Source organism: Methylophilus sp. VKM B-3414, from assembly GCF_032248435.1.
Taxonomy (GTDB): domain Bacteria; phylum Pseudomonadota; class Gammaproteobacteria; order Burkholderiales; family Methylophilaceae; genus Methylophilus; species Methylophilus glucosoxydans.
Window position 1 is genome coordinate 1 of the sequence record NZ_JAVTLI010000004.1, and the last position, 109,644, is coordinate 109,644.

Annotated in this window: 111 protein-coding genes, 1 tRNA gene and 1 pseudogene; 73 read left to right on the plus strand and 40 right to left on the minus strand. The window is 52.3% G+C overall.

What is annotated here, in order from left to right:
- Positions 1–293 precede the first annotated feature (293 nt).
- The 4 genes from Q9292_RS05795 to Q9292_RS05810 are packed head-to-tail and all read right to left on the minus strand — an operon-like array spanning position 294 to position 1,364.
- Positions 294–503: a hypothetical protein gene (locus tag Q9292_RS05795; RefSeq protein ID WP_313985850.1), complete on the minus strand. Its 210-nt coding sequence runs from the start codon at positions 501–503 to the stop codon at positions 294–296.
- Between the two features lie 42 nt (positions 504–545).
- Entirely contained in the window at positions 546–788 is a 243-nt protein-coding gene (locus tag Q9292_RS05800) for a type II toxin-antitoxin system prevent-host-death family antitoxin (RefSeq protein WP_313985853.1), read from the minus strand.
- A 44-nt stretch (positions 789–832) separates the two neighbouring features.
- Positions 833–1,111, minus strand: a complete 279-nt coding sequence (locus Q9292_RS05805) for a BrnA antitoxin family protein (protein ID WP_313985855.1) — start codon at positions 1,109–1,111, stop codon at positions 833–835.
- A complete protein-coding gene (locus Q9292_RS05810; RefSeq protein WP_313985858.1) occupies positions 1,080–1,364 on the minus strand; it encodes a BrnT family toxin in 285 nt (94 codons plus the stop codon). Before Q9292_RS05810 ends, Q9292_RS05805 begins: the two co-directional genes overlap by 32 nt.
- Positions 1,365–1,533: 169 nt before the next feature.
- On the opposite strand from Q9292_RS05810, the gene pepN reads away from it, so the two are divergent.
- Positions 1,534–4,140: an aminopeptidase N gene (gene pepN / locus Q9292_RS05815; protein ID WP_313985860.1), complete on the plus strand. Its 2,607-nt coding sequence runs from the start codon at positions 1,534–1,536 to the stop codon at positions 4,138–4,140.
- A gap of 48 nt (positions 4,141–4,188) precedes the next feature.
- On the opposite strand, the gene asd is transcribed toward pepN, so the two are convergent.
- The 4 genes from asd to ilvB form a co-directional block, all read right to left on the minus strand.
- Positions 4,189–5,037, minus strand: a complete 849-nt coding sequence (gene asd, locus Q9292_RS05820) for an archaetidylserine decarboxylase (RefSeq protein ID WP_275356594.1) — start codon at positions 5,035–5,037, stop codon at positions 4,189–4,191.
- 174 nt (positions 5,038–5,211) lie between these two features.
- On the minus strand, positions 5,212–6,228 hold the full coding sequence (ilvC, locus tag Q9292_RS05825; RefSeq protein WP_313985865.1) for a ketol-acid reductoisomerase: 1,017 nt from the start codon (positions 6,226–6,228) through the stop codon (positions 5,212–5,214).
- A gap of 52 nt (positions 6,229–6,280) precedes the next feature.
- Positions 6,281–6,772, minus strand: coding sequence for an acetolactate synthase small subunit (gene ilvN, locus Q9292_RS05830; RefSeq protein ID WP_018987330.1), 492 nt, complete (start codon positions 6,770–6,772; stop codon positions 6,281–6,283).
- A complete protein-coding gene (ilvB, locus tag Q9292_RS05835; RefSeq protein WP_313985872.1) occupies positions 6,772–8,535 on the minus strand; it encodes a biosynthetic-type acetolactate synthase large subunit in 1,764 nt (587 codons plus the stop codon). The genes ilvN and ilvB overlap by 1 nt, the downstream gene beginning before the upstream one ends.
- 198 nt (positions 8,536–8,733) lie before the next feature.
- Here ilvB and Q9292_RS05840 point away from each other — a divergent pair, with 198 nt between their 5' ends.
- From Q9292_RS05840 to Q9292_RS05935, 20 genes are all read left to right on the plus strand, one after another.
- Positions 8,734–9,042: a hypothetical protein gene (locus tag Q9292_RS05840; RefSeq protein ID WP_194749237.1), complete on the plus strand. Its 309-nt coding sequence runs from the start codon at positions 8,734–8,736 to the stop codon at positions 9,040–9,042.
- An 84-nt stretch (positions 9,043–9,126) separates the two neighbouring features.
- Positions 9,127–9,744, plus strand: coding sequence for a 30S ribosomal protein S4 (rpsD, locus tag Q9292_RS05845; protein ID WP_194749238.1), 618 nt, complete (start codon positions 9,127–9,129; stop codon positions 9,742–9,744).
- Between the two features lie 183 nt (positions 9,745–9,927).
- Positions 9,928–10,146 carry a hemin uptake protein HemP gene (gene hemP / locus Q9292_RS05850; RefSeq protein WP_194749239.1) on the plus strand — a complete coding sequence of 73 codons (219 nt, stop codon included), beginning with the start codon at positions 9,928–9,930 and terminating at the stop codon, positions 10,144–10,146.
- Between the two features lie 103 nt (positions 10,147–10,249).
- Positions 10,250–11,116, plus strand: a complete 867-nt coding sequence (locus Q9292_RS05855) for an energy transducer TonB (protein WP_275356596.1) — start codon at positions 10,250–10,252, stop codon at positions 11,114–11,116.
- Between the two features lie 27 nt (positions 11,117–11,143).
- On the plus strand, positions 11,144–11,887 hold the full coding sequence (locus Q9292_RS05860) for a MotA/TolQ/ExbB proton channel family protein (RefSeq protein WP_194749241.1): 744 nt from the start codon (positions 11,144–11,146) through the stop codon (positions 11,885–11,887).
- A complete protein-coding gene (locus Q9292_RS05865) occupies positions 11,884–12,303 on the plus strand; it encodes an ExbD/TolR family protein (protein WP_409934473.1) in 420 nt (139 codons plus the stop codon). Before Q9292_RS05860 ends, Q9292_RS05865 begins: the two co-directional genes overlap by 4 nt.
- A gap of 29 nt (positions 12,304–12,332) precedes the next feature.
- Complete coding sequence (locus Q9292_RS05870) at positions 12,333–13,469, plus strand: PepSY domain-containing protein (RefSeq protein ID WP_313985881.1); 1,137 nt, start codon at positions 12,333–12,335, stop codon at positions 13,467–13,469.
- Positions 13,470–13,573: 104 nt separating this feature from the next.
- On the plus strand, positions 13,574–13,813 hold the full coding sequence (locus tag Q9292_RS05875; protein ID WP_313985884.1) for a hypothetical protein: 240 nt from the start codon (positions 13,574–13,576) through the stop codon (positions 13,811–13,813).
- A gap of 109 nt (positions 13,814–13,922) precedes the next feature.
- The gene (azu, locus tag Q9292_RS05880; protein WP_313985886.1) at positions 13,923–14,438 is read left to right on the plus strand and encodes an azurin; all 516 of its coding nucleotides are present in this window, start codon (positions 13,923–13,925) and stop codon (positions 14,436–14,438) included.
- A gap of 139 nt (positions 14,439–14,577) precedes the next feature.
- Complete coding sequence (locus tag Q9292_RS05885; RefSeq protein WP_194749245.1) at positions 14,578–15,126, plus strand: HugZ family protein; 549 nt, start codon at positions 14,578–14,580, stop codon at positions 15,124–15,126.
- Positions 15,113–16,057, plus strand: coding sequence for a hemin ABC transporter substrate-binding protein (locus Q9292_RS05890; protein WP_313985892.1), 945 nt, complete (start codon positions 15,113–15,115; stop codon positions 16,055–16,057). The genes Q9292_RS05885 and Q9292_RS05890 overlap by 14 nt, the downstream gene beginning before the upstream one ends.
- Entirely contained in the window at positions 16,054–17,127 is a 1,074-nt protein-coding gene (locus Q9292_RS05895; protein ID WP_313985895.1) for an iron ABC transporter permease, read from the plus strand. The genes Q9292_RS05890 and Q9292_RS05895 overlap by 4 nt, the downstream gene beginning before the upstream one ends.
- Positions 17,124–17,957 (plus strand): ATP-binding cassette domain-containing protein, encoded by an 834-nt coding sequence (locus Q9292_RS05900; protein WP_313985897.1) that lies wholly within the window; start codon positions 17,124–17,126, stop codon positions 17,955–17,957. The genes Q9292_RS05895 and Q9292_RS05900 overlap by 4 nt, the downstream gene beginning before the upstream one ends.
- Before the next feature lie 56 nt (positions 17,958–18,013).
- Positions 18,014–20,176 (plus strand): TonB-dependent siderophore receptor, encoded by a 2,163-nt coding sequence (locus Q9292_RS05905; protein WP_313985900.1) that lies wholly within the window; start codon positions 18,014–18,016, stop codon positions 20,174–20,176.
- A gap of 182 nt (positions 20,177–20,358) precedes the next feature.
- Positions 20,359–22,485 (plus strand): TonB-dependent siderophore receptor, encoded by a 2,127-nt coding sequence (locus Q9292_RS05910; RefSeq protein ID WP_313985903.1) that lies wholly within the window; start codon positions 20,359–20,361, stop codon positions 22,483–22,485.
- A 297-nt stretch (positions 22,486–22,782) separates the two neighbouring features.
- Positions 22,783–25,017: a TonB-dependent receptor gene (locus tag Q9292_RS05915; RefSeq protein ID WP_313985906.1), complete on the plus strand. Its 2,235-nt coding sequence runs from the start codon at positions 22,783–22,785 to the stop codon at positions 25,015–25,017.
- Between the two features lie 8 nt (positions 25,018–25,025).
- Complete coding sequence (locus tag Q9292_RS05920) at positions 25,026–25,706, plus strand: Fe2+-dependent dioxygenase (protein ID WP_313985909.1); 681 nt, start codon at positions 25,026–25,028, stop codon at positions 25,704–25,706.
- Positions 25,707–25,710: 4 nt separating this feature from the next.
- On the plus strand, positions 25,711–26,757 hold the full coding sequence (locus tag Q9292_RS05925; RefSeq protein ID WP_313985912.1) for an alpha-hydroxy acid oxidase: 1,047 nt from the start codon (positions 25,711–25,713) through the stop codon (positions 26,755–26,757).
- A gap of 13 nt (positions 26,758–26,770) precedes the next feature.
- Entirely contained in the window at positions 26,771–27,049 is a 279-nt protein-coding gene (locus Q9292_RS05930) for a PepSY domain-containing protein (RefSeq protein ID WP_275356608.1), read from the plus strand.
- Between the two features lie 8 nt (positions 27,050–27,057).
- Positions 27,058–27,591 (plus strand): cytochrome b/b6 domain-containing protein, encoded by a 534-nt coding sequence (locus tag Q9292_RS05935; protein ID WP_313985915.1) that lies wholly within the window; start codon positions 27,058–27,060, stop codon positions 27,589–27,591.
- A 15-nt stretch (positions 27,592–27,606) separates the two neighbouring features.
- Here the strand turns inward: Q9292_RS05935 and Q9292_RS05940 are convergent, their stop codons facing one another.
- Positions 27,607–29,397 carry a GspE/PulE family protein gene (locus Q9292_RS05940; RefSeq protein WP_313985918.1) on the minus strand — a complete coding sequence of 597 codons (1,791 nt, stop codon included), beginning with the start codon at positions 29,395–29,397 and terminating at the stop codon, positions 27,607–27,609.
- Positions 29,398–30,355: 958 nt separating this feature from the next.
- Positions 30,356–31,225 carry a carboxylating nicotinate-nucleotide diphosphorylase gene (gene nadC, locus Q9292_RS05945; RefSeq protein ID WP_313985921.1) on the minus strand — a complete coding sequence of 290 codons (870 nt, stop codon included), beginning with the start codon at positions 31,223–31,225 and terminating at the stop codon, positions 30,356–30,358.
- A 164-nt stretch (positions 31,226–31,389) separates the two neighbouring features.
- Between nadC and Q9292_RS05950 the strand changes: the two genes are divergently transcribed.
- The 4 genes from Q9292_RS05950 (at position 31,390) to Q9292_RS05965 (ending at position 35,737) form a co-directional block, all read left to right on the plus strand.
- Positions 31,390–32,013, plus strand: a complete 624-nt coding sequence (locus Q9292_RS05950; RefSeq protein ID WP_275356612.1) for a glutathione S-transferase family protein — start codon at positions 31,390–31,392, stop codon at positions 32,011–32,013.
- Between the two features lie 244 nt (positions 32,014–32,257).
- Positions 32,258–32,455: a hypothetical protein gene (locus Q9292_RS05955; RefSeq protein ID WP_194749262.1), complete on the plus strand. Its 198-nt coding sequence runs from the start codon at positions 32,258–32,260 to the stop codon at positions 32,453–32,455.
- A 176-nt stretch (positions 32,456–32,631) separates the two neighbouring features.
- The gene (locus Q9292_RS05960; RefSeq protein ID WP_275356613.1) at positions 32,632–33,288 is read left to right on the plus strand and encodes a PEP-CTERM sorting domain-containing protein; all 657 of its coding nucleotides are present in this window, start codon (positions 32,632–32,634) and stop codon (positions 33,286–33,288) included.
- A gap of 250 nt (positions 33,289–33,538) precedes the next feature.
- A complete protein-coding gene (locus Q9292_RS05965; protein WP_313985927.1) occupies positions 33,539–35,737 on the plus strand; it encodes a TonB-dependent receptor domain-containing protein in 2,199 nt (732 codons plus the stop codon).
- 33 nt (positions 35,738–35,770) lie between these two features.
- Here Q9292_RS05965 and Q9292_RS05970 read toward each other — a convergent pair whose 3' ends face one another.
- The 6 genes from Q9292_RS05970 to Q9292_RS05995 all read right to left on the minus strand — a co-directional run bounded on the left by Q9292_RS05970 (position 35,771) and on the right by Q9292_RS05995 (position 41,172).
- On the minus strand, positions 35,771–36,100 hold the full coding sequence (locus Q9292_RS05970; RefSeq protein ID WP_194749265.1) for a hypothetical protein: 330 nt from the start codon (positions 36,098–36,100) through the stop codon (positions 35,771–35,773).
- A 94-nt stretch (positions 36,101–36,194) separates the two neighbouring features.
- Positions 36,195–37,289, minus strand: a complete 1,095-nt coding sequence (gene mnmA, locus Q9292_RS05975; protein WP_313985930.1) for a tRNA 2-thiouridine(34) synthase MnmA — start codon at positions 37,287–37,289, stop codon at positions 36,195–36,197.
- Positions 37,286–37,777 (minus strand): NUDIX hydrolase, encoded by a 492-nt coding sequence (locus tag Q9292_RS05980; protein WP_313985933.1) that lies wholly within the window; start codon positions 37,775–37,777, stop codon positions 37,286–37,288. The genes mnmA and Q9292_RS05980 overlap by 4 nt, the downstream gene beginning before the upstream one ends.
- Positions 37,778–37,862: 85 nt before the next feature.
- Positions 37,863–38,495: a hypothetical protein gene (locus Q9292_RS05985; protein WP_313985936.1), complete on the minus strand. Its 633-nt coding sequence runs from the start codon at positions 38,493–38,495 to the stop codon at positions 37,863–37,865.
- A 61-nt stretch (positions 38,496–38,556) separates the two neighbouring features.
- Entirely contained in the window at positions 38,557–39,192 is a 636-nt protein-coding gene (locus Q9292_RS05990) for a YchE family NAAT transporter (RefSeq protein ID WP_313985939.1), read from the minus strand.
- 45 nt (positions 39,193–39,237) lie between these two features.
- Positions 39,238–41,172, minus strand: a complete 1,935-nt coding sequence (locus Q9292_RS05995) for a U32 family peptidase (RefSeq protein ID WP_313985942.1) — start codon at positions 41,170–41,172, stop codon at positions 39,238–39,240.
- Between the two features lie 110 nt (positions 41,173–41,282).
- Between Q9292_RS05995 and Q9292_RS06000 the strand changes: the two genes are divergently transcribed.
- The 7 genes from Q9292_RS06000 (at position 41,283) to Q9292_RS06030 (ending at position 46,224) form a co-directional block, all read left to right on the plus strand.
- Complete coding sequence (locus Q9292_RS06000) at positions 41,283–41,567, plus strand: hypothetical protein (protein ID WP_018987653.1); 285 nt, start codon at positions 41,283–41,285, stop codon at positions 41,565–41,567.
- The gene (locus tag Q9292_RS06005; RefSeq protein ID WP_313985946.1) at positions 41,564–41,863 is read left to right on the plus strand and encodes a type II toxin-antitoxin system RelE/ParE family toxin; all 300 of its coding nucleotides are present in this window, start codon (positions 41,564–41,566) and stop codon (positions 41,861–41,863) included. Before Q9292_RS06000 ends, Q9292_RS06005 begins: the two co-directional genes overlap by 4 nt.
- Positions 41,860–43,173, plus strand: a complete 1,314-nt coding sequence (gene bioA, locus Q9292_RS06010; RefSeq protein WP_313985949.1) for an adenosylmethionine--8-amino-7-oxononanoate transaminase — start codon at positions 41,860–41,862, stop codon at positions 43,171–43,173. Before Q9292_RS06005 ends, bioA begins: the two co-directional genes overlap by 4 nt.
- Entirely contained in the window at positions 43,173–44,582 is a 1,410-nt protein-coding gene (dacB, locus tag Q9292_RS06015; protein ID WP_313985952.1) for a D-alanyl-D-alanine carboxypeptidase/D-alanyl-D-alanine-endopeptidase, read from the plus strand. Before bioA ends, dacB begins: the two co-directional genes overlap by 1 nt.
- A 293-nt stretch (positions 44,583–44,875) precedes the next feature.
- Positions 44,876–45,289 (plus strand): FKBP-type peptidyl-prolyl cis-trans isomerase, encoded by a 414-nt coding sequence (locus Q9292_RS06020; protein WP_194749413.1) that lies wholly within the window; start codon positions 44,876–44,878, stop codon positions 45,287–45,289.
- A gap of 53 nt (positions 45,290–45,342) precedes the next feature.
- Complete coding sequence (locus tag Q9292_RS06025) at positions 45,343–45,768, plus strand: OsmC family protein (RefSeq protein WP_313985955.1); 426 nt, start codon at positions 45,343–45,345, stop codon at positions 45,766–45,768.
- 48 nt (positions 45,769–45,816) lie between these two features.
- Complete coding sequence (locus Q9292_RS06030) at positions 45,817–46,224, plus strand: VOC family protein (protein WP_275356625.1); 408 nt, start codon at positions 45,817–45,819, stop codon at positions 46,222–46,224.
- Positions 46,225–46,271: 47 nt separating this feature from the next.
- Here Q9292_RS06030 and Q9292_RS06035 read toward each other — a convergent pair whose 3' ends face one another.
- From Q9292_RS06035 to Q9292_RS06045, 3 genes are read right to left on the minus strand one after another with little or no spacing between them, the layout of a single operon-like run.
- Positions 46,272–46,589, minus strand: coding sequence for a DUF2322 family protein (locus Q9292_RS06035; protein ID WP_194749278.1), 318 nt, complete (start codon positions 46,587–46,589; stop codon positions 46,272–46,274).
- 26 nt (positions 46,590–46,615) lie between these two features.
- Positions 46,616–47,257: a 2-polyprenyl-3-methyl-6-methoxy-1,4-benzoquinone monooxygenase gene (coq7, locus tag Q9292_RS06040; protein ID WP_275356626.1), complete on the minus strand. Its 642-nt coding sequence runs from the start codon at positions 47,255–47,257 to the stop codon at positions 46,616–46,618.
- A 54-nt stretch (positions 47,258–47,311) separates the two neighbouring features.
- The gene (locus Q9292_RS06045) at positions 47,312–48,739 is read right to left on the minus strand and encodes a S41 family peptidase (RefSeq protein ID WP_194749280.1); all 1,428 of its coding nucleotides are present in this window, start codon (positions 48,737–48,739) and stop codon (positions 47,312–47,314) included.
- Between the two features lie 172 nt (positions 48,740–48,911).
- Here Q9292_RS06045 and Q9292_RS06050 point away from each other — a divergent pair, with 172 nt between their 5' ends.
- Positions 48,912–49,199 (plus strand): SelT/SelW/SelH family protein, encoded by a 288-nt coding sequence (locus tag Q9292_RS06050; protein WP_275356627.1) that lies wholly within the window; start codon positions 48,912–48,914, stop codon positions 49,197–49,199.
- Positions 49,200–49,245: 46 nt separating this feature from the next.
- On the opposite strand, the gene Q9292_RS06055 is transcribed toward Q9292_RS06050, so the two are convergent.
- On the minus strand, positions 49,246–49,800 hold the full coding sequence (locus Q9292_RS06055; protein WP_194749282.1) for a C40 family peptidase: 555 nt from the start codon (positions 49,798–49,800) through the stop codon (positions 49,246–49,248).
- A gap of 174 nt (positions 49,801–49,974) precedes the next feature.
- On the opposite strand from Q9292_RS06055, the gene Q9292_RS06060 reads away from it, so the two are divergent.
- Positions 49,975–51,921, plus strand: coding sequence for an ATP-dependent DNA helicase (locus tag Q9292_RS06060; RefSeq protein ID WP_275356628.1), 1,947 nt, complete (start codon positions 49,975–49,977; stop codon positions 51,919–51,921).
- A gap of 19 nt (positions 51,922–51,940) precedes the next feature.
- The gene (gene arfB, locus Q9292_RS06065; protein ID WP_313985967.1) at positions 51,941–52,342 is read left to right on the plus strand and encodes an alternative ribosome rescue aminoacyl-tRNA hydrolase ArfB; all 402 of its coding nucleotides are present in this window, start codon (positions 51,941–51,943) and stop codon (positions 52,340–52,342) included.
- 147 nt (positions 52,343–52,489) lie between these two features.
- Here arfB and argJ read toward each other — a convergent pair whose 3' ends face one another.
- Together argJ and cysS are read right to left on the minus strand one after the other, a co-directional pair.
- Positions 52,490–53,716, minus strand: coding sequence for a bifunctional glutamate N-acetyltransferase/amino-acid acetyltransferase ArgJ (gene argJ, locus Q9292_RS06070; protein ID WP_313985970.1), 1,227 nt, complete (start codon positions 53,714–53,716; stop codon positions 52,490–52,492).
- A 37-nt stretch (positions 53,717–53,753) separates the two neighbouring features.
- Positions 53,754–55,115, minus strand: coding sequence for a cysteine--tRNA ligase (gene cysS, locus Q9292_RS06075; RefSeq protein ID WP_313985972.1), 1,362 nt, complete (start codon positions 55,113–55,115; stop codon positions 53,754–53,756).
- Positions 55,116–55,381: 266 nt separating this feature from the next.
- Here cysS and Q9292_RS06080 point away from each other — a divergent pair, with 266 nt between their 5' ends.
- From Q9292_RS06080 to Q9292_RS06100, 5 genes are all read left to right on the plus strand, one after another.
- A complete protein-coding gene (locus tag Q9292_RS06080) occupies positions 55,382–56,539 on the plus strand; it encodes a tetratricopeptide repeat protein (protein ID WP_313985975.1) in 1,158 nt (385 codons plus the stop codon).
- 120 nt (positions 56,540–56,659) lie between these two features.
- Complete coding sequence (locus tag Q9292_RS06085; protein WP_313985977.1) at positions 56,660–57,907, plus strand: L,D-transpeptidase family protein; 1,248 nt, start codon at positions 56,660–56,662, stop codon at positions 57,905–57,907.
- A 35-nt stretch (positions 57,908–57,942) separates the two neighbouring features.
- Positions 57,943–58,470 (plus strand): peptidylprolyl isomerase, encoded by a 528-nt coding sequence (locus Q9292_RS06090; RefSeq protein WP_409934474.1) that lies wholly within the window; start codon positions 57,943–57,945, stop codon positions 58,468–58,470.
- 44 nt (positions 58,471–58,514) lie between these two features.
- Entirely contained in the window at positions 58,515–59,009 is a 495-nt protein-coding gene (locus Q9292_RS06095; RefSeq protein ID WP_313985980.1) for a peptidylprolyl isomerase, read from the plus strand.
- A gap of 3 nt (positions 59,010–59,012) precedes the next feature.
- Positions 59,013–59,759 carry a UDP-2,3-diacylglucosamine diphosphatase gene (locus tag Q9292_RS06100; RefSeq protein WP_313985983.1) on the plus strand — a complete coding sequence of 249 codons (747 nt, stop codon included), beginning with the start codon at positions 59,013–59,015 and terminating at the stop codon, positions 59,757–59,759.
- Between the two features lie 99 nt (positions 59,760–59,858).
- Here Q9292_RS06100 and nusB read toward each other — a convergent pair whose 3' ends face one another.
- From nusB to Q9292_RS06115, 3 genes are read right to left on the minus strand one after another with little or no spacing between them, the layout of a single operon-like run.
- Positions 59,859–60,329, minus strand: a complete 471-nt coding sequence (nusB, locus tag Q9292_RS06105) for a transcription antitermination factor NusB (RefSeq protein WP_194749292.1) — start codon at positions 60,327–60,329, stop codon at positions 59,859–59,861.
- On the minus strand, positions 60,326–60,775 hold the full coding sequence (ribH, locus tag Q9292_RS06110; protein ID WP_194749293.1) for a 6,7-dimethyl-8-ribityllumazine synthase: 450 nt from the start codon (positions 60,773–60,775) through the stop codon (positions 60,326–60,328). Before ribH ends, nusB begins: the two co-directional genes overlap by 4 nt.
- 60 nt (positions 60,776–60,835) lie before the next feature.
- Positions 60,836–62,398, minus strand: a complete 1,563-nt coding sequence (locus Q9292_RS06115; protein ID WP_409934475.1) for an OFA family MFS transporter — start codon at positions 62,396–62,398, stop codon at positions 60,836–60,838.
- 267 nt (positions 62,399–62,665) lie between these two features.
- On the opposite strand from Q9292_RS06115, the gene phoB reads away from it, so the two are divergent.
- The 6 genes from phoB to lnt all read left to right on the plus strand — a co-directional run bounded on the left by phoB (position 62,666) and on the right by lnt (position 68,848).
- Positions 62,666–63,373 carry a phosphate regulon transcriptional regulator PhoB gene (gene phoB, locus Q9292_RS06120; RefSeq protein ID WP_194749295.1) on the plus strand — a complete coding sequence of 236 codons (708 nt, stop codon included), beginning with the start codon at positions 62,666–62,668 and terminating at the stop codon, positions 63,371–63,373.
- Positions 63,374–63,485: 112 nt separating this feature from the next.
- Complete coding sequence (locus Q9292_RS06125; RefSeq protein ID WP_313985992.1) at positions 63,486–65,114, plus strand: hypothetical protein; 1,629 nt, start codon at positions 63,486–63,488, stop codon at positions 65,112–65,114.
- A gap of 45 nt (positions 65,115–65,159) precedes the next feature.
- Entirely contained in the window at positions 65,160–66,137 is a 978-nt protein-coding gene (locus Q9292_RS06130; protein WP_275356638.1) for a glycosyltransferase family 2 protein, read from the plus strand.
- A gap of 7 nt (positions 66,138–66,144) precedes the next feature.
- A complete protein-coding gene (locus Q9292_RS06135; RefSeq protein WP_275356639.1) occupies positions 66,145–66,531 on the plus strand; it encodes a GtrA family protein in 387 nt (128 codons plus the stop codon).
- On the plus strand, positions 66,528–67,379 hold the full coding sequence (locus tag Q9292_RS06140; protein ID WP_313985998.1) for a ChbG/HpnK family deacetylase: 852 nt from the start codon (positions 66,528–66,530) through the stop codon (positions 67,377–67,379). The genes Q9292_RS06135 and Q9292_RS06140 overlap by 4 nt, the downstream gene beginning before the upstream one ends.
- Positions 67,370–68,848, plus strand: a complete 1,479-nt coding sequence (lnt, locus tag Q9292_RS06145) for an apolipoprotein N-acyltransferase (RefSeq protein WP_313986001.1) — start codon at positions 67,370–67,372, stop codon at positions 68,846–68,848. The genes Q9292_RS06140 and lnt overlap by 10 nt, the downstream gene beginning before the upstream one ends.
- A gap of 496 nt (positions 68,849–69,344) precedes the next feature.
- On the opposite strand, the gene Q9292_RS06150 is transcribed toward lnt, so the two are convergent.
- From Q9292_RS06150 to Q9292_RS06165, 4 genes are all read right to left on the minus strand, one after another.
- Positions 69,345–72,419, minus strand: coding sequence for a CusA/CzcA family heavy metal efflux RND transporter (locus Q9292_RS06150; RefSeq protein WP_313986004.1), 3,075 nt, complete (start codon positions 72,417–72,419; stop codon positions 69,345–69,347).
- Between the two features lie 2 nt (positions 72,420–72,421).
- On the minus strand, positions 72,422–73,510 hold the full coding sequence (locus Q9292_RS06155) for an efflux RND transporter periplasmic adaptor subunit (RefSeq protein WP_313986007.1): 1,089 nt from the start codon (positions 73,508–73,510) through the stop codon (positions 72,422–72,424).
- Entirely contained in the window at positions 73,507–74,799 is a 1,293-nt protein-coding gene (locus Q9292_RS06160; RefSeq protein ID WP_313986010.1) for a TolC family protein, read from the minus strand. The genes Q9292_RS06155 and Q9292_RS06160 overlap by 4 nt, the downstream gene beginning before the upstream one ends.
- A gap of 63 nt (positions 74,800–74,862) precedes the next feature.
- The gene (locus Q9292_RS06165; protein WP_313986013.1) at positions 74,863–75,300 is read right to left on the minus strand and encodes a hypothetical protein; all 438 of its coding nucleotides are present in this window, start codon (positions 75,298–75,300) and stop codon (positions 74,863–74,865) included.
- A 171-nt stretch (positions 75,301–75,471) separates the two neighbouring features.
- On the opposite strand from Q9292_RS06165, the gene glyQ reads away from it, so the two are divergent.
- Genes glyQ through Q9292_RS06190 form a run of 5 tightly spaced genes read left to right on the plus strand, consistent with a single transcriptional unit; the run spans position 75,472 to position 80,499 of the window.
- Positions 75,472–76,416, plus strand: coding sequence for a glycine--tRNA ligase subunit alpha (gene glyQ, locus Q9292_RS06170; protein WP_275356646.1), 945 nt, complete (start codon positions 75,472–75,474; stop codon positions 76,414–76,416).
- Entirely contained in the window at positions 76,413–78,512 is a 2,100-nt protein-coding gene (glyS, locus tag Q9292_RS06175; protein ID WP_313986017.1) for a glycine--tRNA ligase subunit beta, read from the plus strand. Before glyQ ends, glyS begins: the two co-directional genes overlap by 4 nt.
- A gap of 21 nt (positions 78,513–78,533) precedes the next feature.
- Entirely contained in the window at positions 78,534–79,076 is a 543-nt protein-coding gene (gene gmhB, locus Q9292_RS06180) for a D-glycero-beta-D-manno-heptose 1,7-bisphosphate 7-phosphatase (protein WP_194749307.1), read from the plus strand.
- On the plus strand, positions 79,076–79,789 hold the full coding sequence (locus Q9292_RS06185; protein ID WP_313986020.1) for a lysophospholipid acyltransferase family protein: 714 nt from the start codon (positions 79,076–79,078) through the stop codon (positions 79,787–79,789). The genes gmhB and Q9292_RS06185 overlap by 1 nt, the downstream gene beginning before the upstream one ends.
- The gene (locus Q9292_RS06190) at positions 79,786–80,499 is read left to right on the plus strand and encodes a SprT family zinc-dependent metalloprotease (protein ID WP_313986023.1); all 714 of its coding nucleotides are present in this window, start codon (positions 79,786–79,788) and stop codon (positions 80,497–80,499) included. Before Q9292_RS06185 ends, Q9292_RS06190 begins: the two co-directional genes overlap by 4 nt.
- 12 nt (positions 80,500–80,511) lie before the next feature.
- On the opposite strand, the gene Q9292_RS06195 is transcribed toward Q9292_RS06190, so the two are convergent.
- The 4 genes from Q9292_RS06195 to Q9292_RS06210 form a co-directional block, all read right to left on the minus strand.
- The gene (locus Q9292_RS06195; RefSeq protein WP_313986026.1) at positions 80,512–81,420 is read right to left on the minus strand and encodes a DMT family transporter; all 909 of its coding nucleotides are present in this window, start codon (positions 81,418–81,420) and stop codon (positions 80,512–80,514) included.
- Positions 81,421–81,599: 179 nt separating this feature from the next.
- Positions 81,600–83,006, minus strand: a complete 1,407-nt coding sequence (locus Q9292_RS06200; protein ID WP_313986029.1) for an efflux transporter outer membrane subunit — start codon at positions 83,004–83,006, stop codon at positions 81,600–81,602.
- A 27-nt stretch (positions 83,007–83,033) separates the two neighbouring features.
- Entirely contained in the window at positions 83,034–86,129 is a 3,096-nt protein-coding gene (locus Q9292_RS06205; protein ID WP_313986031.1) for an efflux RND transporter permease subunit, read from the minus strand.
- 9 nt (positions 86,130–86,138) lie between these two features.
- Positions 86,139–87,314, minus strand: a complete 1,176-nt coding sequence (locus Q9292_RS06210; protein WP_313986033.1) for an efflux RND transporter periplasmic adaptor subunit — start codon at positions 87,312–87,314, stop codon at positions 86,139–86,141.
- Positions 87,315–87,461: 147 nt separating this feature from the next.
- Between Q9292_RS06210 and Q9292_RS06215 the strand changes: the two genes are divergently transcribed.
- On the plus strand, positions 87,462–88,088 hold the full coding sequence (locus Q9292_RS06215; RefSeq protein WP_313986036.1) for a TetR/AcrR family transcriptional regulator: 627 nt from the start codon (positions 87,462–87,464) through the stop codon (positions 88,086–88,088).
- A gap of 171 nt (positions 88,089–88,259) precedes the next feature.
- Here Q9292_RS06215 and Q9292_RS06220 read toward each other — a convergent pair whose 3' ends face one another.
- The 4 genes from Q9292_RS06220 to Q9292_RS06235 all read right to left on the minus strand — a co-directional run bounded on the left by Q9292_RS06220 (position 88,260) and on the right by Q9292_RS06235 (position 90,354).
- On the minus strand, positions 88,260–88,487 hold the full coding sequence (locus Q9292_RS06220) for a bacterioferritin-associated ferredoxin (protein WP_194749314.1): 228 nt from the start codon (positions 88,485–88,487) through the stop codon (positions 88,260–88,262).
- 134 nt (positions 88,488–88,621) lie between these two features.
- Positions 88,622–89,098, minus strand: coding sequence for a bacterioferritin (gene bfr / locus Q9292_RS06225; protein WP_194749315.1), 477 nt, complete (start codon positions 89,096–89,098; stop codon positions 88,622–88,624).
- A gap of 12 nt (positions 89,099–89,110) precedes the next feature.
- On the minus strand, positions 89,111–89,599 hold the full coding sequence (gene bfr / locus Q9292_RS06230; protein ID WP_194749316.1) for a bacterioferritin: 489 nt from the start codon (positions 89,597–89,599) through the stop codon (positions 89,111–89,113).
- A 164-nt stretch (positions 89,600–89,763) separates the two neighbouring features.
- On the minus strand, positions 89,764–90,354 hold the full coding sequence (locus tag Q9292_RS06235) for an SCO family protein (RefSeq protein ID WP_275356656.1): 591 nt from the start codon (positions 90,352–90,354) through the stop codon (positions 89,764–89,766).
- Positions 90,355–90,484: 130 nt separating this feature from the next.
- On the opposite strand from Q9292_RS06235, the gene Q9292_RS06240 reads away from it, so the two are divergent.
- On the plus strand, positions 90,485–91,402 hold the full coding sequence (locus Q9292_RS06240; protein WP_409934476.1) for a branched-chain amino acid transaminase: 918 nt from the start codon (positions 90,485–90,487) through the stop codon (positions 91,400–91,402).
- Between the two features lie 31 nt (positions 91,403–91,433).
- The gene (locus Q9292_RS06245) at positions 91,434–91,622 is read left to right on the plus strand and encodes a zinc-finger domain-containing protein (RefSeq protein WP_313986044.1); all 189 of its coding nucleotides are present in this window, start codon (positions 91,434–91,436) and stop codon (positions 91,620–91,622) included.
- An 876-nt stretch (positions 91,623–92,498) separates the two neighbouring features.
- Here Q9292_RS06245 and murI read toward each other — a convergent pair.
- The gene (gene murI / locus Q9292_RS06250) at positions 92,499–93,281 is read right to left on the minus strand and encodes a glutamate racemase (RefSeq protein ID WP_313986047.1); all 783 of its coding nucleotides are present in this window, start codon (positions 93,279–93,281) and stop codon (positions 92,499–92,501) included.
- A gap of 62 nt (positions 93,282–93,343) precedes the next feature.
- Between murI and Q9292_RS06255 the strand changes: the two genes are divergently transcribed.
- The 16 genes from Q9292_RS06255 (at position 93,344) to Q9292_RS06330 (ending at position 105,376) form a co-directional block, all read left to right on the plus strand.
- Positions 93,344–93,895 (plus strand): cob(I)yrinic acid a,c-diamide adenosyltransferase, encoded by a 552-nt coding sequence (locus Q9292_RS06255; RefSeq protein ID WP_194749321.1) that lies wholly within the window; start codon positions 93,344–93,346, stop codon positions 93,893–93,895.
- 33 nt (positions 93,896–93,928) lie between these two features.
- Positions 93,929–95,275 carry a polynucleotide adenylyltransferase PcnB gene (gene pcnB, locus Q9292_RS06260; protein ID WP_275356659.1) on the plus strand — a complete coding sequence of 449 codons (1,347 nt, stop codon included), beginning with the start codon at positions 93,929–93,931 and terminating at the stop codon, positions 95,273–95,275.
- A complete protein-coding gene (gene folK, locus Q9292_RS06265) occupies positions 95,275–95,769 on the plus strand; it encodes a 2-amino-4-hydroxy-6-hydroxymethyldihydropteridine diphosphokinase (protein WP_313986054.1) in 495 nt (164 codons plus the stop codon). The genes pcnB and folK overlap by 1 nt, the downstream gene beginning before the upstream one ends.
- A gap of 13 nt (positions 95,770–95,782) precedes the next feature.
- On the plus strand, positions 95,783–96,421 hold the full coding sequence (locus tag Q9292_RS06270; RefSeq protein ID WP_228518910.1) for a deoxynucleoside kinase: 639 nt from the start codon (positions 95,783–95,785) through the stop codon (positions 96,419–96,421).
- Positions 96,422–96,481: 60 nt separating this feature from the next.
- Positions 96,482–97,291, plus strand: a complete 810-nt coding sequence (panB, locus tag Q9292_RS06275) for a 3-methyl-2-oxobutanoate hydroxymethyltransferase (RefSeq protein WP_313986057.1) — start codon at positions 96,482–96,484, stop codon at positions 97,289–97,291.
- 65 nt (positions 97,292–97,356) lie between these two features.
- Entirely contained in the window at positions 97,357–97,734 is a 378-nt protein-coding gene (locus Q9292_RS06280) for a hypothetical protein (RefSeq protein ID WP_313986060.1), read from the plus strand.
- An 86-nt stretch (positions 97,735–97,820) separates the two neighbouring features.
- Positions 97,821–98,117, plus strand: a complete 297-nt coding sequence (locus Q9292_RS06285; protein WP_313986063.1) for a hypothetical protein — start codon at positions 97,821–97,823, stop codon at positions 98,115–98,117.
- Positions 98,118–98,186: 69 nt separating this feature from the next.
- Positions 98,187–98,888, plus strand: a complete 702-nt coding sequence (gene tsaB, locus Q9292_RS06290) for a tRNA (adenosine(37)-N6)-threonylcarbamoyltransferase complex dimerization subunit type 1 TsaB (protein ID WP_194749325.1) — start codon at positions 98,187–98,189, stop codon at positions 98,886–98,888.
- Positions 98,889–98,896: 8 nt separating this feature from the next.
- Entirely contained in the window at positions 98,897–99,358 is a 462-nt protein-coding gene (rimI, locus tag Q9292_RS06295) for a ribosomal protein S18-alanine N-acetyltransferase (RefSeq protein WP_275356663.1), read from the plus strand.
- A gap of 10 nt (positions 99,359–99,368) precedes the next feature.
- Positions 99,369–100,130, plus strand: coding sequence for a DNA polymerase III subunit psi (locus Q9292_RS06300; protein ID WP_313986068.1), 762 nt, complete (start codon positions 99,369–99,371; stop codon positions 100,128–100,130).
- Between the two features lie 121 nt (positions 100,131–100,251).
- Positions 100,252–100,848, plus strand: coding sequence for a LemA family protein (locus Q9292_RS06305; protein WP_194749326.1), 597 nt, complete (start codon positions 100,252–100,254; stop codon positions 100,846–100,848).
- 54 nt (positions 100,849–100,902) lie between these two features.
- Positions 100,903–101,724 carry a YgcG family protein gene (locus Q9292_RS06310; RefSeq protein WP_313986072.1) on the plus strand — a complete coding sequence of 274 codons (822 nt, stop codon included), beginning with the start codon at positions 100,903–100,905 and terminating at the stop codon, positions 101,722–101,724.
- A gap of 9 nt (positions 101,725–101,733) precedes the next feature.
- A complete protein-coding gene (locus tag Q9292_RS06315; protein WP_313986075.1) occupies positions 101,734–102,243 on the plus strand; it encodes a TPM domain-containing protein in 510 nt (169 codons plus the stop codon).
- Positions 102,244–102,289: 46 nt separating this feature from the next.
- On the plus strand, positions 102,290–102,889 hold the full coding sequence (locus Q9292_RS06320) for a hypothetical protein (protein WP_313986078.1): 600 nt from the start codon (positions 102,290–102,292) through the stop codon (positions 102,887–102,889).
- 67 nt (positions 102,890–102,956) lie between these two features.
- Positions 102,957–104,666 carry a proline--tRNA ligase gene (locus Q9292_RS06325; protein ID WP_313986080.1) on the plus strand — a complete coding sequence of 570 codons (1,710 nt, stop codon included), beginning with the start codon at positions 102,957–102,959 and terminating at the stop codon, positions 104,664–104,666.
- A 65-nt stretch (positions 104,667–104,731) separates the two neighbouring features.
- Complete coding sequence (locus Q9292_RS06330; RefSeq protein ID WP_194749330.1) at positions 104,732–105,376, plus strand: lytic transglycosylase domain-containing protein; 645 nt, start codon at positions 104,732–104,734, stop codon at positions 105,374–105,376.
- A 75-nt stretch (positions 105,377–105,451) separates the two neighbouring features.
- Here Q9292_RS06330 and Q9292_RS06335 read toward each other — a convergent pair whose 3' ends face one another.
- Together Q9292_RS06335 and queA are read right to left on the minus strand one after the other, a co-directional pair.
- Complete coding sequence (locus Q9292_RS06335; RefSeq protein ID WP_313986084.1) at positions 105,452–106,324, minus strand: hypothetical protein; 873 nt, start codon at positions 106,322–106,324, stop codon at positions 105,452–105,454.
- A 71-nt stretch (positions 106,325–106,395) separates the two neighbouring features.
- Positions 106,396–107,421 carry a tRNA preQ1(34) S-adenosylmethionine ribosyltransferase-isomerase QueA gene (queA, locus tag Q9292_RS06340; protein ID WP_313986087.1) on the minus strand — a complete coding sequence of 342 codons (1,026 nt, stop codon included), beginning with the start codon at positions 107,419–107,421 and terminating at the stop codon, positions 106,396–106,398.
- A 54-nt stretch (positions 107,422–107,475) separates the two neighbouring features.
- On the opposite strand from queA, the gene Q9292_RS06345 reads away from it, so the two are divergent.
- The 3 genes and pseudogenes from Q9292_RS06345 (at position 107,476) to Q9292_RS06355 (ending at position 109,489) form a co-directional block, all read left to right on the plus strand.
- Positions 107,476–107,560, plus strand: a tRNA-Leu gene (locus Q9292_RS06345).
- A gap of 231 nt (positions 107,561–107,791) precedes the next feature.
- Positions 107,792–108,135: pseudogene (locus Q9292_RS06350) on the plus strand (Arm DNA-binding domain-containing protein); the annotation flags it as partial.
- 355 nt (positions 108,136–108,490) lie between these two features.
- On the plus strand, positions 108,491–109,489 hold the full coding sequence (locus Q9292_RS06355) for a hypothetical protein (RefSeq protein WP_313986090.1): 999 nt from the start codon (positions 108,491–108,493) through the stop codon (positions 109,487–109,489).
- The last annotated feature ends 155 nt before the right edge of the window (positions 109,490–109,644 follow it).

A 109,644-nucleotide genomic window follows, 5' to 3' on the forward strand; every position in this document is an offset into this window, starting at 1 on the left:
TGCTCATTTAATACTCCTATTAACCTCAAGTATGAGGCTAAAAAGTATCTAATGCAGCCGGGGCGATTCAGATAAACCTGAGATTGACGGGATTAATTTCTGACTTTCAGATAAAGATGGCGAAAACACTTGCAGATATTAATCAGATTTTAGTTGATAAACAAAACCAAGAAGTTTAAAAACGAAGTGGTGTTTTGTGAAATCAAAGGGGTCAGTCCTTCGATACTTAAATCCGCATAATCATATCGCCATACCCCACCAACTGGTTGTCATGGGTCATTAAGTGCATCGGCTCATATAAGGCTTGAGCAACCAGCAACCAGCAGGCGGTCAAATGGGTCTTGGTGAATCGCTGGTAGCGTTTCTGTGAGCGTGGTATGTTCGGGTTGAATTGGCAGAATTTTATAACCAGACTCTTCAAAGTATTTGAGTGCTTCTTCGCTACCCACTGGCATGTCACCACGAGCCAGGTGATGTTTGATCGCAATTTCCCAAATGCTCACAGTGCTAACCTAGATATGGGTGTCTAGGAGTGGTTGTATGTGTTATTGGCCTATAAACAAGTGGGCTACTTCTGCGTTGTGCGTATCAATACTCTCTGGCACAACAAACTTTCCTTTGGCGACCCCTAGCCGTTTGTGTTCAGTGGCGGCATCCATCGCCACCAGTTTGGCCGCAGGTCGGCCATTTCTGGAAATAATCACAGCCTCAGTTTCCCCGCTTTCTACCGACTCGACTAACCGTGATAGGTTTGTTTTTGCCTCACGCATGTTAACTGTTTGCATCATTTACCTCCGATTTATCTCAGGAATAATTGGGGTCAGAGTAGGAGTTAAACTGGATTCACTTTCTTTAAGGCTTCATTAATCCGTGTTTGCCAGCCTGAACCAGTCGCCTTAAATTTTTCCACCACATCATTATCCAGCCGGATATGCACTAATGTTTTATGGCTGCCAACTGGCCTGCCGCGCATTTTTTTGAATTGCCCATCACTTACTTCAAACGTATCTGGGTCGGCTGCTATACCTTCGTTGATGCGTGCTTCTTCATCAGCATCTGGTAGTTCAAGTTCCAGATCTTTAACCTTCAATGTTTTGGCGTGCTTTGACATATCTTGTTACCTCGCGGATATTGGCTTTACGCAAACTAATCACATGAATCACTTCATTGCGTTCTGTATAAACGATGCAATACAGACGATTCCCTAATGGCGCGTAACCTATAAAACGAACTTCGCCATAGTCTTTTCGTTCGTCTTCAATAAATAACAGCAAGCTCCAATCAAGTAATTTTGCATCCTCCAGCGATATGCCATGCTTTTGTATGTTTGTTAAGTTTTTGAGTTGAGTGAAGCCGAATTTCATATTATTGTAATTACAATAAATAATTAGTCAATGTTAGGTTTGTGTGAACATAACATATGTTAATTAATGTTGTGTAAAACATTTTGTTAAGCGGCGTACTAAACCAATTCCATAACTACTACTCTCAAATATAATCCTTACTTAACTCTAAAAACTCTCAGGTAAACCCATGCGAACCGAAAACGCTGTTGCACCAAAAACTATCTACCTCAAAGACTACACGCCCGCGCCTTATCTGGCGAAACAGGTGAATTTGAGTTTTAACCTGTTGCCGGGCAAGACGATTGTGACCTCTGAAGTGAGGTATGTGAAAAACCCGGTGGGGGTATCGAGCGACTTGGTGCTGGATGGTGAAGAGCAGACGATTGTTTCATTGGCAAAAAATGGTGTGCCATTGAGCGATTACACGGTGGCCGATGGGCAGATGACGATTGCGAGTCCGGGGGATGAATTCACGCTTACCATCGTGAGCGAGATTAACCCCGAGGCCAATACGGCGCTGGAGGGCTTGTATCAATCACAAGGCACGTATTGCACGCAGTGCGAGGCTGAGGGGTTTAGACGCATCACTTACTATCAGGACAGGCCGGATGTGTTGAGCGTGTTTACGGTGCGTATTGAGGCGGATGCCAAGGCGTATCCGGTGATGTTGTCGAATGGTAATTTGCAGGAAGAGGGCGGTTTGCCGGATGGCAGGCATTACCGTGTCTGGCATGACCCATTCCCCAAGCCTTGTTATTTGTTTGCGCTGGTGGCGGGCGACTTGGTTCGGGTGGCGGATACGTTCACCACCATGACGGGCCGCACCGTAGATTTGCATATTTACGTGCGTGCGGGCGACGAAGGGCAGTGCAGTCATGCCATGGAGTCACTGAAAAAATCCATGAAGTGGGACGAAGAGGTGTGTGGCCGCGAGTATCAGCTCGACCTGTTTAATATTGTGGCGGTGAGCGATTTTAATATGGGTGCGATGGAAAACACTTCGCTCAATGTGTTTAACACCGCGTTGGTGCTGGCGCATCAAGAGACCGCGACCGATAGCGACTTTATGAGTGTGGAAGGCGTGATTGGTCACGAATACTTCCACAACTGGACGGGTAACCGAGTGACTTGCCGTGATTGGTTTCAATTGTCCTTGAAAGAAGGCTTTACCGTGTTCCGTGATCAGGAGTTTAGTGCAGACTTGAACTCGCGTGCGGTGCAGCGGATTGACGATGTGAATGGCTTGCGCCGGTTACAGTTCCCTGAAGATGGCAGCCCGCTGGCGCACTCAGTGCAGCCGGACCAGTTTATCGAGATCAGCAACTTTTACACTAAAACCATCTACGACAAAGGTGCTGAGCTGATCCGCATGCAGCATACCTTGCTTGGGCCACAGATCTTCCGCAAAGCCACCGATTTGTACTTTGACCGTTTTGACGGCCAGGCGGTGACCTGTGATGACTTTGTGCAGTGCATGGCAGAAGCTTCTGGCCGTGACATGACGCAGTTTTTCAGGTGGTATAAACAGGCAGGCACGCCCACCTTGGTCGCCAGCAGCCATTACGATGCGGCCCAGCAGCGTTATACGCTAAGCTTTAAACAATCGCAGCCGGAGACGCCGGGTCAGGCCGACAAGCAGCCCTTGCATATCCCGATTGCGGTGGGTTTACTGGCCGCGGACGGCAGCGAGATTGTGCCTACGCAAGTGCTGGAAATGACGGCACGTGAGCAATCATTCACTTTCGATGGCATCGCTGCCAAACCAGTGCCTTCGATCCTGCGTGGCTTTTCGGCCCCGGTCAAACTGGAGACCGATTTAAGTGACGATGACTTGCGCCTGTTGCAGGTGCATGACACCGATGGCTTTAACAAATGGGAGGCTGGGCAGACGCTGGCATTGCGCACCATACAGCGTGTGATGGCAGATCCGCAGGCGGATATCAGCCAGTTTATTGCCGATGTCGGCGCCCTGATTGCGCAAGGCTTGAGCGGGCAGGGTGACAAAGCCTTGCTGGCGCGCGCCTTGAGTTTACCCATGATAGGTGTGATTGGCCAATATCTGCCGGTGATAGACCCGGCAGCCATTGATGCGGCGCGTAGCAGCATCCTCACCCAGATCAAGCGTGCGCATAAAGACGCTTTGGCCGCGCTGTATGAGGCCAACGCCAATCCGGGCGAGTTCACCATTACCCCGCAAGCCATGGGCCGCCGTGCTTTACAGGCCGCCGTGTTAGTGATTCTGACCACCACCAATGGCACTGGTTGTGCCGCACGCGCCAAAGCGCATTACGATGCAGCAGATAATATGACGGATCGGGTGACTGCATTGTCGTGCTTGTCTGACAGTACACAGCCGCAACGGGCCGAGGTGTTTGCAGACTTTTATACCCGCTTTGAAAAGTATCCGCTGGTGGTCGACAAGTGGTTCTCATTGCAAGCCATTGCCAACCGCGAGCAAATTTTTGATGACCTCGCCTTATTGCGCGCACACCCCGATTTCAACATCAAAAATCCTAACCGCGTGCGTTCACTGTATAGCGCGTTTGCCATTAACAATCCGGTCAAGTTCCATGATCCTAGCGGCAAAGGGTATGCCTTTTTGCGCGATGCAATTATCGAGCTCAATAGCATCAACCCGCAAATTGCCGCGCGCCTTGTGACGCCGTTGCGTGAGTGGAAGCGCTACACACCTGCCTTGCAGGCGCAGATGAAAGCGGCGCTACAAGCGGTGCTGGATACGCCTAATTTGTCGGGTGATGTGTTTGAAGTGGTGAGTAAGAGCTTGAATGGCTAATAAAAAAGCGGAGCTTAAACTCCGCTTTTTTTTAATGGTCTGTTCGCACTATTTCCCCATGGCCTCGCCCAGGCGTATTGGTTTGCCTGGGTGCCAGCTGGCATTAAACTCCAGTACGTCTTTTTCAAATAACATCACCACGGTAGAACCCAACAGAAAACGACCCATTTCTTCGCCTTGTTTCAAGATGATGTGTTGGTTGCTGTAATCCCAATGGATGACTTTGCCCGGACGTGGCGGGTTGATAATGTGGTCTTTGGCATCGTGCCAAACGGTAGCCATGCTGCCGACAATCGTCGCACCGACCAAAACCAGCACAAACTTGCCATGCTGGGCGGATTCAAAAGTGCAGACCACGCGCTCGTTACGTGCAAACAGGCCTGGCACATGGGCGGCAGTCAGGGGATTCACTGAGAATAAATCGCCAGGCACATACGTCATGCTCAGCAGTTTGCCAGCGCATGGCATATGGATGCGGTGATAATCTTTGGGGCTTAGATACAGGCAGGCAAAACTGCCGTTGGTAAATTCGGCCGCCAGTGTAGCGTCCCCGCCCACTAGTGCTTGTGCGGTGTAATGATGGCCTTTAGCCTGAAAAATCTGGCCGTTTTCAACTTTGCCAAACTGGCTGATCGCGCCATCCACCGGGCATACAAAGGCATTATTTGCCAAGGGCCGGGCATCCGGTTTGAGTGGGCGCGTGAAGAACAGGTTAAACGTTTTGTAGCTGCTGATATCGCCGTTGAGTGCTTCTTCCATATTCACATGGTATTTGCGCACAAACCAGCCGATAAACGCCGTGGTCAGGCCACCCGCTTGCCAGTGCGCCAGTTTGCCGGCGGCGGCGGTGAGGAGTTGTTTGGGGGCAATGTATTGCAGCAGAATGGCGAGTTTCACTTCTTTCCCTTATTGAGTAGCGCTTGGTTGTTGCAAGCAACTTGTTTTTATCATGTCTTTATTCATGATTTTACAAATAAAAAAGCACAGGCGATACATCAGCCTGTGCTTTTTACCTATGGCCGGATTAATTTGTCATCAACCCAACCTTAGGTACTGATTCAAGGTCTAGAATTAGTTCTTAGACTGATCAACCAGTTTGTTTTTCGCAATCCAAGGCATCATGGCGCGCAGTTTGTTACCCACTTGCTCAATTGGGTGAGCAGCGTTCAAACGACGGCGAGCCGTCATTTCTGGGTAGTTGGTGCGGCCTTCCAGGATGAACTGTTTAGCGTAGTTACCATTCTGGATGTTTTTCAGGCATTGACGCATAGCCTCTTTGGACTGGCTGTTGATCACTTGTGGGCCTGTCACGTACTCACCGTACTCCGCGTTGTTGGAGATGGAGTAGTTCATGTTGGCGATACCGCCTTCGTACATCAGGTCAACGATCAGTTTCAGTTCGTGCAGGCACTCGAAGTAGGCCATTTCTGGCGCATAACCAGCTTCAACCAGCGTTTCAAAGCCGGCTTTCACCAGTTCAACCGCGCCACCACAGAGTACGGCTTGTTCGCCGAACAAGTCAGTTTCTGTTTCTTCGCGGAAGTCAGTTTCAATCACGCCACCTTTGGTGCCGCCGTTGGCTGCAGCGTAAGACAAAGCGATGTCTTTAGCTTTGCCTGAAGTGTTTTGGTAAACCGCGATCAATGAAGGTACGCCGCCACCTTTGAGGTATTCGGAACGCACGGTGTGGCCTGGGCCTTTAGGGGCGATCATGATCACGTCCAGGTCTGCGCGTGGCACGATCTGGTTGTAGTGAATGTTGAAGCCGTGGGCGAATGCCAGTGCTGCGCCTTTTTTCAGGTTAGGCGCGATTTCGGCATTGAAAATTTCTGCCATGGTTTCGTCTGGCAGCAATACCATGACCACGTCAGCGTCTTTAACCGCTGCTGCGATCTCTAAAGTGGTGTGACCAGCACCTTCGGCTTTGGCCCAGGAGCCGCCGCCTTTACGCAAACCAATGGTGACATTCACGCCGCTGTCGCGCAGGTTGGCTGCGTGTGCATGACCTTGGGAACCGTAGCCCACAATCGTCACTTTTTTGCCTTTGATAATGCTTAAGTCGGCGTCCTTGTCGTAATAAACGTTCATCTCTGCTTTTGCCTTTCAATACAAATGCTTTGTCTGTAAAAAATAATTCCGGTTAAACCTTGAGGATGCGGTCGCCACGACCAATGCCGGAAGCACCCGTACGCACGGTTTCAAGAATCGCGCTGCGGTCTATGGCTTCAATAAACGCATCCAGTTTGCTGCAAGAGCCGGTAAGCTCAATGGTGTAGCTATTGTCGGCCACATCGATAATACGGCCGCGGAAAATGTCGCACATGCGCTTCATTTCGTCTTTATGGACGCCGGTGGCTTTGACCTTGACCAGCATCAGTTCGCGCTCAATGTGCTTGCCATCGTTGAGATCCAGCACCTTGACCACGTCAATCAACTTGTTGAGTTGCTTGATAATTTGTTCAATCACATCATCGGAGCCTGTGGTCACAATCGTCATGCGAGACAGGGTAGGGTCTTCGGTGACCGCCACCGTGAGAGATTCAATGTTGTAACCGCGTGCAGAAAACAGGCCGGCCACGCGTGACAGGGCGCCTGCTTCGTTTTCCATCAGCAGTGAAATAATGTGACGCATTATTCTTCCCCTTTCAGGCGGCTGGCAGTGCGTGGGCTCAATACCATTTCTGACAGGCCCTTGCCGTTTTCAACCATCGGGAAGACGTTTTCTGTTTGGTCGGTTAAAAAGTCCATAAATACAAATTTGTCTTTTCTATCAAACGCTTCTTTGAGGGCGCCTTCTACATCCGCCGGATCGGTGATGCGCATGCCAACGTGGCCATAAGACTCTGCCAGTTTGACGAAGTCAGGCAGGCTATCCATGTAGGATTCTGAGTAGCGGTTCTCGTAGAAGAACTCCTGCCACTGACGCACCATGCCCAAATAACGGTTATTCAACAGAATGACCTTGATCGGCAGGCCGTATTGCGCACAGGTGGACAGCTCCTGGATGTTCATCTGGATACTGCCTTCGCCGGTCACGCAGGCGACTTGTGCATTTTTGTCGGCAAACTGACAGCCCATGGCGTATGGCAAGCCCACGCCCATGGTGCCCAAGCCGCCGGAGTTGATCCAGCGACGTGGCTTGTCGAACTTGTAGTATTGCGCCGCCCACATCTGGTGCTGGCCCACGTCAGAAGTCACATAGGCTTCGCCTTTGGTGACCTCCCATAATTTCTGGATCACGTACTGTGGCTTGATCACGGTGTCTGAATAGGCGTAATCCATCGACTGGATGCCGCGCCATTCATTGATTTGTGACCACCAGTCGGCGGTGTCTGTGCTCTGGTTTTCTTCTTGCGCCAGAATCTCGTTCATGTCAGACAGCACGGATTGCACGTCGCCAACAATCGGCACGTCAACCTTGACGCGTTTGGAGATGCTGGACGGGTCGACATCAATATGAATGATGGTGCGTTTGTGGCTGCTAAAGTGCTTGGGATTGCCAATCACGCGGTCGTCAAAACGCGCGCCAACCGCCAGTAACACGTCACAGTGCTGCATGGCCATATTGGCCTCATAAGACCCGTGCATGCCCAGCATGCCGACAAACTGTTTGTCAGTGGCAGGGTAGCCACCCAACCCCATCAGGGTGTTGGTGACCGGGAAATTCAAAGCCTTAGCCAGTTTTACCAGCTCAGCCGCACCATTACCCAATACCAGGCCACCGCCGGTGTAAATCATCGGACGTTTTGCACTCAGCAACAGCTTGACCGCTTTTTTGATCTGGCCGCTATGGCCTTTCAAAATCGGGTTGTAAGAACGCATCTCTACCGTTTTTGGGTAGATAAAATCAGCCACGTGCGCCGTGATATCTTTAGGAATATCCACGACCACTGGACCTGGACGGCCGGTTTTGGCGATGAAGAATGCTTTCTTGATGGTCGGCGCAATGTCTTTAACGTGCTTGACCAGGAAGTTGTGCTTCACGCACGGGCGGGTCACCCCCACCATGTCGACTTCCTGGAAGGCGTCCATGCCAATCGCTGGCACCGGGACCTGACCACTGATCACCACCAGTGGAATCGAATCCATATAGGCAGTGGCAATGCCGGTTACCGCATTGGTCGCACCTGGACCGCTGGTGACCAAGGCAACACCGACATCCCCTGTTGCACGTGAGTAAGCATCTGCCGCATGCACAGCCGCTTGCTCGTGACGCACCAGAATGTGCTTGAAGCCATTCTGTTTATATAAAGCATCATAGATATGCAAGACCGCACCACCTGGATAGCCAAAGACGAATTTGACTTTTTCTTCATTCAGGCAGGAGACAACAATGTCCGCACCTGTCATGGATTTGGCGTGGGTGTCTGTCGCAGAGTGGGCTGAGGCGTCCATAAAACCTTGATTTTTCGGCTAATAAATGTTGAACCCTATACATTAACTTGCTTTACTAATTTGGTCAAGATTTCGCGCTGACCGTACCCGACTTTCAGTGATGCCGGGGTCAATATTGCAATCCCTGCAATCAATAGTTGACTTTATAAATGAGAAACATTATCATTTGCATAACAGTTAACGAGAGGCATACACGCCATGCAAAGTTTACAAGGCGCATCACCCAGTCAGTTGTTCGATCCTGACTTGCCGACCGCAAGTGCGGTGCTGGTTTCGCTGAGTTGTGTGGCAACGCGCTATGCCATGAATCCTTCTGAGGATCTGGCCTTGTTGGGTTGCAGTCTGGCCCAGACCTTGAATGCGCCTGAGTATGCAGAGAGTGGTTTGATTACCTCGGCGGCCAGGCAATTGTTGCGTGAATGGCAGGAGTTGTTGCAAGCGCATCAAACCTTTGCCATGCAGCAGGCAGTGTCTGAATTTGTGACGCCGTCGGCCACCATGCAGTGATAGGCGCAAGGGCGCAGGCGCTCGTTGCATTAAGTAGAGTACATCGCATACAAAAAACAAAAGATTAAGAAAGGCAGTATTGAAATGGCAAGAACCACCGGACCTCGACTCAAGATTATGCGCGCCCTGGGCGTGGAGTTGCCAGGGTTGTCACGCAAGTCGATTGAAGATAGACCCAATCCGCCTGGCCAGCATGGTCAGCAGGCTTCGCGTCGTCGTCGCTCGGATTTTGCCGTGAAGTTGGTGGAGAAGCAGAAGATTCGTTTTAACTATGGTGTGAGCGAGAAGCAAATGCGCAAGCTGATGCTGGAAGCGCGTAAAGGTTCGGAGCCTACCGGTGACAAATTGATGTCTTTGCTTGAGCGCCGTCTGGATAACGTGGTGTTCAGGGCCGGTTTTGCGCCGACGGGCATTGCTGCGCGCCAGTTGGTCAATCACGGGCATGTGTTGTTAAACGGCAAGCCTGTCAATATTGCTTCCGTGCGTTTGAAAGTGGGCGATGTGGTCACGCTCAAAGAGAAAAGTCGCAAAATTCCGATGGTGGCCGAGTCGATGGCGACGCCCAGTCTGACCATCCCCGAGTGGTTATCTGTGGATACGACGACCGCCTCGGCAAAAATTGGTCACTTGCCATCCATTGAGGATGTGCCGTTCCCGATTGAAGTGCAGCAAGTGGTTGAATACTACGCTAACCGCGTTTAATTTCGCGTGCAGGTGCAAGCCTGCAGGCCAATGAATTTGAGTGGTGCTCCTAACCCCAACATGTCACTGCTCAAATAGGCGTGTTTTTAATGCGCCAAATTACCCCTGGTAAGGGTGTTCCTTGAAATCTGATGCCGCAGTGCGCAAGCATGTAAGTCGGCTTTTTTTTGGACTGGATTGTAGATGACGAATCGCTTGCAGCCTGAGTTGAATCAAGGGCAAAATGCCGCCAACGCGACTCAGACCGGCGTGCCTGTGGTGGATGCCAATGAATTGCTGGGGAAGCGCGGCGTGGTAGCCATTATGCATGGTCGTGATGAGTACCGACTCACCCGGACCAGGCAAAATAAATTGCTCTTGACCAAGTGTCAGGACAATATTGGGCATGGCGTCTCTTCATGATTAAGAGCGCGTGGTATGTGGTGAAATATCAATGTGAAGCAGGCAACCAGCAGGTTGCCTTCAGCACTTTAATAAACAGTCTTTTTGTAGGAGATGGACGCTAATGGCGCAACGTGAGTCTTTGCGTGGGTTGTCGTTGAAGCCCGCTCGGATGTCGGCTAACAGCTTGCCTGAGTTGAGTTTGCATAAGCGGCAGTTGGGCGAGCTGGCGGGGGTGTTCCGCTGGTCAGTACTGGCGACTGAGCAGTTGCTCATGCGTGACCGCCGCCAGGGTTGGCATGCAGTAGGCATGCTGCTGGTGGTCGCGCTGCATGCGCTGGTGATCGCCAGTTTTCTGCTGTTTGAAGAGGAACTTATTGAGTTGCCCAAGCCAGAGCCGATCACGGTATCGTTGATTACCTTGCCTGCAAAAAAAGAGGAGGCGCCTGCGCCAGAGGTGGTGCCCATCATCAAGCAGCAGCCGGTGGTGAAGCCGGTGATCAAACCAAAGGAAACGCCAGTCAAGCCCATAGAGCGCCCGGCACCAGTGGTTGAACGGATCACGGAAACCACGCCAGATCAGCCCAAGTTTGAAGCCAGCACCCAGCCCGCCGCGCCGCCGCTGGAAGCACCGCAAGCGGCTGCCCCAAGCAAGCCCGCACCTGCGCCTGCTGCGCCACCCAAGCACGAGGTGGAAGAAAAAGAGGAGCCACCAAAGTTTGGCGTGGCTTACCTGAACAACCCGGCACCGGAATATCCGCGATTGTCACAGCGCGCCGGAGAAGAGGGGCGCGTGTTGCTCAGGGTGCTGGTGTCGGCAGAAGGTCACCCGGAGTCGGTAGAGATTTTTAAAAGCAGTGGCTATGAGCGGCTGGACAAGGCGGCACTCAATGCCGTCAAGCAATGGCGGTTTGAGCCAGCCCGGAAAGGCGGCAAGGCGCTCAGTGCTTTCGTCAATGTGCCATTGTCTTTCTCACTCACACAAAATTAAATCAGTTTTTATTGAAAGGAACGTTTGATGCAATCAACTAGTGGTTTGGCATTTATTACCGAGGGTGGGGTTGTCTCGGTCATCGTGGCGCTGGTGCTGCTGACCATGTCGGTCATGAGCTGGTATTTTATTGTGGTCAAGGCTTGGCAAGTCTTCAAGCACAAGCGCGAAGTCACGGCTTATGTAAAGCAGTTCTGGCGCAAAGCAACTTTGCAAGAGGCCCTGCAGGATACGCAGATGCAATCACCAGCGTTCCGCCTGGCGCTGACTGCCGTGGAATCTACCCAGCACCATCAGCAACATGCCAGCCAGTCTCTGGGCGCGGCTTGCAGCCAGGATGAGTTTGTTGCACGCCAGTTGCGCCGTACCTTGTCGCAAGAACAGGCAGGCATGGAGAGCGGGTTGTCTGTGCTTGCTTCTGTGGGCAGCGTGGCTCCATTTGTCGGTTTGTTCGGCACGGTGTGGGGGATTTACCACGCGCTGACCGCGATTGGCCAATCCGGCGTGGCGACCATCGACAAGGTGGCAGGCCCGGTTGGTGAAGCCTTGATTATGACGGCGATTGGTCTGGCAGTGGCGATCCCGGCGGTGTTGGCCTATAACGCCTTTATCAAGGCGAATCGCAGTGTCATGGCCGAGCTCGAGAATTTTGCGCAAGACTTGCATACCTTGCTGACTACGGGTGCGCCATTGATGATCAAGCAAGGTCAGAAACCTGCCAATGTGACTGAGCTGCACGCTAAAGTCGCAAGCAAAGGTGGCAACCTATGATGGGGCAAAATCCTTTTAGCGCGGGTGAACACACCCAGCCCATGAGTGAAATCAACACCACGCCACTGGTGGATGTGATGCTGGTCTTGCTGGTGATTTTTATCATTACTGCGCCCTTGCTGACGCATGCGGTCAAGATTGATTTGCCTCAGGCCACCTCGCAGCCACTGGAGGAAAAGCCGGAAGTGATTGACCTGGCGGTGGATGCAGACGGTAAGCTGTTCTGGAACGATAGCGAAATCCAGGCGCCAGAGTTGGCTGCCAAGTTGCAGGAAGAAGCAGGCAGGCAGCAACAGTCCGAGTTGCAGATTCGCGCCGATAAAAACACCCGCTATCAAGTGCTGGCCGAGGTGTTGGCCAAGGCGCAAACAGCGGGCATGAAAAAAGTTGGCTTTGTCAGCCAGCCGCAACCTTGATTCAAATTCGTCTGAGTTAACCATTGCATATGAAACAGCAAACCATCCGCCGCTGGGCATGGATCCATAAATGGAGCAGTCTGGTCTGTACAGCATTCATGTTGCTGTTATGCCTGACCGGCCTGCCCCTGATTTTTATGCATGAGCTGCATCATCTGCTGGGTGACCAGATTGAAACGCCTGTGATCAGCCATGCCGGGCCCAATGCCAGCATGGATAGCCTGATGGCGGCGGCCAAAGCCCGTTACCCCAAGCTGGTGCCGCAATATATGTACCGCGAAGACGACGAGCCATTGCAGTGGGTGGTCCGCTTGGGTACGACGCCGACTGACATCGCGAATACCCACAATGTGGTACTCGATGCGCGTACGGCACAGGTGTTGGGTGAGCCCAAGGATGACGAAGGCTTTTTATATGTGATGTTCAAGCTGCATGTTGATTTATTCGCGGGCTTGCCTGGCATGTTGTTCCTGGGTTTGATGGGCTTTTTGCTGTTGATTGCCCTTATTTCCGGCGTGGTGCTGTATGCGCCCTTCATGCGTAAACTGCCGTTTGGCGAGATCCGTCACCAGCGTGGCGACAAGCTCAAGCGCCTTGATATCCATAACTTTCTGGGCATCGTCACGCTCTGCTGGTTGCTGGTGGTGGGGGCGACCGGCGTGATCAATGCCTGGTCGGATTTGCTGATTAAATACTGGCAATTTGACCAAATGGCGCAAATGGTCGCGCCCTATAAAAACCTGCCTCCACCGACAGCGTTTGCCTCACTGCAGCAGTCTTTGCAAGTGGCGCAGCGTGCCGAACCAGAGATGGAATTAGGCTTTATCGCCTTTCCGGGCACGCCTTATACCAGCCAGCATCATTATGGCATTTTCATGCGTGGCGATAGCCCGCTGACCAAGCGCCTGTTCAAGCCGGTACTGGTTGATGCACAGACCGCACAGCTGACCGATAGCCGGCCTTTGCCCTGGTATCTGGTGGGCTTGCTGGTGTCGCAGCCGCTGCATTTTGGCGATTATGGCGGCATGACCTTGAAGTGGATTTGGGCGGTGCTGGATCTATTAAGTATTGTGGTGTTGTGGACCGGGCTCAAGCTCTGGTGGAAAAAGCGCCACCAATATGTGCCGGATATTCAAACGCGCATCATACTAAGTGAGGCGAGTTGAGCATCTGGTTTTATGAATAGCGTTTCTTGTGAATATCGACACTGTTTGTGAGTTTAAACCTCTGGGGTTTCAACCGGCGATCTCTCAATAGGCGAACATGAATCATGGTCACACATCTGTTTATGCAAAATAAATCACTGTCACAAATCTTTTTATGGCCGCTGGTCATTGGCCTCATCACTGTTCTGGGCCTGGTGACTGCCTTGCTGGTAGATGATGCCCGCGAATTGCTGTCGGATGCAGCGGTGGCGCTGCCGATAGTGATCAGCCTTTATTACTATCTTTGCAAGCCACGCTTGTCTGCCCGTTTTATGACCGGCCAGCCTGGGCGCGCCCGCAAGTAAGTCTTTTTTGATTGTCCCGGCAAGCTGCCGGGCCGTCTTTAGTTTAGCCAGCCACCGAGTCGTCACTCCAGTAGCCAGCCAGTTTTTAAATTGGATGATTGGAGCATAGATGAAACTCACATTTAACCCCCGCCTTTCCGCGAGTCGGCCTTCTTTTTCAGCGCGCTTATTGTTAAAAGCCGCGCCGCTCGCCGTGGTTGCCAGCACTTTATTGCTACAAGCCTCTGCGCAGGCCGCAGACCATTGTGAAGCCACGGTAGAAGCCACGGATGCCATGAGCTATAACGTCAAGGAAATTGCTGTGCCCAAAGCCTGCGCCTCTTTTGCCATTCGCTTGAAGCATACCGGCACCATGGCTAAAAACATCATGGGCCATAACCTGGTGATCAGCAAACAGGCAGATGAACAGGGCGTATTGCAAGATGGCATGAAGGCAGGCATCGCCAAGTCTTTTGTCAAACCGCAGGACAGTCGCGTGCTCGCCGCCACCCAGGTGATTGGCGGTGGTGAGAGTGCAGAGACCAGCCTGACGCCCAAGCAGCTGGATGCATCCGCCAGTTATGTCTTTTTTTGCTCATTCCCCGGCCATGCCTCGATGATGAAAGGCACGCTCAAGCTGATCTAGTCCTTGCAGAACCTGCCTGCACCGGCAGGTTCAAATGGGCACAGGGCCCAGTTGCGGGTGATCACTTCGTTTCTTACTGGCAGTAAAAGCAAAGCGTTACCGCGACTAAAACATGATGAGTGCGTTAGAGGAGAACACGATGCAAGACACACAAAAATTACAGGCCGTTGGCACTGAAGCCAATGCGTTCCACCGGCAGTTTCAATCCCTGCAGTTAGCGACCACCAGTGACCAGGGATGGCCTGAAGCCAGCTATGCCACTTTTGTCGAGCACGAGCAGCGGTTTTATATTTATGTGAGTGAGTTGGCCGCCCATTGCGCCAATTTGCAACATCATGGTCGTTGCTCGGTGATGTTTATCGAAAGCGAGCAGGCGGCCAGCCATCCATTTGCCAGAAAGCGTCTGGTGCTGCAATGCCAGGCGCAAGAAGTGCCTAGGGATGAAGCTACGTTTGTATTGGTGATGGATCAGTTTCATGCCAAATTTGGCAAATTTATGGAAGTGATCGCCAAACTGACGGACTTTCACCTGTATGCCTTAACACCGTTAGAGGGCAGCTATGTGGCTGGCTTTGCCAAAGCCTATCGCCTGACCGGCCAGGATTTATCTGAGGTGGCGCACCGTAACGAACAAGGCCATCGTGCGCCAGATAGCGCCAGTCAGGCGGATCTGGATGCGTTGGTTTGATGGCATGGATAAGCAGAAAACACGTATTCATGCCATGAACGCTTCAGTGGCGGCCAGACGGCAATTTTTACAGCAAGCGGGTGCATTGGGAATCACAGCCCTATTGCCCCAGTCTTTGGTGTGGGCCGCAGACACCGAGCCCGCGAGCCAGCGCATCGTCAGTATCGGCGGTGCTCTGACAGAAATGATATATGCACTTGGTGCCAGCCAGACCTTGGTCGGTGTAGATACCACTTCGCTTTTTCCGGCGGCCGCCACCAGGCTGCCCAGTGTTGGCTATGCACGCACCCTGTCCAGCGAAGGGATTCTGGCATTGGCGCCGACCCTGGTGGTCGCCACTGAGGATGCCGGGCCCCCAGCCGTGCTAAGACAAGTTCAGGCGGCAGGTGTGCCGCTAAGTATTCTGGCGGCGCATGACCGCTTTGAAGGCGTGGTAGATCGTATGCAACAGCTTGGGCATTTACTTGATCGTACGCCAGCGGCGACGCAATGCGTAGACAAACTCAAAGCCGACTGGCAGCGTGTGCGTGCGCCGATTCTGGCACGTAAAGGGCAGGGCCCACGTGTGCTGTTTGTGTTGTCACACGCCCCCGGCCAGGTCATGGTGGGAGGGCAGGGGAGCAGTGCCGAGGCCATGTTGCATTATGTGGGCGCACGCAATGCGGTGCAGGGCTTCCAGGGCTTTAAGCCCTTGACGCCCGAGGCCGTGATTGCGGCGCAGCCAGAGGTCGTTTTGTTCACAGAGCAAGGGCTGGCGGTGGTGGGTGGAGTCGAAGGTGCACTGCGGCTGCCTGGCCTGGCGCAGACGCCTGCCGGGGAGCATCGCCGGATTGTGGCGCTGGAAGCCATGTTCATGCTAGGGTTCGGGCCACGATTGCCGCAGGCCGTCGCCGCACTTGATCAATTGCTCGGCAAGGCCATGACCCTATGATCAGCGCAACCGCCTGGCCGGTCTTCTGCGAGCGCCTAACCACCCGTTTTGCAACATATCCTTCCTGGGGTTTGGGTCTTGTCTTGCTGATCCTGCTCGCATTGTCGGCCTGGGCGGGGGCCGTCCCCGTGACGTTGGCTGACTGGCGCATCGGCTGGTTGAATGACTCCGCTCATCCGCTCACAGGCGGTGCTTATGTGCTGTGGAATCTGCGATTGCCGCGCATTCTGTTTGCGGCACTGGTTGGGGCTGCCTTGGGATTGTCAGGCGCACTTACGCAAGGCCTGTTTCGTAACCCGCTGGCCGACCCGGGGTTGCTGGGGGTGAGTAGTGGTGCCGCCTGCGCGGCGGCGTTAACGATTGTGCTGCTGGCTGGCTCGGGAATAGAGATTCCCATCACTTTACGCTATTGGCTGTTACCACTGACGGCTTTTGTCGGCGCGGTAAGTGTCTGCTTTTTGCTGGATGGCGTGGCGCGCTGGCTCACGGCTGATTCGATTGCCGGATTGCTATTGACTGGGATTGCACTCAATGCACTGGCTACCGCCGTCATAGGCTTATGCACCTATCTGGCGACGGATGAACAGCTGCGTAGCCTCACATTCTGGACGTTAGGGTCGCTGGCGAGTGCCAGTTGGCGGCTGGTATTATTGTTGTCGCTATTGTTAATCGGCGCGTTGGCCTATATGCAACGGCTGGTGAATGCCATGAATGCACTGGCGCTCGGTGAGGCCGCCGCCGCGCATGTCGGCATTCACGTGCGTCAATTACGCCGCCGTGTCATTGTGCTGGTGGCGCTATTGAGCGGGTTTGCCGTCGCCTGGTGTGGCATGATCGGTTTTATCGGCTTGGTCGCCCCACATATTGTGCGTTTATTGATCGGGCCTGATCAGCGTCGTCTAGCCCCTCTTGCCATGCTGGTTGGCGCCATCCTGTTGCTATTGGCTGATACGGCGGCCCGTACGCTGGCGATTCCCGCAGAAATTCCAGTTGGGATTTTTACGGCATTGTTGGGTGCGCCGTTCTTCTTGCTATTGCTCGGGAGCCTCAGAAAAGGCGGTCATCTATGAGTCATCGCGCTGCACATTTGCTCAAGCTGCAAGCCGTGACGCTCAAATTAGGCGGCCATGTTTTTGGTCCGTTCTCGATGACCGTGCAGCCAGGTGAACGGATTGCGGTGCTCGGACCCAGTGGCGCCGGTAAATCTACCTTGCTCAAGTTGCTCGCGGGCGAGCATGTGCCCAGCGGTGGCCAAGTCAGGCTGCGTGAGCGCTGTTTGACAACGTGGTCACTGGTCGACTTAAGCCGCCAACGCGCCATCTTGCCACAGTCGCATGAGGTCGCCTTTGGGTTGCCCGTTGAACTGGTGATTGGTCTTGGCCGGGTCGCCAGAATGGTCGATCCTGATTTAAATGTGATAGTGCGCCAGGCGGCAGAGCTGGCGTGTGCCCGGCACTTGCTGCCGCGCCGGTTCGATACCCTGTCCGGTGGCGAAAAGGCGCGCGTCCATCTCGCCAGGGTCTTTGCGCAATTGTGGGATATCGAGCAAGGCCTGTTGCTGGTAGATGAGCCGATGGCGGCGCTCGACCCGGGCTTGCAGTGGCAACTGATGGCCGCCATGGATCAGTTTGCCCGCCAGCGTGGGCATGCGATTTTCGCCATCTTGCATGATATCAATCAGGCCTTGCAGGGATTCGACCGGCTCGTGCTGATTAAAGACGGGCGTCTCATCGGCGATTATCCGCGCAGGCAAATTGTCCTGTCGACGTTGGCTGAGTTGTACGAAGTTAATTTGGTCAGCGCGGTCACCGAGCAAGGCCAGACCCTGGTCGCTCCCGAGAGGCTCACAGTCCCATCTGTTGATTTTGTTAATGATAATTGTTATCATTTAATGCTTTAGTGCAAGCCAACGAGTGTTTTCTCCTGTAGCCAGCGATTGTTTGTCAGGGGAATTGCATGTCTCAATTATCTTTAATACATCACGCGCATTATCGCCGTTTATTTGTTGCCTTACTTATTGCGTTTCATGAGCCGGGGTTTGCTGAAGACCAGCGTCAAACGGGGGAAGTCGACGCCTTGCCAGAAGTAAAAGTCACGTCCAAAGTCGCCCATGATCAGCCCTCTGAGCAAACCAAGTCATACACTGTGAACGCGACGGCGACCGCCACACGGTTGAATACCAGTCTTCGCGACACCCCACAGTCGATCTCGGTCATTACACGGCAGCTCATGGATGATTTTCGTGCGTTGACCGTGAATGATGCGTTATCGCTGGCGACCGGGGTCCGTGTTGAGCAATTTGAAACAGACCGCAGCGAATATACGGCGCGTGGGTTTAACATCACCAACTTTCAAATTGATGGATTAAGCACACCGATCACCTATGGCACGCAATATGGGGACTTGGATGTTGCGCTGTACGACAGGATTGAAGTGTTGCGTGGCGCAAACGGTTTGCTCACTTCTACCGGTAACCCCTCTGCGACCATTAACTTTATTCGCAAGCGTCCGACCAAGGATTTTAAAGCACAGATTAATGCCACGGCTGGCTCGTGGGATAACCGTCGGCTGGATGCGGATGTTTCGGGAGCGCTTAATGCGGATGGCAGTGTACGTGCCCGTTTGGTGATGGCACATCAGGAAAAGAATTCTTATCTGGACCGCTATAGCAATGAGCGCAACGTGGCATATGGTGTGATTGAAGCCGATCTTTCTGACCGTACCAGCGTGGCCGTCGGCCACACCTATCAGCAGAATAACTCTAGCGGTAATAACTGGGGCAGTTTACCGTTGCTATACGCTGATGGAAGTCCTAGACATTATAAACGCTCAGATAGTACTGCCCCCCATTGGAGTTACTGGGATGTAGGCACCAATATCAGCTTCGCTGAAATGACTCATCTGTTTGCCAACGGCTGGAAAGCCAAAGGACAGCTCACCCACAAGCAGACTGAGGCTGATGCAAGACTGCATTACATTTATGGCAACGAAGTGCGTTCGACTGGCTTGGGTCTCTTAAGCTACCCAGGCCGATACCATACCCGTACGGAGGACAATGTCTTAGATTTTTATGCGAATGGTCCCGTAGAGTTGGCAGGTCGCAAACATGAATTGGTCTTGGGAACCACCTTGAGTAAGGCGGATGTACGCGACTATTCACGTTTTGGTGCCATTGGCACACCGCTGGCAAGCTTTGAGTCTGCTGCAGACTTCCCGCTGCCAACCTTTGGGCCAGAGAGCAAAGTGGCTGATTTTTCGACTCGCACCATCAATACCTACGCAGCGGCCAGAATCAATGTGATGGATGACCTGAAAGTGACTGCTGGCGGCAGCTTGCTCAGTTACGACTTGCAGGGGATCAGTTACGGTGTACCGCAGTCAGCAAAAGAGGATAACAAGCTCACGCCTTATTTGGGGGCTGTATACGATATCAACGATCAGCATTCGTTGTATGCGAGCTATACAGGCATTTATAAGCCGCAAGCCGAGCTTGGCCGCGACTTTAAAGTCTTGCCGCCTTTGCAGGGCAAGAATTACGAGGCGGGGGTCAAAAGTGAATGGCTAAATGGCCAGTTAAACAGCACAGTTGCGCTCTTCAAAACTGAACAAGAACATTTGCCGCAGCAAGTTGGCACCCAAGGTGCAACCTCGATTTATGAGGGCATAGAGGCGATTAGCAAAGGCTACGAGTTTGATATTGCCGGACAGTTGACGGATCGGTTGAGCATGAATGCGGGCTATACGCGCTTGATGAGCCTGAAGAACTCAGACGGCAAAAATGTTAATCCTTACACCCCCAGGCATCAGATGCACGTCGCAGCAATGTATAAAGTGCCTTATGTGGAACACCTCAAGTTAGGGGCCAATCTTTACTGGCAAAGCGAAACGCATGTGGATATCACTTTGCAAAACGTGGGTACTTTCCGCTATCGCCAGGACAGCTATGCCACCCTCAATCTGGTCGCAAATTACAAGATTGACCAGCATTGGGACGCGGCGTTGAATCTGTATAACGTGACTAACGAGAAGTACCTCTCCAGCTTGCGTTATGCCTATGCGGGCCAAGCTTACTATGCTGCGCCCATGAGCGCTTTAGCCACACTTACGTGGCGTTATTAAAACGCCAAGCTCTTAGCAATCCGGTATGTTTACTGGCCCCTGACAGGGAGGGGTGCTGAGGGTGTTGAAAATAAAAATCAGATTGATCTTGTTTTTTGCCAGCCATCGAGTTACGCACTCCAGTAGCCAGCTTTATTTAATGGGAGTGTTGTGTGACCGTGATTCGATTAAAAACAGTTTATTTGTCGTTGTTGTTAGCCTTGCCGATGTCGGCTGTTTGGGCGCAGGGGGAGGCTGGGAAGACTGCTTCTGCGCCAGCTGCAACAAACACTGATGACGATCAGCAAACTCTGGGTGAAGTTGAGGTATCGACCAGCCGTCGTCAGAGTTTTCACTCAAACACGGTACAGGTCGGGACGTTTAGAGACATGAATCCGCTGGACGTGCCCTTGACCGTGAACACGGTGACGCGTGAGGTGTTGGATGCGCAAGCGACCAACTCATTGTTTGGCGCATTGCGGAACACCGCAGGGGTTTCACGCTCGCAATTGAGTGGCTCGACCTATGACAATATTGCGATCCGAGGCATTCTGGTCGAGAACCGCGGAAACTACCGGCTCAATGGTTCGTTGCCGATTATTAACCTGATTGATACGCCACTAGAAAACAAAGAGCGGGTAGAAGTGCTCAAAGGGGCTTCGTCTCTGTATTACGGCCTGGTGCCGCCCTCTGGCATTATCAACCTGGTAACCAAGCGGGCTGGCAAGGTTGAAAACAAAAGCCTGACGCTGTCTACCAATGAATTTGGTGCGCGTAGCGCCCATGTGGACTATGGCAAGCGCTTTGGCGCTGAGCAGCAGTTTGGTGCACGTTTTAATGTGGTCACTGGCAGCGAAGATATTGGCATTGACCATTATGACGGCAGCCGTGGTCTGGTCTCAGCCGCATTGGATTGGCGTGCAAACGATAAATTGTCTTTCAAGCTTGACCTTGAGCATTACCGCAAAGATGTTTCAGAGCAGGCTGCAATTGCCGTACCGACAGCCGTCAACGGTAAAATCACGCTGCCACCTGTGCCGTCGGCGACGCAAAACCTGGCGGGCAAATGGCAGCACTATGATGCTGAGGCAACCAATATTCTGTTCAGGACCGATTATGCCTTGAGTGATGACTGGAGTTGGTTGTTTGAAGCCGGACGAGCCAAGACGGAGCGCGACCGAAACTTTTCACAATTTCAGAACTTTAACCCACTGACCGGAGAAGGGCAGCTTCAGGTGTCGTTTGTGCGTAATCAGGTCTTTACCAACACCAATTTTAGAACTGAGTTACTCGGCTTGCTGGAAACGGGTCCTATCAAGCATCAGCTCACCTTGGGGTACACCAGTAATCAGCGTGAAGGCGTGACACCCATGTTTGCCAGCACTTCTGTTGCTCAAAACTATTTCAATCCCAGAGTTGTTCCTGTGCTTGCGGCGCTTTCCAATAACCGTTTATCTGACCAGACAATTCTGGATCGAGGCGTGTATGTATTTGATCAAATGGCGTTGACAGACCAATGGACCCTCATGGCAGGTGCGCGGCAAAGTCGTTATGACACCGAGACCATTGCCACCAATGCAGGCACGGCAACGGCTACGCGCTTCAACGCCAAAAAAGTCATCCCCTCCGTGGCGCTGATGTACAAACTTCAGCCAAATATTTCTCTCTACGCCAGTTACATTGAAGGGTTTGAAGATAGTGGTCAGGCACCAGCTAACCGGGCCAATGCAGGCGAGTTGCTGAACCCGGCAAAATCAAGACAAAAAGAAATTGGCGTAAAAACCCAATTGTTTAACCGCTTTTTGCTGCAATTGGCTTATTTTGATATTGAGCGCGCCGCAGCGTTTACCAATCCGGTGACCAATACTTTCAAAGTTAATGGGGATGCAAATTATCAAGGCTTGGAATTTGCTGCTACTGGCGAGTTGACGGAGAGGCTGTCTGTCGCCGCCTCTTTCCTGTTGATGGATGCGACCTTGAAAACACCTGACGCGGCTAGCAATGGCAATACGCCAGAAAATACGCCAGAGAAAACTGCCAGTCTGTTTGGCGAATACCAGATTGCGCAGGTCCCTGGCCTGTTTTTGAGCGCGGGCTTGTTTTATAGCGGCAAGCAACAGGTGAATGCATTTAATCAAGCCAGCATAGATGGCTACACGATTGGGTCGGTAGGGGCCAGATATAAGACCCTGCTGGGCAAGCAAAAAGCCACTTTTCAGGTCGTGGTCGACAATGTCACGGATAAAGACTACTGGAGTACCGCAGGGAACAGCCTGTTAGGCGTCGGCCGACCAAGAACCTTGCAGGCCAATCTGCGCCTGGATTTTTAACTGGCCCCTGTCACACACAGCTAGCTTGATATTGGCGTCAGGCTAGCTGCCCTGATGCGGTTTGTGCCCAGAGCACAGGCCGCACCTACTTCGATTAAACGGCACCGCACAATTTGAGCTATATGACGCTTGGATTTCCACCAGCATTTACATTTGCACAAATAAATTCTCGCACAACCTTTCATTGCTTGTAAAAATGAGAATTGTTATCATTCGTGCTTATTCAATTTGCAAGCCAACGAGCATTGTTTCCAGTAGCCAGCAATTAACTCATTCAATCAATGACGGGAACTATTTATGCCATCCGGCTTTAATAAAAAAACAATGACGATAGCGCTGATGATGGCGCTTCCAGCGATTGCGATCGCGGCAGATGAAGAGAAAAAAACTGCAGACGCGACTCAGACCATGACCGAGGTGAAGGTCAAAACGCAACGAATTCAAGATGCGCCTAACAAAGGCTATCAAGCGACCAAGACCCGCGTCGGTAAAACCTATCAGGATCCGCAAGATGTGCCGCAGGCAGTCACTACGCTAACCAGAGAATTGCTGCATGATCAGCAAGTTGGCTCACTGCGTGAAGCCTTGCGGAATGTGGTTGGCTTATCAGTCAATGCGGCTGAAGGGGGCCGTGCTGGCGATAACTTTAACCTGCGCGGTTTTTATACCTTTGGCGATATTTACCTGGATAACATGCGTGACACCGCACAGTACAACCGCGAGACATTTAACCTGGAACAGGTAGATGTCTTGCGTGGTTCTGCGGCGATGTTGTTCGGGCGTGGCCAGGCGGGTGGCGTGATTAACCAGGTCACCAAGATGGCTGAGTTAAATGACAAAAATACCGTGACAGGTAGCTTGGGCAATTATGATTACCATCAGGCGACAGGCGACTTCAACAAGAAGCTGACAGACACTGCCGCGATTCGCGTGAATGTCATGGACAGACATGAAGAAACCTATCGTAAAAACCCGGCAAACGGGGATCATCCTGAGATTGATCGTCAGGGGATTGCCGTCAGTTTTGGGGCTGGTATCGGTACCGAAAACGAGCTGTTTTTAAACCACGTCTATCTGCGTACGCGGGATGTGCCAGACTTTGGTATTTCATTTGTAAACAAACGGCCGATCAATACCACGATTGCTGGTAACAAAGTTGATGACTCGTCCTTTTACGGCGGAAGCCAAAACTTTGATAACAGTGATACCAATATCACTACCGGTATTTTTACGCACAAGTTTGATGACGACACACAATTGCGTACGCAATTACGACATGCTGATTATGAGCGCGCTTACTGGGCAAAAACACCAAGCGCTGCATTTGCTCCTAACGCAACTTTGGCAGGGGGGGCTGGACTTGGATTAGGTGGCGGCAATAATGATGTAACTCGCACACAACATTATGAAACCTATAACCTGCAATCAGATTTTAGTACCAAACTGACGCTGGCAGGTATGACCCATTCCGTTTTGACTGGCGTTGAATACCTACATGAACATTCCTATCGCAATTCATTGCGCAATTTGGGAACAAATGCAGCCCCCGAGTTCAGTGAAGATGAGGAAACTGCAATCACGGCTGCCAATACACAATATGCAAGATTCAGTGCTAACAACTACGCGGTATATGCACAAGATAGCGTGGAGTTTATGCCACATTGGACGGCATTGGTTGGGATAAGACGCGATGAAATGAAGGCAGATTACACGACTAGCGCTGCACCACACCTTGATTATGGCCAAAACAGTTACAGAAGTGGACTTTCATGGCAACCAACCACAGACCAACACTATTACATTACCTACAGCAATTCATTTAGCCCAACTGCTGACCTGTATCAGTTGACGACAGTCAAGCAACCGCCCGAGCGCAGCCGTACATTAGAGATTGGTAGCAAGTGGTTGTTTATGGATGGTGATTTAGCTTTAAGAACAGCGATATTTACAACCACCAAGGATTGGGAGCGAAACACTGATTTGATTGCTTTTGGTAATAACTCTATTCTGACCAAGCGTCGTCGCACAAATGGGTTGGAGGTTGAGTTGACCGGTAAAGTCACCGAGCATTGGGATGTCTTTGCTGGTATCGCCTTATTGGATGCAAAGATTATCAACGCTGCAGAGAATATTAGTACTGCCGGTGTTCAAACCAATGCCGATACCCGGCTGGATGGTCAGCGGGCAAGAAACACGCCGCGTACTACGTTTAATCTTTGGACAACGTATGACTGGAGTAATGGGTGGAAAATTGGAGGTGGCGTTGAGGCGAAAGCAGACCGGTATGGATATAGCCCAACGACCACCAATGCGAGCACTTTGTTTGTTAATGGCACCTTCAAGCCCAATACTGCGCCTGGCTATGCACGCGTCGATGCGATGGTGGCCTACGAACAACCGAAATGGGCGGTGCGTTTAAATATCAAGAACTTGCTGGATAAAACGTATTATGATGCGATTTATGATAATGGTGCTTTCTTGACACCAGGCAACCGTCGCCAGGCTATCGTCACAACTGAGTACAAGTTCTAGGAGTTAATTTGCTGTTAAGTTTACCGGGGGTTTTGCTTGAAGAAGAGCTGCATACTATCCGTGCCTTGCTGAAGCAGGCGCAATGGGTGGATGGCCGCACAACCGCCGGTATTCAGGCAGCCAGTGTTAAAAACAACCAGCAACTGGCCGAAGACGACCCGTTGCTGGCACAAATCCGCAGGATCGTGTTGCAGGCATTGCAGCGCGATCCTTTATTTTTTTCGGCCGCTTTGCCAGACAAAATCTTGCCGCCTTTTGTGAATCGTTATGCGGGTGAGACCAATGCCTACGGATTTCACGTCGATAGTGCCATGCGTCATATGCCGGATGGCAGTGCGCGGGTGCGGGCAGATGTTTCGGCTACTTTGTTTTTTAACGACCCGGATGAATATGAAGGCGGTGAGCTGGTGGTGCAGGATGTGTTTGGTGACCAGCGCATCAAGCTCAAAGCGGGGTCTATCGTCATTTATCCTTCCAGCTCGGTGCATGCGGTGACGCCTGTCACGCGTGGCGAGCGTTTGGCCAGCTTTATGTTTATTCAGAGCATGGTGCGCGATGCCGCACATCGGCGCATGCTGTTTGATATGGATATGGCCTTGGTCCGCTTGCGCCAGCAACAAGGGGAAACGCCAGAAGTGGTGCAGTTAACCGGCATTTACCATAATCTGTTGCGCCAGTGGGCGCTCTAAGTGAATGCAGTCCTTACCTTTGCTCTCCTGTTTTGCCCAGCAAGCGCAAGCCAAATTGCCCGCTGACGTCTGGCATTATTTGCAGTCAGATGCTGGGAACGGTTTGCAATTACAGGTCAACGAAGCTGGCTGGCAAAGCAAGAAGGTCTGTCCACGTCCACTCCAGCCCCTCTATCAGCCCAACACAAGTTGTAGCATTTTTGGCGAGCAATGGGCGCATCCCATCCTGTTGGCGCCAGTGGCTTATCAGCGCTTGTTTCATGCCGATGGCGAGATTGGCACCGCTGTCGCTTGCAATGCCCAGCAGGGGCAGATGATGGTGAGTAGTCTGGCCAGTCAAGCCGTGAGCGAGATTGTGACGCAGGCGCAACAACCGCTCTGGTTTCAGCTCTATTGGCAAGGCGATCGTGAACGTACCCAAGCGTTATTGCATAAAGCCGTGGTAGCTGGTATCAGCGCAGTCGTGTTTACTGTCGATGCGCCAGTCAAGCAAGCTTTGATCGATTTACCCGAGGGCATTTCCGCGGTCAACCTGGCGCAGCCATTGGCGATGCGACCCTTGCAAACAGGCCAAAGCGCGGTGTTCGATGGCTGGATGACGCAGGCGCCGACTTGGGACGATGTGGCCTGGCTCAGGCAGCAAGTGAACCTCCCCTTGCTACTGAAAGGTCTGATGCATGTAGAGGATGCCCGGCGGGCGGTGGAATGCGGCTGTGACGGCGTGGTCATTTCCAATCACGGTGGCCGCGTGCTTGATAGCACTCCGTCAGTGGCGGCAGTGCTGCCAACGATCGTGGCTGCCGTGGGTAGCCAATGCAAAATCCTGGTGGATAGTGGTATCCGCTCCGGGCAAGATGTGTTTAAAGCGCTGGCGTTGGGCGCCGATGCCGTTTGTATTGGTCGCCCTTACATCTGGGGCCTGGCTGCAGAAGGCGCGATGGGCGTAGCAAAAGTGATCCGCACTTTGCGTGATGAGCTGGAAATGACCATGGCGTTGACTGGCGTTTCGAATTTGGCAGAGCTGCGCCAGGTAGAATTGTTTGAATCATGAAAAGGACGTTTTGATGAAAAAAATTGGTTTTTCACTCTTGTTGGCAATTGGCCTGCTGCATGCACAAGCTGCGTTGGCCGCGGCGGATTGCAAATCCTATCCAAAAGAGGAGTGGGCTTCAGAAGATACCCTTAAAGAAGCACTGGAAGCAGAAGGCTATACCATCAAAAAATTTAAAGTAGACGGTAATTGTTACGAAATTTACGGCCGTAACAAAGAGGGCAAGAAGGTTGAGATTTACTTCGACATGAAAACGCTGGCGATCGTCAAAGCCATCGGCTTGAAAGACTAAGTGGCGAGATGTTGCAGCCATCCGAAATGCTTTGGCCCTGGTGGGTGCGTCTGAGTCACTGGCTTGTGGCGGCTGGTGTGATGGCATTGTGGCTGATGAGCCATGTCTGGTACGAAACGGATGCGCTGCATCGCATGGTTGGCTACGCTGTGCTGGCAATCATTATGATCCGCATCATGGCCGGGTGTTTTAGCGCATACCCAAGTGCGCGCTTTCATCTGCCCGGCCTGCGTGACATCCGCGCGCACATTGCAGATGTGCGTCAAGCAACCCTGCCTGTGCATGCCGGGCACAATCCGCTAGGCCAATGGGCCGTGTATGGCATCTGGATGCTGATTGCCTTGCTGGCGCTGACTGGCTGGTTAAGCCGCACCGATGCCTTTTGGGGCGAAGAGGGGCCGGTTGTAACTCATGCACTGTTGAGTTGGGTACTGATGGCAGTGATTGCGTTGCATATTGTTGCGGTGATCTGGATTGGACGCTTGTCCAAGCAGCATTTAGTGCGGCAAATGTGGCATGGCCGCATTCACTTACGCAAATAAGCGGGCCTTGCGTCTTTAATCTACTTCAATCGGCGGGGCAACCTTGAGCACTTCGTCTACGGTTGTCAGGCCTGCCGCAATTTTCTCAGCACCGTTTAACATCAACGGTTGCATCCCCGCTTGCGTGGCAGCCTGTCTGAGTTGGATCAAATCGGTTTCAGGCGTGATCAGTTTGCGTAAGGTCGGTGTGAGTGTCAGCATCTCATAAATGCCGGTGCGACCACGGTAACCCGTGTTGCGGCACTCCTTGCAGCCCGCGGCTTTCATGATTTTTGCCGGTTTGGCGGCCTTGAACGGGCGCGTAACGCTGGCCCATTCTGCCTCAGAAATGGTGGCTTCTGTTTTGCAATGCGGGCACAAGGTGCGCACCAGCCGCTGCGCCATAATCCCCAGCAGGCTGGAATGTATCAGGTAGGCTGGCACGCCTAAATCCAGCAAGCGTGTGACAGCCGATGGCGCATCGTTGGTGTGCAGCGTGGATAGCACCAGGTGGCCGGTCAGTGCGGCCTGAATTGCCATATCGGCGGTTTCCTGATCGCGGATCTCGCCGACCATGATAATGTCGGGGTCCTGGCGCATCAGTGTACGTATACCTTCGGCAAAGCCCAGGCCGATATTCTGTGTCACCTGCATCTGGTTAAACGCCGGCTCTATCATCTCAATCGGGTCTTCTACCGTACACACATTGACTTCATCGGTCGCCAATTGCTTGAGTGTGGTATACAGCGTGGTGGTTTTGCCCGAGCCGGTAGGCCCGGTGACCAGAATGATGCCGTTGGGCTGGTGAGTCCACTGCGCCCATTGCTCGCCCTGACGCTTGGAAAAACCGAGTAACTGAAAATCCTGTACCAGCACGTCCGGCTTGAAAATTCGCATCACCAGTTTTTCGCCAAACGCGGTCGGCATGGTGGATAAGCGTAATTCAACCTCCTTGCCATCAGTGTCTACGGTTTTGACACGACCATCCTGCGGGCGGCGTTTCTCCACCATGTCCATCCGCCCCAGTAGCTTGATGCGGCTGGTAATCGCATTCATGATATTGCTCGGCAGCTGATACACCTGATGCAAGACGCCGTCGATACGAAAACGCATCAAGCCCAGATTGCGGCGCGGTTCCAGGTGGATATCACTGGCGCGCTGCTCGAATGCATATTTAAACAACCAGTCGACAATGCTCACCACGTGCTGTTCATTCGCATCCAGTTGGCGGTCTTTGCCCAGCTCAATCAACTGTTCAAAGTTTTGTACGCCGACAATTTGCCCGGCCTTGGCGGCATTCGCAGATTGAATCGCTGCAGAAAGCTGATACACCTCGGGCAAATAACGCTGCAAGTCCAGCGGATTCACCATGACCACTTCAATGCGCAACTTCAGCATCCGCTCCAGATCATGCAGCCAGGTCTGGTGGAACGGATCGGCCGTCGCAATTGTGGCTACGCCATTCCTGACCGTAATCGGCATGATGCGCAGGCGCTCGGCATAGGCTTGCGACACAATTTGCGCCGCGGCACTAAAGTCCAGTTTTAGGGGGTCGATTTGATAATAAGGCACTGCAGCCTGCTCTGCCACAAAGCGGCTCAGGGCTTCTACAGTCAATAATTGATTGGGGTTTTGTAAATCCGGCCATTTTTGCTCGGCCACAATCACAACCGGGTGAATTTTGGAGCTGTCCCTCTTGCGATCTTTATAAAGCTTTTCAGCCTGGACTTTATCTGCATGCCCATGAGCAACCAGCATGCGTAATAAATCCGAGAGGCGCAGGCTCTCTATGGTTTTGGGCGAGGAAACGGGGATTGGACTATTCATGTCACATGCTGGCTAGACTAGCTGCAAATGATGCAAGAGTCATGCCATCAGGAGGTGGCAGAAATGGTCACATTGCTTAGATTGGAAATGTGTTTAGTCTGGGTTTTCTAAAGGTTTTTTAATTTGAGTCTGTCACTTATTGATGAGAGTTGTTAAGTTTTATTTAAGATGGAATCTTGAGTGATGTTTTTTAAAGATACATTTTTTCGCCTCTCGGCGAGTTACTTTCTGGTGCTTGTCCCCCAGAAAGTAACCAAAGAGGAGGACACCCAGCCATCACGGCCTTCGGCTGCCTTGCGTTGCTCGGTAAAGTGGGCTGCCATCAAAACTCGCCCTGGCGGCTTGCACAAAACCGCAAGCCACTGCGGAACTCAAACAGTTGATGGCAGAAAGCTCCCACTTCATCTGCGCTACTCAGCGTGATGGGATGGGATTTATCTCGTCAAAGTCACACTGTTGAAGTTTGGACGCTTGCAAAAACCAATTCTTTTATTCAATCCACTGACCGTTACGCTCATCTGGTGTTCGGGGTCCCCCTCTGCCGCACGCTTTAATTAAAAGAGTGCAACGCAGGGTTGGCGTGAGCCTTCGGCCATCGGCTGTTCGAGTTCCGCAACAAGCCACGACGTGTGCGGCTTGTCAGGGCGAGTTTCGATGGTCGCCCGGCAAATCGAGTGGCACAGGAAAGAAGCGGAAGCTGGGGTGTCTTGTTCTTTGCCTTCTTTCTTATGGACAAGCATAAGAAAGATTGGTCGCCGTAAAGGCGAAACAAATCGCTATTCAAACCAGCTCATGTTTCAGGTTTAAATCTATTTGTTCGAGCAAGTAAATAATAAAGTTACTCGCTTGAGACAGTAAGCTGAGGCTATAAAAGGTCTAAGCATCGGATTGCTACAGCAATACTCGTCAAAGAATAACTTTTTACTGCGTTATTTAAATCGTCTGCGCGGATGTTCTATCACTGCATCTGTATCCGCATACTCAAATCCACCGCCTGAATATTTTTAGTCAGTGCCCCAATAGATATTCTATCTACGCCTGTTTCCGCAATCGCCCTAACCGTCGTTAAATCCACATTGCCCGATGCTTCCAGCAATGCTTGCTTTTGATTGATTGCGACAGCTTTACGCAGGTCTTCCAGCGTGAAATTATCGAGCAAGATACTGGTGGCGCCGGCATCCAGCGCTTGCTGCAATTCATCCAGTGTTTCCACTTCGATCTGGATATTATCCGTGCTGCGCATGGCGAAGGCGGCTTCAAGCACGGCGGCAATCGAGCCTGCGGCGGCGATATGGTTTTCCTTGATCAGGATGCCATCGTACAAAGCCAGCCGTTGGTTGGCGCCACCGCCAGCGAGCACAGCATATTTTTGTGCCAGACGCAGGCCAGGCAGGGTCTTGCGCGTATCGAGGATTTGCGCTGGCAAACCGACAATGGCGTCCACATAGCGGCGGGTATGTGTGGCTACTGCAGAAAGCGTTTGCAAAAAGTTGAGGGCCGGGCGTTCGGCACTGAGCATGGCGCGTGCGTCGCCATGAATATGGACCAGCGCTTGATTGGTGACGACGGGGTCACCGTCTTTTACCAGCCATTCGAGCTGGATGCTGCGATCCAACTGCGCAAAGCACTGTTGCGCCCAGGCGCAGCCGCAGAGAATGGCAGCCTCACGGCTGATAATGGTCGCGCTGGCCTGGGTGCCGGCAGGGATTAGTGCAGCGGTCAGGTCGCCTTTGCCCAGGTCTTCTGCCAGGGCCGATTGCACTTGCGCCGCTATCAGATCGGCATTTAAGTAGTCGGGCAAGTGTTGGTAAAGTGATGCAGTGGTCATGAGCAGCTCAGTCAATTTAAAATTTATGCAGATGAGCGTTCTAAGCCCATGGCAAAAGCTATTATAATAAAAGCACCCCAAGACCAGCGAGTTTTGTACCATCGTATTGCGTCATGGGGTATTTTTTCGGTAAAAGTACTCTTCAATCCGGCTCACATCACACTATGCAGCTTTTATATACGGTTAACAGTCCCTATGCACGTAAAGTGCGTATCGTCGCCATTGAGAAACATATTGACCTGACTTTGACGGAGGTCGTGCTGTCTGCGCCGGATTGTCCCGTGAGCCAGCACAACCCGTTGGGTAAGGTTCCGGTGCTGGTGCTGGATGATGGCGACGCCTTGTATGATTCACGCGTGATTGTCGAGTATCTGGATCATCGCACGCCGGTGGCCCACCTGATTCCGCAAGACCACTCAGCCAAAATCAAGGTCCGTCGCTGGGAGTCACTTGCCGATGGTGTGTGTGATGCTGCCGTGGCGGTGATCTTGGAACAACGCAAGCCAGAGGTGCAGCAGTCTGCACCATGGATAGAAAAGCAATTTGCCAAGGTGACGGCTGGCCTGACCGTGCTTGATAACGACTTGCTAAAGAAAAAGTGGTGTGTCAACGAAACGTTCAGTCTGGCAGACATTGCCCTGGGCACCGCGCTGGGCTACATAGACTTGCGTTTTAAAAATGTGCAATGGGAAGGCAAATACTGGCAAGAGAAGTTTCCTAATCTGGCCAAACATTACGGTGTGCTGGTAAAACGTCCCAGCTTCAAGCAAACCATGCCACAGCCTTAGGGCACCTTATCTCAGCATTCCGTCCTAAGCTGTCGGGATGCTGTCTTGATTTTCTCCCGTTGATCTTCAGCCGTTCACCTTGTGATGCGGCGCTTTCCCCTTGTCTACCTTCTTTTTCATTCTGCCTTTTGGCCTCACTGCATCTATCCACTTACGCTTAATCAGAGATCATATTTTTACGTTGCAAAACTAAATGATAATTGTTATCATTTAAGAATACTCAAAAACATGATAAATACATGCTATGCAGGCAATGAATGCACCAGTCAAAAAAAGATTGCTAGAACTGCTGGATGAGCTCATCGCTCATGATGGCTTCGGTAGCATCAAAGTGGATATACGCCTGCTCAAGCGGGGACAGAAAGAAGTCATTATTGATTGCGGCAAGCAGTACCGCTATGTGGTTGATTTTGAGTCCAGGCAGGAGAAGCAAGGCGCCTGACCATGCGTGATTAAAACAACATCACTTTTATTTTTTAATTTCAATTTTATTGCCATGCGTAAAGCGTGGCGATTGAAATACTCAACGGTGTGGGTCCGTGAGACTTCATTTTAAAAAAATGGCGCGATGGCCTTCGAGAGGAAGGGGCACAAGCGCTCGTTGAGGAGAAATAAATCATGAAATTTTCAGCTTTGGCATTCACCTTAGGCATGCTGTTCAATAGTTCCGCGTTTGCGACCCAGGCAGTATGGGACACCGCCAATCCCTGGGGGAGTCTGACACCAGCGAGTTATGCTGAGTGGAACGTCTTTAACAGCACCAATGACAATACACCAGATGTCGCTGTGACTGCCGGGATCACCGCTTCTGTGCAAGAAACCACAGGCGGTGCTTTTATCACTGGCGGGGGCAATATTTATAGTTTCTCTGGCGCTACGGCATTCACCGCGACCTTGAGCGGTGCCAGCACAGGCCTGTTTGATGTCTATCTGCGTATTGCAACCTTGGGCACCCTGGCCAACAGTTCAGCAACCTTGAATGGCATTACAGCGACTTCCGTGTTGCAGTTTAACGAAGATCAAGGCACCGTGATGGGAGGGGCAACTGCTGAACAAGAGTTGTATTGGAAATGGAGCAATGTCGCCGCTTCCAGCCTGTATACCTTTAAATTCAATGCCAATTCATCCAGTATGAGTTTGGATCAATTGGCATTGGCCGCCGTGTCTGTGCCTACTGTGACACCGGTGCCTGAACCTGAGGCCTTTAGTCTGATGGGCTTGGGGCTGGGTTTGATGGCATTTGTCGCGCGCCGCAACGCAAAAAAACAAGCCTGATTCCCATTCGGCTGACCATGGCAAAGGGGCTGTTTAGCCCCTTTCTTGCGCGCCCACTTATTTTCGTTAAATGAACATCACCGGTTTAAAGCGGGCTCGCTCTCTTGCGATCTTCTCCAGTTGCCTGCCTGAAAAAAGCTTCATTCGCACAAGGTTAACCTTGTCTGTGGGGCTGTGTTGGCTCGCCTGTTTTTTTTGGCCTCACGCCGCCTGGGCTGAGCAGCTCATACCAGACGTGGAGGCAACGGACGTGCAAACGCCCCCTGCGTCTCCAGCACCCACGATAAAACAGCCAGGGGCCGAGGAGGTGGATACGCTGCCTGAGGTCACCATCCAGGAAAAGAAACAAAAAGCGCCCGAGACAGGGATCAATCCAACCTTGCCGGTTACCACCATTACCAGCGAACAATTGCAACGTGCCCAGCCCAGCAATATTTTTGATGCGGTCAGAGCCGTGCCAGGGGTGTCTATTTCTGGCGGACCACGGCCGAGTGGCATGACGTTTGGGATTCGTGGCTACGTGGACAATGAAGACGTGCTGGTGAAAGTGGATGGCGTGCCCAAAGGATTTGAGAAATACCGTATGGGCGGGACATTTATCGAGCCGGAATTATTAAAAAGCATAGAGGTGCAACGTGGGCCGCAGATTTCGAGTGGTTCCGGATCACTGGGCGGTACGGTCAATGCGACGACTAAAAATGCTGAAGACTTTTTAAAACCCGGCCAACACTATGGCGGCAAGGCCAAGTTTGGCTATGGCAATAACAGCGATGAATATTCACGTTCCTATCTGCTGTATGCGCGCCCCGATGAACGCGTGGATATTTTGTATAACTATTCCAATCGGCAGGCCAATAATTTGACCTTGGGCGATGGCTCCAAGCTACAAAGTTCTGCGATTGAATCTATTTCACAGTTGCTCAAGGTCAGTGTGTTTCCAACCGAAGACTTGCAGTTGGTGACCTCGGTGGTGAAGTTTGAGGATACCGGACTGCAACCTTATGATGCGACAGGCGGGCAACCCGGTTTTTTTGGCAATGTGGTGCGTTCGGTGGATGATCTCACTTGGTCAGAGACGGTGAACTTCGATCCTCAACACCCGTGGATCAACTTTAAGGGTACTATCGGTGCCGGGTATACGCATTTGCAAGATGTGATTGGTCAGGGTGCGCCGTTCAATTCCACGTTTAATGCCTTGCAAAGGCAGTGTCAGGGTGTCATCAATACGACAAATCCCGCGGATACCACGACTTGCCGCGGCAATTTGACGGATACGTATGAATATAAAACGAACACCGTAGATCTGAGCAACCGGGCAATCTTTGCTGAGAAAGATCTATGGTCTGTTTCGTTACTGACGGGCTATCAATACAACGCCAGCGAACGTGAAATTACACGCTTCTTCGACAATCGGAAGACCGCGTTACAAGCGCTTTATCCCGATGGCTTTAATGCCTCAGCGCCGCCAGGGCGCAAGTCATTTCATGCCGTTTATGTGCAACCAAAGTTTGAGTTCGGCGCATTTTCAGTGATCCCGGGCTATCGCCAGGACCGTTATCAAGTAGAGGCTGACGGAGGGGCTTTGGCCCTGCTCGCCCCCTATGGCCAGGCAAGCACCATCAAATTCAAACAAGAGACCTGGAGTCTGGGCCTGGCTTATGATGCCTTCGCCAAACAAAACCCAGACAAACTAACCTTTTACAGCAATTACGGGCAAGGCTTCAGGCCGCCCCTGATTGATGAATATTTTACGCAGGGGCCGTTCAGCCGTTGTCGTGCGCAAGTCATGACAACCAAGGGGCCGAAGTCGCAGATTTGTGGGGATTTGTATGTGCCGCAGCGCTCTGAAACCACCGAGGCCGGGGTGAGTTATCAAACACCGCACTTGTTCAATAGCACTATCTGGTTTTCAGGCAAGCTGAATTTTTATCACACCTATACCTCGCATTTGCTGACCTCATTGCGTGAAGATGCCAATGGCAATCTTGCGCAAGATGGTTGGGAGCGCAGAAACGGAGTTGAAATTGAAAGCTTTATGCAATATCGCGGGTGGTATCTGCGTAGTGCGTATTCCAGAATCAATGGCGGGATTAATACCGGGCTGGTCAATGCGCCGCTGTATACCGCGCCAGGCAATGCCTTCAATGTGCAGCTGGGCGCTGTGCTCTCAGAGGCGGTCGATCTGAACCTCAGTTACCGCAAGGTTTCTGACCGGGATATCCTGTTAAGTGGGGATGGCACCACCGCCAGCCCTTATCGGTTTGGGACGCAGGACGGCTATGCAATGTGGAATGCAGGTGCCCGTTGGCAGGCGAGCAAACATGTGACGTTACGACTGATCGGTGAAAATCTCAAAAATACGCTGTATCGCCTGGATGGCACCATGGGCGGCCTGGGTATGTACGGCCCTGGCCGGAATGTGAAATTTCAGGTTGAGCTGACCTACTAGCCAAGATGGGACATTGGCGGTTGACGACCGCTGCTAGAGTGGGCCCAAATCGTCATCGCCCAGCAGATGCAGCTTGTTTTTGTGACGCAAGGTTTGACGCTCGTTCAAGCGTTTTTGTGCGGGGCTCGGGAAGTCGGTAAAGCTGATCAGGTTACGCTCAATCAAAATGCCAATCAGGTCTTCGAGCACGCGTGCGAGCTGAATGTCACTCTCACGGAAGGTGTGGTGCCTTTTGAGTTCGTCATCCAGAAAACACAAATACTCTGTGTCGGTATTATCTATTTCCACCCAGTCCGCAGCCACTTGCGTATCCGGGCTGGCCGCAATAATCGCACCTTGGTTATTTTTTAAGACGTAGGCCATCAGGTGTCATTCCTTGTCACTTGGCAGTGTATTTTGATTAAATGGTGTAAACAAAAGCAATAACCATGCCTCGCGCTTGCGATCTCAACCCGGGTTAAAGCGCACCCGTGATGATGCCGCCGCCCAGACAGACGTTGCTTTCGTAAACGACCACACTTTGCCCTGGTGTGATGGCCCATTGATGCTGACCAAAGCGAATAGTTGCTTCTTCTGCATTCACCGCATCGACCTCGCAAGGCGCATCCGGCTGGCGATAACGGGTTTTCGCCGCATATACCCAGTTGGTACGCGGCTCTTCGCCACTAATCCAGTGCAGTTGTCCCGCTTTCAGCCCGTCGGATTTCAGAAGCGGGTGATCATGGCCTTGTACCACAATCAGCTCGTTATCGGCCATGTGCTTGGCGGCGACAAACCACGGCTCGCCATTGCTTTCACGGCTACCGCCTATCTTGAGCCCCTGGCGCTGACCAATGGTGTAATACATCAAGCCTTCATGCTCGCCAACCACTTTGCCTTCGGGCGTACGCATCACGCCAGGATGACGCGGCAGGTAGCGCTGTAAAAACTCCTGAAACGGCCGCTCGCCAATAAAGCAGATACCAGTTGAATCCTTTTTCTCGGCATTGGCCAGGCCATGTTCACGCGCGATTTCGCGTACTTCACGCTTGAGGTATTTGCCTAACGGAAACAGCGTTTTTGACAACTGCGCCTGATTGAGGCGTGACAAAAAGTAACTCTGGTCTTTGCTGCCATCATCGGCTTTAAGCAGTTGAAAATTGCCTGGCTGGATCGGGTTTTCACGCACTTGTGCATAATGTCCCGTGGCGATTAAGTCTGCGCCCATCCCCATGGCATGGTCCAAAAACGCCTTGAACTTGATCTCGGCGTTACACAAAATATCCGGGTTGGGCGTGCGGCCCGCCTGATATTCCTGTAAAAAGTTAGCGAACACTCGCTCTTTGTACTCGGCGCTAAAATTCACGGTTTCAATGTCAATGCCAATTCTATCGGCCGCAGAAACCGCATCAATCAGGTCCTGGCGAGAAGAGCAATACTCATCCGTATCATCGTCTTCCCAGTTCTTCATGAATAAACCGGTGACCTCATAGCCTTGCTGTTTCAACAACAAAGCGGTCACGGAAGAATCAACACCGCCGGATAACCCGACGATCACATGTGGCTTACTCATAATGCTTGGCCCAAATGCTTCAAAATGTCTAAAGAATAACGTTTGCCGGCGAGGTAGTCTTGCACGCACAACAATACTTGCGGGCTACGCATCAACTCGCCTTCAGCCGCAATCTCGGCTTCGGTTTTCCACACTGTGCGAATAATGCCTTCATCCAAGGCCTGCTCTGGATAATGCGCACCCAATTTGCCACTAAAGGCAAAACGCAAGTAGGTAATGCCGTTGAGCGGATGCTGCCAGTGGTAAATGCCTACCAAAGCCTCAGGCGTGAAATCATAAGCCGTCTCTTCCAGCGTCTCACGAATCGCCGCGGCAATAATGGTCTCGTTTTCTTCCAGATGCCCGGCGGGCTGGTTAAAGCGATTGCCTCTGTCCGTGGTTTCTTCCACTAACAGAAACTTGCCATCTTGCTCTATGATGGCCGCAACGGTGACGTTAGGCTTCCATTGATGCGACGATTTGGAGGGTTGCAGAACAGAAGAATTCAAGATGTGCTGGTTTCGTTAAAAAACGCTATTTTACCGCTATGTGATTGATTGAGGAATTATTTGAGAGAAAGTTAATGAGTTGATATTACATATCAAAAATCGGCTCTGTAGTAGCCGACCAGCCATCGGTGCAAATCCCGTCAAGTTCTTCTTCTGGGATGTGTTTGCAAAATATGTCTTTTAGGTCTTTAACTGATTTTAGTACATGTTTTGCTGTGTTTTTACTGACTAAATTTTCAAGTACTGATTCTGGACAATTAATGTCATGAGTCCCTTTTTTCGCATGACCAACCTTGCTGAATTGTTTGATGGGTTCGGGTTTTGCATGGGCAATTTTGTTTCTAAATTTAATAAGCCACTGTATTGTTTTCCAAGGCTCATTTCGAATTTGATAAGGAATTGCCAATTTTTTTGCTATTCGCTCCAGTTTTATTATTGGCTTACAATCCTCAAAATCCTCCCAGGCATGGCCTTGCCATAGACGATGACCTACTGCATTTGCTAGTGCTTCTACTGCCAAAGCGGAGAAAGTCATACTAATTAAGGCTTCATTAAACCATCCTGTCTTCTTTTGTTGAGCCAACTCCATTTGAATTGACGCAATCTCCAGAAAAGTATGATGTGCAGAGTAGTTACGAGTAATTTCTCTTTTATAAAGCTGCGGTTTAGTCATTTTTTTGCCAAAATAAAGCCCTGTAGGAATCGTAATTTCTTGCAAACGCGATTTCAATCACAAACTTTAATTCGGGGTACTGCATGCGGGTATACCACCTACCGATTTATCCAAACAACTTCGGAAACAAACCCTCTAATCCATGCGCAATAAACTCCACCGACATCGCCGCCAAAATCAAGCCCATTAAGCGGGTGACGATATTAATCCCGATCTTGCCCAGGTAGTGGGTAATGCCATCAGCCAGTTGTAACAATCCCCAGATAAATAATGAGATCAAGGCAATTGGTAACATCAGGCTCAGGTGCCCCCAAAAGCCGGGATGTTGCTGGGCGGTGAGGATCATGCTGGAAATGGCGCCGGGGCCAGCCAATAGCGGGATGCTGAGTGGGACGATGGCGATGACTTCACGTTCGCTTAAGTCTTGCGCTTCTTCAGGGGTTTGGCGTGTGGCGCTTTGTTTGCCGTGCATCATGGAGATGGAGATCAGTAACAGCAAAATACCGCCGCCGACCTGAAAGGAGGGGATGGTAATGCCAAAAAAGTCCAGAATCAGGTCACCAAAAAAGGCTGAGACACCCAGCACAATCATGACGGTGATGGCGACAGTGCGGGCGGTGCGTGAGCGCTCCGCTTTGCTCCAGCCACTGGTGGCGCTGATGAAAATCGGCAGGCAACCGATGGGGTTGACGATGGCGATGAGGGCGATGGCCACTTTAATCAGGTATGCGTATTCGGTCATGCTTTTTCAGACTCCCAAGTGCGGCTGGTGGCGTTGAGCAGGGGCTTATGCCGGACGTTTATCGAAAAATGTGATCGGCTGCGGCGGCGGGATTTGCAAAATATGTTTTCGCACTTTGCCCATTACATGCATTTCGCACGGTTTGCAGTCGAATTTAAGGGTGTATCTGTCATTGCCGCTGATCAGTGTCATTGGCTCAGCCGTCACCGTGCCTTGTACACCGATGACGCCTTTGGCTTCTTTGGGGCACAGGCCATGGCTAAAGCGCAGGCAGTGCTTGGTGATCATCACCGGCACTTCGTCTAGCGTTTCATTCGCTTCATACGCACTGGCGATGAGTTTGACGCCGTGCTTGTGGTAAAAATCGCGTGCTTTCTGGTTATAGACGTTAGCCAAATAACTCAGACTGTCTTGCGGGTAAAGTGCAGGTGGCTCGGCCGCTGTTCTTAATGCCGGGCGTTCGTAGCCCAAGGTGCGGACGGCTTGTAATTGGTCGATGGCTTCACGGCGTAGCTGGTTGACCACAGAGGCGGGTATGAACCAGAACTGGGTCAATTCCAGGCCAATGTCATTGGCGACGAAGTCGGTATTCCCCAGTTTGGAGAGGTTTTCACGCAGGGAGGCGGCGGCTTTTTCTGCATCGTTGGCAGGCTGTTTTTCGGCCGCACATTGCGCGGTGGCGCTAAAGTCTTGTTCATCGGTGAGGGTCAGTGCAAAGCCGTCACGGGTTTCATACAGCACAGCATCCAGGGCGATTTTGCGTGTTGCAGACTCTTTTTCCAGCAGGCGCATAAAAGCATGATCGCGGTTGCGGTATAGCTGCGTGTTGTTGCGGATATCAGTCGGCATTTCATTGGGAAACAGCCGTTGCGTGTATTTGTCTATTGCTTGTACTGTATTCACGCGCAGCCCGACGAGCTCTTTGTGGACGTCAAAAAAACAGACGCCGTCACCGTTATGCAGTTCGATTTCGGTTGCCACATCAATAAAGTCTTTGCCGACTTTACGCACTTTGCCCAGTTCTTCCCCGGCAAATTTTGGCGTATCAAAGGCACCAATATCGGCCTGTCTGCCGTTGGCAAAATAATCGGTGGCACTGCGATTAAAGGTTTTTTCCGGTTGCGGGGTGAAGGTGTACGTCGCATGTCCGGCCGAAGATTTGCTGTATTCCGGCATCTCTTCCAGAATCTCGTCCAGCAATTGCCGATAATGCGCGGTGGCGTTTTTCACATAAGGCAGGTCTTTGTAGCGGCCCTCAATTTTAAAGCTGCTGACGCCTGCTGCAATCAAGGCGCGCAGGTTAGCGCTCTGGTCGTTGTCTTTCATCGACAAATAATGCTTGTCTTTGCCGATGATGCGGCCTTTCTGGTCCTCCAGCGTGTAGGGCAAACGGCACTCTTGTGAGCACTCACCGCGGTTGGCGCTGCGTCCGGTATGCGCGTGGCTAATAAAGCACTGGCCACTAAATGCCACGCACAGGGCGCCGTGGATAAAGTACTCCAGGTTGGTGGTGGTCGCATCGGCAATTTTCTTTACCGTAGCAATATCCAGTTCGCGCGCCAGCACCAGCTGGCTAAAGCCGACCTGGTCTAAAAATTGTGCTTTTTCGACGGTACGGATATCGGTTTGCGTACTGGCATGCAGCTGGATAGGCGGCAAGTCCATCTCCAGCAAGCCCATGTCCTGCACGATCAATGCATCGACGCCACAGTCATACAATTGATGCACCAGCTGGCGCACGCCTTCAAGCTCGTTGTCATGAAAAATCGTATTGAGCGCGACAAACACCTCGGCATGAAAGCGATGTGCATGCTGCACCAGTCGAGCAATGTCTGCCACCGTATTTGGGGCTTTGGCGCGGGCACCAAATGCCGGGCCACCGATATACACGGCGTCAGCGCCATGGTTAATCGCTTCGATACCGAAATCGGCATTTTTGGCCGGGGCGAGCAGTTCGAGATGTTTGCGGGTTTTTTGCATGGATAATGCATATAAATCAATAAGATGCGCACTATAGCACAAAGCAGCATTTGACAGGCAAAGGTTGCGGTGTTACTTTGGTAACACTTTTTCGGTTTGAGGGAAAAATCATGGCAACCACCAGCTTAAAGTTACCCGATAGTTTAAAAGATCGGGTGAGTAACTTAGTGTCAAACACAGACAAAACTGCTCACGCATTTATGGTAGAAGCCATTGCAGAAAAGGCCGCACGTGAAGAGCAAGAACGCGCATTTATGGCACGGGCTGAGGCATCTTTACAGCATTATCGTGAAACTGGTATTTCTTATGCGGCTGAGGACGTACATGCGTATGTACGAGCAAAGTTGAATGGCCAGCCTCTGCCCGACTTGATTCCAGTAAAAGATAAAAAATGAGCCAGCAACTCTGCCGAGTGGAATATGCGCTTGATGCGCGAGAAGATTTGATTCGGCTCAGCATGTTTCATCAAGATCATCTCGAGTTAGCGAATCACATTTTGTTTGTGATCAGTGATGGGATTGATTTGTTAAAAAAGCATCCTTTAGTTGGCAGGCAGCTACCAAACGGTTTAAGAGAGTTAGTGATATCGCATGGCAGCACAGGCTATTTGGCGCGCTATCAATATGATGAGCTCGCAAATTTAGTGCTGGTGCTAGCGATTAAACACCAAAGAGAAGTGGATTACTATTGAACAACCCTGAGTTATTACAACGCTCCCTGCGTGCCGTCTGGCACCCTTGCACGCAAATGAAGCATCATGAGCGCTATCCTCTGGTGCCGATTGCGCGTGGCGAAGGGGCCTGGTTGTTCGATAGTGAAGGCAAGGGTTACCTCGACGCCGTCAGCAGTTGGTGGGTCAATTTATTTGGTCATAACCAGCCCGTCATCAAAGAGGCCATTAAGTCCCAGCTTGATCAGTTAGAGCATGTGATGCTGGCAGGGTTTACGCACGAACCCGTGGTGAAGTTATCGGAAAAACTTTCTACGCTGACGGGATTGGGTCACGCGTTCTACGGTTCAGATGGTGCCAGTGCCACCGAGATCGCACTCAAGATGAGCTTTCATTACTGGCGCAATGTTGACCAGCCGCAGAAAACTCAATTTATCAGTTTGCAAAACAGTTACCACGGTGAAACCTTGGGTGCACTGAGCGTCACCGATGTCGCCATTTTTAAAGACACGTATGCACCACTAATTTTGCAGTCGGCACAAATGCCTAGTCCGGATAGCCGACTGGCGGAGCCTGGTGAAACGGAAGAGGCATATGCCTTGCGTTGTGCTGAGGCGCTGGAAGCTTATGTGGCCGAGCATCATGCCGTACTGGCCGCGTTTATTATCGAGCCCTTGGTGCAAGGCGCAGCAGGTATGGCGATGTATCACCCGGTATATTTGCAGCGGGCGCGTGAAATTTGTAGTCGTTATCAGGTGCATTTAATTGCCGATGAAATTGCTGTCGGTTTTGGCCGCACTGGTACGCTGTTTGCCTGCGAACAGGCGGGTGAAAAAGTGAGTGAGATTGCTGATTTTATTTGCCTGTCTAAAGGCATCACCGGCGGTTACTTACCTTTGTCCGTGGTGTTGACCACCGATGATGTGTATGGGGCGTTCTATCATGACCAGACCGTCAAAGGCTTTTTACATAGCCATAGTTATACCGGTAATCCGCTGGCTTGTAGTGCCGCGTTGGCCACATTGGCGCTGTTTGAAGCTTCGGATGTGCTGGGGCAAAACCGTGAGACAGCGCAGACTTTGCTGAGCGCCGTTGAGCACTATGATTTTGAAATGCAGCATGTTCGCCAGCGCGGCATGATTACGGCTTTTGAGGTCGTGACGCAAAACCCGCAGTTCGCGCGGGATTGTTATGCCGCGGCCTTGAAGCATGGCCTGCTGTTGCGGCCAATCGGCAATACCGTGTACTGGATGCCACCCTATTGCCTGACGCAATCAGATCAGCAGCATCTGGTGGAAGCTACACGGGCAGCGGTGATGGAGAGCATGTAATGCGCTGGTGGCTACTGTTTGCCAGTCTGTGGCCGGCGCTGGTGCAGGCGGCCTTGCCCGCCAGTTTGCAAGACGCACTCGCCAAAGCGCAGCTGCCGCTTGAGAGTGTAGCAATTGTTGTACAGCCGGTGGAAGGCGGGCCGCCTTTGATCAGCCATCATGCGTCCAAAGCCATGAATCCCGCCAGCGTCATGAAGCTGGTCACCACCTATGCTGCGCTAGAGGCGCTGACGCCTGCCTATCGCTGGAAAACCGAAGTCTATCGCAATGGGCCGCTCAATCAAGGCGTGCTTGAGGGTGATTTGATCATCAAAGGCGCAGGTGACCCGGCACTCAATGTTGCAGAGTTCTGGCGCTTGTTGCAACAAATACAGCAACAAGGCGTGCGCCAGATCAAAGGCAATCTGCTACTCGATTTAACCCTATATGCGCCTGAAGTCAGCCAACGGCCCGTGCTGGATGATGAACCTTGGCGCGCCTACAACGCCAACCCCAGTGCGCTATTGCTCAATGGCCGCAATACCAGCTTCCGTTTTTCGGTCAGCAGTCAGGCGAATAAGCCCGCCGTGCTCATCGCGCAAGAATTTGAGTTGCCGAATATCCATATCATCAACACCATGCAAGCGCGCAAAGGGGCCTGCAATGACTGGCGCAGTGACTTGCATTACAGCGTCACCCCGCAGCCGGATGGGGTCACCGTGGCCTTTAGTGGCACACTGCCCGAGCAGTGTGATGAGCGCTACCTTGAGTTGAGTGTGCTGTCTGATACGCAATATGTGTATGCCACGTTTAAAAAACTGTGGGCGCAATTGGGCGGGCAGTTTAACGGACAATTGGCACTGGCTCCGGTCACGGATGCGGCGATCCCGCTCACGACCTGGTCATCGCCACCGCTGGATTCGGTGGTGCGCGACATCAATAAGTGGAGCAACAATGTCATGGCGCGCCAGGTGATGCTGACGATTGCGCAAGATGCCGGGTTTACGCCCGCGGATGAAGCCGGAGCTGCTTTGGCACTCAAGCAGGTTTTGCGTCAGCGTGGTTTGGTTTTTTCTGAGCTGGTGCTTGAAAATGGGTCTGGGTTATCGCGCAATGAACGTATCAGTGCGGAACATTTGGCGCAGTTGCTCATCACAGCCTATCAGCGCCCGGTGATGCCGGTGTTTATGGCTTCTTTGCCTATCTTAGGCATGGATGGCACCACCAAAAAGCGACTGGCCGATAGCACGAGCAAAGGCATGGCTTATCTCAAAACCGGCTCGCTTGAGGGCGTGAGCAGTCTGGCTGGCTATGTGCAGGATCAGGCGGGCAAGCGCTATGTGCTGGTGATCGTCGCTAACCATGCGCGGGCATCGGCCGTGCGTGCGGTGCAGGATCTGTTATTAAAACAACTGATAGAAGGTTATTGAACCCAGATTTTCCATTAGGCGATTTTCAATCTACTTGAATGCCAACTTGTCCATTTTGCGTCTTTTTTGCGTAAATTTTCGGCCAATAGAATGACTATTACCCTCAAATTTCCGTAAAAAATCCATCAAACTGTCCTTCGTTGTCATTTCAAGTCCTAATAGAAAATCTGGGTTGAACAACACACTAAAGAATTTGTGGATAAAAGCGCGTAAAATGACGGACGTTTTCTGGGAGCAAATACATGAAATCTGGAATGAAATTAATCGGTTGCAGTTTGTTGATGCTGTTGACCATGACGGGTTGCCAGGCGCAATCTAACTCTGCGAATACAAAGGAAGCTACGCAAATGTCTGCCAAGGTGACTGAATTACAAAAAATTGATACGGTGGTAGGCACTGGTCGCGAGGCTGAAGTTGGTTTTAATGTCACTGTGCATTACACCGGTTGGCTCTATGACGCCAACAAAGCCGATCATAAAGGCCAGAAATTCGATAGCAGCCTGGATCGCAATTCGCCGTTTAACTTTTTTCTTGGTGGTGGCCAAGTGATTGAAGGTTGGGATACGGGGGTGCAGGGCATGAAAGTGGGCGGCAAGCGCACCTTGATTATCCCTTCTGAGATGGGCTACGGTGCCCGTGGTGCAGGTGGTGTGATTCCGCCGAATGCGCCGTTGGTGTTTGATGTTGAGTTGCTGGGCGTGAAATAAATAATACCCGTGTCGGTGTCATACGTTTTTATCCTTGTGAAATGAGAGTTTAGATGCAAGTCCAGGTGAAGTGGATAGATGGGGTCAGTTTTGTCGGGGAGTCTGAAACAGGCCATGCCGTGGTACTCGATGGTGCGCCAGAAAATGGTGGCCGTAATATTGGCATGCGTCCCATGGAGATGTTGCTGATCGGGATGGGCGCATGCACTTCATTTGACGTGGTGACGATCCTGAAGAAAGCCCGTCAGCCCATTGTGGATTGTGTCGCGCAGATTCAGGCAGAGCGTGCTGATATGGTGCCCAAGGTGTTTACCAAAATTCATGTGCATTTTGTGGTGACGGGTGAAGGCCTGAATGCGTCCCAAGTGGAGCGTGCGGTAAAACTGTCTGCCGAAAAATATTGCTCGGCCAGCATCATGCTGCAAAAAGCCTGCGAGATCACGCACGGCTTCGAAATCAAGGCGCCGACCTTTGAGTAATCTACGCATGATGACACTGGCTGACATGATCAATCAACGGAGCGTGGCATGAGTATTCCAAAAGGCATGATAGGCATTCGTCACGTCGCGCTGTTTATCAAGGAGCTGGAGTCAGCCGTGGATTTTTACACGCGGGTGGTGGGCATGCAAATCGAGTGGCAGCCCGATCCTGACAATGTGTATTTGACCAATCATGGCGATGTGTTTGCCTTGCACCGCGTCAGTTATACACCGGACCCTATGCAACGGTTGGATCATATTGGCTTTGTGCTGACAGATGCGCAGGCGGTGGATGACTGGTATGCGCATATGGTGGCGCATGATGTGCGCATTACAGAAGCGCCAAAAAGCCATCGGGACGGCTCTCGTGGCTTTTACTGCCTCGACAGTGTCGGCCATTTGCTCGAGTTTATCTATCACCCGCCCATCGTCCGGCATCTCGCGGCGATTGCGTGACTGGACATTAAAAAAGCCTCTAGTGTTAGAGGCTTTTTTGTTTGGAGCTACTCGGTAATGAGCTTGATATTGAGCGTTAGCTCTTTATCTAACACATTGAGCAAGCGGTCGATATTGGGATGCTTGCCTGGATGATCTTCCGCATCCTCGGTATGTTCGGCGTATAAGGCCAATCCCTCTACCGCTGCATCGGTGTTAATTTCACCAAAGACTTTGAACAGATGATGGTAAATCTTGATGGAGCCTTGGGTGCCAGGTTTGTTCTCGATGATCCCGGCAGGCTGATTGCTTTCATCATACAGTTCAATGCGTTTAACGTGATCCGCACTGTCCAGCATCAGAAGATTGTCACTAAATTTTTGCATGGTTGACTCTAGGTTACTACAAATCATTACAAGTGATACGCGGTGCGCGTCATCACTTTTGAAGCCAGCCGCATGGCCAGTTTGACTGGTGCTGGCAACCTGGCGCCGCCCAGTTGCTCTGCGGTATGTGCATGGTGCTCTTCGTCTTCTTTCATTTGCGCCACAATCGCTTTGGATGCGGTATCGTGAGCCGGGAGCTGTTGCAGGTGACTTTGCAAATGCGCAGAAACTTGATGTTCTGTTTCCGCCAGAAAGCCCAGATTCCACTTGTCGCCAAGCAGGCCGGCTGTGATACCCATGCCAAAACTGGCACCGTACCAGAGCGGGTTGAGCAGACTCTTGCGCCCCCCCAACTCTTGAATCCGTTGTTCGCACCAGGCAAGATGATCCACCTCTTCACGAGACGCTTGTTTAAGCGCTTCTACATTGGCCGGATCACGTGAAACCAGGGCTTGGCCACTGTACAAGGCCTGTGCGCAGACTTCGCCAACATGATTGATGCGCATGAGTGCCGCAGCATGTTTGCGTTCACGGTCACTTAACGTGTCGGGGGTGGTTTCCGCGGGTGGGTAAGGGCGGCTGGAGACTGCCGGGCTGAACACCGTACGCAAACCCATATCCATGACGGCGATGGCTTTGTCTAGTGTCAGCGGCGGCAAGTTCAGCATAGTGGTGTCTCAAGTAAGGCCTGTTCACACCTGCGGGTGCAAACAGGCAGAACATTATGGTTTGGTTGCGCTTACTTTAGCAGGTTCTGGCGCTTTTTGAACAGGCAAGCCTTTGAGTAAGTTCATAGCCTGAACAAACTGGAAGTCATCCTGAGTGGCTGGCTCAATCGGGCCACGTGTTTCAGCATGTTTTTCTTCCTTCAGTTTTTCGGCAGCGGCCCGTGATTTTGCCTCGTCAACGGATTTGCTGTCAGTCGCATTCTTGCCATCGGTCGGGTTGGACAAGTGACGCTTCAAGTCTGCTTCATGCAGGCTCAGGCTAGGATCGGAACCATCATCCACCGTCACGTCCGGCACAATGCCCTTGGCTTGAATCGAACGGCCGTTTGGCGTGAAATAGCGCGCTGTGGTCAGTTTGATTGCGCTGCCATTGTTCATTGGCAATATGGTTTGCACAGAGCCCTTGCCAAAGCTTTGGATGCCCATAATGGTTGCGCGTTTGTGGTCTTGCAACGCCCCAGCCACAATCTCTGAAGCAGAGGCTGAGCCGGCATTGATCAGCACGACGATAGGCACCGATTTAAACTCTTCTGGCAAATCTTTAAGGTAATCAGACTTGCCGCGACGCGCATAATCCAGAGGAGTTGCATTCAGGCGCATCTTGGAGTCTGCGACACGACCTTCTGTGTACACAACCAGGTCATCCTTGGGCAGGAACGCGGCAGAGACGCCTACGGCCGCATCCAGCAAACCGCCTGGGTTGTTACGCAGGTCGAGCACCAAGCCTTTGAGCGGACCTTTATTTTCTGCACGCAAGTTTTTGAGCGCTCTGGCCAAATCTTCACCAGTGCGTTCCTGGAACTGGGTGATGCGAACATAGCCGTAACCTTGTTCAATCCATTTGTTCTTCACGCTTTGTGACTTGATAATGGCGCGTGTCAGGGTGAAGGTCAGCGGTTTGTCCTCGCCTTTACGAATCACGGTCAATGTGATTTTTGTGTCTGGAACGCCACGCATGCGTTTAACCGCATCATTCAGCGTCATGCCACGTACTTGGGCATCATCCAGTTTCATGATCAGGTCACCAGACTTGAGACCTGCTTTATAAGCCGGGCTATCTTCAATTGGCGTAACTACTTTGACCAAGCCGTCTTCCATGGCGACTTCAATCCCCAGTCCGCCAAACTCACCTTGCGTGCCTGCTTGCAGCTCTTTGTAAGCATCGGCATCCATAAAGGTTGAGTGAGGGTCCAGGCCTTGCAGCATGCCGGATAAAGCTTCGTTGATCAGCTTCTTGTCTTCTACAGGCTCAACGTAATCAGATTTTACTTTGGCAAAGACTTCGGCGAAGACGCGTAATTCATCAATAGGTAATTGAGAGACTGAGGTCCGGTCTGCCCATGCAGAAATATTGATACTGACCAGAATCCCTACAAATACGCCTGCACCCAGCAAGCCGAACTTTTCTAATTTGGAACGCATACCATGCCTTGTGTGATCAAATAAGCGAAGAATATTACTTTATTCAGAATCAGGATGCATCAGTTGATGTCAGCCTGTTGCAGAGAGTAGATAGAACGCTGTTAAGTTCATTTTCCGCTATTTCAATAAAATTGACTATACTCTTCTAGCAAATAATTGTTTAGAGAAAAACATGCAAAAGCCTATCGTAGAAATCGAGTTTTGTACACAGTGCCGATGGTTGTTACGGGCTGCCTGGCTGGCGCAGGAGCTGTTAACCACGTTTGATGGCGATTTGAAGTCAGTCAATCTCGTCCCTGGAACGGGCGGTATTTTGGAGGTGCGCTGTGATGGTGTGGTGATTTTTTCACGCAAAGCCGCAGGGCGCTTTCCAGAAGCCAAGGAGTTGAAACAGCTGATCCGTGATGTGATTGATCCCGAGCGTTCGCTCGGGCACAGCGATACGCCCGTCAGTCCTTAAGCGGGCTTGAGCGAGACTGGTCGTCATCCTGAAGAGGTGATGACGTTTATTGAGACGCTTCTACCTCAAGTCGCTTGGCACCGTTATAGCGCGATTTCCAATAGCGCTCATCCATGTTTTCAATGCGTACCTTTGCCCCCGCGCGTGGCGCGTGGATAAACTGGTTATTGCCGACATAAATGCCCACATGCGAAAACGCAGATTTAAGGGTGTTGAAAAAGACCAGATCGCCCGGTTGCAATTCCTCACGTTTGACGGTGTTGCCCATTTCGCTAATGGTACGGGCTGAAGGGGGGAGCGCAATCTGCGCAGCGTTCATGAACACATACTGTACAAAGCCGCTGCAGTCAAAGCCTGTTTCAGGGCTGCGTCCGCCATATTTGTAATTGACCCCGGTCAGGCTTAAGGCGCGGATCATGATTTCCTCGACCTTTTCAGACCAGCTGCCAGAGACGCCGGACTGACTCTCCATCACCTGCGCTTGGGAGTAGCTGTAGGCGTTTTGCCAGCGCTTGTCATCCCCGGGCGCGGCAACGCTTTTGCACTGGCAGAGCAGTACACTCACGAGTAAGGCTGCCAGCCGGAAAATGGATTTATTCATCACAATCAAGGGCTTGTTATATTGAATTTGAAGCGGTTTAAAAAGTTTTACAGGCTAAACCATGCCATATTTTATATTGATATGCAAGTATTTGGCGCCTTTTGTACGTTGCTTGACTGACTGAAAGTCGCAAAAGTGCTGTCTGTTTTGGCGATGCTCATGGGATAATTACGCATGTCTTTAGCGCAGCAAGTCAGTTCGGCATTTTCAGAAAACGGGTCTTTGGCACAAGCCATGCCCGATTTCCGCAGCCGCCCGCAGCAACAGGAAATGGCGCTGGCCATCGCCGAAGCGATTGAGCAGCAACAGCAGTTGGTCGCCGAGGCTGGCACCGGCACCGGTAAAACCTATGCTTATCTGGTGCCTGCGCTGTTGTCGGGGGGCAAGGTCATTATTTCTACCGGCACCAAAACCCTGCAAGATCAGCTCTTTCAACGGGATTTGCCAGCGGTACGCGAAGCGCTCAAAGTGCCCGTGTCTGTTGCCATGCTCAAAGGGCGCGCCAACTATCTCTGCCATTATCACTTGCAACGTGCCAGCCAAGAAGGGCGCTTTCAGTCGCGCGAGGACGCACAATATATTCCTATCCTGCAAAGCTTTGCTGAACATAGCCAGACTGGCGACAAAGCAGAGTTGGTCGAAGTACCGGAACAAGCGACCGTTTGGCAACAAGTGACCTCCACCCGCGATAACTGTGTCGGCCAAGATTGCCAGTTTTACAAGCAATGTTTTGTCATGGAAGCACGCAAGCAGGCGCTGGCAGCTGATGTGGTCGTGGTCAACCATCATTTGTTTTTTGCTGATGTCATGTTGCGCGATGAGGGCGTGGCCGAGTTGTTACCCAGCGCCAATACCGTGGTGTTTGACGAGGCGCATCAATTGCCTGAGGTGGCTGGTCTCTTTTTTGGCGAGGATATCTCCACCTCACAGTTGATGGATCTGGCGCGGGACAGTCAGATGGCTTACTTGAGCCTGGCCAAGGATTGTGTTGCACTGAGTGAAGCGGTGCCGCCGTTGGAAAAGGCATGCCGAGATTTCAGGCTGGTGTTCCAGTTTGAAGGTTCGCGTATGCCGGCACAAAAGGCGCAAACCATGAAAAATTTTGATGAGGCTTTTCAGCGCATGCTGGAAACACTCGCCGCCCTGACCGCGGTACTAGAAACCCAAGCTGGTCGTGATCCGCTGCTGGAGAAGTGCTGGCAACGCGGTGAAGCATTGCTGGCCCTGTTGCAAGCCTGGTTGAAAGGCAATCACGCCAATCTTGTGCGCTGGGTCGAGGTATTTAGCCAAAGTGTACAGTTACATGCGACCCCCCTCAGTGTGGCGGATGGCTTTGGCAAGCAACTCAATGCGCAGCCGCGTGCCTGGATTTTTACCTCAGCCACGCTGGCCGTTAAAAGTGATTTTAGCCATTACCAGAGCCAGATGGGGCTGTTGGCGGCGCAAACCCGGCACTGGCAAAGTCCATTTGATTATGGTCAGCAAGCGTTACTTTACGTGCCTACAGGGATGCCTGAGCCCAATAGCAGCGCTTATGCTGCTGCGGTCGCTGCTGTGAGCTTGCCGGTGCTGCAAGCGAGCCGTGGCCGTGCTTTTGTACTGTGTACCTCGCTGAAGGCCATGCGCGAAGTGCATGCGCTGCTCAAAAATGCGTTTGAAGAACTTGGCCTCAATTACCCCCTGCTGATGCAAGGCGAGAGCAATCGCACCGAATTGCTGGACCGTTTCCGCAGTCACGGCAATGCCGTCCTCGTCGGCTCGCAAAGCTTTTGGGAGGGCGTGGATGTGCGCGGTGAGGCGCTGTCATGCGTCATCATCGACAAACTACCGTTCGCCCCGCCCGATGATCCGGTCCTGGCCGCCCGCATCGACAAAATGAACGCCGAAGGCAAGAATGCCTTTATGGAGTACCAGTTGCCCTATGCTGTGATTACCCTCAAGCAGGGCGCCGGGCGTTTGATTCGGGATGAGCAGGATGTCGGCGTATTGATGATTTGCGATCCGCGCTTGGTGGATAAACCTTATGGACGCCGTATCTGGCAAAGTCTGCCTCCATTCAAACGCACGCGTGTGCAACAAGAGGTGGAAGACTTCTTTGCAGTGATCAATGGGGTTTCTTGATTTGTGAGGATTGTGCGCCATGCTTGAGATTGCTGCTCACGAATATACCCTCACTGCCATTCGCGCCCAGGGCGCAGGCGGTCAAAACGTCAACAAAGTTTCGTCTGCCATCCATTTGCGGTTTGATATCCCAGCCTCCAGCCTCAGTGAGACCGTGAAAGCCCGCTTGCTCAGTCGCAAAGACCAGCGCATCAGTGCAGAAGGTGTGCTGGTAATCAAGGCGCAACAATACCGCACGCAAGAAGCGAATAAACGCGATGCGATTGCCCGGTTGCATGCGATTGTCGAAGCGGCAAGTCATGTGCACGCGGTACGCCATGCGACCCGGCCAACACTGGCTTCGAAAAAAAGACGGGTGACCGGAAAGTTGTTACGTGGAGTCGTTAAACAGGGCAGGGGCAAGGTGCTGGATGAGGTATAAACAAGACATGCCTTTGTTTGGCCGCTGTATGGGTTGAAAGCGTTTTTTGCGTGAGCAAAATAAAAAAGCCATCACAAAGCATGGGAAGGCGTGTGATGGCTTTTTTATTGTGACTGCCTCATTACCGATGAGGCAGTCAGCTAACTATTAGGATCTATAGTCGGCATTGATCTTTACATAGTCATAAGAAAAGTCGCAGGTCCATACAGTCGCATTCGCCGCGCCGCGATTCAATACCACACGCACCAGGATGTCACTTTCTTTCATGACTGCCGCGCCTTGTTCTTCGACATAGCTGGCTGCACGGCCGCCTTTTTCGGCAACCAAAACATCTCCCAGATAGAGTTGCATGGTGTTGACATCAAGGTCTTCGATACCTGCGTAGCCGATGGCGGCCAGAATCCGGCCCAGATTAGGGTCTGAGGCAAAAAAGGCTGTTTTGATCAACGGGGAGTGGGCAATCGCATAAGCAACTTTACGGCATTCCGCTTCATCTTTGCCTGCTTCAACCTGAATCGTCATGAATTTAGTGGCGCCTTCGCCATCACGCACAATCGCTTGTGCCAGTTCAATCGCAACGTCGGTCAGGGCGGTTTGCAAAGCCGCAAACTCAGGGCTTTGTTCTGTGATCATGGCATTGCCAGCCTTGCCGGTAGCCATCAGAATCAGGCTGTCGTTGGTGCTGGTATCGCCATCGACGGTGATGCAGTTAAACGATTTGTTCACAGCATGTTGAATGATGCTGTCAAGGGCTGATTGTGCGATGGCCGCATCGGTCGCGATATAACCGAGCATGGTTGCCATGTTGGGGTGGATCATGCCAGAGCCCTTGCTGATGCCAGTGATGGTGATCGGCTTGCCGTCTATGGTCAGTTGGCGGGAAGTGCCCTTGGCCACAATGTCGGTGGTCATGATCGCTTCGGCCGCATTTAACCAGTTATCTTCCTGCAAGTTGGCGACTGCATTCGGGATGCCACCTAACAAGCGGTCCATCGGCAGCGTCTCCAGAATCACGCCAGTCGAAAACGGCAGCACTTGTTCCGGGCTGATATTGAGCGCCTGCGCCACACCAATACAGCTGGCGAGTGCATCATCCAGCCCTTGCTGGCCTGTGCCTGCATTGGCACAGCCGGTATTCACCAACAGGGCGCGAATGCCTTTGTTGAGTGTCAGATGCGTTTTACACACCGTCACTGGCGCCGCACAAAACCGGTTCAGGGTAAACACCCCTGACACGCTGCTGCCTTCAGGCAGGGTCATTACTAGAATGTCTTTACGGTTGGGCTTCCGGACATGTGCCTGGGCAAAGCCAAGTTTGACGCCTTTGACAGGCAGTAGGGTCCCGGCAGCGGGAGCAGTCAGTTTAACGGGCATCCAAGTTCCTTCGTGATTGCTAATGAGTTGTTTTTAATCAGGCACGACGCCAGGTGGTGCCTTGAGGCGTATCTTCCAGAATCACGCCTGCTTCAGACAGGGCTTTGCGAATCCGGTCGGCCTCGGCATAGTTCTTGGCTGTTTTGGCGGCGATGCGTGCACTGATCATGCCTTCAATATCCAGGCTAGTGCTACCGGTGTCGCCTTGCATAAAGCTTTCCGGGTCACGTTGTAGCAAGCCGATAATCGCAGCCAATTGTTTTAGTAATGCGGCGGTGGTCGCAGATTTATCTTTATTGAGATCGTTGGCAAGTTCAAACAAGGCGGCAATCGCCTCTGGGGTGTTGAAGTCGTCATTCATGGCTGCCTGGAACTTGGCCGCTTGCGGTTGTTGCCAGTCGATCTCACATGCATCGACCTTAATCCCGCGCAAGGCCGTGTACAGGCGGGTCAGCGAGGCCTTGGCATCATCTAGGTGCTTGTCAGAGTAATTAAGCGGGCTGCGGTAATGGGCGCGCAGAATAAAGAAACGTACGACCTCTGGGTCATATTTTTCCAGCACTTCACGGATGGTGAAAAAGTTGCCCAGCGATTTGGACATTTTTTCGTCATCGACCCGCACAAAGCCATTGTGCATCCAGTAGTTGGCCATGGTGCAGTCGTGGGTGGCTTCGGATTGGGCAATTTCATTTTCATGGTGCGGGAACTGCAGATCCTGCCCGCCACCATGAATATCAAAGTGCTGGCCGAGATGGGCGGCACTCATGACCGAGCATTCAATATGCCAGCCGGGACGGCCATTGCCCCAAGGGGATTCCCAGTAAGGTTCGCCAGGTTTGACGGACTTCCACAACACAAAGTCCAGCGGGTCTTGTTTGAAGCTATCGACTTCAACGCGTTCACCCGCACGCAGGTCTTCCAGGCTTTTGCCGGAGAGCTTGCCGTAATCATTAAAGCTGCGCACTTTGTAAAACACATCACCATTTTGTGCCTGGTAAGCAAAGCCTTTGTCTATGAGTTTGCTGATCATGTCCAGCATGCCTTGCACATGTTCGGTTGCGCGTGGTTCAAGGTCAGGGCGCAAAATGCCAAGCTTGGCCGAGTCCTCGTCCATGGCGGTAATAAAACGCTGCGTCAGACTTTGGATGGTTTCATTGTTTTCGTTCGCACGCTTGATGATTTTGTCGTCAATATCGGTGATGTTGCGTACATATGTCACTTGATAGCCAGTGGCACGCAGCCAGCGCGCCACCATGTCAAACACCACCATGACGCGGGCATGTCCCAAGTGGCAAAAGTCATACACGGTCATGCCGCAGACGTACATATTTACCTGGTTGGGCTGAATCGGCTTGAAGTCTTGCTTGCTGCGTGTAAGGGTGTTGTAAAGTTTTAGCATGCGAATGAAATTGAAGAAGGATGGATGCGTGATAAAATTAGCAGAAATAGTCTGGTGTTTAATTGGTGTTAAGCAGGCAGGCTGCATGTTTTGCCTAAAACAGTCTACAAACAATCCCTTGCTTGATCAGCTTGTTGTGGTTGAGGCGACGCCAAACACAAAATGATGTGTAATTCGTCTGCATATTCACCTAATTTTGCACTGTCTCTAGTACAATCCGAGTATAACATACTGATAAAAATCAACGATTACCCAGGTAATAGCTCATGAACGCAACATTAAAAAAATATTTACTCGTGCTTGGCGTCTTTTTAAGCCAGGCGGCCTTCTCCGATACCGTGCTGGCCGGTCAAACCAATGTCGAGTTGCGCGAAATCAACCAGCTCTCTGAGCAGGGCAATCAGGCAGCAGCGCTGGATCGCGTGAATAACTATTTGGCAGCCAACCCGAAAAATGCCGAAGCCATGTTTATGCGTGGCGTGATTCTGGTCGAGCTGGGCAAGCGGGACGAAGCGATCAAGGCTTTTACCGAATTGACTGACAAATATCCTAGCCTGCCTGAGCCTTATAACAACCTGGCCGTGCTGTATGCGGATCAGGGGCAATATGACAAAGCGAGAAAAGCGCTGGAGTCTGCCATCAAAACGCATCCAAGTTATGCCACGGCCCATGAGAATCTGGGCGATATTTATGCACGTCTGGCCTCTGAGGCTTATGACAAGGCGCTCAAGCTGGATACTTCAAATAGCCGTGCGCAGAATAAGCTGGCCATGATTACGGATCTGTTCGGCGGAAAGCGTGCGCAAGCGCGTCCAGCGACAGCTGTACCACCTGCCGCGAGCGTATCGCCTACGCCGCCCACCAATAATGCGGCTGTGAATCCACCGGCAGCGGTGACGCCACCGGCTGCGACCGCCCCTGTGACCAATAATTCTCCCGTGACAGAGACTAAAAAACCGGTCGTCACTGAAGTAAAACCGCAGGAGATCAAGCCGGCTGAGCCAAAACCAGTAGAGTCCAAGGTCGCTGAGTCCAAGCCAACAGAGTCTAAATCTGCCGACAGTAAATCGTCGGCACAACTCGAGCGCGGAGTGTTGGATGCGGTAAACGCCTGGGCGGATGCTTGGGAGGCACAAAATGTAGAGCGCTATCTGAACAGCTATGCCAAAGATTTTAAAACACCCGCAGGTGAGCCGCGCAAACAGTGGGAATCCACGCGTCGTGATCGCGTGAGCCGGCCAAGTAAAATTTCGGTCAAGTTGAGCAATATCGATGTCAGGATGGAGGGCGACAGCAAGGCAAAAGTCACCTTCCGTCAGGCCTATAAAGCAACCGGCCTGGATGCGAACTCAAACAAAACACTCAATATGGTCAAAGAAGGTGGTCGCTGGTTGATTCAGCAAGAGCGTGTAGGCAAGTTTTAAATTGGCGCACTTGCCTCTGGGGGCCTCTTGCATGATGCATGCTGGTGTTCTTGAGGCGGGTCACACCAAAGCCGCACTGCGGCGCCTGGGGCCTGAGCACACGGGTTTTTACTGAAACAATTGTATAATCATGGTATGAGTCGGTTGAGAAAGTACTGTTGTATTGCGTTTGTCAGCGCTGCGCTTTTGCCCTGGAATGCAACTGCGGTTAACCATGAGGCGTTAACCGCCAGGTTGTTCATGCAAAGCAAAAACACCAATGCGGTAGAGCGCATGTTGGTGCAGACTTTGCAGTCTATCAAAGAAGGTCATTTGCAACAGGCGCTGGATTATGTCGATCAGTTACTCGCCATCTCTCCCAATTTTGCACTGGCGCACTTGATTCATGGCGATCTCTTATCCGCCAAAGCCAGAATCCTGCATGGCTTTGGCGATGCGCATGTCGCCGATGTCAGCCGTATCCAGGACTTCAAAGAAGAAGCCGAGATTCGGATTCGTAATTACTTTGACCGCAATCGTGGCTTGACCCAACCCAATCTGCTGGTTGAGTTGTCCGAAAAACAAAGCCATGTCCTGTTTGTCGATACCGCACGCTCCCGTGTCTATGTCTACGAAAAAGGCAATGACAATGAGCTCAAGTACATGGCTGACTACTATGTCACGATAGGAAAAAATGGCATCGGCAAAAAAGACCAGGGCGACAAACGCACACCTATTGGTGTGTATTTTGCCTCGCGCAAACTGAACCGTCCCTTACCAGATTTGTATGGCGATGCGGCTTATCCGCTCAACTACCCGAACGAAATAGATAGCTACGAGCGTAAAACAGGCTCGGGGATCTGGATTCATGGCACGCCACGCGATACCTACAGCCGTCCGCCAAGGGCCAGCGATGGCTGTGTTGTGTTGTCCAATCCTGACATGCAAGCGTTGCAAGGTATTTTGCAAGCTGGCAATACGCCCGTGGTAATCGGGGTGGATTTTCAATGGGTGACACCCGAGTCCGCCCGCCAGCAAGATCGTGCCAAGGCTGATCTCAAACAGGCAATCGAGCGCTGGCGTAAAGACTGGATGGCGCAAAATACAGAGGCTTATCTGTCGCACTACACGCCTGACTTCTTTTACTCTGATGGTGATTTGTCTAAATGGGCCAGTTACAAACGCCAGATTCAAGCGTCCAAGCCCAAGGTCAATATCAATTTGTCTGATGTCAGTATGTTCACCTATCCGAACGCCAAGCGCAATATGGTGGTCGTAGACTTTGAGCAGGAATATATTAGCGCTGCGCTCAGGAATGTCATGAAAAAACGGCAGTACTGGGTGCAGGAAAACGGTGAATGGAAAATTCTTTACGAAGGATCAGCTTAATGCGTGTGTGGTCAAAATTAGTAGGTGTGTGCTTGATGTTGGCTGTGAATCTGGCCATTGCAGCAACGCAGGTCATGTTTGAAACCAATCAGGGTAATTTTACGGTAGAGGTTTATCGTGACAAGGCACCTAAAACCGTGGATAACTTTTTGCAGTATGTGAAAGACGGTTTTTACAGCAATACCATTTTTCATCGTGTGATTGGCCGTTTCATGATTCAGGGCGGAGGCTTTGACCGTGACCTCAACGAAAAACCGACCCGCGCGCCCGTCGTCAATGAGGCGGCTAATGGGTTGATCAACCAGACTGGCACGATTGCCATGGCCCGTACACCAGACCCTAACTCGGCCACCGCCCAGTTTTTCATCAATGTTGCAGATAACCAGTTTTTGGATTACACCAGCCCGGAACCAGACCGTATCGGCTACTGTGTCTTCGGCAAAGTGGTGTCTGGCATGGATGTGGTATTCAAAATCAGCAACTTACCGACAGGTAACCAGCGCGGTTTTTCGGATGTGCCCTATCGTACGGTCATCATCAAACGTGCAACGATAGTCAATTAATTGAGCTTATTGATTGTCGCAACCTTTAATCAACGGAGAATATTTTGGTCAAACTGACGACTAACTTTGGCGATATCACGCTAGAACTCAACGCAGAAAAAGCACCGATCACGGTCGCTAATTTTTTGAGCTATGTAGAAAAAGGCTTTTATGATGGCGTGATTTTTCATCGCGTGATCAAAGACTTCATGATTCAAGGCGGTGGCTTTGATGTCGACATGAAGCAAAAACCAACTGACGCGCCGATCAAAAACGAAGCCGATAATGGCCTCAGCAATGACAAATATACCATTGCCATGGCACGTACCATGGTGCCAGACTCAGCGTCTGCCCAGTTTTTCATCAACGTGAAAGATAACGATTTCCTCAACTTTAGCGCACCCACCACTCAAGGTTGGGGTTACTGCGTGTTCGGTAAAGTGGTCGAAGGCATGGACGTCGTGGATAAAATCACAGCAGTCAAAACAGCTAGCCGCGCTGGTCATCAGGATGTGCCGGTTGAACCTGTGGTGATTGAAAAAGCAGTTTTGGTTGCCTAGGGCATGACCACCTGGATCATTTCTGATCTGCACTTGAGTGCGCAAAGGCCTGCGGTAACGCAGGCTTTTTTGCATTGGCTAGACACCGTGGTTAGTCAGGCCAACGCATTGTATATTCTCGGTGATTTTTTTGAGGTCTGGGTGGGTGACGACCTGCTGCAAGACGCCGAGTATGGCCGAGCATTTTTGCCAGTCGTCCAGGCGCTTAGGGCTTTATCAGCACAAGGGATTCAGCTTTATTTCATGCATGGCAACCGCGATTTCTTAATCGGGGATGCCTTTGCTCAAGCCTGTGGCCTCACGTTACTCCAAGACCCTGCACGCTTGCAGATGGCAGGCAAAAGTATTCTGTTGAGTCATGGGGATGCGCTATGCACGGACGATGTGGCTTATCAGCAATTTCGTCAGCAGGTGCGCAGTCCGGCCTGGCAACACGCTTTTCTGTCGCAGCCGTTGGCAGCACGCATTGCCTTTGCCCAAGAAGCGCGTAGCCAGAGTGCGCAAAACAAAGCCAGCCAAAGCATGCAGATCATGGATGTGAATGGCGAGGCGGTCAACCAGTTGATCCGCGATAATCACTATCCGGATGTGTTGTTGCATGGTCATACACACCGTCCAGCGATACACCCTTTGCTGGTCGATCAGCATGCCTGTGAGCGTTGGGTGTTGGGGGATTGGCACGACACCGCAGTGGTGGCACGTTTGGATGCTGCTGAAATGCAGTTAGTGACGTTATCACTTGATGCGTAATTGCTATTTTTTGTGACTTACTCACTCCGCACATAAAAAAGACAGCGCTTTTAAGCGCTGTCTTTTTTATGTCAGATCCAGGTTCAAACCGTCAAAGAATTACTTTTTGACTTGTTGACCAAATTCATGTGGACGGACTTGCGCGGCGACTTTATCCAAGACGCCATTGATGTATTTATGACCGTCTATGCCACCATAAGCTTTGGCGAGCTCCACGCCTTCATTGATCGCGACCCGGTACGGGATGCTGACATCAAACATCAGTTCATAACCTGAAATACGCAAAATGGCATGTTCGATTGGACTCAGTTCTTCGAGTTGACGGTCAATAAACTGGCCGATCATGGCGTCGATTTGCTCGGTCTGCTCGAGTACCCCGGTCAGCAGTTGCTTGAAATACGCTTCATCCGCTTTGAAATAGTCCGGGTCATCCAAACTGTCCAGGCGCAGTTGTTTGACGTCGCCCGCATTCATACGGTTGCGGTACAGGGCCTTGAGCGCCAGCTCACGCGATTTGCGGCGATTTTTGCTACCTTTGCTTTTGCTGGGTGCTGCCTGATCAGCACTCATAGTGCATTCACCAGATTGGCCATTTCAATCGCGACTTGTGCAGCTTCAGCGCCTTTGATGGCCATGCGTGCTTCGGCTTGTTCGTCGTTTTCGGTGGTCAGGATGGCGTTGGCCACGGGCACGCCAGTGTCACGCTGCACTTCGGAAATGCCACGCGCGGACTCGTTGGACACCACTTCAAAGTGATAGGTCTCGCCGCGGATAATCGCACCCAGGGCAATCAGGGCATCGAAATTTTCTGACAGCGCCATGTGTTGAAGAATCAGGGGCGTTTCAAGCGCACCAGGGACGCTGGCAAGCGTAATATCTTCAGCAGCGACGCCCAGTTTGAGCAGTTCTTGTTCGCAGGCGTTAAGCAAACCTGCACCGATGTTGTCGTTAAAACGGGAAAGAACGATACCGATTTTTTTACCGGTACCGTCCAGATTTTGGGCAATTTTGTTCACTTTGAGTCCGTGGGTTAACACATAAAAGTGCTATTTTAACCCAAACGGCTGCTTTACGGATTATGCGAACAATGACCAGGCTTTTTGTACGGTCATCCAGATGCCGTAACTGATGGGGATTAGTACCGCCAGCCAGGCCAGTTTTACCAGTATGGCAGGTGTTGGCGTATCTGTTTTAGCCAGACTGACTGCGTTGTCTGCCGGTTTTTTGCCGCTTTGCTGTTCAGCCGCCAGTTCGCTGTCGGACATGAAGTATTTGTCTGCCACTGGCCGGACCAGCAAATTGGCCGTGAAGCCCACCCCAAGCAAAGCCGCCAGCGTCATGAATATCGGCGCATAAATGTCTGCATACGGAACATGAGCCTCCAGCCTCACATCGTGCATGTAGTTGACGATGACGGGCCCCAAAATCCCTGCGGTCGACCAGGCGGTTAACAGGCGGCCATGAATCGCACCGACAAACTGCGTGCCAAACAGGTCTGCCAGGTAGGCGGGAATGGTCGCGAAGCCGCCGCCGTACATGGAGGCGATCACACAAAACACCAGTAGGAACAAGGCTAGTTGATGATGGTTGGCGGCATAGGTGCCGCAGACATACATCATGATGCCCAGCACAAAAAAGATAAAGTAAGTGGTTCTGCGCCCCAGCTTATCGGAAGAGGTGGCCCAGCCGATACGGCCAAAAATATTGAACAGCGAAATGAGACCGACAAAGCCTGCGCCAACAGCGGCTGCTGTGGCGGTTAATGCTTCGTCTGCCTTGATCTCGGCAAAGCCCAGTTGTGGCTGGCCTATCAATACGCCACCAAAGGTCTCTTGTAACATCGGCGCTGCTGCGCCAATAATACCGATGGCTGCGGACACATTCATGCACAAAATCAGCCATAACAGCCAGAACTGTGGCGTTTTATGGGCATTTTTCAAGTGTACATGCCGGGTGGCTACCAGTCGGTTGTGTTGTACATCGGGTGGCGTCCAGCCAGCAGGTTTCCAGTTGGCGGCGGGGACACGGTAACCCAGCGAACCACAAGTCATGAATACCGCGTAAATCAGCGCCAGCACCACAAACGTTTGCCAGACACCAGGGTCTGTCGGTGTGGCAAACATCGCCATCAGCTTAGTCGCCAGAGGTGAGCCTATCATGGCGCCCCCGCCAAAGCCCATAATCGCCAGGCCGGTCGCCATGCCGCGCCGATCTGGGAACCATTTAATCAGGGTGGAAACGGGTGAGATGTAGCCTAGCCCCAAGCCGATGCCGCCGATGACGCCGCTACCCAGCCACATCATCCAGAGTTGATGCTGGTGTATGCCCAGCGCCGAAATCAGTAAACCACCGCACCAGCAAAGCATGGCTACCAGGCCGGCTTTACGTGGTCCTGCCCGTTCCAGCCAGCCGCCCCAAATGGCCGCCGAGCAGCCAAGTAAGACAAAAAATAAGGTATACATCCAGCCCAGATCAAACTGGGTCCAGTTACAGTCGGTGGCGGTCAATGCTTTTGCGGTGCCGGCCAATTTGTCGGCGAAAGTGGATGCGCCTGCAGCACAGGCGGCAACAGGTTTGCCGTCTGGTCCGGTCAATGCATTGCCTAACGGTTTCCAGAACACGCTAAACCCATAGGCCATGCCTATTGAAAGATGTACTGCCAATGCGGCTGGCGGTACCAGCCAGCGATTAAACTGATTGCCGGCTGTAATGTGTTCTTTGGAAAGATTAATCAAGATAAAGCCCCTCATTTACGTCTGTTACATATTGTTACAATTTGCCCCAAAAGGCAATAACAGTCTTGATTAAATTTATGTGATGTTGTCATTAAAATGTCATAATTCATTCATAAACTGGCGAGCATTCAATTAAGTAGTTTGATCTCAATATTGCTCGAAGGGAGTGTCATGGCTGCAGCGAATATTTTGGTGGTAGAAGACGAACCGGCGATCCAGGAATTGCTGGCGTTGAATATCAAACAGGCGGGGCATCATGCTATCCGTGCCACCAGCGTTGAACATGCACAAATGTTGTTACGCGAAACGATGCCAGACCTGATTTTACTGGACTGGATGTTGCCTGGCATGAGCGGGATCGAGTTTGCGCGCAGGCTTAAATCTGACAGCATGACCAAAGAAGTGCCGATTATCATGCTCACTGCCCGCGGCGATGAGTTTGACAAGGTGCGTGGTCTAGAAGTGGGTGCGGATGATTATGTGACCAAGCCATTCAGCCCGCGTGAATTAAATGCACGCATCAAGGCCGTGTTGCGCAGACGTGCGCCGCAGATGACAGATGATCCGATTGAAATTGCCGGCTTGCATCTAGACCCGACTACCCATCGTGTGACTGGTCATAATGTCCATATTCCACTGGGCCCTACCGAATTCAAACTGCTGCATTTCTTCATGACCAATCCGGAGCGTGTGCATAGCCGTACGCAACTGCTGGACAAGGTGTGGGGTGACCGTGTCTTTGTTGAAGACCGTACCGTGGATGTGCATATCCGTCGTTTACGCAACGCACTGGTGGCCTCCAATCATCAGGAAATGATTCAGACTGTCCGCGGTTCAGGCTACCGTTTCTCCGTGCATACCGATCCTGGTACGCAATAAGCATTCTTCCTTAATTTGACAAAATACGAGCAAGACCATGGGTCTTGCTCTACCATCCGGCAGGGTGTCGTGATACGCTTGCGCCTGTTTCATTTTTTTAATGGCAAGGCCCATGAACGCTGCTGCAAATGCTTCCTTGAATGAGTCACTTTACCGCTGGTTGATCCGGCTGTTTTGGCTTGTACTGGTCGCATGGGTGGCGTTGACCTTCCGTCAGCATGGCATCAGCAATGATGAGTATGTGCAGCATACCTATGGCCAAATGCTGCTCGACTGGTATCAGTCGGGATTCAAGGACCAGGACGCTTTTCATTACCGTAATCTATATCTCTATGGCGGCCTGTTCGATATTATCGCGGCCGCACTCGACCCCTATATCCCGGTCATGATCTGGGATATCCGACACCTGCTCTCGGCCTTGTTTGGCTTGCTTGGTTTTTATGGTGTCTCGCAATTTGGCCGGTTGCTAGGCGGCCCCCGTCTGGCACTGTTGGCAATGACCATGTTGTTTTTGACGGTGTCGTGGTCAGGCACCATGTTTACCCATACCAAAGATGTTCCGTTTGCGACCTGCATGCTGTGGGCGCTGTATGCCACCGCCTTGGTGGTGCGCGACATGGAACTGGTGAGTGGCAGAGTCATTGTCCTGCTTGGCTTTGCGGTCGGCGGTGCGCTTGGCTTGCGCGTGGGCGGCGCCTTTGCCGTGATTTACCTGGTTTTGCTGGTCATGCTGCGGGCCTGGCTCGATCACAGGCAACTGCATACCCCGATATTTTCGCGCCTGGTGCGTATGGTGTGGGTGTTGCTGCCTGCGGCAGTGCTGGCGTTTGTGTTTATGGCCATGTGCTGGCCGTGGAGCGTGATCGAGGCCGACAACATGCTGGAGGCGGCCAAGTCGTTCTCCCATTTTGACTTTAATATGCAAACCATCGCCAACGGGGTGGTGTATAACATCAGCGAAGTTCCACGCAGCTATTTGTTCCAGTATCTGGCGGTGAAGTTGCCTGAGGCAGCGCTATTGGCGTTTGCCGGGGTTGTCCTGCTATGGCTGCTGAATAGACGGTCACTGCGCCTGGCCGACAATGCAACACGCATGCCTATGTATACGCTGTTGATGGGCATCCTGTTTCCGTTGGTCTTTGTCATGGATGACCGTCCCGCTTTGTACAATGGCGTCCGACACTTTACCTTTATCTTGCCCTTGCTGGCCATCTTGTCTGCCTGGTCTGTGCGCGCGGTTTGGCAGGCCTGCGTGCAGTGCACATCGTCCTTGCATTATCACGCGCAGGCGCTGTGGGCGGGTGTTATCGCCGGACTCATGCTGGTAACGCTGGTGGATATTGTGCAAATGCATCCGTATCAATACGTCAGGTTGAATCGTCTGGTCGGCGATCAGGTACAAGCACAGTTCAAGTGGGAGGGCGATTACTGGTCCAGCGCCTTGCGGGCGGCTGCGGCCCAACTCACGGCCCTGCATTTGCCCGCGCGCGCCCAGCCTTATTGGGTGGCTGCCTGTGTGGACACGCCGCAAATCGAGCCCTATCTGGATGGCCGTTTTAGTGTCACCCGTCGCTGGGAGGAAGCAGATTTTTTCCTCTCCACCACCAATATGCATTGCCACGAGGTCATGCAAGGCAAACTCATCAGTGGCGTCCAGCGCGATGGCATGTGGCTGGCGGTAGTCAAGGACCGTCGTCACTTGCAAGGGGCGGATCGCAAAGCGACGCCAGCCAAAAACTAACCGCAATCCGCTACAATAGTCCCAGTTATTTTTGAGTATGACGCCATGACCACTGCTGTTAGCCATCGCCAATCTGCCCAGCCGCATATGACGGTGATGGTGCCTGCTTACAACGAAGAAAAAAATATTGCAAAAACCTTGCAAAATATCCGGCAAGATTTGCAGCAAATGTCGCCCAACTGGGACATTGTCGTGGTGGATGACGGTAGCCGAGATCAGACCTCACTTGTGGTGCAGTCGCTGGTGGACGAGTGTCGTGTGACCCTGGTCAAGTTCTCCCGCAACTTTGGCAAGGAAAATGCCATCAGCGCTGGCCTGACTTATGCCAAGGGTGAGATCGTCATTTGTATGGATGCCGATGGTCAGCACGCTTCAGATCTGATGTACACCATGCTGGAAAAGTGGCGGGAGGGATATGACATGGTCTATGCCGTGCGTCAGGACCGCGAGCAGGAATCGCCTTTCAAACTCTGGGGATCTCGGCTGTTTTATCGCATGATGAGTAGCAGCACCCATGTGGAAATCCCACGCGACGCCGGTGATTTCCGCCTGATGGACCGTAAAGTGGTCGATGCGCTGTGTGCACTGCCAGAACGCAACCGCTTCATGAAAGGTATCTATGCCTGGGTTGGCTACAAGTCGATCGGCATTCCGTACACCCCATTGCCGCGGTTGCATGGTGAAAGTGCTTATTCAAAACTCAAGCTGATTGCCTTGGCCTGGACTGGCATTACCAGTTTCTCGGTGTTGCCTTTACGTCTGGCCAGCCTGACTGGTGCCACCCTGGCTATTCTGGCGTTTGCTTATGGTCTGCTGGTGGTCATTGATGCGCTGTTTTTTCATGAGTCTGTCCCTGGATGGCCCACGGTCGTCGCCAGCATGATGTTCCTGTCTGGTGTGCAGTTGTTGTTTATCGGCGTGCTTGGCGAATATCTGGCACGTGTTTACGATGAGGTCAAAGGGCGGCCACCCTACATTGTGGCAGAAGTCGTCACGCCTGCGCCATCAGCGGATTCCCGCTAAGCGTCCCATGCGTGCCTCGGTACTCGGGTTTGTCAGTGTTGGTGCCTTCGCGGCCGCCGTCCATTATGTCATGGCGCTACTGGCCCATGCCTGGGGCCTGTCACCGGCACAGGCGAATTGGATCGGCTTTTTATGCGCATTCCCGGTCAGTTACCTCGGTCATCGGCTATGGTCTTTTCGCGGCACACAAGCCAATCATCTGGCGGCATTCTGCAAGTTTTTTGCGGTGGCCTTATTGGGGTTCTTTGGCAATCAGGCCCTGTTATGGCTGGGGCTGAACTATACGCCGCTGCCTTTCTGGCTGGTGCTCGGCTGCGTGATGGTGATGGTCGCGGCAAGCACCTGGCTGCTCAGCCGCTTTTGGGCGTTTCAACACCATGAGGGCCAAGCATGACGCAGCTGATTATTTGTGCAGATGATTATGCGCAGTCCGCCGAGATTGATGACGCCATCCTGGCCTTGATCGAGCGCGGCGTATTGACCGCCACCTCTTGCATGACCCTGAGTCCGCGTTGGTCAGAGAGTGCCGGGTATCTCACGCCGGCCATCCGCAATTTGGCAGACATCGGCTTGCATCTTGATTTCACGCAGTACGCGCACACCTCACGCTTTGCACATCCCGTCCTGATCATGCGCAGCCTGTGCGGCATGCTCAACCCTGCAGATGTGACGGCGAATATCACACAGCAACTGGATGCCTTTGAAGCGGCCTTGCACACGCCGCCTGATTATATTGATGGTCACTTGCATGTGCACCAGTTGCCAGTCATCCGCGAATCGTTGATCACACTCATGCAACAACGCTATGGCCATCTGCCCGTGGATCAACGTCCCTGGTTGCGTATTTCCAGCCCGCCAGCAGCAACCGGTCTCAAGGCGCGCATTATTCATTGGCTAGGCGCACAAGCCTTGCAGCGACAGGCAAGTGCGGCTGGTTTCCGGGTCTCGCCAGTCTTATTAGGCGTCTATGATTTTCAGGGCGATGCTGCCGCCTATCAGGCACACTGGATAGAATGGGCCAGACAACTCAAGCAACTGGCGCCTGTCAGGCAAAACGAATTGCCACCTGTGCTCATGTGCCATCCTGCCCGGCCAACACAGACGGTGGATCCCTTGGACCCCATCGCCATTGCGCGCATGATCGAGTGGCAAGTCATGCAGTCCGCCGATTTTTCAGCCTGGCTTAAGATGGCAGATTTACAGCCGGTCAAAGGCCACCCGAAAGGCCTGCCATGCGCGTAATCACCGCCTGGCTCAGCCAGGCCTCGTTGATGCAACAAGCCGTTCTCTCGTGTCTGTTAGGCGCGTTAACGGTGTTTGGTTTTGCGCCGTTTAACCTGTTTTGGCTACCGTGGCTGACGCTGGCAGCGTTGCTGGTAATTTGGCAGCAGGCGGCCACACCCGCGCAAGTGTTCAGGCTGGGCCTGGCGTTTGGCTTGGGCTTATACGGTGTTGGTATCTACTGGATTTATATCAGCCTGCATACCTTTGGCGGCATGCCCTGGTGGTTTGCCGGTTTTTGTACCTTTTGCCTGTGCGCCTTCATGGCGCTTTTCCCGGCCCTCGCGGGTTATCTGGCAAAAAAAGTCGGTCATCTGCTATGGTCTGCGCCACTGCTATGGGCCTTGTCCGACTGGGTGCGTAGCTGGATTTTTACGGGGTTCCCCTGGTTGACCTTGGGCTACAGTCAGGCCCCAGATAGCCCGCTCAGCGGTTTTCTGCCTGTCGTTGGCATCTATGGCGTCTCTGCCTTGCTCATGCTGGGGGCTGCCAGTCTTGCTTGCCTGCTTATCACGCCGCAGCGTAAACCGGCTTTCATCATGCTCGCGCTATTGTGGCTAGGCGGCAGCCTGCTGACACTGGTGCCGTGGACGCAGCCTACGGGAAAACCTGTCTCGGTCGCCTTGCTGCAAGGCAACATTAGCCAAACCATCAAATGGTCGCCTGAGCACGCGGAACAGACCCTGCGTCAGTATTTCGACATGGTGCAGCAAACACGAGCCCAACTGATGGTGCTGCCCGAAACCGCCTTGCCAGTGTTGCTTGACCAACTTGCGCCCAGCTATCTCGATGCTCTCAAACAGCACGCAGTACAGCAAAAAGGCGACCTCTTGGTGGGCGTTGTTGAGTCCAAACAAGACCAGTACTTTAATAGCGCCATCAGCCTGGGCACCTCTCCCACACAGTCATATTCCAAAAGCCACCTGGTGCCTTTTGGCGAATTTATTCCGCTTAAAAGCCTGTTCGGCTGGATCTACCGTGACTGGCTGCATATGCCGCTCAGCGATTTATCCCGCGGCACATCGAAACAGCCATTGCTGATTGCCGGGCAAAAAGTCGGCGTCAATATCTGCTATGAAGACGTGTTTGGCGAAGAAATTGCCCAGCAACTGCCGCAAGCCGAGCTCTTGGTCAATATCAGCAACGATGCCTGGTACGGACAATCGTTTGCGGCCGACCAGCATATGCAATTCAGCCAGGTGCGCGCCATTGAAACCGGGCGGATGGTGTTGCGCAGCACCAATACGGGCGCGACCGCCATCATCGATAAAAATGGCCAGGTATTGCAGCATGCACCGCATGATGAGGCGGTGATATTGACGGGGGAAGCGCAGAGCTACCAAGGAAAGACGCCTTATGTTTTTTGGGGGAATTGGGCGTTTTTGGTCTTGAGTGCGGCAGGATTGATCTGGATTAGGGTAAGAAGGTAATTCTCGCTCTTGTGTTTGCGGATTGAAGTAGACCAGTCTTGTCGCTAGCGCAGTTACGTCTGCGTGGGTTTAAGAGGCGATTCTTACGACATTCTGTGTCCACATCAAGGTTGATTGATAGAGTAGTAGGGTGGGCATGGATGCCCACGCGGATAGTTGCTTGTAATCTGTGATGTTCTATTTCGCCACTCGGCGAGTGATTTTTCTTTGCTTGCTCAAAGAACAAGTCAGCAAAAGAAAGTGCACCCCAGCTTCCACTGATTCCCTGCGGTGCTCGGCTTAGGGATTTCGTCCATTGCTTTGCCGGACTGAGGCTAAGCGTTCGCGAAACTCATCTTGGCTAGAGCTGCCAATACGGCTTCACCTGAAGCTCAGCCTATGCCGCAACACGGTGCTGGACGAGGTGACTTTCTGGAGGGAAGTCACTGGTCTAAAGGCGAAAAGATTGCCTGACTAGTCAGCCAAACATCAAGGCGAAGAAGAATTGCTTGCTCATTTAACCCCTCTTTTCCCTACCAAAAAAGTGCTGATACAAAATCGGCAAGACAAACAATGTCAAAAATGTCGCTGTGATGAGGCCACCAATCACCACAATGGCTAATGGCCGTTGAATCTCAGCGCCTGGTCCGGTGGCAAACAATAAGGGAATCAAGCCAAAGGCGGTGATGCTGGCGGTCATGAGTACTGGCCGCAGGCGGCGTTTGGCGCCTTCGTAGGCGATGAGGCTGGCGGCCATCCCTTGTTCGGCCAGGTGTTGGAAGTGACTGACCATGACGACGCCATTTAGTACGGCGATCCCTAGCAGCGCGATAAAGCCGACCGAGGCTGGGACAGACAGGTATTCACCTGACAGCCACAGTGCGAATACGCCACCGATCATGGCGAATGGGATGTTGGCGAGTATGAGCAGGGCTTTTGGCAGGGAGCCGAAGGTCATGAACAGCAGCAGGGCAATCAGTGTGACCGCAATCGGGATGACGATGCTAAGCCGTGCGGCGGCACGTTGCTGGTTTTCAAACTGGCCGCCCCATTTCAGCCAGTAGCCTTCGGGTAGCGTTACTTGCTGTGCCACTTTTTGCTTGGCTTCTTCTACAAAGCTGACCAGATCGCGCCCTTTGACATTGGCGGTGACGACGACCATGCGGTTGCCGCGTTCGCGGTCTATCTTGACCGGGCCTTCTTCGCGCACGACGTGGGCGACACTGGAAAGGGGGACGGTATCGCCTTGTGGCAGCGCCAGCATGAGCTGGCTGAAGTCGGCGGCGGATTCGCGCACGATCTGGCTGCCGCGTAGCAAGATTGGGGTGCGGCGGTTGCCTTCCAGCACGATGCCCAGCAATTTGCCTTCGAGCTGGCTTTGCAGCAGGGTGTTGATGTCCGCCACGCTGAGGCCGAGTCGGCCGGCGGCGACGCGGTCTATCTTGATTTGCAAATATTGCACGCCACTGTTTTGCGGGGTATAGACATCTTGATTGCCCGGGATGGATTCGAGCACTTTGATGATTTGCTGCGCTTTCTGGTCGAGTACGTTGAGGTCTGTCCCAAAGATTTTGAGCGCCAAATCACCACGCACACCGAGGATCATTTCGTTTACGCGCATTTCGATCGGTTGCGTGAAGTTGTAATCCAGGCCAGGAATGCTGTGCATGACCTGGCGCAGCTTTTCGATCAGCGTGGCTTTGTCTGGCACTTGCCATTGGTCACGCGGTTTGAGCGCCAGAAAATTATCGGTCTGATTCACGCCCATCGGGTCCAGGCCCAGTTCGTCAGCGCCCGCCCTGGAGTAAACGCCTTCGAGTTCTGGCACTTGTTGTAGCAGGGTTTGTTGCAGATGATTATCTGTTGCGATGCTTTGTTGCAGGGAGATAGAAGGCAGTTTTTCGGTGCCGATGATGATGTCGCCTTCATCCATGGTGGGCATAAAGGTTTTGCCGATCAGCGGATAGACTGCGCCGGTGAGCACCAGCAGGATAACCGCGGCTAAAAGCACAGGGCGCTTATGTTGCATGGCCGTGTTCAGTGCGCTGGCATACCAGTGATTGAGGTGCCGGATCAACCATGGCTCTTCGTTGGCCTGGTCGCGGATGAGGAACGAGGCCAGTACCGGAATAATGGTGAGCGATAGCAACAACGATGAACCGAGAGCGAACATAATGCTCAGCGCCACCGGCGCAAACAGCTTGCCTTCCAGCCCCTGCAGACTGAGCAAGGGGAGGAAGACGGTCATGATGATGATCATGCCGGCACTGACAGGCACACTGACCTCGCGCATGGCCGCGAGAATGATGCCGAGTTTATCTGTGGTGGGTGAGGCTGGGTTGTGCGCCAGATGTTCGACGATGTTTTCGACCACCACCACGGCAGAGTCGACCAACATGCCAATGGCGATGGCAAGGCCCCCCAATGACATGAGATTGGCTGACATGCCATAGTGCTGCATCAGCCAAAAGGTGGCGAGCATGGCCAGGGGCAAGGCACAGGCGACCGTGAGCGCTGCACGCAGGTTGCCTAAAAACAGTACCAGTAAAATCAGCACCAGCACTACCGCTTCCATCAGCGCCTTGTTCACCGTGTGCACTGCGTGTTCGACCAGATTGCCACGGTCATAAAACACATGAATGGTGACGCCCTTGGGGAGGGTGGGGGCGATTTCATCCAGTTTGGCACGTACGCCTTCCACCACTTGTCTGGCGTTCGCGCCCCTTAAGCCCAACACCAGGCCTTCCACCGCTTCACCTTTACCATTACGGCTGACGGCACCGTAACGTGTCAATTCCCCGATGCGGACTTCGGCAACATCCGCGATGCGTATGGGGCTGCCCTGGTGACCTTTGAGCACGGTATGGCGCACATCATCCAGCGTCTTAAAAGCGCCTTCAGCACGTACCAGTAAAGATTCTTCGCCATCCTTGAGGCGGCCTGCACCATCATTGCGGTTGTTTTCGCTGATGGCTTGTTGCAGCTCGCTCAAGGCGACGCCACGTGCCTGCAGCTTGGTGTTATCCGGCACGATTTCAAAGCTGCGCACCAGTCCACCCAGGGCATTGACATCGGCCACGCCAGGCACGGTGCGCAAACGTGGACGAATCACCCAGTCCAGGAGCGAGCGCTTTTCCTGCAGGCTGAGCGTGTCCGATTCAATGGTGAACATGAACATTTCGCCGAGCGGAGTGGTCATGGGGGCGATGCCGCCAGAAATCTCGGCGGGCAAGTTGGGCCAGGCATTGTTGAGCCGCTCGGTGACTTGCTGTCGCGCCCAGTAGATATCGGTGCCGTCTTCAAAGTCGATGGTGATGTCGGTCAGGGCATATTTCGCCACCGCGCGTAAACTGGTTTGTTTGGGGATGCCCAGCATCTCGACTTCAATCGGTGCGGTAATCCGCGTCTCAACTTCTTCCGGCGTCATGCCCGGTGATTTGATGATAATTTTGACTTGCGTCGAAGAGACATCCGGGAAGGCGTCAATGGCAATGGTCTGATAAGCGGTCCAGCCTGCGAACAGCAGGCCGATCGCAAACACGCACACCAGTAGCCGCTGCTTGAGCGAGGTTTCAATGAGCCAGTTCAGCATGCTTATTCTCCCCCCATGCCCAGCCAATAACCTTTTAAGGCGGCTACGCCATGCGTGGCGATACGCTCATTGCCGGTTAAATCGGCTTTGATAATGAGCTGTTGGTCTTCTTCCAGCAGAATGTTGACGGGCATGACGGTCACGCCGTTGGCTTGTTGCACAAAAATCAGGGCCTGTTCGCCCTGGCGGGCCACCGCCGTTCTCGGCACGGCAAAACTGTGTTGTGTCGTATGCTCAACCAGCGCCACATCTACGATTTGCCCGATAGACAGTTGCTCGGCGCCTTCGCTAATCACGGCACGGACTTGCGTTGTTTGGTTGTTTTTGTTGAGCTTGCGCAACACGGTTTCAACTTTGGCGCTCAGCCTCAACTTGGGCAATTTGACGGCTGTGCCAGGCGTCAGTGTGCTGGCCTGAGTCATCGGCAGCTGCATCATCAGCCATAACGGCTTAGGATTCATGATCGTGAAAATCGGCATGGCCATGTCCACGCGTGCACCTACGGATTGCTGCTGATCCATGATTTGGCCGCTGATAGGCGCAATAATGACCATGCCGTTTTGCATGCTGCGTTTTTGCGCCAGCTGATGGATTTGCGTTTCGCTCAGGCCAGACAGCTTGAGGGTTTGTTGCCGCTCATGCATGAGCGCCTGGCTGGTTTCATAGGCGCTTTGGGTTTCCTGCATCCGGCGCTGGGCAATAATGCCGTCCTTGAATAATTCCTGGTCACGTTTGAGGGCTTGTTCATGCAGTCTGGCCTGGGTTTCTGCTTGCAGATAATTGCTTTGCAAGGCGATCAGGTCTGGGCTGCTGAGCTGGCCGATGACCTGGCCTTGTTTCACACTATCGCCGACACTGACATTCAGTTTGGTAATCAGGCCGGCTTGTGGCGCGGTGACCACGCGTGTTTGCGTGGGCGGCAAGACGACTTCTGCGGGATAGCTGGCAGAAAGACCGGTTTGCTGGGCTTTCAACGGCCCCCATTGCACCTGCATTTGCTGCAGTTGTGACGCGGTCAGTGGCAAGCGTGTGGCCGCCAGGGTGTTCAACGACAGGCAAGCCGCGAGCGTGAATAACAGTATTTTTTTCATGGGAGGACTCCTACGGCCTGATTGTATTTGGCGATATTCCATTGCACTTGAAGTTGCTGGCTGCTCAAACTGCGTTCAGCTTCAAAAGCCAGCAGTTGCAGGCGTAATAATTGGTTGAGGTCAAGCTCGCCCAGCCGATAGGCTTTGCGTGCCAGCGCAAAATTTTCACTGGCGATGGCTTGTTGTTGCTCGATCACGGCGAGCTCCTGGCGGCTGACATGCAGGTTGTGCTCAGCCTCGTGCAGGCTGTTTTCGAGCTGGCGGCGCAGGGTTTCCAGTTGCATGCGGGCATCGCCGATATTTTGTTCTGCATTGGCAATCAGGGGCGCACGCTGCACTTCGCTTTGCAGCGGGATGTTGACATAAAGCCCCATGCTGCCATTGAATTTGCTATCAAAACCACCCTGTATGGTGCGCGTATTCACCGTGAGCGTCGGGTTTTGCCGCTGCTCTATCATGGTCAGGTCACGCTGCCCTTCTGCCAGCTTGACTTTTGCTTGGGCTGCCAGCCAAAACGGGGATTCTGTATAGCCTTCACGGCTGGAGAGGGATTCTTCGAGGCGGGCTGGCATTTCATTCAGGCCGGTCAACTGCTGGTAGCGAAATTGCGCATGCATGAGTTCTGCCTGGGCCGTGATCCACAAGCGCTCAGCCTGCAAGGTTTCCTGGCTGGTTTGCATCACCTCGAGTTTGGCCACTTCTCCCGCCCGAAAGCGTTTTTGCACATCCTCGGCAATGCTGCGCAAGGTGTCGCGTCTGCTTTCTGCCAGACGCAACTCATTACGGCGCATGGCAATCTCCCAAACTGCATTGCGCAACAAGTCTGCCGCCAGCTGTTGCAGGCTGGCCTGGTCCTGTGACAGGCTGTTATCAGCCAAACTGGCCACCTGGCTACGCGCTTCGCGTTGCCCCGGTAGCCAGATCGGGATTTGCATTTGTGCTTGCCATTCGCGCTCATCGCGATCACTCAGCCAGGCATCGTTTTGATGAGAGAAACCGACGCTAGGTGCCAGGGGCAACCAGCTTTTTGCCATGATTTTGCGTGCGTTGACCATTTGCTGATGCGCGGCCAGCAAGGCTTGTTGCGGGTGAATGGCCACCACCTGCTGCAAAACCTCGTGCAGTGACAGGCGTGCATTGAGTGCCACGGTATCTTCGTGCTCGGTAGGATGCTGGGCGACACTGGCGGGCAATTTCTCGGCCAGCGCTGGTTGCGCAAGCCAGACGCCGCAGGCGGCAAGCCAGGCGATCAGCAGGGAGCGGTTGACTCCCCTAACTAAATGAAACATAGAGACTCCTGAATAAAACAGGCAAACGGATGGCTAATGCCAACCGGTGCTACGCGTATTTATTCAGGCGTAAGGCGGTGCGCGTGGGGCGTGGCAGGCGAGAGTGAGACTGGACGGAGCGCGTTCCTGACGGTGTCGCTCAAAAGGTTTTTCAGATCGTTGCAGCGCGATTGCCAGCAACAGTAGTGCGGGCAAAATGGCGGCGGGCAGCCAAAAGCTGGCATAGGCATCTATCAGTGATGACAGCGGATTGCTTTCGCTGATGGCTTGGCCTAAGCCGATGATTTGACCATGCGATTTGTTGGAGTGTACATGCCAGTGAAAAGGGTGCTTGGAAGCTTCGGCCTGAGTATGCAGGGCGGGGATATCAACCATGTGCATGTGCGGACCGTCATCCGCCGCGGTATCGCCAGCAGCATGGGCGTGCATGAGCGGCGCGACGGTTTGCAGCAAGGCAAACCATAGCGTCAACAACAATACCCATGTGCGATAAGTGTTCATCTTCTCAATCTAACAAAATTCAGTGAATGCCACAATCGCAAAAAGCCGTAAAAAAAGCATTCAACTCTTCAAATGGGGCTGCCAGGTAGCTGGACAAGGCCTGAATGCAATTTCTTTACCCGGGCTGAATCAGGTAAAATATTGGTTTTACATTTATATGGATCAGGCGTCATGGTACTGACCTTTCAGCAAATTATTTTAAAGCTTCAGGAATACTGGGACAAACAAGGCTGCACTTTGTTGCAACCTTACGATATGGAAGTGGGCGCTGGTACCAGCCACACCGCAACCTTTTTGCGCGCCTTGGGCCCTGAGCCCTGGAAAGCCGCCTATGTGCAGCCTAGCCGCCGCCCCAAAGATGGTCGCTATGGCGAAAACCCAAACCGTTTGCAGCATTACTACCAATTTCAGGTGGTACTGAAGCCCGCCCCGGCCAATATCCTGGAGCTCTACCTCGGCTCACTTGAGGCACTGGGGTTTAATCTGAAAGAAAACGATATCCGTTTTGTCGAAGATGATTGGGAAAACCCGACGCTGGGCGCTTGGGGGCTGGGCTGGGAAGTCTGGCTCAACGGCATGGAAGTGACGCAATTCACCTATTTTCAGCAAGTAGGCGGTATTAACTGCAAACCGATCACCGGTGAGATTACCTACGGTCTGGAGCGGTTGGCCATGTACCTGCAAGGCGTGGAAAACGTCTATGACCTCGAATACTCGCCCGGCGTGAAATACGGTGATGTATTCCACCAGAATGAAGTGGAACAATCGACTTATAACTTTGAGCATTCTGATGCGGATTTCCTGTTCACGGCCTTTAATGCACATGAGAAACAGGCCAAGCATTTGATGGAGGTGAAGCTCGCGCTGCCAGCGTACGAGCAAGTGCTCAAAGCCGCGCATACGTTTAACCTGCTGGATGCGCGCGGTGCCATTTCCGTCACCGAGCGTGCCGCTTATATTGGCCGTATCCGCAACCTGGCGCGCGCCGTGGCCGCCAGCTATCTCGATAGTCGCGCCCGTCTGGGCTTCCCGATGGCGCCTAAAGCCTGGGCGGATGAAGTCATCGCCAAACTGGAAAGCGAACAAGCCGAACAAAACAAGAAAGCCGCCGCATGAGTACCCGCAATCTGTTAGTTGAATTATTTGTAGAAGAGCTGCCGCCCAAAGCACTGAAAAAACTGGGCGAGTCGTTTAGTAGTGTGCTGGCCGAGAGCTTGAAAGCTTCTGGCCTGGTGGCAGAAGGCAGTGTAGTCACCTCCTTTGCGTCACCCCGTCGTTTAGCCGCACATATCACACAGGTATCCGAAAAAGCGGCGGACAAGCAAGTCGCGCAGAAACTGATGCCAGCAACCGTTGGTCTTGATGCCAACGGGCATGCAACGCCGGCATTAGTGAAGAAGTTGCAGGCCTTGGGCGAGAATGAAAGCGCGGTTGCCAAATTGCGCAAGGAGCACGATGGCAAGGCCGATATTCTGTTTCTGGATGCCACCCAAGCGGGGGCGACCTTGCAAGAAGGCTTGCAAAAAGCGCTGGATGAAACGCTAGCCAAATTGCCTATTCCCAAAGTGATGACTTACCAGATCAATGATGGCTGGGAAAGTGTTCATTTTGTGCGGCCGGCGCATGGCTTGGTCGCCTTGCATGGCGATACCGTCGTGCCGATTTCAACCCTGGGGTTGACGGCAGGCAACACCACGCAAGGGCACCGCTTTGAAGCGAAAAATCCGGTGGTGACGCTCACGTCTGCCGACACCTATGCGCAACAACTGGCGGATGAAGGGGCGGTGATTGCGAGTTTTGATGCGCGCCGTGCAGAGATTGTGCAGAAATTGCAAGCCGCTGCTCAAAAGCAAGGCTTGACGCCGATTGACGATGACGACCTGCTGGATGAGGTCACTGCCCTGGTGGAGCGTCCGAATGTATTGCTGGGCCAGTTTGAAGAAGCGTTTTTGGCGGTGCCGCAAGAGTGCCTGATCCTGACCATGAAGGCCAACCAGAAATACTTCCCGCTGCTGGATGCCAATGGCAAGCTGACAAATAAATTTTTAATTGTGTCCAATATTAACCCGGCCGATCCAAGCAAGGTGATTGGCGGTAATGAGCGCGTGGTGCGTCCGCGTCTGGCCGATGCCAAGTTCTTCTTTGACCAGGACCGCAAAAAGACGCTGGAAAGCCGTCTGGCGGGCTTGGCGAGAGTGGTTTACCACAACAAGCTCGGCTCGCAAGGCGAGCGCAATGAGCGCGTGGTGGCGATTGCCACCGCGATTGCGCAACACATCGGCGGTGACGGCTTTGTCGCCAAAGTGGCACAAGCCGCGCGCTTGTCCAAGGCTGACCTGCTGACCGATATGGTCGGCGAGTTCCCCGAACTGCAAGGCATTATGGGCCGCTACTACGCCCAGCATGAAGGCTTGGCCGATGACGTGGCGTATGCGATAGAAGACCACTACCGCCCACGCTTTGCCGGTGATGAGTTACCACGCAGCCAGGTAGGTGTGGTGGTGGCCTTGGCCGATAAGCTGGAAACCCTGGTTGGGTTATTCAGCATCGGCGAGAAGCCCACTGGCGATAAAGACCCGTTTGCTTTGCGCCGTCAGGCCCTGGGCATTTTGCGTATGCTGATGGAAACCGATTTGCCGTTGGCCTTTGACCAGTTAATCGCACAAACGCTGAGCGTCTTTCATGGGGATGCCGAGGTGGCAGAAGCCATCCAGGCTTTCTGCTTTGATCGTCTGGCGGTAAACCTGCGTGACCAGGGTGCGACTGCGCAAGAGGTGGATGCGGTATTGTCCTTGTCACCTAACCAGTTGGCAGAAGTGCCGCGCCGGTTAAGTGCCGTGCAAGCATTTGCCAATTTGGCAGAAGCGCCTGCGCTGGCGGCTGCCAATAAGCGTGTGTCGAATATCCTTAAGAAAGTTGAAGGGGACGTTAAGGCCGAAGTGAACGACAGTTTGTTGCAAGAGGCGGCTGAAAAAGCCTTGTATCAGGCCCTGGCTGACACCAAGCCTAAAGCAGATCAGCTGTTTGAAGCAGGCGATTACACCGCTTCGTTACAGGCACTGGCCGTGCTTAAGGCGCCGGTGGATACCTTCTTTGATGAGGTCATGGTGAATGCCGAGGACCCTGCCTTGAAAGCCAATCGTCTGGGACTGCTGGCGACCTTGCATCAGGCCATGAACCGTGTGGCTGACTTGTCCAAGTTGGCCAGCTAAACAGCCGTCAGGAGTGTAGCCATGAAACTCGTCATTCTTGATCGTGACGGCGTGATTAACCGCGACAGCGCGACCTTTATCAAAAATCCTAACGAATGGATTCCGATTCCGGGGAGCCTGGAGGCGATTGCGCTGCTCAATCAGCATGGCTACCGGGTGGCGGTGGCGACGAATCAGTCGGGCATCGCGCGCGGTTATTTTGATATGGCCACGCTCAATGCCATCCACGACAAAATGCACAAAGCCTTGGCGCAAGTTGGTGGCCGTATTGACGCCGTCTTTTATTGCCCACATGCGGCCGATGCCCATTGTGACTGCCGCAAGCCCAAGACCGGCATGCTGGAAGAAATCAGCCGCCGTTTTAATGTCGAGCTGACCAAAGTGCCAGGCGTGGGCGATGCCTTGCGAGACTTGCAGGCCTTCGCCAAAGCCGGTTGCCAGCCTTACCTGGTCCGCACCGGCAAGGGCGAAGAAACCTATAACTTGTCCGAAGTGCCTGCAAACACGATTGTGGTGGCTGATTTGGCCGCTGCGGTACAGCACATCATCGCCGGGGACAAGTAATGCAAACCGTGCTGCTGTATCTGCGGGCCTGGCTGTTTTATGTTGGCCTGTTTGTGCTGACCATTCCATTTTCATTGTTGGCAATCTTGCTGATTCCGCTGCCCGCGGTGACGCGTTCACGCTGGGTCAGTGGTTGGGCGCATGCGGTGATGTGGTGGCTGAAGGTCACCTGCAATCTGCGTTATGCAGTCAGTGGCCGCGAGCATATCCCGGCCACGCCCAGTATTATTCTGGCAAAACATCAATCTGCCTGGGAGACCATTGCCCTGCAAACCATTTTGCCACCGCAAGTGTGGGTGCTCAAAAGAGAGTTGCTGATGATCCCGTTTTTTGGCTGGGGTTTGTGGGCGGTGGGTTCGATTCCGATTGACCGCAGCAGTGGCCGCGAAGCGCTGAAGAAATTAGTGAATCACGGCAAAGACCGGCTCAAGCGTGGCTTGTGGGTAGTCATTTTTCCGGAAGGCACACGCACCGCCCCCGGTGCCCGCGCCAAGTATCATATTGGTGGCGCCTGGTTGGCGAGCCATACCCAAACCGCGGTGTTGCCGGTGGCGCACAATGCAGGCCGCTACTGGCGTAAAAACTCCATCCTTAAATATCCAGGCGTGATTCAGGTGGTGATCGGTCCAGCCATCGCCACCAACGGCCTCAAGCCGGATGCACTGAATCAGCAAGTCGAAACATGGATTGAAACGGAGATGCAGCATCTGTGATCACGCAGCAGTTGCAACTGCCTAACGGGCAAACGATTGCTTACCAGCTGGATCTGCGGGCACGTAGAACCATAGGCCTTAAAATCACGGCCGAGGGCTTGGTGGTCCATGCGCCCAAGCGCATTTCTGCCTCGCAATTGCAGCAAGTTTTGCAGGAAAAATCCAGCTGGATACAGCAAAAGCTGGCCCTACGTGAGGCTAATCAGGTGGCCCCCATGCAATGGCTGGATGGTGAGCCGCTGTTGTTTATGGGCCAGGATATTGTGCTGACCCTGGTTGCGCATCCCACCAGTAAGGCAGTCACGCTCGAAGGTGACAAGTTGCTGGTCCGTTCACCTTATATCAACAATCCCGATTGGGTCGCGCGCAAAGTGCTGCAATGGTATGCGCAGCAGGCTTTGCCTGATTTTAAACGCCGCGTTGCTTTGATTGCCGCCCAGATGGGCGAGCAGGTGAGCGGTGTCGGACTTTCCAATGCCAAGTCCCGCTGGGGCAGTTGCAATAGCCGCAAGCAGATTCGCCTGAACTGGCGCTTGATCCAGGCGCCGCCGCATGTGATTCAATATGTGGTGTGCCATGAAATGGCGCATCTGAAAGAAATGAATCATTCAGCCAGATTTTATGCGGTGCAGGCCAGTTTGTTTCCGCAATACGAACATGCTGAGAAAGCGTTAAAGGCCCTGTCGCCTATCCTGCATCGCATGGCTTGATTCATCAGGCTTTTAGTGAGGCTTGCCGGTGTTCGCCAGCCCAATACCACAAAAGATCGTCAGCATGCCTGCCAGTTGGTAGCCATGAAAGGGTTCGCTCAATAATACGCTGGAGAGTAATGAGCCAAAAATCGGCATGGCATGAATAAACACGCTGGCGCGCACCGAGCCGACCAATGTGACAGCCTTGGCATAAGCCAGGAAAGCAATCACCGAAGGAAAAATCCCAATATAAAGCAGTGACCAGACCGTTTGTATATGGTCTACCGTTGTCACGGCGGTCTGCTTCTCCCAAATATAGAGCGGTAACAATAAAATCAGCGCAATCAGAACCTGGCATAACATGAGCCCGGTGCGGTCAATAAACGCTGGAATCTGTTTTAGCCACAAGGTAAACAACGCCCAGCAGATCATGGCGACAAAAATAATTATATCGCCAGGAGCAAATGCCAGCGATCGCAGCACTTGTATATCGCCATGTGAGACGACCGTCAGGACGCCGATCAATGAAATCAGTAGCCCGAGCAATTGACGGGTCGATAAGCGTTGCTGATAAAACAACCCGCCAAAGATTGCGACTAGAAAGGGAATAAACGAATTCAGGATAATCCCGTTGGTTGCGCTGGTGCTATGCAATCCCCAGTACACCAGCAGATTAAATGCAAGTACGCCCGTCATTGCCGTCCCTAGCACATGCCAGCGGTAATTTAGGTAGTGGACGCGGTCACGCAAAAACGGTTTGATCGCAAAAGGGAGCAAGCATAAAAACGCCAGGCCCCAGCGGATCAGGGATAAAGCAACGGGCGGCACCTCATGGCTGACGGCGCGGCCTGCGATAAAGTTACCTGCCCAAAGCAGGGGCGGGAGAAGTAACAGCCCCAGTGTATATGGGGTAAGAGTGGCGTGCGATGTGTCTGTCATCTGGGGATTGCATACGATGATTACCTGTTTGCTGACATGGTATGCTGCCCCAGCCTCTCTGGCTAGGGGCAATGTTGGATGTTTGTGTACCTGAGTGACTAAAAGGGTCCGTGAGGCGAGTGATCAGGCCGCTGGCGGGTCAGGGGTTGATCGCCAGCGTTTCCTTTGTGCTCCTGATGTCAGAATGCGCCGCCCCCCAGGACTTTATATAAGGTCACCTGATTGGAGACTTCCGACAGCCTGACGCTGATAAGCGTCTGTTGCGCAGCGTAGTAGCTACGTTGCGCATCCAGTACCGCCAGGTAACTATCCAGGCCTTTCTCGAATCTGGCGCGAGATAGTACAAAGCTTCTTTGCGTGGCATTCACCTGCGCCGTTTGCGCCGACAATTGTTCTTCCAGCGTGGCACGTAATGCCAGCGCGTCAGAGACCTCTTTGAACGCGGTTTGAATCGCTTTTTCATATTGCGCCACGCTAATCTCCCGGCTGACTTCGGCAACCTTCAGGTTGGCCTTGTTCAACCCGCCATTAAAGATGGGTAGCACGATTTGCGGTGCAAAACTCCAGACATGGTTATTGCCGCTAAACAGGCTCCCCAACTCCGGGCTGGCCAAACCGGCGGATGCCGTTAATGAAATGGTCGGAAAGAAGGCTGCTCTGGCCGCACCAATATTGGCGTTATTGGCCTGAAGCGTGCGCTCTGCTTCCAGCACGTCCGGCCTGTTCTGCAAGACCGTAGAGGGAAGGCCATCAGGCAGGCTGGCGGTTTGGGAGACGGCCTGCAAGTTGTTCACCTGTTCAAGATTGATATTTGGACGCTCACCCAACAGTAGTGCCAGCGCGTTTCTATCCTGGTCTACCTGGGTCATATATTTGGCGACATTGACACGGGCAGATTCCACGCTGGTTTCCACTTGCCGCAGCGTCAGCTCATTAATACTGCCCAAAGCCAGTTGCCGTTTACTCAAGTCGAAAGTCGCCTGTTGGGTGCGCAAGGTTTCCCGTGCTAGCGCCAGGCTTTCACTATCTGCGGCCAATGTCAGGTAGGCATTCGCCACCTCAGACACCAGGCTGATCTGGGCGCTTCTCTTGGCCTCTTCTGTTGACAGGTATTGATACACTGCCTGATCGCGCAGGCTGCTGATGCGCCCGAAAAAGTCCATCTCATAGGAAGAGAATCCCAGGTTTGCCGAGTACTGGTGGCTGTTAAATGTCATGGGTCCGGTCGGCAAGTTCAACATCATCCGTTGATTGGTCCCGCTGACCGTGCCATTCACCTTGGGAAACAGGGCCGCCCGCTGAATCTGATATTGGGCACGCGCCTTTTCGATATTGAGCGAGGCGACCCTTAAGTCACGGTTGTTTTCCAGCGCCTGCCGGATTAACTTTTTCAATTCGTTGTCGGTAAAAAACTGCTCCCAGCCCAATTCAGCCGAGAGTGTGTCTCCCGTCAGTTTTGCCTGGCCGGCAGATGGCTGCCATTGTGCAGGAATCGGTGCGGCAGGCCTTTCATAGTTGGGTTGCATGTTGATGCAGCCTGCCAGCATCAAGCTGGCAATCACAATGGGATAGCGTGATTTATTCATTTTCGTTATTCCTTTTAATGAGCGACCTTAGCCTTTGAATACCCTGCGTACCGCCACGAAAAACAGCGGTACAAACAGGATGGCCAGTACGGTGGCTGTCAGCATGCCGCCAATCACGCCTGTGCCCAGCGCATTTTGGGCGCCAGAGCCTGCGCCAGTCGAAATGGCAAGCGGCAGCACGCCAAGGATGAAGGCCAGCGATGTCATGATAATTGGCCGGAAGCGCAGCCTTAATGCCTCTAATGTGGCCTCTGTCATCTCTTTGCCTTGCTCCATTTTTTCCTTCGCAAACTCCACAATCAGGATGGCATTTTTGGCAGACAGGCCTATCGTCAACAGCAAGCCAACCTGGAAATACACATCGTTGGAGAGTCCCCGCATGGACGCTGCAATCAAGGCGCCGACGACCCCCAGCGGCACCACCAGCATGACTGCAAATGGAATGGACCAACTCTCATACAATGCGGCGAGGCATAAAAACACAATGAGCAGGGATAAAGCATACAGCGCGGGGGCTTGTGAACCGGTCATGCGCTCCTGGTATGACAATCCTGTCCACTCGTAGCTGATGCCGGGAGGCAAGGTTGCCGCCAATGATTCCATGATGGCCATCGCCTCGCCGGTACTATGCCCTGGCGCCGGGGCGCCCAGGATTTCTACCGAAGATTGACCGTTATAGCGTTCCAGCTTGGGTGACCCATAAGCCCAGTGTGCGCTGGCGAATGAAGAAAATGGCACCATTTCACCGCTGGCATTTTTCACATACCACTGATCAAAATCCTTGGGTTCCATCCGTGCTGAAGTGGCCCCTTGCAGGTACACACGCTTGACCCGGCCGCGGTCCATAAAGTCATTGACGTAAGTGCTCCCCCAGGCGGTGGAAAGTACTGAATTGATATCCGCGAGGGAAATGCCCAGGGCACTGGCTTTGGCTTGATCAATATCCAGCTTGTATTCTGGTGAGTCTTCCTGCCCGTTTGGCCGCACCCCGACCAATGAGCGATTCGCCGAGGCCATCCCCAGCAGCTGGTTGCGTGCCTGCATGAGGGCCTCATGCCCAAGGCCTGCCCGGTCTTGCAACTGGAGGTCAAAACCCGAAGCATTTCCTAACTCGACCACGGCTGGCGGGCCGAATGCAAAGACCATGGCCTCGTTAATGGTTGAGAATTTGCCCATGGCTTTTCCGATCACCGCTGATATTTTCAGGTCAGGTCGTTTACGTTCTGACCAGTCTTTCAAGCTGACAAAGGCGAGTCCATTGTTCTGGCCACTCCCCGCAAAGCTGAAGCCAGACACCGTGAACACGGATGCGACAGCCTCTTTTTGTTCGGCCAGAAAATGATGCTCTACCTTGTTTAGGACTGCCCGGGTGCGCTCTGTTGTTGCCCCGGCAGGCAAGATCACTTGCGTAAACAGGATGCCTTGATCTTCATCCGGCAGGAAAGCCTGTGGCAAACGGACAAATAATAGGGCCATCACGACAACAATCAGTGCATATATCAGTCCGTAGCGGCCAAGACGATGCAGCATACGGGCAACCACGGATTGACTGCCCTGGGTGGTACGTTCCACTCCTCGATTAAATACCTTAAAAGCACCCGTCAACGGGTTGTGTGTCTTGCTGTGTGGTTTCAGTAAGGTGGCGCATAGGGCAGGCGTCAGAATCAGGGCTACCAGCACTGAAAGCACCATGGCCGATACGATTGTGATGGAGAATTGCCGGTAAATGACGCCGGTAGAGCCGCCGAAAAATGCCATGGGGACGAATACCGCCGAGAGCACAAGGGCGATGCCGATCAAGGCCCCACTAATTTGCGTCATGGAACGACTGGTGGCTTCCTTGGCAGACAGTCCCTCTTCGTGCATCACGCGTTCAACGTTCTCTACCACCACAATGGCATCGTCTACCAGCAGGCCAATCGCCAGTACCATGGCAAACATGGTCAGCGTATTGATCGAGTATCCGGTGGCGGACAACACGGCAAATGTCCCCAGCAGGACCACAGGCACGGCAATGGTCGGGATGAGTGTGGCACGGATATTTTGCAGGAAAAGATACATCACCAGAAATACCAAGATGATGGCTTCTACCAGCGTTTTGATGACTTCCTCGATGGAGACTTTGACAAAGGGGGTCGTGTCATACGGCATCACCGCCTTCATGCCCGCCGGGAAAAACGGCTCCAGCTCAAGCAGTTTAGCCTTGACGGCTTGAGCCGTTTCCAGCGCATTGGCGCCGGTTGCCAGCTTGATTGCCAGCCCTGTTGCCGGTTTGCCGTTATATTGAGCGACAACCTCATAGCTTTCGCCACCGAGTTCAATTTGGGCGACATCCTGCAATCTGACCGCAGCCCCATTGGCGGTGCTTTTTAATAAAATCTGCCCAAACTGCTCGGGTGTTTGCAAACGACTTTGCGCCGTCACTGTGGCATTTAATTCTTGCCCTTTTTTGGCGGGCATGCCACCGATTTGGCCTGCTGACACCTGGGCGTTCTGTGCTGTGATCGCCGCGCTGATTTCGGCAGGCGTCAGCCCAAAATTGTGCAGCTTGGCTGGGTCCAGCCATATGCGCATGGCATATTTGGTCCCAAAAACCTGCGTATCGCCTACGCCATTCACCCGGCTAATAATGTCCTGGACATTCGACCCGACATAGTCCCCCAGATCGATGCTCGACATGCTGTTGTCTTCTGAGATAAACGCAGCCACCATGAGGAAGTTATTGGAAGCTTTGGCGACCTGCACGCCTTGTTTTTGCACATCCTGCGGCAGCAGCGGGGTAGCCAGCGCGAGCTTGTTCTGGACCTGTACCTGTGCAATATCCGGGTCGGTTCCCGCGTCAAAGGTCAGTGTAATGGTGACGCTGCCTGAAGCGTCGCTGGTCGAGGACATATAGGTCAGGTGGTCTATCCCTTTCATTTTTTGCTCGATCACCTGGGTGACGCTGTCTTCCACCGCTTTGGCCGAGGCGCCCGGGTAAGTGGTCGTGATGGAGATCGCAGGCGGTGCAATCATCGGGTATTGCGCAATCGGTAATGACCGGATCGCGAGTATACCTGCCAGCATGATCACGATCGCAATCACCCAGGCAAAAATAGGGCGGTCAATAAAAAATTTAGACATGATGACTCCCTATATTGGCTTGTTTGCGCGGCTTTTGTCGGTCGACACAATTTTTACCGGCATTCCAGGCCGTATTTTTTGCAGCCCATTCACTACCAGTCTGTCGCCTGCATTCAGGCCCTGGCGTACCACCCACTGGCCATCCAGCGTCTTGTCCGCCTGAATATTCCTGAGTTGCACCTTGCTATCCTTGTCCAGCACATACACGACAGGGTCCCCTTTGGCGTCGCGACTCACGCTTCGTTGTGGCACCAGGATGGCGGTTTCTGCAACGCCTTGTTCCAGGACTGCGCGCACATACATGCCCGGTAAGAGTACGCCTTTGGGGTTGGGGAATATGGCCCGCAGCGACACGGTGCCTGTCGACTGGCTTACGGTAATGTCTGCAAATGCCAGCTTGCCAGTCAGTGCATAGGTACTGCCATCCTCAAGGACGAGTTTCACTTCGGCCTGGTTTTCTCCTGCCTTCTTGAGGCGGCCACTCTCCCAGTCATGGCGCAGCCGCAACAGATCAGCGCTAGACTGGGTCACATCGACATAAATGGGATCAAGCTGCTGGATATTGGTCAGCATGGTTTCCTGGTTCGCAATCACCAGGGCGCCCGGTGTAATGTTCGATTTCGCCACCCGTCCAGAAATCGGCGCCAGGACGCTGGTATATGCCAGATTGATTTTTGCTATTTGCAATGCGGCCTTCGCCAAATCTACCTCTGCCTGCGCCTGATCCAGCGCTGATTGCGCATCCTCTAAATCCTGCTTGCTCACGGCTTGTATGCTCGCCAGCTCGTGATAACGCTCAGCCTTGCTTTTTGCAGCCACAAGATTCGCCTGGGCTTTATTCAGGCTTGCCTGCGCACTGTCTAATGAAGCCTTGTATGTGGAAGGGTCAATTTGGTACAGCTGTTGGCCCGCCTTGACATCTGTCCCTTCAGTGAACAAGCGTTTTTGCAAAATACCACTGACCTGCGGCCGGATCTCCGAAACCAGAAAGGGGGAAGTGCGCCCAGGTAACTCGGTTTTCAGGTTAACCGATTGTGGCTGGAGGTTGATGACTTCCACTTCTGCTGGCGGAGGGGCTGCCGGTGCAGGGGCAGCGCCCTGATGGCAGCCGGTAAGTAATTCACATAAAGCGAGCAATACCGGAAATGCCGTCGCCAAGCGCATGGTCTGTAATGTAGGTTTCATAGGATTCTCCTTTTAAGTACCGCCATGAAAATGGTTTTTTTTCAGGGTGACTTAAATTAGATTGAGTATTCATTCTAGATTGAATGATCATTCTAATATAGAATACTAAAAAAGCAACTTTTATTTTTAATGATGACAGGAGAAGTCATGTCCCTCTCGAACATACAGAACAGCCGTGCGGACCTCCGGCGCAACCAGGTGCTGACGGCCGCGACTGAGTGCTTTAGAAACCAGGGCTTTCATGGCACCAGCATGTCCCAGATATCCAAAGCCTCGGGCATGAGTGTTGGGCACATCTATCATTACTTTGAGAATAAAGAGGCCATTATTGAGGCGATCGTGGAAAAAGATTTGCTCAAAATACTGAACGTTACTAACCGCGTTGAGCAAAACCGGGGCGACGGTGATATCTTTGATGCCCTGATTGCTGACGTTGAAACAACTGCGCTGGATACTTTCTATGATCCAGATGCGCCCTTATTGCTGGAGGTGATTGCCGAGGCCGCACGCAATCCAAAAATTGCCAATATCATCCGCCGTGCAGAAGCCACGGCCATGGAAAGTATCAAAAGTTATTTTCGTAAAGGAATGATGCAACGGCAAATGAATATCTCAGAAGAGGCGCTAGATACCGCTTGTAATTTGATAGCTTCTTTGTTTGAAGGCTTTACTATCCGGTTAATCAGGAATCCTGACCTTTCACTGAAACGTACTATCCCGATGTTAAGCAGGACGATTCGGTATGTTCTGGAGCACGAGTTAAACGCCAGCTAACAAGTAGGATGGTTAAAAGTAACTGTGTTTTGAGAGATTAGAACAGAGCTGCGATTTGTTTTCAGCTCACTTCTGCGCGCGTAGAAGATCGTGATTGGCAAGAGTGATGTTTGCCAAAAGCGGGCAATAAAAAAGGGGGCTGATAGCCCCTTTTTTTGAAACTGTATGTAATCAGGCGGCGCCTAATTGTACAGGTGTTAACTGGATCAGTTTTTTAACCAGGCCCGGATGTTGTTCTGCATGTGCCTCTTTCAGGCAGGCTTTGGCACAGCTGGCACATTTGCCGCATTCTGCCCCTACGCCCAGTTGATCTTTCAAATGCTTGACGGTTTTTGCGCCATTCTTCACTGCTTGATGAATCTGTCGCTCTGTCACTGCATTACACACGCAAACGTACATATTGCCTCTAATTAAGTTCACTAATGATAATTATTATCATTTAATGTGACTTTGTCAAGCGGCATATGGTTCCTTGCAGCCATAAAAAAAGCCGCTTTAGCGGCTTAATTCAATGATTCACTAGCGTGTATCAGCTAATCAGACTCAATCTGTGATTGCAGGTAATTAGGTAGGGTCACGTCTTCGATCAGGCTTTGCTGGGTTTCCAGCCAGTCGATGGCTTCTTCACACGCTTCAAGCAACTCGGTCAACAAGTCGCGTGTGACGTAATCTTGCAGTTTCTCGGCTTCTGCAATCGCCTCTACCAGTTGCGGGCGCTGTACTTCTTTTTCAAAGCTCAGGTCGCCCTGCAGACATTCCACCACCTCTTCGCCTATGAGTAACTTGCCCAGGTTTTGCAGGTTAGGCAGGCCATCCAGAAAAAGAATGCGTTCAATCACCTCGTCCGCTTCTTTCATGACGCGGATGGATTGTTTGTACTGGTAGTCATTCAGTCGCTCGAGCCCCCATTTTTTGAACATGCGCGCATGCAAAAAATATTGGTTGATCGACGTCAGTTGGTTTTTAAGCACCTTGTTCAAGGTGGTAATGATTTGTTTATCGCCTTGCATGCGTGATACTCCTTATGCAGCAGAAGGGCTGCTGCCCATTTGGCTCTGGCAGTAGTTTTCGATACCCACCAGTTTGATCAGATTGAGCTGTTTTTCCAGCCAGTAGGCGTGGTCCATTTCGGTATCTTCGAGTTGCACCAGCAACATTTCGCGGGTGACGTAATCTTGCGCTTGTTCACAGGCTTCCATAGCCTTTTTCAGGTGTTTGACCACGGTGTATTCCAACGCCAGGTCAGACTCCAGCATGGATTTTACATCCTTGCCAATATTGAGTGATTCACGCTTGGCCAGATTGGGTTTGCCTTCGAGGAACAGAATGCGCTGTATCAAGGCACGTGCATGTTCGCGTTCGTGCAGCGATTCATGCAGGCTATGCTCTGCCAGGCTGCCCAGGCCCATATCGGCATACATTTCACCGTGAATCAGGTATTGATCGGTGGCGGACAACTCGCCTGCCAGCAAGTCGTTCAGTATCTCTATGATTTTTTTGTCGCCCTTCATGACGGCTCCTTGCACGTTTCAGATGCTAGCCATCATACAGCAAAAATAAATTGATGCAATTGAAATTTTTATGTAACTATTTGATTTTAAATGATATTTTAAATAGAAACATAAATGACAATCGTTCTTGATGCGCTTGGGGTGAATCATTCCAGTCAGCGAGGCTATAACAGCAACGAGAGGTCATGCGCAATATTCTCTGGCTTCTCGCCATAGCCCTCGTAAACACGCGGTGCGCCAGTCTTATCAAACACATACAAGCCTGCACTGTGGTCCATGGTGTATCCTGATTTTCCCGGCTCACTGACTTTGGCAGCATACACCTTATATTCGCTCAAATTGGCTGCCACTTCAGCCGGGGTGCCGCGCAAGCCAATAAAACGCGCATCAAAGCCGGGGACGAACTGCGCCAACACCGCTTGCGTGTCGCGCTCCGGGTCCACCGTCACAAACAGCACCTGTACATCGTTGGATTTTTCACCGAGTAATTGCATGGTCTTTTTCAGGTCGGTCATGGTAGTGGGGCAAACATCCGGGCAATGCGTGTAACCAAAAAACATCACCACGACCTTGCCTTTAAAGTCGCTCATATGGCGCAATTTGCCCGTGTGATCGGTGAGAGACAGCGGCTGCCCAAACTGGGTACCAGTCAGGTCGGTGCCAATAAAGCGGGCAGAGGGCCCCTGCTGGCAAGCCACCAGCAGCATGCTCAATAGCGAGAACACCAGATAAAGCCACTTAAATCGCACAGGCATGCAAAAAATCCTTGTAAATCATCATTGAAATGGATTCTAGCATAGGCGAAAAGCGCGCAGATTAGTTTACAATACTGGTTTTTGATGACTGACGGATTAAAGGCGAGTTTAAATGGCAATACCGAGTTCGATGGCAGACCGTGACGGCGTTATCTGGTACGACGGCAAAATGGTCAACTGGCGTGACGCCACCACCCATGTATTAACCCACACCCTGCACTATGGCATGGGCGTGTTTGAAGGGGTGCGTGCCTACAAAACTGACAAGGGGACCGCGATTTTCCGCCTCAAAGAGCACACAGACCGCTTGTTCCGCAGTGCGCATATCCTCGGCATGAAAATGCCGTTTGATAAAGCGACCATCTCCGACGCCCAAAGAGCTGCCGTGCGTGAGAATAATCTCGACTCTGGCTATCTGCGCCCGATGGCGTTTTATGGTGCAGAGGCCATGGGCATTTCTGCCAAAACCTTATCTACTCACGTCATTGTTGCCGCCTGGAGCTGGGGTGCTTACATGGGCGAAGAGGCGATTACCAAAGGCATTCGCGTAAAAACGTCTTCTTTTGCGCGTCACCACGTCAACATCACCATGTGTAAAGCCAAAGCCAACGGCAACTATATGAACAGCATCCTCGCACATCAGGAAGCGGCGCAGGACGGTTACCAGGAAGCGCTGTTGCTGGATGTGGACGGTTTCGTGGCTGAAGGTTCCGGTGAAAACATTTTCATCATCCGTAACGGCAAGCTGTACACGCCAGACCTGACCTCTGCGCTGGAAGGCATTACCCGTGACACCATCATTCACCTGGCCAAAGAAGAGCTGGGCCTGGAAGTGATTGAAAAACGCATTACGCGTGACGAAGTCTACAGCGCTGACGAAGCCTTCTTCACCGGGACTGCTGCTGAAGTGACGCCTATTCGTGAACTGGATAACCGCGCCATTGGCGAAGGCACCCGTGGCCCGATCACTGAAAAACTGCAAAGTATGTATTTTGATGTGGTTAAAGGGAAAAACGCCAAGTACGCTCACTGGCTGACCCTGGTTTAATGAATTGTTGCCTGTTTGCTGGAGAGTTTGAATGTCTGATGTCAAAGAGTTTGAAGTAGACGGCAAAGACTTGCCATTGCATTGCCCAACCAAAGAAGTTGCTTTGTGGGCATCACATCCAAGAGTATTTCTGGATGTGGCGAAAACGGGAGAGGTCTCGTGCCCGTACTGCGGGACGAAATACCGGTTGAAACCCGGCACACAGGTGCATCACCATTAAGTCAAAAAACCCACGCAGCGCGTGGGTTTTTTGTTGCAGGTTTGGGTTGTGCGATTGAGAATGATTTTAGAAGATCATTCTTTTGTTTCTCTGTCACAAGGTGTCTGAATTTCCTTAATTCCACTTTGGAGTAGGGTTCCCAAATTATGCGCTATGCTGGCGCAATGGTTGGCGTATGTAGAGGCCGTTGTTCAAGTTGCAGGGTAGGCATGTATGCCCACGAGGATTGGTGTTTGTTTTATGTCATGCTCTGTTTCGCCCTTCAGCGAGTCACTTTTCTTTGCTTGCCCAAAGAATAAGTAACCAAAAGAAATGCACCCTAGCTTCCGCTTGATCCCTGCGTTGCTCACCAAAACAAGCGGTCACGAAACTCGACCTGGCAGCTCACAAAATACGTAAGCTGCTGCGGGACTCGAACAGTCGCTCCCTTCTCCCTTGTTTTGGCTGCGCTACTCGGCGCGTCAGAAAGGGGCCCGAAAACCATGAGCGCCCCCCTTAGTGGATTAAAAAAAGAATTTGAGTTTTTGAACGGTCCAAGCTTCAACAGTGAGCGTTTGGCGAGATGAATCCCATCCCATCACGCTTGATTTCATTGCTTGGCAGGCGGAATAAGGTTGCAGCTTGTTTGAATCCCGCAGCAGCTTACGGGTTGTGTAAGCTGCCAGGTTGAGTTCTGCAACCGCGACTGACGAGTAATGAAATCAAGGGAGCCTTTAGGCCGTGATGGCTGGGTGCCCTCTTCTTTGGTTACTTTCTGTGGGGCAAGCAACAGAAAGTAACTCGCCTAAAGGCGAAAGAGAACGTTACATAGATTTGCCAAAGCATCCAAATGCAGCAGAATTGTTTTCTGCAGCGTTTTAATTTAAATAGATACGCCTAATTATCAGCGTTCCAGAGTTGATGCATCACCCGCTCCGTTTCTTCCGATCCACTGGTCAAAAACACAAAATCCCCAGCTTCCATAGCTGCATTAAGTATCTGCTTTTGCTCCAGCACCTGATGTAGGCGCTTGGCAACCGCAGCCCCGGTATCAATCAAGGTGACTTCGGGCCCCACAATCTCTTGAATCTGCTTTTTAACAAACGGGTAGTGTGTGCAGCCCAGCACTATGGTATCTGCGCCTGCTGCCATCAACGGTTGGCAGTATTGTTGCAATAGAGCCAGTGTCTGTGGGGTATCCAGCTGCCCCTGTTCTATGCACTCTACCAGTCCCACGCAGGCTTGTGTCACGACTTGTACACCCTGACCGTAATGCTCGAGCAGGGCGGCGAATTGTGCGCTTTTAAGCGTGCCAGTGGTTGCGAGCACGCCGATGATGCCGTTTTTGCTGGCCGCTGCCGCGGGTTTGACGGCGGGCTCCATGCCGATAATGGGTAGAGTGTAACGCTTGCGCATGGCGCTGATGGCCGCGGCAGTGGCGGTGTTACAGGCGACGACTAGCGCTTTGGCGCCTTGGGTGATGAGGGTGTCGGCGATGGTAAAGCAGCGCTGCTGAATTTCTGTCGCCGTTTTGTTGCCATAAGGCGCATGTGCGCTGTCAGCAAAGTAGTGGAAATGCTCGTGTGGCAGCTGGCGGGTTAAGTGTTTGAGGACGGTGAGGCCGCCGACCCCGGAATCCATGACCCCGATTGGGGCGTTGACTGCAATCGCTGAGCACATCGAAATGGCACGGTATGATTTATAATGGCTGGATTATATCGGATTTTATACGGGTGACAGGGATGGCCAACCGGCTGAGCAAGATTTACACGCGTACCGGCGATAGCGGTACGACCGGGCTGGGCGACGGCACGCGCGTCGCAAAGTCTGATCTGCGCGTGGAAGCCATGGGTGACGTGGATGAGCTGAATGCGGTGTTAGGCATGTTGCTGGTTGAAACCTTGCCTGAGGATGTGCGTGACAGTCTGCTGGCGATACAGCATGACTTGTTCGATTTGGGCGGTGAATTGTGTATGCCAGGGCATACGTTTATGCAGGCTGGCCGTGTCGCGTTTTTGGAAATGACGCTGGATACCTGGAACGAAGCATTGACGCCGTTAAAAGAGTTTATATTACCTGGCGGCAGTCGGGCAGCCGCGGTGTGTCATTTGGCACGCACGGTGTGTCGGCGTGCAGAGCGGGTGTTGCATGCCTTGCATGCGCAAGCACCGGTGACGCCCGTGGCCTTGCAATACCTGAATCGATTGTCCGATTTGCTGTTTGTCCTCTGTCGTACCTTAAACCGGCATGCGGGTGTGCCGGATGTCTTGTGGAATAACCAACATAAACTGTAGCGCGGCGCAGGCTGACGCTCGAATTGCAAAATAATGATTAAACAATTACTGCAGAAAGTATTCCGTCGGCGTGCCAGCGCGAATACACACACTCAATTGCCAGCGGCGCAAATCATCCAGGCGGGCAAGCACAAAATCAACCAGAAGCATATTAGCCAGGCGGCCCTCAAAACTTGCGACCAGCTGCAAAAGGCCGGGTTTCAGGCTTATATCGTCGGCGGCGCAGTGCGCGATTTGCTGCTAGATCATCCGCCCAAAGACTTTGATGTGGCAACCAATGCCACCCCTGAGCAGGTGCATAAGGTTTTCCGCCGTTCGCGTATTATTGGCCGCCGTTTCCGGCTGGTGCATGTGTTATGGGGGCATGAGACTATAGAGGTGTCTACCTTTCGCGGGCATCACCTGAGTGAGGGCGATGCTGAAACCAATGACAGTGGCCGTATCATTCGCGATAACGTGTTTGGCAGCATAGAAGAGGATGCGGTGCGCCGCGACTTCACCGCCAATGCTTTATATTACGACCCCAAGCGGCAGGAAGTGCTCGATTTTCATAATGGGGTGGCCGATATTCGTGCCAAAACCTTGCGTATCATCGGCGACCCGATCAAGCGTTATCAGGAAGACCCGGTGCGTATGTTGCGCGCCGTGCGCTTGTCAGCCAAACTGGGCTTGAAGTTGGAGCGAGATACCGAGACCCCGATTCGCAAGCTGGCCGATTTACTTGAAGACGTGCCGCCTAGCCGCTTGTTTGATGAAATGCTTAAGCTGTTCTTGTCCGGGCATGCCATTGAAAGCATCAATGCTTTACGTGCGCAACAGTTACATCACGGCTTGTTGCCCTTGCTGGATGTGATACTTGAGCAGCCCATGGGCGAGAAGTTTGTCATGCTGGCGCTTAAGAATACCGACGAGCGCATTTCGTCCGGCAAGTCATCCAACCCCAGCTTTTTGTTTGCAACCTTGTTGTGGCATGAAGTCTTGCTTGCCTGGCAAGAAAACCAGAAGCGTGGCGAACATATGATTCCTGCGCTGCATGAGGCGATGAACGAAGTCATCGACAAGCAAGCCGAGAAGATGGCGATTCATAATCGCTATACGACCACCATGAAAGAGATCTGGGCCATGCAGCCGCGCTTTGAACAGCGCTCGGGCAAGCGGCCGTATGCCTTGCTCACGCATCCGCGTTATCGCGCCGGCTATGATTTTCTGCTATTGCGCTGTGCCTCTGGCGAGCTGCCGCAAGAAATCGGTGACTGGTGGACGCGTTTTGCCGATGCCGGGACAGAAGAGCGTACCGCCATGCTGCTACCGGAAAGCGGCCCGAAAAAACGTAGACGCAAGCCACGCAAGAAAAAACCGGCTGGTGGAGACCTGGCCTGATGGCGATTGCCTTGATTGCCCTGGGCGGCAATTTGCAGCAGCCGGAGCGGCAGGTTAGCAAAGCAATTGAGGTGTTGGCGCATACGCCAGGCTTGACGCTGCTGCAAGCTTCTAGCCTCTATGCCACCGCCCCAGTGGGGTATGATAACCAGCCAGACTTTATCAATGCCGTGGTGCAAATGGCGACCGAGATTAAGGCGCCACACCTCATGCAATTGCTGTTGGAGATAGAACAGCAGTTTGGCCGCGAGCGCCCCTTTCCCAATGCGCCACGGATTCTGGACCTGGATCTGCTCGATTATGACGGCATGCAGTTGGATACCCCGCTGCTCACCCTGCCGCATCCACGCATGCATATGCGCGGCTTTGTGGTGGTGCCGCTGGCTGAAATTGTGCCGGACTTTGTGCTGCCATCCGGGCAGAGTGTTGTAGAATGGTTGACAACAAACAAGCACGACGACGTGCGCAAACTGGATCCGAATTCAATCCGCTAGACGAGCAATCTCCATGTTTACCCGCTTTCCTTATGTTGTCATTGAAGGTCCTATTGGCAGTGGCAAAACCACGCTGGCCCGCATGCTGGCAGACAAGTTTTCGGTAGAGTTACTCTCCGAAAAAGCCGAAGCCAATCCTTTTTTGACCCGCTTTTATCAGGATGCGCAACGCTACGCCTTGCCTACGCAGCTATTTTTCCTGTTTCAGCGTTCACGGCAGATTGAGGACATGGCGCAGCGTGACATGTTTGGCCAGCCTACGGTGTCTGACTTCTTTCTCGAAAAAGATCCGCTGTTTGCGCGCCTGAATCTCGATGATGAAGAGTATTCGCTTTACCATCAAATTTACCAGCACTTGCAGCTGAAGGCACCCAAGCCTGACCTGGTGGTCTATCTGCAAACCCCGGTCGATGCCTTGATGGATCGTATTGAAGAGCGCAATATCAGCTATGAGCAAGACATGCCGCGCGAGTATATTGCCCGTCTGGCTGAGGCTTACAGTGAATTCTTTCATGCTTATGATGCTTCACCTTTGCTGATCGTCAACAACGAAAAGCTCAATATCATTAAAGACCCGGAAGCCTTTGATTTGCTGATCGAACGCATAGGCCAGATCAAGAGCAGCCGCGAGTACTTTAATCCTAATTTCTGATGCGGGTCTGCTGCGACGCATGTGCTTTTTGCGGGCAGCCTTTTAAGACGACATAACGACATGCTGAATACTCTGATCACCAGGGCCAGATCGGGCGAGAAGATTGCCATGCTGACCTGCTATGACGCCACCTTTGCCAAGTTGCTGGCATTGGCGGGGGTGGATGTATTGCTGGTCGGGGACTCACTAGGCATGGTGATACAAGGCGGCAGCAACACGCTCGCCGTCACCATGCAAGACATGATTTACCACACCCGTATGGTCGCCAGAGGCGCGCCGCATATAGTCATCATGAGCGACATGCCTGCTTGCAGCTATGAGCATGATAGAGAAACTGCGCTCACCAACGCACAAACCCTACTCGCGGCAGGCGCGCATATTGTCAAGATCGAAGGCGGTGGAGACATGGTCGAAACCGCGCGCTATCTGATTGAAAACGGTGTGCCGGTCTGTGCGCACCTTGGCTTTACTCCGCAATCTGTTGAAAAGCTGGGCGGCTATAAAATCCAGGGCAAGACCGAAGAAAGCGCCCGCGCCATGCTGGCCGATGCGCAAGCGATGGCCGCCGTCGGCGTCAGTATGGTGCTGTTTGAAATGGTGCCCGCCGCTCTGGCGACGCAGATTACGCAAACGATTCAGGTGCCTACCATAGGCATAGGCGCAGGCGCAGGCTGTAGCGGCCAGGTGCTGGTATTACAAGATTTGTTGGGCATTTATACTGGCCCCGCCGACAAAGCGCCGCAAGACTACAAAGCGCCCAGGTTTGTGCAAAACTTTTTGCAACAGGGCGGCAGTGTGCAGGGCGCGGTGGAGCGTTATGTGCACGCCGTGAAGGAAGGGCGCTTTCCTGGGGAGCAGCATAGTTATTAATTTAGCTTTTTACTATCGACTTTGACTGTACTTTGGAGCTTAAGACTCTTAAGGAGGCTGTGATCATGAGCTTTCTATATAACTTTGATATGAGTAAAGTTATATCGCATTTCAAACTCATGCCTAAAGAAACACAAATAAGCGCAGAGGTGAATGTTGTTGATGTGATTAACCAGTCATTTGTCGTTTCAGGAGATCAAGACTATTTGGCAGCTCGTTTTATGGCAATTAACGGATTGTCCCGAGCCTTTTTCTGGGCTGCCGCACAGGCTGTCGAGAAGTACTTTAAAGCTTTTCTTCTGATGAATGGTCTCAGTGTCCAAACCTACAAAGGTCATCCAATAATTAAATTATTTGAAGCTAGCCAATCTGTTGATTTGTCAATTTCAAGGCTCGATATATCACCTCATCTGTTAATAAGCATATTAGAAGATTTACCGTAGTTGAGTTACTCAAAGATTTTGAGAAGTATGGTTCTGCTGATAACAGATATAATATTTTCGGAATAGATTTTAATACTGGTCATTTGTTGGCTTTAGATGCTCTTATATTTCAATTGAGAGAGTTGATAGGCGTTGATCCAATTGAGAAAAGTTTTAGTAATCTGGGTTCGGATGTTTTAAACACTTTTCAGAAATATAACCCTTGGTTTTATCCAGGTGTTCCAATGACTGAGGTGCCAAATCCACAATTTCCAATTTCAAATTATATTAATGCTACTAAGTATGAGATTTTAGAAAAAAATAAGAAAAATCCAGCTTGTCGCTTAGCTTTGGTATGGTTGAGAAAGCATATGAGATTGCCAGAGTCTAAGTTTCCAGATTGAATCTACAAAGTTAGTTAATTAAATTATTCTTTGAAATACCTATGGCACAATATTGCAATAGGTTGTCACATGAAATTACTTTCCATCGAATCCTCCACCGAAACCCTGTCACTGGCCCTGCAAACCGAGGCCGGTATGTTGACGTTTGATGAAGTGACCGGTCCAGCGGCTTCTCAGCGCATCTTGCCAGAAATACAACACTTGCTGACCCAGGCCGGGGTCAAGTTGTCCCAGTTGCATGGGATTGTCTATGGCACGGGCCCGGGCGCGTTTACGGGGGTGCGTGTGGCAGTCGGGGTGACGCAAGGCTTGGCCTTTGGCGCCAACCTGCCAGTGATTGGTGTCAGTTCGGTGTTGGCCGTGGCAGAGACGGCATGGCAGCAAACGCAGTCCGAGAAGGTGCTGGTGTGCCTGGATGCACGTATGGGCGAGGTCTATCATGCTGCGTTTATCCGCGAGGCGGATCAGTGGCTGGCGGTGAGTCCGCCGGTGGTGTGCAAGCCACATGAGGTGCCTGCAATAGCGGGCGACGGTTGGTTGGGGGCGGGCTCGGGGTGGCGGGTGTTTGCCGAGGGCTTGTCCGCGCAATATGCAGGGCAGGTGAGTGAATTTGGCCCTGAATGTTTGCCTAAAGCCAGTGCCATGCTCGCCTTGGCGCAGCCATTGTTTGTGGCTGGGCAAGGGCAGGCGGCCCATGAGGCGGCCCCTTTGTATGTGCGCAACCGGGTGGCGTTGACCGCCGCCGAGCGTGCGCAAGGCCAGACCTTGTAAGGGCCAGTATGAGCGCGTTACCACACTCTCAACCCAGCTTCAGGCCGATGACAGACCAGGATCTGTCTGCCGTGATGCGTATCGAACCCACCATTTACAGTCATCCGTGGACCCTGGGGAATTTTAGGGACTCCCTCAATGCAGGCCATAGCGCCTGGGTCATGGAGTTGGCGGGCGAGTTGGTCGGCTATGCGCTGGTGATGATGGTGCTGGATGAAGCCCACTTGCTCAACATCAGTGTTGCAAAACCGTTTCAGGGGCAGGGTTTGGGGCGTGCGTTGCTGGCGCAGATGATTGCCATCTCTCGTCGCTATCAGGCGGCCAATATGTTTCTTGAGGTGCGGGTCAGCAATACGTCCGCGATTGCCTTGTATGAGGCGGTGGGGTTTTGTGAAATGGGCATACGCCGCAATTATTATCCGACCAAGAGCGGCCGCGAGGATGCGGTGCTGATGGGCTTGGCCTTATGAGCAGGAGGGCATGATGAGCTTGACCCGTGACGATATGCTGCGTGAACTGGAGTTGTTGCCGGCATGGCATGTGCGCATGCCGCCAGTGCTGGAGATGGCTGCTGCCATGCCGCAAACAGCGCCTGTGTCTGCGGGAGAACAGGTGACCCATGTCGCAGAAAAAGCGGTCCCTCCAGATGTGACAGAGACCGCTCCCGAGTTACCTGTCATTGAGTCGCCAACCTTGATGCCAGTGGCTGCTGCTGGTGAGCCAGAAAATGTTTCCCTGCCCAACTGGCAGCCCAACGTTGCTGAAGAGGCCCCCGTGCACAGCGTGTCGCTTGACGCGCCAGTACTGGCGCTTGAGGTGGATAACCCTGTAGAGGATATCGCCGCTGAGACGCCAGCCGAGAGCGTTGCAACGCTGATTCAGTCTCCCTGGCTGATCTATTCGACCCGCCCCGTTGACGCCCCCAGCCAGCAATTGCTGCAAAACATCATGCAAGCCATGCAGTTACCTGCTGATGAGGTGACCGTGACTCATGAACCGTTGCAACGCGCACAGGTCAGCAGCCGCTTTTGTGTGCTATTTGGCCTGGCGGCCGCCAATCAGTTTTTAAATGCCCAACATACCGAGGTCGCAGCCGTGCGTGGTCAGTTGCATGCAGTGGGTGACTTGTGGTGTGTGGTGACGCATGACTTGGCTGCGATGTTGCAAACACCTGCGCTCAAGCGTGAGGTATGGCAGGACTTGTGCCTGTTACTGGCAAAGAAAAGCGAACTGATGGCTTGAATAAACACTTCTTTGGCCGCATCTATTGCAGTGTTGTGGAGTGTTTGAATGTGGCTAACCAATCGTGGCAAGCCCGTCACCACCAAATATTTTTAAGTGATTGAAGACTGGAGTCTCAAATATGCGCCGTTTATTCACTCTGTTGTTGCTGACTGCGACACTTAGCCTGTCTGGTTGTGGCTATAACCAGTTCCAAAGCCTGGATGAAGAAACCAAAGCCAATTGGTCTGAAGTGCTCAACCAGTACCAGCGCCGGGCCGATCTGGTGCCTAATCTGGTTTCGACAGTCAAAGGCTATGCCAGCCACGAAGAAAAAGTACTGACTGAGGTGACCGAGGCGCGCGCCAAAGTCGGCAGCATGCAAGTGACGCCAGAGCTGCTGAATGATCCTGAGGCGTTTGCCAAGTTTCAGGCGGCGCAAGGTCAATTGACCAGTGCCTTGTCACGCTTGATGGTGGTGTCAGAAAACTACCCTAATCTGAAGGCAGATGCCAGTTTCAGGGACTTACAGGCGCAGTTGGAAGGCACAGAGAACCGTGTCACCGTGGCGCGTAACCGTTACATCGAATCCGTGAAGCAATACAATGTCGCCGTACGCAGCTTTCCGAACAACCTGACCGCCATGATGTTTGGTTATCAGCCCAAGCCCACGTTTACGGTAGAAAACGAAAAAGCCATTTCTAGCGCGCCTAAAGTCGATTTTGGTGACAGCAAGTAACGGCGGGTGGCTTTGCGCTTAAGAGTATTATTTCTTACCTGGTGCCTGTTCTGCATGGCGCTGGTCAGCCATGCAGAAGATCTGGTTGCTATCCCTGCTTTACAGGCTGCGGTTACCGATTTGACGCAGACCTTGCGTCCTGAAGAGCAAGCGGCCCTGAACCAGAAGCTGAGCCAGTTTGCACAGCAAGCTGGCTCGCAGGTCGCGGTACTGATCTTGCCCAGCACGCAGCCAGAAGACATCGCGCAATTTGGCATTCGCCTGGCCGAAGCCTGGAAAATTGGCCGCGATAAGCAGGATGATGGCGTGATTGTGATCGTCGCCAAAAACGACAAAAAAATGCGCATTGAAGTCGGCTATGGGCTGGAAGGGGCGATTCCTGACGCGATTGCCAAGCGCATTATTGCCGAGCAAATGGCACCGGCCTTCAAGCAGGGCCAGTTTTACAACGGCCTGAATCTGGCCACGGATACCTTGATCAAGCTGATACAAGGCGAGCATCTGCCCGCAGCGGATAAATCATCCTCGCATCACTCAAATGCGGATGGCTGGATGACCATGCTGCCGATATTGATGTTTGCCGCCATTATCGCCGGGGCAATTTTCAAGAGCATGTTAGGGGATTTTCCGGGCAGCCTGGTGACCGGCGGTGCCTTGGGTGTGCTGGCAGGATTCCTGGGGGCCACCTTGCTGGTCATGGGCTTGGTCGGCCTGGCGGCATTTGTCTTTACACTGGCCATGGGCGGGCGCGGTGGCAGTGGTATGCCGTATTCTGCGGGCGGCTTTGGCGGCTACTCAGGCGGCAGCCGTGGGCCAGATATTTTCAGTGGCGGTGGCGGTGATTTTGGCGGCGGCGGGGCTTCCGGCGATTGGTAAACTAAACACATGAAACCCATTCATCCTCTCAAACGCTGGTTTAAGCATGCCTGGAGCCATCCTCGCCAGGTCAAGGCGCTGTTTTCTGCACAGGCGCTGGCCAATATTGAAAATGCTATCTCACAAAATGAACACCATCATGCCGGTGAAATACGCGTGGTGATTGAATCTGGCTTGCCTGCCTATGCTATCCTGCGAGGGCTCATCCCAAGGCAACGCGCCATTCACTTGTTTGGTCATTTGAATATCTGGGATACCGAGCATAACAATGGCGTACTGATTTACCTGTGCCTGGCCGATCAGGATGTAGAAATTATCGCCGACCGCGGTATTCATCGGCAGGTGGGGCAAGCAGGCTGGCAGCAGATTTGCCAGCAGATGGAAGGGATGTTCAGAAGTGGGCAGTTTGAAGCAGGTGTGGTTTACGGTATTCAGGCCATTGGCCAACATTTGGCAGCGCATTTTCCGCCCGAAGCTGTGCCGCGTAACGAGTTGTCTAACCGCGTCCTTATTCTCTAGCGCACACCTGTTCTCCGGTTTTGTATTGGCCTGCTTATCGGGCGCGATGCCAGCACAGGCCGATCTCAAAGACATCTATCGTATTTATCACAGTCCCCCCACCCTGCAAGCTTTTGAGATATGCCAGGGCGGGGGCTGTGTCCAGTCAGACGTGCTGAGCCTGAGCCCTGCCGAATGGGACAATGTCGAGCAGCTATTTACGCCGCTGCCAGCGACTGCAGAGGCCGAGCGCGAGGCCATTGCAAAAGCCATCGGCCTGCTGGAGGACATGGTCGGTACCAAAATTGGTACTGCAGCAGACCGCGCCGGGACGTTTAACAACAGTGAATACCTGCATCAGCAAGACTGCAACGACGAAGCGATCAACAGTACGACCTATCTGCGACTGATGCAGCAAGCTGGCCTGATCCGTTACCATGACATTCTGGATACCCGCACCCGCAAGTTTTTTCTAACCGGCTGGCCACATACGGCCGCCGTCATTCGTGAGCAGGCCAATCAAGCTGAATATGCGGTTGATAGCTGGTTCTACGATAACGGCTATCCGGCCACCATCATCCCGATGACGACCTGGAAAGACGGATACATTCCTACTGATAGTCCGATCTTGCAACGGCCACAGCAAAAAGAGGCGACAGCCGAGTAGGCGCGGATGACGCCGCCAGCGAATAAGGCTAAAATCGCGCTTTCGGATTTTAATTAAAGTTATTCTTATGCGCGCCTCACAATTTTTCATTGCTACCCAAAAAGAAGCCCCTTCAGACGCTGAACTCATCAGCCACAAACTGATGGTGCGTGCCGGCTTGATCAAAAGGCTGGGCAGCGGGTTGTATAGCTGGATGCCGCTGGGCTTGCGCGTGCTGCGCAAGGTAGAAAACATTGTGCGCGACGAGATGAACAAGGCGGGGGCACTGGAGCTGTTGATGCCCGCCGTGCAGCCTAAAGAGTTGTGGGAGGAAACCGGCCGCTGGGCGGTGTTTGGCCCACAAATGCTCAAGATTCAGGACAGGCACGAGCGTGACTTCTGCTTTGGCCCCACGCATGAAGAAGTGATTACTGACATCGCGCGTAAGGAAATCAGCAGCTACAAACAGTTGCCGCTAAATTTTTACCAGATTCAGACCAAGTTTCGTGATGAGATTCGCCCGCGTTTTGGCGTGATGCGTGCCCGCGAATTTTTGATGAAAGATGCCTACTCTTTCCATACCAGCGTCGATTGCCTGGTGAATACCTACAACACCATGCACACCGCATACAGCAATGTGTTTACGCGCCTGGGTCTCAAATTCCGCGCCGTGAAAGCTGACTCTGGCGCCATTGGTGGCGATGGCTCGCAAGAGTTTCACGTACTGGCAGACAGTGGTGAAGATGCACTGGCCTATTGCGAGCAATCTGATTACGCGGCTAACGTAGAACTGGCCGAAGCCGTGGCGACTGGCAGCCGTGCTGCAGCCACAGAAGCCATGCGTGAAGTAGATACACCCAAGCAGACCACGTGTGAAGATGTGGCCAAGTTGCTGGAAGTGCCTGTGAGCAAAACCGTGAAGTCGGTGGCCTTGGTAGTGGATGGTGTGTTTACGCTGGCCTTGTTGCGCGGTGATCATCAACTCAATGAAGTGAAATTCGGCAAGGTAGAGGGCGTGAAAGAGTTCCGACTGGCAACAGAAGAAGAAATCCGCGCCAACCTGAACTGCCCACCTGGCTTTATTGGCCCGGTTGGCGTGAATGCCAATGTACGCGTGGTGGCCGATAGAACCGTGGCCCTGATGAGTGACTTTGTCTGTGGCGCCAATAAACCTAAGTTTCACCTGGCAGGGGTGAATTTTGGCCGCGATTTGCCTGAGCCAGCCATCGTGGCCGATATCCGCAACGTGGTAGAAGGCGATGCGAGCCCGGATGGCAAAGGCACCCTGAGTTTGTGCCGCGGCATTGAAGTCGGCCATATTTTCCAATTGCGCACCAAGTATTCAGAAGCCATGCAGGCGACTTACCTGGACGAAAACGGCCAATCACAAGTGATGGAAATGGGCTGTTATGGCATTGGCGTGTCACGGATTGTGGGGGCAGCGATTGAGCAGGGCAATGATGACAAGGGCATTATTTTCCCCTTGAGCATGGCACCGTTTGCGGTGGTGATTTGCCCGATCGGCCTCGATAAGAGTGAGGCCGTCAAACAGGCCGCGTTTGAGCTCTATGCGCAACTGCAACAGGCGGGTGTAGATGTCTTGCTCGATGACCGTGGCGAGCGTCCGGGGGTCATGTTTGCAGAAAGTGACCTTATGGGTATTCCGCACCGCGTGGTAATTGGTGACCGTGGCCTGGCTGAAGGCAAGGTGGAATACAAAGGCCGCACCGATGCTGAAGCACAAAACCTGCAAGTGGCTGATTGTTTGGCCTTTTTGCAGCGCAAGCTTGCTGAGTAATTAGCGGGATTTAATCCCTCTTTTTGCCCGTCCTCGGCATGCCGCTTGTGATTACAATAGGCAACATGAAAAAAGTGTTTTTTTATGTGTTTGCCTTGTTGGTCACCGGCCTTTGTCTGTGGGCGGCGCCTTCCATGGCGGGCAATCAAAAAGAAGAGCCGCTGGCCAACAGCGTCAAAGCTGTGATGCAAAAATCCGTCAGTGACCTGGCCGCGCCGCGTCTGATTTTTGATTCCGAGCAAGCAGCACAAGTCTGGTTGCAAGAAATGTCAGCCCGCTTGGCCAAGCGCATGCCAGACGCGCACTATCGTGAAGACTTCCTCAAGTCCGTGCATTATGAAGCCACGCGCGCCGGGCTGGATCCGCAGTTGGTGCTAGGTCTGATTCATGTTGAAAGCGGGTTTAAAAAGTATGCAGTCTCTAGCGTGGGCGCGAGAGGCTATATGCAGGTGATGCCTTTCTGGGTGCAGTCTATTGGTACGCCTGAACACAATCTGTTTGATATGCGCCTGAATCTGCGTTATGGCTGCACGATATTGCGCCATTATCTCGATATTGAGCGCGGCGATTATTACCGGGCCTTGGGTAGATATAACGGCAGTCTGGGCAAGCCGGACTATCCGAATCTAGTGGTGGGGGCTTGGCGCAATCATTGGCATTACACGCCATCTGCGCAAGTGATCAAAGTGAATATGACCAGTAGCCAGTAAAAAATGATTTACAGGTGACGTGTGCCTGCCAGCAATCAAAAAACCGCGCTTGAATCAGCGCGGTTTTTTTATGGGTTACTTGACCACCTTGAATCCGTAATAGGTGCCAAACTCGCCTTCCGATTCGTGATAAACGAATAGCATGCCGTTGGTGTATCCCAGCCCATTAAAGTGATTTTGTGAGCGCAGTTTCATGGTTGCGGGTAAGGCGCTTTTGCCCACATATTGCCCGTTTAAATCAAAAATCAATACGGCTTTATGGTCTACGTCTAGCAAGGCCAGCTCATTACCCGCCACGCCGGTGAAGGCGACAAAATGGTCGCTGACATCATCGTGGGCTACTTTGGCTTTGGCAAAGTCCAGCTTGATCTCCTGCAGTTTTTCGCGCTGCTTGGTGTCCACAACAAACACCAGATTGCCGTGCTCTTGCTTGGCGAAATAGTGTTTGCTCACTGGGTCATAACTTGGCATGGTAGCCGCATCGCCAAAGGCGGGGTTGAATTGTGAAATTTCGCCAGAAGTGCCCAGCAGCTCGCCAGTCTCGGCCACTTCCAGGCTGAAAATCCCGGTGTTAGGCAAAAAGCCGACCGCGCTAGAAATGTTGTAAGTGATGATCTCCAGCTTGCCGCTATCGGGGTTGAAATAGAGCGAGCGGTTATCAAACCCCGGTTTGGCTGACTGCACATACTTGCCGTCGCCGGTAAACGTATGCACTTCAGACTTGGAAATGGGTGCTTCAAACTCGCTGCCCATGGGCGCCAGGCCGCCATCGGCAATGTAGTAATGCTGGTTGGCGGGCAAGTAGGCCACGCCCATAGGGCGTGTGGTTGGTTTCTTGGCCAGCGGGATTTTGATGCCGATTTCTGCCTCAGGCAAAATCTCTGCCTGGGTGGTGAGCGTCAGGCATAGCAGTGCCAGGCCGCTCAAAGTTTTTGGGATGAATTGCATATCTCCGTATCCTAGTTTTTATCAGTGTTTAATAGACGTTATTTTAGTCTGCAAGTTTAATACTGGGCGGACTACTTGCGCGTGATCAGCATGGCATCGCCATAACTAAAAAAGCGGTAAGACTGGGCAATGGCGTGCGCATAGGCCTCACGCATCAAATCGTAACCGCCAAATGCCGAGACCAGCATCATCAACGTGCTCTTGGGCAGGTGAAAGTTGGTGATCAAACGGTCTACCAGTTTAAACTCAAATCCTGGCGTAATAAAAATATCCGTGTCGCCATGGTGCGCAAACAACTTGCCTGCATGTGCTGCGCTTTCCAGCGTGCGCAATGAAGTGGTGCCCACGGCTGTGACCCGTTTTCCTTCAGCACGTGCTGCGAGGATGGTAGAGATGGTCTCTTCCGGCAAATGGTAAACCTCGCTATGCATATGGTGCTCGGCGATATTGTCTACCTTCACTGGCTGAAACGTCCCCGCGCCCACATGTAGCGTCACATAACGCACATGGACGCCTTTATCCATTAGCGATTGCAACAGCATCTCGTCAAAATGCAACCCCGCTGTTGGCGCGGCCACTGCGCCCGCATGCTTGGCAAACACCGTCTGGTAGCGGCTATCGTCGGTCGCATCTGCCGCGTGCTCAATATACGGCGGCAAAGGTAATTGGCCATACTGTTCCAAAAAGTCATACCACGACTGTTCGCCAAGTAAGCGAATATGGAACATATCCTGCACCCTGCCGAGCACCTCAGCCTGCATCTCGCCAGCCAGGTGCAGCATACTCCCTGCCTTTGGGGAGCGGGATGATTTGATTTGTGCATAAGCCTCTTGCGGTGACAGCACGCGATCTATCATCACCTCAATTTGCCCGCCAGTGGCTTTCTGGCCAAACAATCTGGCCTTGATGACTTTGGTATCGTTCAGGACCAGCACATCGCCTGCGGCAAACTGCTCGCCAATCTGCCGGAACAAATTATCCTTGATGGAACCGTCTTGCGCATTGACCTCCAGCAAGCGGCTTTCTGAACGATTGGGTAACGGATATTGGGCAATCAGGTGGGGCGGAAGATAAAAATCGAAATCTAGAGTTCTCATAAGTCAAAATTATGGTTATAATAGCGGTCTTTGATGTCCTACATTATATCCCATGCCGGGATGGCGGAACTGGTAGACGCACTGGACTCAAAATCCAGCGCCGCAAGGCGTGCCGGTTCGATTCCGGCTCCCGGCACCAAGTACTACTATCAAGTAGTATCAAAAAGACCCAAAACAGTATCATATTCAAAGGCTTAGATAAAAATCTAGGCCTTTTTTCATATCATACCGTCGCTTGACATACCCCAATTTACAGGGGTAACTTATGGGGTAACAAAACTTACCCCTACGGAAGTTACCCCAAAATGGCACTTACAGACACCGCATTACGCAATGCAAAGCCAACCGATAAAGCAATAAGTTATATGACGAGAAGGGTTTGTACCTTATTGTTAATCCAAATGGGGGCAAGTGGTGGCGTTTGAAGTATCGTTTCAACGATAAAGAGAAAACTCTATTAGTAGGCCCTATCCTGAAATATCACTTGCTTCAGCAAGGGCAAAACGTGATGAAGCACGTACGCTGGTGGCTGAGGGTAAAGATCCCAGCGAGGCGCGCAAGGATGCAAAGGCACAGGTAAAGCTAGAAGCCTTAACAATATCCGCCATTTTTATTTGTCCATCACTGCCAATAGCGCTGCTCCGCAAGGTATCGCAACCGTTGTCAAAAATCACTAGAATTGCTGCTAGATCAGAGCCGCTCCTTTTGATTTGATCTACTTTTGCAACAAGACTGTTGAAAAGGGCACAGAAGCACCTCTAATGATCCCTTCGTTGATGAGTTTATTAGCTGGGTTCGGTCTTTCCCGATGACAAGCCAAATATACGGTTGGCCCGACTACATCGTTAAGTGGTCAAATAGTGCCTCATGTGGAAGTTGTGACACACGGAATTCTATTAATTAATATGGCCCTGCATGTTAATGGTTTAGATTGTAAAGTATGGGCATAAATGATTTGAGGTTTTACGATCCGTTTCCTGGACGCAAGAAAAAGCCTAGATATCTAGCATTCTTCCTACTTGATCCAGACTTTTTTTTAAAGTTATCGTCCACATCACTTCGGAAAATAATGACCGATGATAATGAAGAGTCTTTATTTAAAAGTATGGAATCCGCTAGCTCAGAAAAGCAGTTACTCAAAATTGTTGAAAAAGTCATTCAAAGTCCATGGGCAGCAACTGATCATCTCAAAAAAATCCGTCAGTCATTAGTAAACGGTACTTTTGAACAAGACATGTACACTTTTCCTGGACCATTCGAATTGTTCAGGGAAGCGTTCAAACCATCTAATAATGAATTTAGCTATGTTTCTAATTTCATCGTTGAAATAGAACGTCAGACGCATAAGCCTTTTGTGGCATATGCGGGCGAAAAAAAAGTTGATGCAATAAAAGATTTATTGGCTAAGCCAATTTGTAAAAGCATCCTTTGGCCTGAGGTTGAGGCTATGCTTCAAGCCGATTTCAACAAAGACTCTGTAAGATTAATAAATACCGTTGTGAGTTTTGAAGTATTGTTGGCAATCCTTGCTGCACTAGATGTTCAGCTGACTTACAAATATCCGCATGAAACCTCTGCGTTTGCTATGTTGCTTACTGATTCTAGGAACGGAACCAAAAACCCGACAAAGCTCTTGTTTGAATTCCTAAAGACAAAGCTGGGAGCAAACTCCAAAGACGCTTTAAAAGAAATTTGTAGTAAAAAATCATTTCATTTAAGCGATAGTTCATTTGACAGGTGGAGCGCAGGTTCCCAATTGCCCAATGAATCAAATTACATCTCATTTATGAAGGCTAATTTCGAAGCGAACCAATTTGAATTGATGCGACAACGATATTACGCAACGCGATTGCTAAGCTATATTGGACATGCCTTTCAGGATATTAAAGTTGTTATTGAAGGATTGAACCCAACGCCGGATCAAAGGTTGGAGATCAGGCCATTACCTGATTATCCATTTGGACATCAATCCATTCAGAATTGGCTGGATGAAAGATATCCATTTTGGATCGAATATCACAAAGAAAGAATCAATCGGAGAGAAATGCTTCCCTCCGAAGGTCATTAATTATTTCTTAGCCTGACTCTTAGGTGGATTGTTTGTACGCTTAGTACCTGAAGGCATATGTTGATTTCCTGATGGATAACCACTTGAATCGCCCCGGCTAGCCTAGATATTTTCGAGCCTCTCGAAATACCGCCGTTCAAACTCTGCGGGAGCGA

Excerpts from the sequence above, each read along its gene's own strand:
- Q9292_RS05800 (WP_313985853.1), bottom strand. The coding sequence starts at position 788 with ATGATGCAAACAGTTAACATGCGTGAGGCAAAAACAAACCTATCACGG.
- Q9292_RS05805 (WP_313985855.1), bottom strand. The coding sequence starts at position 1,111 with ATGTCAAAGCACGCCAAAACATTGAAGGTTAAAGATCTGGAACTTGAA.
- Q9292_RS05810 (WP_313985858.1), bottom strand. The coding sequence starts at position 1,364 with ATGAAATTCGGCTTCACTCAACTCAAAAACTTAACAAACATACAAAAG.
- pepN (WP_313985860.1), top strand. The coding sequence starts at position 1,534 with ATGCGAACCGAAAACGCTGTTGCACCAAAAACTATCTACCTCAAAGAC.
- ilvC (WP_313985865.1), bottom strand. The coding sequence starts at position 6,228 with ATGAACGTTTATTACGACAAGGACGCCGACTTAAGCATTATCAAAGGC.
- ilvN (WP_018987330.1), bottom strand. The coding sequence starts at position 6,772 with ATGCGTCACATTATTTCACTGCTGATGGAAAACGAAGCAGGCGCCCTG.
- ilvB (WP_313985872.1), bottom strand. The coding sequence starts at position 8,535 with ATGGACGCCTCAGCCCACTCTGCGACAGACACCCACGCCAAATCCATG.
- Q9292_RS05840 (WP_194749237.1), top strand. The coding sequence starts at position 8,734 with ATGCAAAGTTTACAAGGCGCATCACCCAGTCAGTTGTTCGATCCTGAC.
- rpsD (WP_194749238.1), top strand. The coding sequence starts at position 9,127 with ATGGCAAGAACCACCGGACCTCGACTCAAGATTATGCGCGCCCTGGGC.
- hemP (WP_194749239.1), top strand. The coding sequence starts at position 9,928 with ATGACGAATCGCTTGCAGCCTGAGTTGAATCAAGGGCAAAATGCCGCC.
- Q9292_RS05855 (WP_275356596.1), top strand. The coding sequence starts at position 10,250 with ATGGCGCAACGTGAGTCTTTGCGTGGGTTGTCGTTGAAGCCCGCTCGG.
- Q9292_RS05860 (WP_194749241.1), top strand. The coding sequence starts at position 11,144 with ATGCAATCAACTAGTGGTTTGGCATTTATTACCGAGGGTGGGGTTGTC.
- Q9292_RS05865 (WP_409934473.1), top strand. The coding sequence starts at position 11,884 with ATGATGGGGCAAAATCCTTTTAGCGCGGGTGAACACACCCAGCCCATG.
- Q9292_RS05870 (WP_313985881.1), top strand. The coding sequence starts at position 12,333 with ATGAAACAGCAAACCATCCGCCGCTGGGCATGGATCCATAAATGGAGC.
- Q9292_RS05875 (WP_313985884.1), top strand. The coding sequence starts at position 13,574 with ATGGTCACACATCTGTTTATGCAAAATAAATCACTGTCACAAATCTTT.
- azu (WP_313985886.1), top strand. The coding sequence starts at position 13,923 with ATGAAACTCACATTTAACCCCCGCCTTTCCGCGAGTCGGCCTTCTTTT.
- Q9292_RS05885 (WP_194749245.1), top strand. The coding sequence starts at position 14,578 with ATGCAAGACACACAAAAATTACAGGCCGTTGGCACTGAAGCCAATGCG.
- Q9292_RS05890 (WP_313985892.1), top strand. The coding sequence starts at position 15,113 with ATGCGTTGGTTTGATGGCATGGATAAGCAGAAAACACGTATTCATGCC.
- Q9292_RS05895 (WP_313985895.1), top strand. The coding sequence starts at position 16,054 with ATGATCAGCGCAACCGCCTGGCCGGTCTTCTGCGAGCGCCTAACCACC.
- Q9292_RS05900 (WP_313985897.1), top strand. The coding sequence starts at position 17,124 with ATGAGTCATCGCGCTGCACATTTGCTCAAGCTGCAAGCCGTGACGCTC.
- Q9292_RS05905 (WP_313985900.1), top strand. The coding sequence starts at position 18,014 with ATGTCTCAATTATCTTTAATACATCACGCGCATTATCGCCGTTTATTT.
- Q9292_RS05915 (WP_313985906.1), top strand. The coding sequence starts at position 22,783 with ATGCCATCCGGCTTTAATAAAAAAACAATGACGATAGCGCTGATGATG.
- Q9292_RS05925 (WP_313985912.1), top strand. The coding sequence starts at position 25,711 with ATGCAGTCCTTACCTTTGCTCTCCTGTTTTGCCCAGCAAGCGCAAGCC.
- Q9292_RS05930 (WP_275356608.1), top strand. The coding sequence starts at position 26,771 with ATGAAAAAAATTGGTTTTTCACTCTTGTTGGCAATTGGCCTGCTGCAT.
- Q9292_RS05935 (WP_313985915.1), top strand. The coding sequence starts at position 27,058 with ATGTTGCAGCCATCCGAAATGCTTTGGCCCTGGTGGGTGCGTCTGAGT.
- Q9292_RS05940 (WP_313985918.1), bottom strand. The coding sequence starts at position 29,397 with ATGAATAGTCCAATCCCCGTTTCCTCGCCCAAAACCATAGAGAGCCTG.
- nadC (WP_313985921.1), bottom strand. The coding sequence starts at position 31,225 with ATGACCACTGCATCACTTTACCAACACTTGCCCGACTACTTAAATGCC.
- Q9292_RS05950 (WP_275356612.1), top strand. The coding sequence starts at position 31,390 with ATGCAGCTTTTATATACGGTTAACAGTCCCTATGCACGTAAAGTGCGT.
- Q9292_RS05955 (WP_194749262.1), top strand. The coding sequence starts at position 32,258 with ATGCAGGCAATGAATGCACCAGTCAAAAAAAGATTGCTAGAACTGCTG.
- Q9292_RS05960 (WP_275356613.1), top strand. The coding sequence starts at position 32,632 with ATGAAATTTTCAGCTTTGGCATTCACCTTAGGCATGCTGTTCAATAGT.
- Q9292_RS05970 (WP_194749265.1), bottom strand. The coding sequence starts at position 36,100 with ATGGCCTACGTCTTAAAAAATAACCAAGGTGCGATTATTGCGGCCAGC.
- mnmA (WP_313985930.1), bottom strand. The coding sequence starts at position 37,289 with ATGAGTAAGCCACATGTGATCGTCGGGTTATCCGGCGGTGTTGATTCT.
- Q9292_RS05990 (WP_313985939.1), bottom strand. The coding sequence starts at position 39,192 with ATGACCGAATACGCATACCTGATTAAAGTGGCCATCGCCCTCATCGCC.
- Q9292_RS05995 (WP_313985942.1), bottom strand. The coding sequence starts at position 41,172 with ATGCAAAAAACCCGCAAACATCTCGAACTGCTCGCCCCGGCCAAAAAT.
- Q9292_RS06000 (WP_018987653.1), top strand. The coding sequence starts at position 41,283 with ATGGCAACCACCAGCTTAAAGTTACCCGATAGTTTAAAAGATCGGGTG.
- Q9292_RS06005 (WP_313985946.1), top strand. The coding sequence starts at position 41,564 with ATGAGCCAGCAACTCTGCCGAGTGGAATATGCGCTTGATGCGCGAGAA.
- dacB (WP_313985952.1), top strand. The coding sequence starts at position 43,173 with ATGCGCTGGTGGCTACTGTTTGCCAGTCTGTGGCCGGCGCTGGTGCAG.
- Q9292_RS06020 (WP_194749413.1), top strand. The coding sequence starts at position 44,876 with ATGACGGGTTGCCAGGCGCAATCTAACTCTGCGAATACAAAGGAAGCT.
- Q9292_RS06025 (WP_313985955.1), top strand. The coding sequence starts at position 45,343 with ATGCAAGTCCAGGTGAAGTGGATAGATGGGGTCAGTTTTGTCGGGGAG.
- Q9292_RS06030 (WP_275356625.1), top strand. The coding sequence starts at position 45,817 with ATGAGTATTCCAAAAGGCATGATAGGCATTCGTCACGTCGCGCTGTTT.
- Q9292_RS06035 (WP_194749278.1), bottom strand. The coding sequence starts at position 46,589 with ATGCAAAAATTTAGTGACAATCTTCTGATGCTGGACAGTGCGGATCAC.
- coq7 (WP_275356626.1), bottom strand. The coding sequence starts at position 47,257 with ATGCTGAACTTGCCGCCGCTGACACTAGACAAAGCCATCGCCGTCATG.
- Q9292_RS06045 (WP_194749280.1), bottom strand. The coding sequence starts at position 48,739 with ATGCGTTCCAAATTAGAAAAGTTCGGCTTGCTGGGTGCAGGCGTATTT.
- Q9292_RS06050 (WP_275356627.1), top strand. The coding sequence starts at position 48,912 with ATGCAAAAGCCTATCGTAGAAATCGAGTTTTGTACACAGTGCCGATGG.
- Q9292_RS06055 (WP_194749282.1), bottom strand. The coding sequence starts at position 49,800 with ATGAATAAATCCATTTTCCGGCTGGCAGCCTTACTCGTGAGTGTACTG.
- Q9292_RS06060 (WP_275356628.1), top strand. The coding sequence starts at position 49,975 with ATGTCTTTAGCGCAGCAAGTCAGTTCGGCATTTTCAGAAAACGGGTCT.
- arfB (WP_313985967.1), top strand. The coding sequence starts at position 51,941 with ATGCTTGAGATTGCTGCTCACGAATATACCCTCACTGCCATTCGCGCC.
- argJ (WP_313985970.1), bottom strand. The coding sequence starts at position 53,716 with ATGCCCGTTAAACTGACTGCTCCCGCTGCCGGGACCCTACTGCCTGTC.
- cysS (WP_313985972.1), bottom strand. The coding sequence starts at position 55,115 with ATGCTAAAACTTTACAACACCCTTACACGCAGCAAGCAAGACTTCAAG.
- Q9292_RS06080 (WP_313985975.1), top strand. The coding sequence starts at position 55,382 with ATGAACGCAACATTAAAAAAATATTTACTCGTGCTTGGCGTCTTTTTA.
- Q9292_RS06090 (WP_409934474.1), top strand. The coding sequence starts at position 57,943 with ATGTTGGCTGTGAATCTGGCCATTGCAGCAACGCAGGTCATGTTTGAA.
- Q9292_RS06100 (WP_313985983.1), top strand. The coding sequence starts at position 59,013 with ATGACCACCTGGATCATTTCTGATCTGCACTTGAGTGCGCAAAGGCCT.
- nusB (WP_194749292.1), bottom strand. The coding sequence starts at position 60,329 with ATGAGTGCTGATCAGGCAGCACCCAGCAAAAGCAAAGGTAGCAAAAAT.
- Q9292_RS06115 (WP_409934475.1), bottom strand. The coding sequence starts at position 62,398 with ATGGCCTATGGGTTTAGCGTGTTCTGGAAACCGTTAGGCAATGCATTG.
- phoB (WP_194749295.1), top strand. The coding sequence starts at position 62,666 with ATGGCTGCAGCGAATATTTTGGTGGTAGAAGACGAACCGGCGATCCAG.
- Q9292_RS06125 (WP_313985992.1), top strand. The coding sequence starts at position 63,486 with ATGAACGCTGCTGCAAATGCTTCCTTGAATGAGTCACTTTACCGCTGG.
- Q9292_RS06130 (WP_275356638.1), top strand. The coding sequence starts at position 65,160 with ATGACCACTGCTGTTAGCCATCGCCAATCTGCCCAGCCGCATATGACG.
- Q9292_RS06135 (WP_275356639.1), top strand. The coding sequence starts at position 66,145 with ATGCGTGCCTCGGTACTCGGGTTTGTCAGTGTTGGTGCCTTCGCGGCC.
- Q9292_RS06140 (WP_313985998.1), top strand. The coding sequence starts at position 66,528 with ATGACGCAGCTGATTATTTGTGCAGATGATTATGCGCAGTCCGCCGAG.
- lnt (WP_313986001.1), top strand. The coding sequence starts at position 67,370 with ATGCGCGTAATCACCGCCTGGCTCAGCCAGGCCTCGTTGATGCAACAA.
- Q9292_RS06150 (WP_313986004.1), bottom strand. The coding sequence starts at position 72,419 with ATGCTGAACTGGCTCATTGAAACCTCGCTCAAGCAGCGGCTACTGGTG.
- Q9292_RS06155 (WP_313986007.1), bottom strand. The coding sequence starts at position 73,510 with ATGAAAAAAATACTGTTATTCACGCTCGCGGCTTGCCTGTCGTTGAAC.
- Q9292_RS06160 (WP_313986010.1), bottom strand. The coding sequence starts at position 74,799 with ATGTTTCATTTAGTTAGGGGAGTCAACCGCTCCCTGCTGATCGCCTGG.
- Q9292_RS06165 (WP_313986013.1), bottom strand. The coding sequence starts at position 75,300 with ATGAACACTTATCGCACATGGGTATTGTTGTTGACGCTATGGTTTGCC.
- glyQ (WP_275356646.1), top strand. The coding sequence starts at position 75,472 with ATGGTACTGACCTTTCAGCAAATTATTTTAAAGCTTCAGGAATACTGG.
- glyS (WP_313986017.1), top strand. The coding sequence starts at position 76,413 with ATGAGTACCCGCAATCTGTTAGTTGAATTATTTGTAGAAGAGCTGCCG.
- gmhB (WP_194749307.1), top strand. The coding sequence starts at position 78,534 with ATGAAACTCGTCATTCTTGATCGTGACGGCGTGATTAACCGCGACAGC.
- Q9292_RS06185 (WP_313986020.1), top strand. The coding sequence starts at position 79,076 with ATGCAAACCGTGCTGCTGTATCTGCGGGCCTGGCTGTTTTATGTTGGC.
- Q9292_RS06195 (WP_313986026.1), bottom strand. The coding sequence starts at position 81,420 with ATGACAGACACATCGCACGCCACTCTTACCCCATATACACTGGGGCTG.
- Q9292_RS06200 (WP_313986029.1), bottom strand. The coding sequence starts at position 83,006 with ATGAATAAATCACGCTATCCCATTGTGATTGCCAGCTTGATGCTGGCA.
- Q9292_RS06205 (WP_313986031.1), bottom strand. The coding sequence starts at position 86,129 with ATGTCTAAATTTTTTATTGACCGCCCTATTTTTGCCTGGGTGATTGCG.
- Q9292_RS06210 (WP_313986033.1), bottom strand. The coding sequence starts at position 87,314 with ATGAAACCTACATTACAGACCATGCGCTTGGCGACGGCATTTCCGGTA.
- Q9292_RS06215 (WP_313986036.1), top strand. The coding sequence starts at position 87,462 with ATGTCCCTCTCGAACATACAGAACAGCCGTGCGGACCTCCGGCGCAAC.
- Q9292_RS06220 (WP_194749314.1), bottom strand. The coding sequence starts at position 88,487 with ATGTACGTTTGCGTGTGTAATGCAGTGACAGAGCGACAGATTCATCAA.
- bfr (WP_194749315.1), bottom strand. The coding sequence starts at position 89,098 with ATGCAAGGCGATAAACAAATCATTACCACCTTGAACAAGGTGCTTAAA.
- bfr (WP_194749316.1), bottom strand. The coding sequence starts at position 89,599 with ATGAAGGGCGACAAAAAAATCATAGAGATACTGAACGACTTGCTGGCA.
- Q9292_RS06235 (WP_275356656.1), bottom strand. The coding sequence starts at position 90,354 with ATGCCTGTGCGATTTAAGTGGCTTTATCTGGTGTTCTCGCTATTGAGC.
- Q9292_RS06240 (WP_409934476.1), top strand. The coding sequence starts at position 90,485 with ATGGCAGACCGTGACGGCGTTATCTGGTACGACGGCAAAATGGTCAAC.
- Q9292_RS06245 (WP_313986044.1), top strand. The coding sequence starts at position 91,434 with ATGTCTGATGTCAAAGAGTTTGAAGTAGACGGCAAAGACTTGCCATTG.
- murI (WP_313986047.1), bottom strand. The coding sequence starts at position 93,281 with ATGTGCTCAGCGATTGCAGTCAACGCCCCAATCGGGGTCATGGATTCC.
- Q9292_RS06255 (WP_194749321.1), top strand. The coding sequence starts at position 93,344 with ATGGCCAACCGGCTGAGCAAGATTTACACGCGTACCGGCGATAGCGGT.
- pcnB (WP_275356659.1), top strand. The coding sequence starts at position 93,929 with ATGATTAAACAATTACTGCAGAAAGTATTCCGTCGGCGTGCCAGCGCG.
- folK (WP_313986054.1), top strand. The coding sequence starts at position 95,275 with ATGGCGATTGCCTTGATTGCCCTGGGCGGCAATTTGCAGCAGCCGGAG.
- Q9292_RS06270 (WP_228518910.1), top strand. The coding sequence starts at position 95,783 with ATGTTTACCCGCTTTCCTTATGTTGTCATTGAAGGTCCTATTGGCAGT.
- panB (WP_313986057.1), top strand. The coding sequence starts at position 96,482 with ATGCTGAATACTCTGATCACCAGGGCCAGATCGGGCGAGAAGATTGCC.
- Q9292_RS06280 (WP_313986060.1), top strand. The coding sequence starts at position 97,357 with ATGAGCTTTCTATATAACTTTGATATGAGTAAAGTTATATCGCATTTC.
- tsaB (WP_194749325.1), top strand. The coding sequence starts at position 98,187 with ATGAAATTACTTTCCATCGAATCCTCCACCGAAACCCTGTCACTGGCC.
- rimI (WP_275356663.1), top strand. The coding sequence starts at position 98,897 with ATGAGCGCGTTACCACACTCTCAACCCAGCTTCAGGCCGATGACAGAC.
- Q9292_RS06300 (WP_313986068.1), top strand. The coding sequence starts at position 99,369 with ATGATGAGCTTGACCCGTGACGATATGCTGCGTGAACTGGAGTTGTTG.
- Q9292_RS06305 (WP_194749326.1), top strand. The coding sequence starts at position 100,252 with ATGCGCCGTTTATTCACTCTGTTGTTGCTGACTGCGACACTTAGCCTG.
- Q9292_RS06310 (WP_313986072.1), top strand. The coding sequence starts at position 100,903 with ATGGCGCTGGTCAGCCATGCAGAAGATCTGGTTGCTATCCCTGCTTTA.
- Q9292_RS06315 (WP_313986075.1), top strand. The coding sequence starts at position 101,734 with ATGAAACCCATTCATCCTCTCAAACGCTGGTTTAAGCATGCCTGGAGC.
- Q9292_RS06320 (WP_313986078.1), top strand. The coding sequence starts at position 102,290 with ATGCCAGCACAGGCCGATCTCAAAGACATCTATCGTATTTATCACAGT.
- Q9292_RS06325 (WP_313986080.1), top strand. The coding sequence starts at position 102,957 with ATGCGCGCCTCACAATTTTTCATTGCTACCCAAAAAGAAGCCCCTTCA.
- Q9292_RS06330 (WP_194749330.1), top strand. The coding sequence starts at position 104,732 with ATGAAAAAAGTGTTTTTTTATGTGTTTGCCTTGTTGGTCACCGGCCTT.
- Q9292_RS06335 (WP_313986084.1), bottom strand. The coding sequence starts at position 106,324 with ATGCAATTCATCCCAAAAACTTTGAGCGGCCTGGCACTGCTATGCCTG.
- queA (WP_313986087.1), bottom strand. The coding sequence starts at position 107,421 with ATGAGAACTCTAGATTTCGATTTTTATCTTCCGCCCCACCTGATTGCC.
- Q9292_RS06355 (WP_313986090.1), top strand. The coding sequence starts at position 108,491 with ATGACCGATGATAATGAAGAGTCTTTATTTAAAAGTATGGAATCCGCT.